This window comes from Serratia sp. TSO36 (assembly GCF_057808395.1).
The window spans coordinates 1-111,017 of record NZ_JBJZOU010000006.1; the positions used below are offsets into that span (position 1 = coordinate 1).

The 111,017-nt window shown below is 62.2% G+C and carries 109 protein-coding genes, 3 tRNA genes and 2 pseudogenes; 71 read left to right on the top strand and 43 right to left on the bottom strand.

The window, feature by feature from the left end:
• The 3 genes from ACK3CV_RS03020 to ACK3CV_RS03030 form a co-directional block, all read left to right on the top strand.
• Positions 1–90: hypothetical protein (locus tag ACK3CV_RS03020; RefSeq protein WP_489009804.1), on the top strand; the 90-nt coding region annotated here is incomplete at its 5' end.
• Between the two features lie 93 nt (positions 91–183).
• Positions 184–642, top strand: coding sequence for a type IV secretion protein Rhs (locus ACK3CV_RS03025; RefSeq protein ID WP_489009802.1), 459 nt, complete (start codon positions 184–186; stop codon positions 640–642).
• On the top strand, positions 639–1,019 hold the full coding sequence (locus ACK3CV_RS03030) for a putative T6SS immunity periplasmic lipoprotein (RefSeq protein WP_164038550.1): 381 nt from the start codon (positions 639–641) through the stop codon (positions 1,017–1,019). Before ACK3CV_RS03025 ends, ACK3CV_RS03030 begins: the two co-directional genes overlap by 4 nt.
• 273 nt (positions 1,020–1,292) lie before the next feature.
• Here ACK3CV_RS03030 and ACK3CV_RS03035 read toward each other — a convergent pair whose 3' ends face one another.
• Together ACK3CV_RS03035 and ACK3CV_RS03040 are read right to left on the bottom strand one after the other, a co-directional pair.
• Entirely contained in the window at positions 1,293–2,411 is a 1,119-nt protein-coding gene (locus ACK3CV_RS03035; RefSeq protein WP_164038547.1) for an HNH endonuclease, read from the bottom strand.
• A gap of 230 nt (positions 2,412–2,641) precedes the next feature.
• On the bottom strand, positions 2,642–2,950 hold the full coding sequence (locus tag ACK3CV_RS03040; RefSeq protein ID WP_164142068.1) for a hypothetical protein: 309 nt from the start codon (positions 2,948–2,950) through the stop codon (positions 2,642–2,644).
• A 514-nt stretch (positions 2,951–3,464) separates the two neighbouring features.
• Here ACK3CV_RS03040 and ACK3CV_RS03045 point away from each other — a divergent pair.
• The 3 genes from ACK3CV_RS03045 to ACK3CV_RS03055 are packed head-to-tail and all read left to right on the top strand — an operon-like array spanning position 3,465 to position 4,913.
• Complete coding sequence (locus tag ACK3CV_RS03045) at positions 3,465–4,292, top strand: RNase A-like domain-containing protein (RefSeq protein WP_060422639.1); 828 nt, start codon at positions 3,465–3,467, stop codon at positions 4,290–4,292.
• Between the two features lie 4 nt (positions 4,293–4,296).
• Positions 4,297–4,596 (top strand): contact-dependent growth inhibition system immunity protein, encoded by a 300-nt coding sequence (locus ACK3CV_RS03050; RefSeq protein ID WP_072265033.1) that lies wholly within the window; start codon positions 4,297–4,299, stop codon positions 4,594–4,596.
• Entirely contained in the window at positions 4,581–4,913 is a 333-nt protein-coding gene (locus ACK3CV_RS03055; protein ID WP_060422634.1) for a contact-dependent growth inhibition system immunity protein, read from the top strand. Before ACK3CV_RS03050 ends, ACK3CV_RS03055 begins: the two co-directional genes overlap by 16 nt.
• A gap of 24 nt (positions 4,914–4,937) precedes the next feature.
• On the opposite strand, the gene ACK3CV_RS03060 is transcribed toward ACK3CV_RS03055, so the two are convergent.
• Positions 4,938–6,368: a 6-phospho-beta-glucosidase gene (locus ACK3CV_RS03060; RefSeq protein ID WP_164099024.1), complete on the bottom strand. Its 1,431-nt coding sequence runs from the start codon at positions 6,366–6,368 to the stop codon at positions 4,938–4,940.
• 16 nt (positions 6,369–6,384) lie between these two features.
• A complete protein-coding gene (gene ascF / locus ACK3CV_RS03065; RefSeq protein WP_164038540.1) occupies positions 6,385–7,827 on the bottom strand; it encodes a PTS cellobiose/arbutin/salicin transporter subunit IIBC in 1,443 nt (480 codons plus the stop codon).
• 284 nt (positions 7,828–8,111) lie between these two features.
• On the opposite strand from ascF, the gene ACK3CV_RS03070 reads away from it, so the two are divergent.
• From ACK3CV_RS03070 to ACK3CV_RS03105, 8 genes are all read left to right on the top strand, one after another.
• Positions 8,112–9,134, top strand: coding sequence for a LacI family DNA-binding transcriptional regulator (locus ACK3CV_RS03070; protein ID WP_164038538.1), 1,023 nt, complete (start codon positions 8,112–8,114; stop codon positions 9,132–9,134).
• Between the two features lie 111 nt (positions 9,135–9,245).
• Complete coding sequence (locus tag ACK3CV_RS03075) at positions 9,246–10,124, top strand: helix-turn-helix transcriptional regulator (protein ID WP_033652802.1); 879 nt, start codon at positions 9,246–9,248, stop codon at positions 10,122–10,124.
• Between the two features lie 100 nt (positions 10,125–10,224).
• Positions 10,225–11,901 carry an ATP-binding cassette domain-containing protein gene (locus tag ACK3CV_RS03080; RefSeq protein ID WP_164038533.1) on the top strand — a complete coding sequence of 559 codons (1,677 nt, stop codon included), beginning with the start codon at positions 10,225–10,227 and terminating at the stop codon, positions 11,899–11,901.
• On the top strand, positions 11,891–13,528 hold the full coding sequence (locus ACK3CV_RS03085; RefSeq protein ID WP_164038531.1) for an ATP-binding cassette domain-containing protein: 1,638 nt from the start codon (positions 11,891–11,893) through the stop codon (positions 13,526–13,528). The genes ACK3CV_RS03080 and ACK3CV_RS03085 overlap by 11 nt, the downstream gene beginning before the upstream one ends.
• An 87-nt stretch (positions 13,529–13,615) precedes the next feature.
• Complete coding sequence (locus tag ACK3CV_RS03090) at positions 13,616–15,754, top strand: TonB-dependent siderophore receptor (protein ID WP_193553163.1); 2,139 nt, start codon at positions 13,616–13,618, stop codon at positions 15,752–15,754.
• A complete protein-coding gene (locus ACK3CV_RS03095; RefSeq protein WP_033652804.1) occupies positions 15,754–16,002 on the top strand; it encodes a hypothetical protein in 249 nt (82 codons plus the stop codon). Before ACK3CV_RS03090 ends, ACK3CV_RS03095 begins: the two co-directional genes overlap by 1 nt.
• Positions 15,999–17,420: a PepSY-associated TM helix domain-containing protein gene (locus tag ACK3CV_RS03100; RefSeq protein WP_051917588.1), complete on the top strand. Its 1,422-nt coding sequence runs from the start codon at positions 15,999–16,001 to the stop codon at positions 17,418–17,420. The genes ACK3CV_RS03095 and ACK3CV_RS03100 overlap by 4 nt, the downstream gene beginning before the upstream one ends.
• 3 nt (positions 17,421–17,423) lie before the next feature.
• Entirely contained in the window at positions 17,424–18,650 is a 1,227-nt protein-coding gene (locus ACK3CV_RS03105) for a RhtX/FptX family siderophore transporter (protein ID WP_164038528.1), read from the top strand.
• Between the two features lie 157 nt (positions 18,651–18,807).
• Here the strand turns inward: ACK3CV_RS03105 and ACK3CV_RS03110 are convergent, their stop codons facing one another.
• The 4 genes from ACK3CV_RS03110 to ACK3CV_RS03125 form a co-directional block, all read right to left on the bottom strand.
• Positions 18,808–19,230, bottom strand: a complete 423-nt coding sequence (locus ACK3CV_RS03110) for a hypothetical protein (RefSeq protein WP_164038525.1) — start codon at positions 19,228–19,230, stop codon at positions 18,808–18,810.
• A gap of 56 nt (positions 19,231–19,286) precedes the next feature.
• Entirely contained in the window at positions 19,287–20,249 is a 963-nt protein-coding gene (gene yjiA / locus ACK3CV_RS03115; RefSeq protein ID WP_164038522.1) for a GTPase, read from the bottom strand.
• 21 nt (positions 20,250–20,270) lie between these two features.
• Complete coding sequence (locus tag ACK3CV_RS03120) at positions 20,271–20,474, bottom strand: YbdD/YjiX family protein (protein ID WP_004953088.1); 204 nt, start codon at positions 20,472–20,474, stop codon at positions 20,271–20,273.
• A 217-nt stretch (positions 20,475–20,691) separates the two neighbouring features.
• Positions 20,692–22,872, bottom strand: a complete 2,181-nt coding sequence (locus tag ACK3CV_RS03125) for a carbon starvation CstA family protein (RefSeq protein ID WP_164038519.1) — start codon at positions 22,870–22,872, stop codon at positions 20,692–20,694.
• Between the two features lie 312 nt (positions 22,873–23,184).
• Between ACK3CV_RS03125 and ACK3CV_RS03130 the strand changes: the two genes are divergently transcribed.
• Positions 23,185–23,976, top strand: coding sequence for a nucleotidyltransferase domain-containing protein (locus ACK3CV_RS03130; RefSeq protein WP_164038516.1), 792 nt, complete (start codon positions 23,185–23,187; stop codon positions 23,974–23,976).
• Positions 23,977–24,161: 185 nt separating this feature from the next.
• On the opposite strand, the gene ACK3CV_RS03135 is transcribed toward ACK3CV_RS03130, so the two are convergent.
• The 9 genes from ACK3CV_RS03135 to ACK3CV_RS03175 form a co-directional block, all read right to left on the bottom strand.
• Positions 24,162–25,046, bottom strand: a complete 885-nt coding sequence (locus ACK3CV_RS03135) for a LysR family transcriptional regulator (protein WP_033648583.1) — start codon at positions 25,044–25,046, stop codon at positions 24,162–24,164.
• 27 nt (positions 25,047–25,073) lie between these two features.
• Positions 25,074–25,766, bottom strand: coding sequence for an MgtC/SapB family protein (locus ACK3CV_RS03140; RefSeq protein WP_019453282.1), 693 nt, complete (start codon positions 25,764–25,766; stop codon positions 25,074–25,076).
• A 112-nt stretch (positions 25,767–25,878) separates the two neighbouring features.
• Positions 25,879–26,658, bottom strand: a complete 780-nt coding sequence (locus ACK3CV_RS03145) for an ABC transporter ATP-binding protein (protein ID WP_041037732.1) — start codon at positions 26,656–26,658, stop codon at positions 25,879–25,881.
• Between the two features lie 585 nt (positions 26,659–27,243).
• Entirely contained in the window at positions 27,244–28,326 is a 1,083-nt protein-coding gene (locus tag ACK3CV_RS03150) for a porin (RefSeq protein ID WP_033652812.1), read from the bottom strand.
• Positions 28,327–28,358: 32 nt separating this feature from the next.
• The gene (locus ACK3CV_RS03155; RefSeq protein ID WP_164038512.1) at positions 28,359–29,150 is read right to left on the bottom strand and encodes an ABC transporter ATP-binding protein; all 792 of its coding nucleotides are present in this window, start codon (positions 29,148–29,150) and stop codon (positions 28,359–28,361) included.
• A gap of 15 nt (positions 29,151–29,165) precedes the next feature.
• Positions 29,166–30,692, bottom strand: coding sequence for an ABC transporter permease subunit (locus tag ACK3CV_RS03160; protein WP_164038509.1), 1,527 nt, complete (start codon positions 30,690–30,692; stop codon positions 29,166–29,168).
• Positions 30,693–31,371: 679 nt separating this feature from the next.
• Positions 31,372–32,061 (bottom strand): trehalose-6-phosphate synthase, encoded by a 690-nt coding sequence (locus ACK3CV_RS03165; RefSeq protein ID WP_033652815.1) that lies wholly within the window; start codon positions 32,059–32,061, stop codon positions 31,372–31,374.
• Between the two features lie 13 nt (positions 32,062–32,074).
• The gene (locus ACK3CV_RS03170) at positions 32,075–32,485 is read right to left on the bottom strand and encodes a GNAT family N-acetyltransferase (protein ID WP_060443701.1); all 411 of its coding nucleotides are present in this window, start codon (positions 32,483–32,485) and stop codon (positions 32,075–32,077) included.
• A 28-nt stretch (positions 32,486–32,513) separates the two neighbouring features.
• Positions 32,514–33,884 carry a glutamine synthetase family protein gene (locus tag ACK3CV_RS03175; RefSeq protein WP_039567579.1) on the bottom strand — a complete coding sequence of 457 codons (1,371 nt, stop codon included), beginning with the start codon at positions 33,882–33,884 and terminating at the stop codon, positions 32,514–32,516.
• Positions 33,885–34,129: 245 nt separating this feature from the next.
• Between ACK3CV_RS03175 and ACK3CV_RS03180 the strand changes: the two genes are divergently transcribed.
• Entirely contained in the window at positions 34,130–34,447 is a 318-nt protein-coding gene (locus ACK3CV_RS03180; RefSeq protein WP_060426418.1) for a hypothetical protein, read from the top strand.
• Here the strand turns inward: ACK3CV_RS03180 and ACK3CV_RS03185 are convergent.
• From ACK3CV_RS03185 to ACK3CV_RS03200, 4 genes and pseudogenes are all read right to left on the bottom strand, one after another.
• Positions 34,438–34,833 carry a hypothetical protein gene (locus tag ACK3CV_RS03185; protein ID WP_164038506.1) on the bottom strand — a complete coding sequence of 132 codons (396 nt, stop codon included), beginning with the start codon at positions 34,831–34,833 and terminating at the stop codon, positions 34,438–34,440. The genes ACK3CV_RS03180 and ACK3CV_RS03185 overlap by 10 nt on opposite strands.
• A gap of 13 nt (positions 34,834–34,846) precedes the next feature.
• Entirely contained in the window at positions 34,847–35,239 is a 393-nt protein-coding gene (locus ACK3CV_RS03190; protein ID WP_033652821.1) for a hypothetical protein, read from the bottom strand.
• Positions 35,240–35,266: 27 nt separating this feature from the next.
• The gene (locus tag ACK3CV_RS03195) at positions 35,267–35,656 is read right to left on the bottom strand and encodes a hypothetical protein (protein ID WP_039567571.1); all 390 of its coding nucleotides are present in this window, start codon (positions 35,654–35,656) and stop codon (positions 35,267–35,269) included.
• Positions 35,656–36,659, bottom strand: a pseudogene (locus tag ACK3CV_RS03200) (hypothetical protein). The gene ACK3CV_RS03195 and the pseudogene ACK3CV_RS03200 overlap by 1 nt, the downstream one beginning before the upstream one ends.
• Positions 36,660–36,930: 271 nt before the next feature.
• On the opposite strand from ACK3CV_RS03200, the gene ACK3CV_RS03205 reads away from it, so the two are divergent.
• Positions 36,931–37,281, top strand: a complete 351-nt coding sequence (locus ACK3CV_RS03205; protein WP_033645671.1) for a type II toxin-antitoxin system RelE/ParE family toxin — start codon at positions 36,931–36,933, stop codon at positions 37,279–37,281.
• A 3-nt stretch (positions 37,282–37,284) separates the two neighbouring features.
• Positions 37,285–37,584 (top strand): helix-turn-helix domain-containing protein, encoded by a 300-nt coding sequence (locus ACK3CV_RS03210; protein WP_019453270.1) that lies wholly within the window; start codon positions 37,285–37,287, stop codon positions 37,582–37,584.
• On the opposite strand, the gene ACK3CV_RS03215 is transcribed toward ACK3CV_RS03210, so the two are convergent.
• Positions 37,574–38,491, bottom strand: coding sequence for a LysR family transcriptional regulator (locus ACK3CV_RS03215; protein WP_164038504.1), 918 nt, complete (start codon positions 38,489–38,491; stop codon positions 37,574–37,576). The two genes, ACK3CV_RS03210 and ACK3CV_RS03215, sit on opposite strands and share 11 nt — an antisense overlap.
• Before the next feature lie 168 nt (positions 38,492–38,659).
• On the opposite strand from ACK3CV_RS03215, the gene ACK3CV_RS03220 reads away from it, so the two are divergent.
• From ACK3CV_RS03220 to ACK3CV_RS03250, 7 genes are all read left to right on the top strand, one after another.
• Positions 38,660–39,358, top strand: coding sequence for a CoA transferase subunit A (locus ACK3CV_RS03220; protein WP_004933280.1), 699 nt, complete (start codon positions 38,660–38,662; stop codon positions 39,356–39,358).
• An 11-nt stretch (positions 39,359–39,369) separates the two neighbouring features.
• On the top strand, positions 39,370–40,023 hold the full coding sequence (locus ACK3CV_RS03225) for a CoA transferase subunit B (protein WP_161725309.1): 654 nt from the start codon (positions 39,370–39,372) through the stop codon (positions 40,021–40,023).
• A gap of 13 nt (positions 40,024–40,036) precedes the next feature.
• Positions 40,037–41,221, top strand: a complete 1,185-nt coding sequence (locus tag ACK3CV_RS03230; protein WP_164038501.1) for an acetyl-CoA C-acetyltransferase — start codon at positions 40,037–40,039, stop codon at positions 41,219–41,221.
• 18 nt (positions 41,222–41,239) lie between these two features.
• Positions 41,240–42,163 carry a 3-hydroxyacyl-CoA dehydrogenase family protein gene (locus tag ACK3CV_RS03235; RefSeq protein WP_060388159.1) on the top strand — a complete coding sequence of 308 codons (924 nt, stop codon included), beginning with the start codon at positions 41,240–41,242 and terminating at the stop codon, positions 42,161–42,163.
• Between the two features lie 45 nt (positions 42,164–42,208).
• On the top strand, positions 42,209–43,600 hold the full coding sequence (locus tag ACK3CV_RS03240; protein ID WP_033636935.1) for a GntP family permease: 1,392 nt from the start codon (positions 42,209–42,211) through the stop codon (positions 43,598–43,600).
• A 12-nt stretch (positions 43,601–43,612) separates the two neighbouring features.
• Positions 43,613–44,383, top strand: coding sequence for a 3-hydroxybutyrate dehydrogenase (locus tag ACK3CV_RS03245; RefSeq protein ID WP_033648562.1), 771 nt, complete (start codon positions 43,613–43,615; stop codon positions 44,381–44,383).
• Positions 44,384–44,755: 372 nt separating this feature from the next.
• Complete coding sequence (locus ACK3CV_RS03250; protein WP_164038496.1) at positions 44,756–45,892, top strand: porin; 1,137 nt, start codon at positions 44,756–44,758, stop codon at positions 45,890–45,892.
• Positions 45,893–45,930: 38 nt separating this feature from the next.
• Here the strand turns inward: ACK3CV_RS03250 and ACK3CV_RS03255 are convergent, their stop codons facing one another.
• Positions 45,931–46,752, bottom strand: a complete 822-nt coding sequence (locus tag ACK3CV_RS03255) for an AraC family transcriptional regulator (protein ID WP_164038493.1) — start codon at positions 46,750–46,752, stop codon at positions 45,931–45,933.
• Between the two features lie 120 nt (positions 46,753–46,872).
• Here ACK3CV_RS03255 and ACK3CV_RS03260 point away from each other — a divergent pair, with 120 nt between their 5' ends.
• The 10 genes from ACK3CV_RS03260 (at position 46,873) to ACK3CV_RS03305 (ending at position 55,824) form a co-directional block, all read left to right on the top strand.
• Positions 46,873–47,250 (top strand): hypothetical protein, encoded by a 378-nt coding sequence (locus ACK3CV_RS03260; protein WP_060445901.1) that lies wholly within the window; start codon positions 46,873–46,875, stop codon positions 47,248–47,250.
• A gap of 10 nt (positions 47,251–47,260) precedes the next feature.
• Positions 47,261–48,136, top strand: a complete 876-nt coding sequence (locus ACK3CV_RS03265) for a helix-turn-helix domain-containing protein (RefSeq protein ID WP_041037762.1) — start codon at positions 47,261–47,263, stop codon at positions 48,134–48,136.
• A 231-nt stretch (positions 48,137–48,367) separates the two neighbouring features.
• Positions 48,368–49,288: a L,D-transpeptidase family protein gene (locus ACK3CV_RS03270; RefSeq protein WP_025305160.1), complete on the top strand. Its 921-nt coding sequence runs from the start codon at positions 48,368–48,370 to the stop codon at positions 49,286–49,288.
• 255 nt (positions 49,289–49,543) lie between these two features.
• Positions 49,544–49,924: a type II toxin-antitoxin system RelE/ParE family toxin gene (locus ACK3CV_RS03275; protein ID WP_164038490.1), complete on the top strand. Its 381-nt coding sequence runs from the start codon at positions 49,544–49,546 to the stop codon at positions 49,922–49,924.
• A complete protein-coding gene (locus ACK3CV_RS03280) occupies positions 49,887–50,210 on the top strand; it encodes a helix-turn-helix domain-containing protein (protein ID WP_033636944.1) in 324 nt (107 codons plus the stop codon). The genes ACK3CV_RS03275 and ACK3CV_RS03280 overlap by 38 nt, the downstream gene beginning before the upstream one ends.
• A 244-nt stretch (positions 50,211–50,454) precedes the next feature.
• A complete protein-coding gene (locus tag ACK3CV_RS03285) occupies positions 50,455–50,862 on the top strand; it encodes an ExbD/TolR family protein (RefSeq protein ID WP_033636945.1) in 408 nt (135 codons plus the stop codon).
• A 1-nt stretch (position 50,863) separates the two neighbouring features.
• Positions 50,864–51,601, top strand: coding sequence for an energy transducer TonB family protein (locus tag ACK3CV_RS03290; protein WP_164038488.1), 738 nt, complete (start codon positions 50,864–50,866; stop codon positions 51,599–51,601).
• A 39-nt stretch (positions 51,602–51,640) separates the two neighbouring features.
• Positions 51,641–53,884, top strand: a complete 2,244-nt coding sequence (locus ACK3CV_RS03295; protein ID WP_033636947.1) for a TonB-dependent receptor family protein — start codon at positions 51,641–51,643, stop codon at positions 53,882–53,884.
• A 46-nt stretch (positions 53,885–53,930) separates the two neighbouring features.
• Positions 53,931–54,581, top strand: a complete 651-nt coding sequence (locus ACK3CV_RS03300) for a MotA/TolQ/ExbB proton channel family protein (RefSeq protein ID WP_033636949.1) — start codon at positions 53,931–53,933, stop codon at positions 54,579–54,581.
• The gene (locus ACK3CV_RS03305) at positions 54,574–55,824 is read left to right on the top strand and encodes a phospholipase D-like domain-containing protein (RefSeq protein WP_164038480.1); all 1,251 of its coding nucleotides are present in this window, start codon (positions 54,574–54,576) and stop codon (positions 55,822–55,824) included. Before ACK3CV_RS03300 ends, ACK3CV_RS03305 begins: the two co-directional genes overlap by 8 nt.
• 38 nt (positions 55,825–55,862) lie before the next feature.
• Here the strand turns inward: ACK3CV_RS03305 and ACK3CV_RS03310 are convergent, their stop codons facing one another.
• From ACK3CV_RS03310 to aptA, 4 genes are all read right to left on the bottom strand, one after another.
• Positions 55,863–56,972 (bottom strand): DmpA family aminopeptidase, encoded by a 1,110-nt coding sequence (locus tag ACK3CV_RS03310; RefSeq protein WP_489009803.1) that lies wholly within the window; start codon positions 56,970–56,972, stop codon positions 55,863–55,865.
• 2 nt (positions 56,973–56,974) lie between these two features.
• The gene (locus tag ACK3CV_RS03315) at positions 56,975–58,351 is read right to left on the bottom strand and encodes an APC family permease (RefSeq protein ID WP_164141727.1); all 1,377 of its coding nucleotides are present in this window, start codon (positions 58,349–58,351) and stop codon (positions 56,975–56,977) included.
• A gap of 223 nt (positions 58,352–58,574) precedes the next feature.
• The gene (locus ACK3CV_RS03320; protein ID WP_164038474.1) at positions 58,575–60,077 is read right to left on the bottom strand and encodes a CoA-acylating methylmalonate-semialdehyde dehydrogenase; all 1,503 of its coding nucleotides are present in this window, start codon (positions 60,075–60,077) and stop codon (positions 58,575–58,577) included.
• A 10-nt stretch (positions 60,078–60,087) separates the two neighbouring features.
• A complete protein-coding gene (aptA, locus tag ACK3CV_RS03325) occupies positions 60,088–61,428 on the bottom strand; it encodes an omega-aminotransferase AptA (protein ID WP_033636955.1) in 1,341 nt (446 codons plus the stop codon).
• Positions 61,429–61,563: 135 nt separating this feature from the next.
• On the opposite strand from aptA, the gene ACK3CV_RS03330 reads away from it, so the two are divergent.
• Entirely contained in the window at positions 61,564–62,493 is a 930-nt protein-coding gene (locus ACK3CV_RS03330; protein ID WP_041037778.1) for a LysR family transcriptional regulator, read from the top strand.
• A 258-nt stretch (positions 62,494–62,751) separates the two neighbouring features.
• Here ACK3CV_RS03330 and ACK3CV_RS03335 read toward each other — a convergent pair whose 3' ends face one another.
• Positions 62,752–63,879 carry an iron-containing alcohol dehydrogenase gene (locus ACK3CV_RS03335; protein WP_060452799.1) on the bottom strand — a complete coding sequence of 376 codons (1,128 nt, stop codon included), beginning with the start codon at positions 63,877–63,879 and terminating at the stop codon, positions 62,752–62,754.
• Positions 63,880–64,108: 229 nt separating this feature from the next.
• Between ACK3CV_RS03335 and ACK3CV_RS03340 the strand changes: the two genes are divergently transcribed.
• From ACK3CV_RS03340 to ACK3CV_RS03350, 3 genes are all read left to right on the top strand, one after another.
• Positions 64,109–64,867 (top strand): helix-turn-helix transcriptional regulator, encoded by a 759-nt coding sequence (locus tag ACK3CV_RS03340; RefSeq protein ID WP_033636958.1) that lies wholly within the window; start codon positions 64,109–64,111, stop codon positions 64,865–64,867.
• Between the two features lie 220 nt (positions 64,868–65,087).
• Positions 65,088–66,389: an NAD(P)/FAD-dependent oxidoreductase gene (locus ACK3CV_RS03345; protein ID WP_033636959.1), complete on the top strand. Its 1,302-nt coding sequence runs from the start codon at positions 65,088–65,090 to the stop codon at positions 66,387–66,389.
• Between the two features lie 18 nt (positions 66,390–66,407).
• The gene (locus ACK3CV_RS03350) at positions 66,408–66,773 is read left to right on the top strand and encodes a cupin domain-containing protein (RefSeq protein WP_019454941.1); all 366 of its coding nucleotides are present in this window, start codon (positions 66,408–66,410) and stop codon (positions 66,771–66,773) included.
• A gap of 39 nt (positions 66,774–66,812) precedes the next feature.
• Here the strand turns inward: ACK3CV_RS03350 and ACK3CV_RS03355 are convergent, their stop codons facing one another.
• From ACK3CV_RS03355 to ACK3CV_RS03370, 4 genes are all read right to left on the bottom strand, one after another.
• Complete coding sequence (locus ACK3CV_RS03355; RefSeq protein WP_041037782.1) at positions 66,813–67,619, bottom strand: alpha/beta hydrolase; 807 nt, start codon at positions 67,617–67,619, stop codon at positions 66,813–66,815.
• Between the two features lie 94 nt (positions 67,620–67,713).
• Positions 67,714–68,826, bottom strand: coding sequence for a class II histone deacetylase (locus tag ACK3CV_RS03360; protein WP_164038472.1), 1,113 nt, complete (start codon positions 68,824–68,826; stop codon positions 67,714–67,716).
• Entirely contained in the window at positions 68,823–70,010 is a 1,188-nt protein-coding gene (locus ACK3CV_RS03365; protein ID WP_164038469.1) for an MFS transporter, read from the bottom strand. Before ACK3CV_RS03365 ends, ACK3CV_RS03360 begins: the two co-directional genes overlap by 4 nt.
• A 141-nt stretch (positions 70,011–70,151) precedes the next feature.
• Entirely contained in the window at positions 70,152–70,799 is a 648-nt protein-coding gene (locus ACK3CV_RS03370; RefSeq protein WP_033636963.1) for a helix-turn-helix transcriptional regulator, read from the bottom strand.
• A 482-nt stretch (positions 70,800–71,281) separates the two neighbouring features.
• Here ACK3CV_RS03370 and ACK3CV_RS03375 point away from each other — a divergent pair, with 482 nt between their 5' ends.
• The 7 genes from ACK3CV_RS03375 (at position 71,282) to ACK3CV_RS03405 (ending at position 78,743) form a co-directional block, all read left to right on the top strand.
• Positions 71,282–72,994 carry an arylsulfatase gene (locus ACK3CV_RS03375; protein WP_164038467.1) on the top strand — a complete coding sequence of 571 codons (1,713 nt, stop codon included), beginning with the start codon at positions 71,282–71,284 and terminating at the stop codon, positions 72,992–72,994.
• Entirely contained in the window at positions 72,991–74,175 is a 1,185-nt protein-coding gene (locus ACK3CV_RS03380) for an anaerobic sulfatase maturase (RefSeq protein WP_049194547.1), read from the top strand. Before ACK3CV_RS03375 ends, ACK3CV_RS03380 begins: the two co-directional genes overlap by 4 nt.
• Positions 74,176–74,304: 129 nt before the next feature.
• Positions 74,305–75,798, top strand: a complete 1,494-nt coding sequence (locus tag ACK3CV_RS03385; RefSeq protein ID WP_164038464.1) for an APC family permease — start codon at positions 74,305–74,307, stop codon at positions 75,796–75,798.
• Complete coding sequence (locus ACK3CV_RS03390; RefSeq protein ID WP_164038461.1) at positions 75,773–76,363, top strand: DUF3156 family protein; 591 nt, start codon at positions 75,773–75,775, stop codon at positions 76,361–76,363. The genes ACK3CV_RS03385 and ACK3CV_RS03390 overlap by 26 nt, the downstream gene beginning before the upstream one ends.
• Positions 76,356–77,138 (top strand): SDR family NAD(P)-dependent oxidoreductase, encoded by a 783-nt coding sequence (locus ACK3CV_RS03395; RefSeq protein WP_033648535.1) that lies wholly within the window; start codon positions 76,356–76,358, stop codon positions 77,136–77,138. Before ACK3CV_RS03390 ends, ACK3CV_RS03395 begins: the two co-directional genes overlap by 8 nt.
• Before the next feature lie 11 nt (positions 77,139–77,149).
• Positions 77,150–77,947, top strand: coding sequence for a molybdenum cofactor biosynthesis F family protein (locus tag ACK3CV_RS03400; protein ID WP_033636970.1), 798 nt, complete (start codon positions 77,150–77,152; stop codon positions 77,945–77,947).
• A 4-nt stretch (positions 77,948–77,951) separates the two neighbouring features.
• Entirely contained in the window at positions 77,952–78,743 is a 792-nt protein-coding gene (locus tag ACK3CV_RS03405) for an SDR family oxidoreductase (protein WP_060428695.1), read from the top strand.
• A gap of 122 nt (positions 78,744–78,865) precedes the next feature.
• On the opposite strand, the gene hpaR is transcribed toward ACK3CV_RS03405, so the two are convergent.
• Positions 78,866–79,318, bottom strand: coding sequence for a homoprotocatechuate degradation operon regulator HpaR (gene hpaR, locus ACK3CV_RS03410; RefSeq protein ID WP_047569450.1), 453 nt, complete (start codon positions 79,316–79,318; stop codon positions 78,866–78,868).
• 327 nt (positions 79,319–79,645) lie between these two features.
• Between hpaR and ACK3CV_RS03415 the strand changes: the two genes are divergently transcribed.
• The 11 genes from ACK3CV_RS03415 (at position 79,646) to hpaC (ending at position 90,306) form a co-directional block, all read left to right on the top strand.
• The gene (locus tag ACK3CV_RS03415) at positions 79,646–80,278 is read left to right on the top strand and encodes a fumarylacetoacetate hydrolase family protein (RefSeq protein ID WP_033636979.1); all 633 of its coding nucleotides are present in this window, start codon (positions 79,646–79,648) and stop codon (positions 80,276–80,278) included.
• Positions 80,275–81,039 carry a fumarylacetoacetate hydrolase family protein gene (locus tag ACK3CV_RS03420; protein WP_033648528.1) on the top strand — a complete coding sequence of 255 codons (765 nt, stop codon included), beginning with the start codon at positions 80,275–80,277 and terminating at the stop codon, positions 81,037–81,039. Before ACK3CV_RS03415 ends, ACK3CV_RS03420 begins: the two co-directional genes overlap by 4 nt.
• The gene (hpaE, locus tag ACK3CV_RS03425; RefSeq protein ID WP_164038459.1) at positions 81,036–82,490 is read left to right on the top strand and encodes a 5-carboxymethyl-2-hydroxymuconate semialdehyde dehydrogenase; all 1,455 of its coding nucleotides are present in this window, start codon (positions 81,036–81,038) and stop codon (positions 82,488–82,490) included. Before ACK3CV_RS03420 ends, hpaE begins: the two co-directional genes overlap by 4 nt.
• A 37-nt stretch (positions 82,491–82,527) precedes the next feature.
• Positions 82,528–83,601, top strand: a complete 1,074-nt coding sequence (gene hpaD / locus ACK3CV_RS03430) for a 3,4-dihydroxyphenylacetate 2,3-dioxygenase (protein WP_004933173.1) — start codon at positions 82,528–82,530, stop codon at positions 83,599–83,601.
• A gap of 50 nt (positions 83,602–83,651) precedes the next feature.
• Positions 83,652–84,038: a 5-carboxymethyl-2-hydroxymuconate Delta-isomerase gene (locus ACK3CV_RS03435; RefSeq protein ID WP_086580959.1), complete on the top strand. Its 387-nt coding sequence runs from the start codon at positions 83,652–83,654 to the stop codon at positions 84,036–84,038.
• Positions 84,039–84,052: 14 nt separating this feature from the next.
• The gene (hpaH, locus tag ACK3CV_RS03440; RefSeq protein ID WP_039567496.1) at positions 84,053–84,856 is read left to right on the top strand and encodes a 2-oxo-hept-4-ene-1,7-dioate hydratase; all 804 of its coding nucleotides are present in this window, start codon (positions 84,053–84,055) and stop codon (positions 84,854–84,856) included.
• A gap of 77 nt (positions 84,857–84,933) precedes the next feature.
• The gene (gene hpaI, locus ACK3CV_RS03445) at positions 84,934–85,728 is read left to right on the top strand and encodes a 4-hydroxy-2-oxoheptanedioate aldolase (RefSeq protein WP_033636985.1); all 795 of its coding nucleotides are present in this window, start codon (positions 84,934–84,936) and stop codon (positions 85,726–85,728) included.
• A 3-nt stretch (positions 85,729–85,731) separates the two neighbouring features.
• Entirely contained in the window at positions 85,732–87,102 is a 1,371-nt protein-coding gene (hpaX, locus tag ACK3CV_RS03450) for a 4-hydroxyphenylacetate permease (RefSeq protein WP_033636986.1), read from the top strand.
• Positions 87,103–87,136: 34 nt separating this feature from the next.
• Positions 87,137–88,033: a 4-hydroxyphenylacetate catabolism regulatory protein HpaA gene (gene hpaA, locus ACK3CV_RS03455; RefSeq protein WP_033636987.1), complete on the top strand. Its 897-nt coding sequence runs from the start codon at positions 87,137–87,139 to the stop codon at positions 88,031–88,033.
• A 178-nt stretch (positions 88,034–88,211) separates the two neighbouring features.
• Positions 88,212–89,774, top strand: coding sequence for a 4-hydroxyphenylacetate 3-monooxygenase, oxygenase component (gene hpaB / locus ACK3CV_RS03460; RefSeq protein WP_033636988.1), 1,563 nt, complete (start codon positions 88,212–88,214; stop codon positions 89,772–89,774).
• 16 nt (positions 89,775–89,790) lie between these two features.
• A complete protein-coding gene (gene hpaC / locus ACK3CV_RS03465; protein WP_033636989.1) occupies positions 89,791–90,306 on the top strand; it encodes a 4-hydroxyphenylacetate 3-monooxygenase, reductase component in 516 nt (171 codons plus the stop codon).
• Positions 90,307–90,339: 33 nt separating this feature from the next.
• Here hpaC and ampH read toward each other — a convergent pair whose 3' ends face one another.
• Positions 90,340–91,482 carry a D-alanyl-D-alanine-carboxypeptidase/endopeptidase AmpH gene (gene ampH / locus ACK3CV_RS03470; protein WP_060428689.1) on the bottom strand — a complete coding sequence of 381 codons (1,143 nt, stop codon included), beginning with the start codon at positions 91,480–91,482 and terminating at the stop codon, positions 90,340–90,342.
• Positions 91,483–91,607: 125 nt separating this feature from the next.
• A complete protein-coding gene (locus tag ACK3CV_RS03475) occupies positions 91,608–92,366 on the bottom strand; it encodes a FadR/GntR family transcriptional regulator (protein ID WP_033636991.1) in 759 nt (252 codons plus the stop codon).
• Positions 92,367–92,601: 235 nt separating this feature from the next.
• On the opposite strand from ACK3CV_RS03475, the gene ACK3CV_RS03480 reads away from it, so the two are divergent.
• The 7 genes from ACK3CV_RS03480 to fucP are packed head-to-tail and all read left to right on the top strand — an operon-like array spanning position 92,602 to position 98,763.
• A complete protein-coding gene (locus ACK3CV_RS03480; RefSeq protein WP_016929185.1) occupies positions 92,602–93,342 on the top strand; it encodes an SDR family oxidoreductase in 741 nt (246 codons plus the stop codon).
• Positions 93,343–93,367: 25 nt separating this feature from the next.
• Positions 93,368–94,213 (top strand): fumarylacetoacetate hydrolase family protein, encoded by an 846-nt coding sequence (locus ACK3CV_RS03485; RefSeq protein ID WP_033648523.1) that lies wholly within the window; start codon positions 93,368–93,370, stop codon positions 94,211–94,213.
• Between the two features lie 14 nt (positions 94,214–94,227).
• The gene (locus ACK3CV_RS03490) at positions 94,228–95,505 is read left to right on the top strand and encodes an L-fuconate dehydratase (RefSeq protein ID WP_162091289.1); all 1,278 of its coding nucleotides are present in this window, start codon (positions 94,228–94,230) and stop codon (positions 95,503–95,505) included.
• A 14-nt stretch (positions 95,506–95,519) separates the two neighbouring features.
• Positions 95,520–96,383 carry an amidohydrolase family protein gene (locus ACK3CV_RS03495; protein WP_164038451.1) on the top strand — a complete coding sequence of 288 codons (864 nt, stop codon included), beginning with the start codon at positions 95,520–95,522 and terminating at the stop codon, positions 96,381–96,383.
• Positions 96,361–97,137, top strand: coding sequence for an L-fucose dehydrogenase (locus tag ACK3CV_RS03500; protein ID WP_033636997.1), 777 nt, complete (start codon positions 96,361–96,363; stop codon positions 97,135–97,137). The genes ACK3CV_RS03495 and ACK3CV_RS03500 overlap by 23 nt, the downstream gene beginning before the upstream one ends.
• A complete protein-coding gene (locus tag ACK3CV_RS03505; protein WP_033652860.1) occupies positions 97,134–97,493 on the top strand; it encodes an L-rhamnose mutarotase in 360 nt (119 codons plus the stop codon). Before ACK3CV_RS03500 ends, ACK3CV_RS03505 begins: the two co-directional genes overlap by 4 nt.
• 40 nt (positions 97,494–97,533) lie before the next feature.
• Positions 97,534–98,763 (top strand): L-fucose:H+ symporter permease, encoded by a 1,230-nt coding sequence (fucP, locus tag ACK3CV_RS03510; RefSeq protein ID WP_033641777.1) that lies wholly within the window; start codon positions 97,534–97,536, stop codon positions 98,761–98,763.
• A 1-nt stretch (position 98,764) separates the two neighbouring features.
• Here the strand turns inward: fucP and ACK3CV_RS03515 are convergent, their stop codons facing one another.
• Entirely contained in the window at positions 98,765–99,967 is a 1,203-nt protein-coding gene (locus ACK3CV_RS03515; RefSeq protein WP_060443694.1) for an MFS transporter, read from the bottom strand.
• Positions 99,968–100,075: 108 nt separating this feature from the next.
• Here ACK3CV_RS03515 and ACK3CV_RS03520 point away from each other — a divergent pair, with 108 nt between their 5' ends.
• Positions 100,076–100,987 carry a LysR family transcriptional regulator gene (locus tag ACK3CV_RS03520; RefSeq protein WP_164141729.1) on the top strand — a complete coding sequence of 304 codons (912 nt, stop codon included), beginning with the start codon at positions 100,076–100,078 and terminating at the stop codon, positions 100,985–100,987.
• 10 nt (positions 100,988–100,997) lie between these two features.
• On the opposite strand, the gene ACK3CV_RS03525 is transcribed toward ACK3CV_RS03520, so the two are convergent.
• A complete protein-coding gene (locus tag ACK3CV_RS03525) occupies positions 100,998–102,194 on the bottom strand; it encodes an MFS transporter (protein WP_164038443.1) in 1,197 nt (398 codons plus the stop codon).
• Between the two features lie 137 nt (positions 102,195–102,331).
• Between ACK3CV_RS03525 and ACK3CV_RS03530 the strand changes: the two genes are divergently transcribed.
• Positions 102,332–102,928: a TetR/AcrR family transcriptional regulator gene (locus tag ACK3CV_RS03530; protein ID WP_164038441.1), complete on the top strand. Its 597-nt coding sequence runs from the start codon at positions 102,332–102,334 to the stop codon at positions 102,926–102,928.
• Positions 102,929–102,941: 13 nt separating this feature from the next.
• On the opposite strand, the gene ACK3CV_RS03535 is transcribed toward ACK3CV_RS03530, so the two are convergent.
• Entirely contained in the window at positions 102,942–103,844 is a 903-nt protein-coding gene (locus ACK3CV_RS03535; protein WP_370739131.1) for a GGDEF domain-containing protein, read from the bottom strand.
• A 442-nt stretch (positions 103,845–104,286) separates the two neighbouring features.
• Between ACK3CV_RS03535 and ACK3CV_RS03540 the strand changes: the two genes are divergently transcribed.
• Entirely contained in the window at positions 104,287–104,571 is a 285-nt protein-coding gene (locus ACK3CV_RS03540) for a DUF1435 domain-containing protein (RefSeq protein WP_033637006.1), read from the top strand.
• 89 nt (positions 104,572–104,660) lie between these two features.
• Here ACK3CV_RS03540 and ACK3CV_RS03545 read toward each other — a convergent pair.
• The 4 genes from ACK3CV_RS03545 to ACK3CV_RS03560 form a co-directional block, all read right to left on the bottom strand.
• Positions 104,661–104,747, bottom strand: a tRNA-Leu gene (locus ACK3CV_RS03545).
• Between the two features lie 42 nt (positions 104,748–104,789).
• A tRNA-Leu gene (locus ACK3CV_RS03550) sits at positions 104,790–104,876 on the bottom strand.
• Positions 104,877–104,912: 36 nt separating this feature from the next.
• Positions 104,913–104,999 (bottom strand) — tRNA-Leu (locus tag ACK3CV_RS03555).
• 72 nt (positions 105,000–105,071) lie between these two features.
• Positions 105,072–106,016, bottom strand: coding sequence for a LysR family transcriptional regulator (locus ACK3CV_RS03560; protein WP_164141282.1), 945 nt, complete (start codon positions 106,014–106,016; stop codon positions 105,072–105,074).
• A 118-nt stretch (positions 106,017–106,134) separates the two neighbouring features.
• Here ACK3CV_RS03560 and ACK3CV_RS03565 point away from each other — a divergent pair.
• A pseudogene (locus ACK3CV_RS03565) lies at positions 106,135–107,126 on the top strand (aldo/keto reductase).
• Positions 107,127–107,176: 50 nt separating this feature from the next.
• Here the strand turns inward: ACK3CV_RS03565 and rsmC are convergent.
• A complete protein-coding gene (gene rsmC / locus ACK3CV_RS03570) occupies positions 107,177–108,217 on the bottom strand; it encodes a 16S rRNA (guanine(1207)-N(2))-methyltransferase RsmC (protein WP_164141284.1) in 1,041 nt (346 codons plus the stop codon).
• 146 nt (positions 108,218–108,363) lie between these two features.
• Between rsmC and ACK3CV_RS03575 the strand changes: the two genes are divergently transcribed.
• The 3 genes from ACK3CV_RS03575 (at position 108,364) to prfC (ending at position 110,930) form a co-directional block, all read left to right on the top strand.
• Entirely contained in the window at positions 108,364–108,801 is a 438-nt protein-coding gene (locus tag ACK3CV_RS03575; protein WP_033637012.1) for a DNA polymerase III subunit psi, read from the top strand.
• Positions 108,746–109,189 (top strand): ribosomal protein S18-alanine N-acetyltransferase, encoded by a 444-nt coding sequence (rimI, locus tag ACK3CV_RS03580; RefSeq protein ID WP_033649119.1) that lies wholly within the window; start codon positions 108,746–108,748, stop codon positions 109,187–109,189. Before ACK3CV_RS03575 ends, rimI begins: the two co-directional genes overlap by 56 nt.
• Positions 109,190–109,340: 151 nt before the next feature.
• Positions 109,341–110,930, top strand: a complete 1,590-nt coding sequence (prfC, locus tag ACK3CV_RS03585; RefSeq protein WP_164039349.1) for a peptide chain release factor 3 — start codon at positions 109,341–109,343, stop codon at positions 110,928–110,930.
• Positions 110,931–111,017 lie beyond the last annotated feature (87 nt).

The window sequence follows — 111,017 nt, forward strand, 5'->3', positions numbered from 1 at the left end:
TTCCAGCATGTACTTGATGTCATCGCAGACTGGCCGGTCAACAGGGTCAGCGAACTACTACCATGGCGTGTCACCCTGTTGGCCGAATGACACGCATTCGTCAATACGGTTCCCGCTGTACGCTTACAACAGGAAGGGATCACGCGGGCGTTAACGCCGGGCGAAGTCAATCTGGCGCGTTCAGTGTTTGGCAGCACCATTTTCTATCAGACCGTCTTAGTCCACTGCGACAGCTACCTGCCGTTTGGGTTGCAGAATCAGTACACGGCGATGAGCCCGAATGGGGAGTTGTATTTTCGTAGGGCTTTATATAAAAAGGATTATGCGAGCCAGGATCCTGAAGCTCGGCATCTTTTTATTCATGAGATGGCACACGTTTGGCAGTACCAGAAGGGTATGTGGGTACGTACCCGTGGGCTTCTCAGCTGGGCAGTAAGCTATCAATATCGACTTGATAAACCCTCGCTGCACCGCTACAGCATGGAACAGCAAGCATCGATAATTGCGGACTATTTCATTCTCAAGAGATATGGGGTGAATGCCTTCTTCCGCTTGCCAAACAGGAAACTCATCGGGATAGTGGACAGAAGGACATTGTCACAATTTCACCCCATCATCAGAAGCGCAGGGCTGCCATTATGAGAAAATATGTATTCCTTCTTCTTCCCCTTTTTATCTCGGGTTGCCCAACGGGTGACAGGTTTAACCTCTATCAAGTACAAAGTAAGATCGTAGACGGTAAAGTCTGCGTCTTTTTTAATGAGTGGGATATCGTAAAAAAAGAATCCATACTGAATATTGCCATCTGGAAACAAGGAGGCGATGACTACGTATATGAAAAATCATATGCTTACAGCCCGATAACGTTGGAGGCCAACAAGTGTGTTCCAGGTATCGGTGAATTTAGTTTTATCGCTGGTGAAGGATACACCGTATTGGTAAGAACACCGCTGAACTCTTATCGGACCAGTTTTGTTGTGATGAAGAAAGGTGAAAGTATTATGTTGAAGCCCGATTAGAGCTTAATGAAATTTATTAACTAATTATTGCATGAGAGTAATTTATTAATTATATAGAAATTCAACCTGTAACTGGAAGCGCAGGGCTGACACTATGAAAAAATCCCACTTAATATTTATTTCTCTCTTATCTCTGGTTGCCCAATGCGTTATAGGTCTAGTCTTTATCAAGGGAAAATTAATATTTCAGAAGAGAAATGGGTTCTTTAATGAAAAATAACCCCCCTATATTCACATACGCGACATAGGAGAATTATTTTCTATAAAGTTAATCTATATGAAATCGGCCTCTTTCACCTCCAACTTCACCATCAGCTTCTTGTTCACCTCTTTCCCATCCACCCCGCTATGAATCCGCCGATGGCAAGTTGGGCAGATGGCGCCAACCCACTGCGGGTGATCGGGGCCTTCATCGGCGAGGCGTTTTGTGTGATGGGGTTCAAGGTAGGGATCGCCGTTCCTTTTCTTGAACGGTGCTGGCTGATCGCAGGCTTCGCAGATGCCATTGGCGCGCTTGAGCACGTATTTTTTTACGTCTTCGCTGCGTTTGAACCAGGATTTTTTGCTGTCGCTCTGTTGGCGCTGGCCTGATTGCTGTGAGGACTGCAGTGCCTTCTTGCGTAGCTGCTCGAGCGTCTCTGTCTGCGTATCGGCTTCATCGGTTTCTGCTTCTTCTTCGACCGCATGCAGTGACGAGACTTTGAACAGGTTAAAGGTAATGCCTTGGCGCATGTTATTTTCGAAGTCTAAGCACTGAATGTGATCCCAAGAATCGCACTCAAACATGCCAAGATAGCGAACGCCTTTTTCTTTCTTGTTGTCTTCGAACAGGAAGATGTCTTTGCCGTCTTTTTTATGGTCGCGGATGGATTTATTACCCCGAATAAATTCCATAGGGCCTTTTTGGCCTTCTCCCGTATAAGAGAAGCTGCCTTCAGCTGTCCATCCATCTTTGTAGCCGTAGGTTTCGCCACTTTCTCCGGTGAAGATAAAGATCACCGGGAATTCCCGTGGGGTCCAGATACCGCCTTGCAACTGCCCGCCGTAGAGCTCGATAAGCGCTTTGCGTGTGTATAGTTTGCCTTCGGTTAAATAATCAAAAGGATGCGGTGTTTCGACGGTCTCAAAACCGAGATCTTTGAGAAATTGGATGGCTTTTTCTGTTCCATTATCGGCGTTGATTCCCTTAAATGGATAGCCATGTTGCTCACTGTATGCTCTAGCGGCAATGCCTCGGATGTCGTACTTCTCGCCATTATAAATAAGGGTGAATTTTTTAAATCGCTTTATTTTATGTTGTTTTAAGAATTCATCTCGGCCAATTTTTTTATATTCTTCGATGGCTTTTAAAACGAATTCTTTTGAAGATAACGCCTCTATTGCAGTTGCCAAAACCACGTCCTCACATTACCGAGCAGACTCTGAGCAATGTGCTTGCTGACGAGAGCAGTATGCATCAATACCCAGCAGTTAACTCATCGATTTACCGAATGCGTTAACTATGCCAGGTAGGGGAGGAAATGCCTACCTTGATGAATGCTTTTGTTGTGATACGTCAGTCAGATCTATTGGAAAAACGTGGGTGGGAAGGGCGATGAGCATCGCCCTAATTGCCATTTACGTTAGCCGCAGGCTTCCATCTCCCGCAACGCCCGCCCATACAGGTTACACAACGCAGGAATCAGATGTGCCGTAGCGTTGAGGTAGTGATTCATTTGTTCCCAGCCTTCGGTATCCAACTGCGGGCGTTTTTGCAGTAAATGGCCGAACAGCATCAGGCCGTGGCACAGACCTTCCGCCTGTTCGGCAGAGAGTGCGGCCAGGTCTAAGAGCTCTGAGGGATTGAAAGTGCTGAGATCGAGGTGGTTAAACAGTTGGCGATAGAGGGTGAGGGTGCTTGCAACGGATTCTGTAGTGGGAACCTTTGTCATGGGTGCATCTCCGTATGTCATTAGCGAATGACTATCACCAGAGACGCTAAACTCGGGTGGTAGCTCAGACGGGGTTAGCGTCACCGGGACATACGAACCGGCGCTTCTTGCGAAGCCCCCGCCTGAGCCACCATTATTTGGAGTGAACTAAAGCTGCTGCATTATTACATAATACAGCGGTAGTATGTCAGATTCGGAACGCTAACTCCGGCTGCGGATTTTGCCGCAGCGGAAAAACTATAACGTTATCAGTAAAAGGAAAAAATAATCTGTATAGAATTACAGTTTATTTGCTTTCAGCATTGGAATGCAGCTCGCAGTTATTTATGGTGCTCTTTTATATTTGTAATGTCGCCTATATATGGCGAATATAATTCATATCATTCCATTCCCTAAATGAATGTTATGTTCGGTAATCCTCTATTCGCGCTACGAAGTGTTAACCGTTCCAGTATTTATCCTTTCTAGAGCTTATGTTAATCATACGGCTTTGCTCATTCACGGATGAACGAACATGGCGAATGAAGATGAGTTGCGTATTGCCCTGTCGCCGGTGCAGCTTGCGGCGGTACTGTCTGATGAAAGCGTCACTGAAGGTGAAACGTTCAGTAACCGTCTGCTTGGCGGTTTGGGGCTTGCCGGCGGTGTCGTTGAGCTGATGGGGGCGGCGGTGTTGTGCTATGCGCCGGATCCGACGTTTATCACCAAAGTTGGGTGTGTGGTGGTGGGAACGCATAGCCTGGACAGCATCAAGGCCGCTTCCAATCAGATGATTACCGGGCATCCAACAACTACCGATACTTATCAGTCTGCCGTTGTGTTGGCGCAAACACTGGGGGCCGATCGGGAAACGGCCTATAACGTCGGTTTAACGGTCGATATTGCCGTGCCTTTTGTCTTTGCCGGAGCGGTTGGTGCTGCCAGAGTCGCATCCGTGCGCATGGGCCGGGTTAAGCTGATTGAGCATGAGTCCGTTAGCGGTAAATATCCGGGCGGGCACACATTGGCTCGGCATATAAACATCGCTCCGGAAGCGCTTATTGCCAGGCTAGCCAGGCGCCCGAAACTGATCGCGGCAAGTACCTTCAGATCGGTAAAGGAGGCCGAAAAGTATGTATCTGTCACGGTAAAGGCGAACCGTGCAGATATTGTGAATTGGATGAAGTACGCGTCTCCCGGCAGCCGTTTGAGCGTGTATCACAATTTCACAGAATCAGTGGGTTATGGCGTGTTACGCGGCAGCACTGACGTCTATCAATGTCATCGGGTTGGCGTCGTGATTGAATTTACCCGCTATAATGGTAAACCTTACTTTATCCTTAGCGCCTTCCCTGCGAGATAAGCCGATGAAAACCAGCGAACTTGATGACCTGATAGTCATTTATTTTGGCCAAGATTATGACCTGATAAATGCAGAGGGCGATATTACTGCGCTGATCGCAGAGTACATTCGTCTGGCGACTCATCAGCAGCGCGAGGCTTTGGTCAATGAGATCGATGAGCTACTGGCGCAGGATAATGTGGAGTCATTATTCAACCAACGTTTCGGCTTTACCTTCAGCCCTGAGCTATGGGGAACCACGGTTCCCGCATTCCTGCAACAGGCCAGAAGCGCTGCAGTGAAAGCGCTTTGGGCACCATCGTGATTCGCAATCACTTTAGCGAGCTCAGTAGCTTATTCAGTATTTACTTCGGTCAGGATTATGATCTGTTTACTGATGCCGAAACGGCCGAGGGGGTGATTGACGGCTTCCTTGAGCAAAACGGTAGCCAGGTCATCCGCGATATCCTCGAGGAAGCCAAAAAATTTCAGGCCACCTATGCGGGGCGTATAAACGAGGGCATGGCGGAGCATTTTTCAGATGAATTTATGCCGGAGAGCTGGGGCACTACAGCGGTAGGGGTCTTTGCCATATTGCAACGAAAAGCAGAGCAAAAGCTGGAGCAGCTTAAACGAATTTAAGCCCCCCAACCCCTCCGCCCCAACCTACCCCAAATCCCCCCCATTGCTGGCGATCACTTTCTTATACCACCAGAACGATTTCTTGCGGGTGCGGGCGAGGGTGCCGTTGCCCTGGTCGTCGCGGTCGACGTAGACAAAGCCGTAGCGCTTGCTCATTTCGCCGGTTGAGGCGGCCACCAGGTCGATGCAGCCCCAGGTGGTGTAACCCAGCACCGGCACGCCGTCGGCGATGGCGTCGGCCATGGCGCGGATGTGTTCGCGCAGGTAGCTGATACGGTAGTCGTCCTCAATCTCGCCTGCGGCGTTGAACTCGTCGTGCGCGCCCAGGCCGTTTTCCACCAGGAACAGCGGCTTTTGGTAGCGGTCGTACATCATGTTCATGGTGATGCGCAGCCCCAGCGGATCGATGCCCCAGCCCCAGTCGCTGCGCGGCACGTGCGGGTTTGCCAGTGATTTCACCACGTTGGCGGCGCTGCTGTTGTTGTCGTTCATGTCGGCGGAGGCGCAGCGCGAGGCGTAGTAGCTGAAGGAGACGAAGTCGACGGTGTGCTTCAGGATGTCGGCGTCTTCCGGTTCCATAGTGATGCTGACGCCTTTCTCGCGGAAGACACGGGCGGCGTAGGAGGGATAAGCGCCGCGCGCCTGCACGTCGATAAAGAACAGGTTCTCGCGGTCTTTCTCCAGCGCGGCCCACACGTCTTCCGGCTTGCTGGACCACGGGTAGAAGTTGCCGCCGGCCAGCATGCAGCCCACCTGGTTGGCGGGGTTCACTTCGTGGGCGATGCGCGTCGCCAGCGCGCTGGCCACCAGTTCGTGGTGCGCGGCCTGGTATTTCACCTGTTCGGGGTTTTCGTCCGCTTCAAACACCAGCCCGGCGCCGGAGAATGGGCTGTGCAGCAGGATGTTGATCTCGTTGAAGGTCAGCCAGTATTTCACCAGCCCGTCGAAGGCTTCGAAGCAGGTGCGGGCGTAGCGGGTGAAGAACTCCACCATCTTGCGGTTGCGCCAGGAGCCGTATTCGGTCACCAGGTGCATCGGCACGTCGAAATGGCACAGTGTGACCAGCGGCTCGATGCCGTATTGGCGGCACTCTTCGAACAGGCTGCGGTAGAAGGCGATGCCTTCGGCGTTAGGCGTCAACTCGTCGCCGTTGGGGTAAATCCGGCTCCAGGCGATGGAGGTGCGGAACACGGTAAAGCCCATCTCCGCCATCAGCGCGATGTCGTCGCGGTAGCGGTGGTAGAAATCGATGGCGTCGTGGCTGGGGTAAAACTCATCGTCGCGCAAGCTAAAGCGCTTCTCCAGCCCGAGTTTGACCGCCATGCGGTGCGGGCCGTGCGGGATCATATCGACAGTGGTCAGCCCTTTGCCGCCCTCGCGATAGCCGCCTTCCGCCTGGTTGGCGGCTAAAGCGCCGCCCCATAAAAATCCTTTAGGGAATGTTGAATCGGACATGCAATCCTCTGGTGTCTCAATGCGTTGCGCTGGCGGCGTTCGCCGCCGGTGCGGTTTGGCCGGGCGCGGCGGCGTTTTCCGGCAGATCCTCGAAGCCCAGCATTAGCGTGAGCACGAACGACAGCACCACCGAGAGCGCCATCACCGCCACCACCCACACGATGCTCATCGGGTTGGCCGGATCGAAGAACTGCACGCTGGTGAACAGCCCGGGCGAGGCCATCGAATGGCTGGCCAGCCCGCCGATGCCGGCGACCGCGCCGCAGACGAAGCCGCTGATCAGGCTGGCGACCAGCGGCCGCTTCAGGCGCACCGCCACGCCGTACAGCGCCGGTTCGGAAATCCCCGCCACGATGGCGGAGGCGGCGGCGGCCAGCGCGGTCTGGCGCAGCTCGCGGTTCTTGGTTTTCAGCGCCACCGCCAGCGAAGCGCCGCCCAGCGACAGGTTGGCGCCGATCTCCGAAGGCATCACCATGCCTTCTTTGCCGGTCTCGGCGATGGTCTGGATGATGGTCGGGGTAAACACCCGGTGCATGCCGGTGATCACCAGCAGCGGCCAAATCGCCCCCATGATGGCCACGGAGAGCCAGCCCAAATAGCCGTGCACGGTGTAGACCAGCGCAGAGATGCCGCTGCCGATCCAGATGCCGAGCGGCCCGATAAGCAGAATGGCGATCGGCGCGGCGATCAGCACGATCAGCATCGGTTTGAGGAAGTTCTTGGTCACCGCCGGGGTGATGCGATCCACCCCGCGTTCGATGTGCGACAGGATCCAGGTCATCACCAGCGCCGGGATCACCGTGTAGGTGTATTTCACCGCCGTCACCGGGATGAAGGCGAATTCCACCGCCTGGCCCTGTGCCGCCTTGGCCATCAGATCGATAAAGTTGGGATGCACCAACACCCCGGCGATGGCGATCGCCAACGACATGTTGGTTTTGAACTTCAGCGCCGCCGAAGCGGCGACCATCACAGGCAGGAAGAAGAACGCGCCGTCGCCGATCACGTTGAGGATGACGAGGGTCGAGGAGCCTTTTTCGAATACCCCGGCCATGTCCAGGATCATCGCCAGCAGCTTCACCATCGAGCCGCCGATGATGGCGGGGATCAGGGGCGACATGGTGCCCACCAGCGCGTCGAGAATGCCGGCGCCGATGCCCTTCAGGGTGAGTTGGCGTTTCACCGGGGCGGCGGGGGCCGCCGCGCCCGGCATGCTGAGCGCCAGCACCGCCTGATAGGCCTTGGCCACCTCGTTGCCGATGATCACCTGGCACTGCTCGCTGCTGTGCACCACGCCCAGCACGCCGTCGATAGCCTTCAGCGCCGGGGTGTCGATCCGCGTTTTGTCTTTCACCACGAATCTCAGGCGGGTCATGCAGTGGGTCACGGCCTCGATATTGCCCGCGCCGCCCAGGGCGGCCACGATGGCGTGCGAGATCTCTGCGTAGTTCTTCGGCATGGCGTGTCGTCTCTCAGATAGCAATTCGGATAGCCCAAAGGCGCATGTTTACTGCCTGGGCGATCCGTCGTTCCATCCGTATGAAACGCCCATAAGAAACCGGTTTCACAAAATCATGTATTGGTGTTTTGTTGTTGGCAAGAACTATGATTTTTGGCGTTTCGTTTTCGTGATCTGGATCGTTAGGGGTAAGCGCATACCGATGTGCAGGGGCGTGAAAACGTTCCAAACGCCGGGCGTCTTGGGTAGACTGCGCTGAACCCATGGATTTTGGCGGCGCACAGATGGCAACGATACTCGAGGTGGCGAAAAAGGCCGGCGTTTCAAAGGCGACGGTGTCGCGCGTGTTGTCCGGCAGTGGCTATGTCAGCGAGGAGAAACGCGCGTTGGTGGATAAAGCCATCGCAGAAACCGGCTATCGGCCCAACCTGCTGGCGCGCAGCCTGGCGACCAACACCACCCAAACCCTCGGCCTGGTGGTCACCAACACCCTCTACAGCGGCAACTATTTCAGCGAACTGATGGCGCAGTCGGCGCGCATCATGGAGGCGAACGGCCGCCAACTGATCCTGGCGGACGGCAAGCACACCGCCGAAGAGGAGCGGGCCGCCATTCAGTTTTTGCTGGATCTGCGCTGCGACGGGGTGATCATCTATCCGCGTTTTCTGTCGATCGCGGAAATGGACGAGATCGTCTCCCAACACCGCCAGCCGATTCTGGTGATCAACCGGCGGCTGCGGCTGAACGACAGCTACTGCATCTTCAGCGATCAGCACGCCGCCAGCGCGGCGGCGGTGGCGCACCTGATCGCGCGCGGGCATCGCGACATCGCCTTTATCACCGGCTCGCTCGATTCTCCCACCGGGCTGGAGCGGCTTTCCGGCTACAAGTCCGCGCTGGCTCAGCAGGGCATCGCGGTTAACGAGGCGTTGATCGTCGAGGGGAAATGGCACGCGCAAAGCGGCGTGGCGGCGGTCGATGCGCTGCTGGCCGGCGGGCAGCCATTCAGCGCCATCGTCGCTGGCAACGACGAGATGGCCATCGGCGCGATGAAGCGGTTGGCGGAGCGCGGCGTGGCGGTACCGGAGGCGGTATCGGTCATCGGCTTCGACGACATCCCGCTGGCACCCTATACCGTGCCGTCGCTGTCGAGCATGAAGATGCCGGTCACCGAGATGATCCAGGAGACCATCAACCGCCTGCTGTCGATGCTGGACGGCGGCGAGCTGAGCAAGCGCCCCAGCTTCCCGGCCTGCCTGATCGAGCGCGAGTCGGTGGCGGCGGGGCCGTATTGGGTAGGTAACTGATCCATCCGCGCCTCAATAGACAAACCCGACGGCCGGCCTTATATTGCTAATGAGAATCACTATCAAAAACCTCGTCGACGGTCGGCGTCATCATTCACAGGCAGGGCGAACATGTCTACGTCCCCCCAGCGGTTACTGCAGGAATATCATCAGCAAGCGCAGGACTATGCGCTGTCGGACATGCTGCGTGCGCGGCGCGGCGTGTTGGCCGCCGATGTCGACATCGAGCTGGATGAACCCCACCGCGCGGGGCTGAAGATCGTGGTGATCCGCCGCGGGCGTCTGCGCTGTGAAAGCGGAACGGGGCCGCAGGTGGAGCTGAACGGCCCTTCGCTGTTGCTGGCCGCCGGGCGGGACGACTTCGTGTTGAACAACCTGTTCCAGGCCGGCGAACCGCTCGATTATACCCTGCTGCAGTTCTCCGCCGCCTGGCTGGAGCAGAACGATGTCCGCCTGCCGCCCGGCCTCGATGGGCGGCGGCATGCGCAGTTGGTGCCGCTGGCGGCGCCGACAGCGCTGATCGGCCAGGCCCGGCAACTGTTCGCCTGCCCGCTGCACGAGTCGCAGCGCGGGCTGTGGTTCAGCGCCAGGGCCAACGAGCTGGCGGCGCATTGCCTGCATCAATGCTGGAACCGCAGCGCTGCCGCGCCGTCTGTTGGCGTGCACCTGGCCGCGCGCGATGTGGCGCGCCTGCAGCTGGCGCGCGAAATCCTGTTGGCGGAGATGGAGCAGCCGCCGAGCCTGGATCAACTGGCTCAGCGCGCCGGGTTGAACACCCGCAAACTCACGCAAGGGTTCCGCCAGCTGTTTGGCGCCAGCGTATTCGGCCTGCTGCAGGAGCACCGGCTGCAAACCGCTTGGCGCTTGCTGAGCGAGCAGGATCTGCACGTTTCCACCGTCGCCTGGCAGGTGGGTTATACGCCGGCGCACTTCTCCGTCGCCTTCCGCAAGCGTTTCGGCGTCATGCCCTGCGACGTCAAAAAGCGTTAGCCACGCAATCGAAAGAAAAAGTCTCGTCGGCGAAAGCCTTTACGGATGAGGACGTCCGCCGCTTTTGGCTACAGTAAGCGCCTTTGCCGTGGAGGATCTCATGCTGAGTGACCTGCGGGCGCTGACGCGTCCTTTCCGCATCATGCTGTATTCCGCGCTGGCGCTGCAGGCGCTGGCCGGCGTCAGTTCGCTGTTTCCATGGCTGGCGATAGCCCGGCTGGTGGACGCCGATCCGGCGGCCTATCCCTTCTGGCTTGGCGTCGCCGCCGGTGGCCTGGCGCTGTGGCTGTTCGCCCAAACGCTGGCGCTGCACCTCACTCATCTGCTCGACGCGCGTTTGTGTCATCGGCTGCGCAGCCAATTGGCCGCCAAGCTGGTGCGTCTGCCGCTGAACTGGTTTGTGCGGCAGGGCGAGAGCGGCGCCGCCCGGGCGCTGTCGCAGGACATTCAGGCGCTGCATCAGCTGGTGGCCCATGCGCCGGCGGAGTTGGTGCAGCTGGCCGTGGTACCCGGCTGCGCGCTGGCGCTGCTGGCGGCGGTGCAGTGGCCGCTGCTGCTGTTCGCGCTGATACCTTTGCTGGCGGCCGCGCTGCTGTTTCGCGTCATCCGTTCGCCGCGCCTGCGGCCGGCGTTTGAACAACGCGATCGGGCGTTTCGGCAGTTGAACGACGATTATCGGCAGCTGGCGGCGCATCCGCTGTTGGCGCGCCAGTTTCCCGGTGCGGGCATCGAAGCGCGTGCGCGGCAGAGCCTGCGGGGCTTTCTCGCCGCCTTTCACCGTTGGCTGCGGCGTATCGGCGCGCTCGGCGCCGTGACCCAATTACTGCTCAGCGCCGCGCTGTCGGCCGGTTGGCTGTTGCTCGGCGCCCGCTGGCTGGTGCCCAATCTCACGCTGGCGGAGCTGGCGCTGTTCGTGTTGCTGTTGCGCAGCGTGGCGCAACCGGTGATGGCGATGGGGCACGGCGGCGATGCATTGCGTGCGGCGACGCTGGCCGCCGGCCGCATTCGGGCGCTGCTGGCGCATCCCGAAATACGCTGGGGAGGGCGCTCGACGATCGCTTCGGCGCCGCAGGGGGCGGCGCTGCAGCTGAGCGATCTCGGTTGCCGGCAGGACGAACGCTGGTTGCTGCAGGGCGTCAATCTGGCCGTCGAACCGGGGGAATGGCTGGCGATTGTCGGGGCGTCGGGCAGCGGTAAAAGCACGCTGCTGCGGTTGATCGCCCGTTATAGCGAGCCGGATAGCGGAACGGTATCGCTCGACGGCGTGCTCGCCGACGCGTTCTCGGCGCAGGCATTCAATCAGATGGTGGCCGTGGTGCCGCAGGAGAATACGCCGCCGGCGATGTCGCTGCGCGACAACCTGACGCTGTTCGTCGACGGGGCCGACGATGCGCAGCTGCGGCGCGTGCTGGCCGCGCTGGGGCTGGCGGCGCGTTTGCAGGATAGGTTGGACGATACGCCTTCGCTTTCCGGCGGGGAGGCGCAGTGTCTCGCCATCGCCCGGGCGTTGCTGGCGCGGCGGCCGCTGCTGTTGGCCGACGAACCGACTTCGGCGCAGGATCGGCAAAATCGCGAACGCATTCTGACGGCGCTGGCGCAGCTGCCCGCCACCCGGCTGGTGGCAACGCACGACGCGGAACTGTGCCGCCGCGCCGATCGGGTGGCGGTGCTGGCGGAGGGGCGGTTGCTGGCGGTCGGCACGCCCGCCGAGCTGGCGGATCATCCGGCATTGTTGGCGGCGTTGGCCGAGCGCCAGGAGGCGGACGATGAAGTTTGAGTTGGTGAAAGCGTTGGCCCCGGCGCTGTTGCTGATGGCGCTGGCCGCCGCGTTGGATGGCGTCTGCGCCTTGCTGCTGGCGGCAGCGGTGGCGAACTGGCAGCAAAATCCCGGCCATTGGCTAGGGCTGCTGGCGCTGGCTACGCCTCTCTTGCTGGCGGTGCAGTATGCGGCGGCCTCCCGCGGTTTCTTCGCCGGCGGCGCGGTGATGAGCGCGTTGCTGCGGGCGCTGTTCCGCCGTCTGCCGCGCGCGCTGTCGCCGCAGGAGCAGGCACCGGGTCTGTTGGCCGGGGCCATCGGTCAGACGATGTCGGCACCCGCGCACCTGCTGGCGCCGTTGGTTGGCGCGGTCGTCACGCCGCTGGCGCTGATCGCCGGGCTGGCCTGCCTGAGCCCGGGAGTGGCGCTGATGCTGCTGGCGGCCTGCGTGCTGTTGATGCTGGTGTTGCGCGGTTCGGCGGCCCGGCTGCACCGGCGAGAGCGAGAGCTTGGGGAGGCCAATCAGAGTATTGAAGGGGCGCTGATGCAGTTTGCCCGTCATCAGGCATTGCTGCGCTTCGGCTACGGGCAGGCGGCCGCCGTCGAGGCGTTGACGCAACGGTTGGATGACCATCATCGGGCGCACGCCGCGCTGCTGCGCCAAAGCTTGCCATATCACCTGTTGTTCAGCGCCGGGCTGCAGCTGACGCTGTTGGCGGCATTGTGGTTCGGTGCCCATGAGGTGCTGGCGCAGCGCCTGAACGTCGCCCAATGGCTGGCGCTGATGATTGTCCTGGCCCGCTTGTTGGAGCCGTTGCTTCAGCTTTCTCACCTCGATCAGGCGCTGCGTCAGTTGAAGAGCGCGTGGGCGCAACTGCGGCAGGCGCTGGCGTCGCCCGCGTTGCCGCTGCCGGAACGGGACGGCGCGGCGCCGCAGGACGACGGCATCGCGCTTGAGGCGCTGAGCCTGGCGGCGGCGCACGGCGGCTGGCGGCTGCGGGAAATAGGCGGAGCCTGTGCCGCCGGAGAGATGTTGGCGATCGTCGGCCCTTCGGGCGCCGGCAAAAGCAGCCTGCTGAGCCTGATGGCGCGCACGCAGGATCCGACGGCGGGGCGGGTGTTCTACGGCGGCCGTGACGTGCGCGCGCTGTCGGCGCGGCAATTGGCGGGCGGTCGCGGCGTGATGTGGCAAGACAATCGCCTGCTGCGCGGCAGCGTGCGCTGGAATCTGACCCAGGGGCGAACGGATATCGGCGATGAGCGTCTGCTGGCGCTGTTGGCGGCGCTGGATCTGCCGCCCGACGTGCTGGAAGAAGAGGTCGGCAGCGACGGCGATCGTTTCTCCGGCGGGCAGAAGCAACGGCTGTGCCTGGCGCGCACGCTGCTGCAGGGGGCGCCACGATTGTTGTTGGACGAACCGGGCGCCAGTCTGGATCTGCGCAACGCCGAGCGCGTGGCGGCCCTGCTGGCCGGCTGGCCCGGCACGCGGGTCGTCGTCACCCACGATCCCGCGTTGGCCTGTCGGGCGGATCGAGTGTGGGTGCTGGAAGGCGGGCGGCTGACGGCGGCGGGCAGCCCGGATGCGCTGCGCGAGGCGGGGGGCTGGTTCGCCCGTTTCTGCCAGGCGAAAATGACCGGCGATCGATAGAGAAACTCCGGCAATCGAAAAAGTCGCGGCGGCCGTTTTGTTAGATTGATAACGATTATCATTTAACAATAACAATCAGGGAAAAACATGCGACTCATTCACCTCTCACCAGTGGCGGCCGCGATGCGCCGCGGCGCGTTGCTGTGCGCGCTGTGCGGCACCGGGGCGCTGGCGCAGGATGCGCCGGCCAAAACGGACGTAAAAGAAGATACCCTCACCGTGACCGCCGGCGCGGCGGCGCGGGATGACTATGTGGCTCCCGGCGTCACCACGCTGGGGAAAATCCCGCTGAAACCGCGTGAAGTGGCCCAGTCGGTCAGCGTGATCGATCGCCAGCAGATGGAGCAGCAGAATCTCACATCGCTGGATGCGGTGATGACGCGCGCCACCGGCGTCACCAGCGCCCCCTTCGTGTTGCTGACCACCGCGTGGTATGCGCGCGGCTTCAAGATCGATTCGTTCGAACTGGACGGCGTGCCGACGCTGCTGGGCAATACCGCCAGCTCGCCGCAGGACATGGCGGTGTATGAGCGGGTGGAGATCCTGCGCGGCTCCAACGGCCTGCTGCACGGGCTCGGCAACCCGGCGGCCACGGTCAACATGGTGCGCAAGCACGGACTGGCGCAAAACCGCGCGCAGTTTACCGCCAGCGCCGGGAGCTGGAATCAGTATCGCGGCGAAGCGGACGTGGGCGGCCCGCTGAACGCGTCGGGCAGCGTGCGCGGCCGTGCGGTGATGGCATGGGAAGATCGCGATTATTTCTATCGCGTCTCGGATCAGAAAACCCGTTTGCTGTATGCCACCGTCGACGCCGATCTGACGCCGGATACCCTGCTGCGTGTCGGCGCGCAGTACCAAACCATCGATTCCGTCACCAATATGGCCGGGGTGCCGATGGGGAAAGACGGCAGCGATCTGCACCTGCCGCGCAGCACCTATCTGGACGTGGACTGGGATCGCTTCAAATGGGACACCACGCGGCTGTTCGCTGCGGTGGAGCATCGGCTGAACGACGACTGGCAGGCCAAGCTGAGCGGCGACTATCTGCACGCCAAGTCTCGCCTGCTGTATGCCGGCGCCTGGGGCAACGTCGATCCGGCCACCGGCGACGGCGCGGCGCTGATGGGCGGCGCCTATCGTTTTCGCAATCAGCAGCTGGGGCTGGACGCCAGCCTGAACGGCAAGATCGACGCCTGGGGGTTGCGGCACGAGCTGGTCGTCGGCGCCAGCTACACCCATGCCGAAGAAGAACAGTTCACCGCACGGTTTGATTCTGTGTTTCAGGTGCCGGTGAACGTCTACCGCTGGGATCCGCACGGCGTGCCGAAGCCAGCGATCGGCGCTTACAGCTCGCCGGGGTCGACCAAAACCGTTCAGCGCGGGGTGTACGGCATGGGCCGCATTAAACTGGCGGAGCCGCTGACGCTGGTGGCCGGCGCGCGCGAAAGCTGGTGGCAACTGCGTTCGCCCAGCGACACTCTGGAAGAGAACGCGCGTCTGACCCCCTACGGCGGCCTGATCTGGGATTTCGCCAAAGACTGGTCGTGGTATGCCAGCTACGCCACGGTGTTTCAGCCGCAGAGCGGCAAAACCTGGAGCGGGCAGATGCTTAAGCCGGTGGAGGGCCGCACGCTGGAAAGCGGGGTGAAGGCGTCGCTGATGAATGGCGCGCTCAACCTCTCGGCCGCGGCGTTCCGCATCGATCTGGAGAACAACCCGCAGGTGGATCCCGATCACCCGGGCGGCGGTTTCGATACCTGGTATATCAGCGGCGGCAAGGCTCGCAGTGAAGGCTTCGAGCTGGAAGGGCGCGGATACCTCACGCCATGGTGGGACGTCACGCTCGGCTACACCTATACCGACACGCGCTACACCCGCGACGCCGGCAACCAGGGGCGCGCCTACAACAGCCTGACGCCGCGTCATATGCTGCGGCTGTGGAGCGATTACGACCTGCCGTGGGATCAGCGCAAGTGGAGCATCGGCGGCGGCATCCAGGCGCAGAGCGCGTTCAGCAGCGCCAATGGCGCGACGACGCTGCGCCAGGGCGGCTATGCGCTGGTCAACGCACGGCTGGGGTATCGCATCGACGAGACCTGGTCGGCGGCGCTCAACGTCAACAATCTGTTCGATCGCCGCTACTACGCCGGGCTTTTCTCGCCGCAGTGGAACAACCGTTACGGTGAACCGCGCAACCTGATGTTCACCGTCAAGGCCGAGTTTTGATGAATATGCGCGTATGGGCGGCGTGCCTCGGCAGCGCCATGGGGGGCGTTACCCTGGCGCTGCTGTTGGCGCGCGGCTATCCCTCGGCCGACCCGCTCGATCGGCTTTACGGCGCGCTGTTTCTGGCGTTGTTCGGCGGCATCGCGTTGCTGACGTATAGCCTGCTGGCGCCGGACTGGCGTCGCACGCTGCTGCGCGCCTGGTTGTGGTGGCCGCTGCCGCTGGCGCTGCTGGAGGCGTGGCGATGAACGCCGTCGCGCGACGGGCTTTGGCGGCGCTGCATCGGGGCTGCGGCGCGTTGTTCGGCTGCGCGCTGTTCGTGGTCCTGTTCACCGGCTGCTGGAGCCTGGCCGGCGACAGCTTCACGCTGTGGTGGAACGGCGTGACGATGAGCGGCGAGCAACGGCCGTTGGCGCAGCTGCTGGACGACGCGAAAGCCTACGGTGAAGACGGCGCGGCGCCTTACGTCATGCTGCCGAGCGCGCGTTATCCGGTGATTCGCTTTTGCCGCGCCCCGGACGACTGCGCCCTCGCGTTGAGCGCCGTCAGCGGGCGGCTGGTCAGCCTGACGGCGCCGACCACGCTGTTGGTGACGCTGCACAAGAACCTGTTTCTCGGCTTTCCCGGTCGGGTGTTTCTCAGTTTGTTCGGCATCGCGTTCGCTTTGCTGCTGATCAGCGGGATTGCGCTGCATGGTCGACGGCTGCGCCAGCTGTTGCAGCTGCGGCGGCGTCAGGGGCTGCGGGTGCTGCTGTTCGATCTGCACAATCTGTTGGGGCTTTGGTGCTATCCGTGGCTGGTGATGTTCGCTTTGACCGGCGCGTTATCCGGCCTCGGCGCGCTCGGTACTGTGCTGCTGGCCGACCGCGTCAGCCCCGGTGCGCCGCAGCGGGTGATGGCGCAGCTGATGGGCGGTGCGCAACCTGCACCGCCCTTGCCTGACGCCGGGCGTACTCTTGCGCAGACGATGGCGGCGCTGCGGCGCCAGGCACCGGAATTTACGCCGCAAACCCTGCAGCGCGCGCCGGATGGTGCATTGCTGGCGGTGGGCGGCGTCACTCGCGGTATTCCCAGCAGCGCGCTGTTCGAGCAATTTCGTTTCGGCAGCGGCGAGCAGCCGGCGCTGATGCGGCGCAGCGCCGCTCATCAGGGGCCATGGACGCGCGCGTTCATCGCCGTTCAGCCGCTGCACTATGGCCAATACGCCTGGTTGCCGCGGGCGGCGGCGGCGGTGAGCGCGCTGCATTTTTTGGCCGGGTTCGGCGCGGCGACGCTGGCGCTGAGCGGGCTGGGATTGTGGTGCCTACGGCAGCCGCAGCGCCGTGCCGCGCGCTTTATCACCGGCGTCTGCTGTGGTCTGACGGTGGCGGGAAGTCTGCTGTTGGCCGCCCGGCCGCTGGCGGCGTTCCCTGCCGCCTGGCTGTTTTGGGGAATGTGGGGCGCGGTGGCGCTGTTGGCGTGGCGAGTTTGGCCGGGGTGGTTATTGTTCCTCAGCGGAATGGCCAGCGGTACGGCGCTGCTGGTGGCGGCGCTCGGCCATATACTCAGCGCCGGCCCCGGCCTGTACTGGCTGGACAGCGCTTTACTGTTAGTCAGCGCGGCTCTGTTCGCCGCCGGCTCCTTGTTATGGCAATCGCGCGGCGCCTGGCCGCGCCAATTGGAGTAAAACATGCGACAACTATTGCAACATCGGCATCTGGTGCTGACCCTGGGGCTGCTCTATTTTAGTCAGGGCATCCCGATCGGCATCGCCATGGATGCGTTGCCGACCCTGCTGCGTCATGACGGCGCCAGCCTGCAGGCGCTGGCGTTTTTGCCGCTGGTGGGGTTGCCCTGGGTGGTGAAGTTTCTTTGGGCGCCGCTGGTGGATAATCACTGGTCGCCACGCTTCGGACGCCGCCGCAGTTGGATTATTCCGCTGCAGTGCGTGGTGACGCTGTGCCTGATCCTGCTCAGCGCGGTCGGCATTTCCGCGGCGGCGGCAGGGCTGTGCGTCGCGCTGCTGGCCGTCGCGTCGCTGGCCAGCGCTACGCAGGATATCGCCACTGATGGCATGGCGGCGGAACACGTCAGCGGTGAGTTGCTGTCGCGCGTCAATGCCATTCAAATCGCCGGGGTGATGAGCGGCTTCTTCGTCGGCGGGGCGGGCATGATGATGCTGAGTGCCCGGGTAGGCGTGCAGGGTGCGCTGCTGGCGATGGCGATCTTCCCTGCCGTCAGCCTGCTGGCGATTGGCCGCTTCCGACAACACGCCGATCTGCCGCCCGAACGCGCCGATTCGCGTCCGGCCAGCCTGCTGCGCACGCTGCGCCGTCGCGGCGCGGCGCGGTTGCTGACGCTCACGCTGCTGTCGGCGGTGACCGCGGTATCCGGCTTCGGGTTGGCCAAGCTGTTTTTAACCGATCACGGTTGGACGCCGGCGCAGGTCGGCCAGATCGGCATGGCCGGCGGCATGGTGACGCTGGTGCTCGGGTGCGGTGGCGGCGCCTGGCTGGTGAGCCGGCTCGGGGTGTGGAAGGCGTTCGCGGTTGGCCTGGGTTGTGCGCTGTGCGCCTCGCTGTGCTGGCTGGCGATGGCCAACTGGGATCTGCAATCCGGCGGCGTGATCGCCGCGGTGATGGGAGGCGCGCTGGCTTCCGGAGTGACCTCGGTCGCTATCATGACTGCCGGCATGCAGTTCGCTGCGCAGGGCGATCAGGCGGGCACAGACATGACCATGGTGCAAAGCTCGCGCGATATCGGGGAAATGGTCAGCAATATGCTGATGGTGGGGATGACCGCCAGCCTGGGCTACCGTTTTTCCTTCGCGTTGGCGGCCGCGCTGGCCGTGCTGCTGCTGGGCATCAATCTGGCCAGCAACCGGCACCCTGCGGCGGTGCGGCGGCAAGAAGAGTAGAGGAGATAGTTGGGGCCGGTTAAACCAGCTATCGATGTTTAACCGCGGCGAGCTGAGCAAGCGCCCCAGCTTCCCGGCCAGCCTGATCGAGCGCGAGTCGGTGGCGGCGGGGCCGTATTGGGGAAAGACATAATCGCGTACCCGTCTTTTTCAGGCGCTACAACGCTTGAACCCGCCTCTTCGACAAAGCAAAAATCCCCAGCGCGCTGCCCAACGCCAGGGCGCTGGCAAGTGCCGTGGATAGCGCGAACTCGCGCGTGTAGGGCAACAGCAGGCCAGCCGCAGAGATGCTGCCCAGCAGCAGGCTAAAGAACAGCGCTTTTTTACGATAGGGCGCCTTTAGGTTGAGATAGGCAGCGACGGCGCAGACGATAAGTGTTCCGCCGACGACGACCAACAGCGGCAGGATGATGAACGCCCCGGCGAGGAGATTGGACAGCCCAACGTCCTCCACGCCGGCGTAAGAGACAATAAGAAACATGATGCCGATGGCTAACACCGTGCTCAGTTTGATGACGATATAAGTGCTCGCGCACAGGTTAAGCGCCTTTAATGCTACTAGCATCACGTTGTTTGCCATCGTTCATCCTTGAGTTTGCCGGATAGGGGCCATATTGGCCTGGGGAATGGTTTATCTTACCCCAGCCCCCCAATCCGCTCCCGAATCTCCTCCTCCGGCAGATCCACGCCGATAAACACCAGCGTGCTCTTGCGTTCTTCCTCCGGCAGCCACTCCCGATCCCAGTCGGCGTTATACAGGCGCTGTACGCCCTGGAACAGCAGGCGGCGCGGCTCGTCTTCGATAGACAGAATGCCTTTGTAGCGCAGCAGGTTGTCGGCGTATTCCAGCAGCAGGCCTTCCATCACGTCGGAGATTTGCATCAGCGGCAGCGGCCGTTCCAGCGTCACCACAATTGAGCGGATGTCGCTCTGCGGCTGCGGGATGCGGCGGAACAGCGGGGCGGGCGGCGTCAGGTTGAGCTTGTCGTTCAGCGTAAAGCCTTCGATGTCGAACAGCACGCTCAGATCGATATCGCCGTGCGTCACCTTGTAGACCGGCGCGCGGGCGTTCATCCGCTGCAGCCGCTGGATCAGCGCTTCGCAGTCCGGCGCCACGTCGGTTTTGGTCAGCAGGAGGCGGTCGGCGTAGCCCACCTGCGCCTGGGCGATGCTGAACTGGCTCAGCTGCTGCTCGGCGTGCGCCGCGTCCACCAGGGTGATGATGCCGTCCAGCAGGAAGCGCTCGCACAGGATCTCGTGCGAGAAAAAGGTCTGGGTAATCGGGCCGGGATCGGCCATGCCAGTGCATTCGATGATCAGCCGGTCGAACGCCAGCTGGCCGCTGTCGGCGCCGTCCAGCAGATCCAGCAGCGCGTCCGCCAGTTCGTTGGATTTGCTGCAGCAGATGCAGCCGTTGCTCAACGTGGTGATGCGGCTGGCGCGATCGCCGATCAGCGCGTCGTCGATCGGCACTTCGCCGAACTCGTTCTCGATGACCGCGATTTTATAGCCGTGTTCGGCGTTCAGGATGTGGCGCAGCAGGGTGGTTTTGCCGGCGCCCAAAAAGCCGGTCAGGATGGTGACTGCAATGGGTTTCATACGGGTCCTTGTGACTGCGGGTTAACAGCAGCGCATGCCGCCTTTGCCGTCGCCGCCGTAGCGCGCTTGCTGGCGCTCGCGGAAAAATTCTTTATAGGTCATCACCGGCTTGTCCGGGTGGTTGTCTTTCATGTGCTGGACGTAAGTATCGTAGTCAGGCACGCCCACCAACATGCGCGCCGCCTGCCCGAGGTACTTCCCCGCCTGGCCGAGATTTCCGAACATAAGCCTTCTCCAACTTTACCCTGCATCACTACAGCGCTTGCTTAAGCCTGATATTAGGGGAAGCCGGGGGATGGGGTTCCCGCAGGGATGCCCCACCTCCGGGTCGCCCCGGGTATCTTGATTGCATCGCGCCGCACGCCTGGCATCTTGCGATACGCAGGCCGTGCGGCTTTGGGTACTACTTAACGTTATTATGCAGGGTATCCGTTAAATCACATCAATGCTGGGTCGAAACTTTGACCTCCCCCTCAGTTACGCTGTCGGCGGGCGCGGCCTGCGGCACCGGCACGTAAGGCGTTTCCTGGTCGGTGCGTTTCGGGTTCTTGTGCGCCGCCATCGCGGTTTTCACCCCGAAGAAGATGATGCTGTACACCACCAGCAGGAACAGAATGCTCAGCCCGGCGTTGGTGTAGTTGTTCACCACGATGTGGTTCATGTTGGCGATCTGCTGGGCGCTCAGCTCGGCGCCGCCTTCGGCGATCTTGCGCTTGTACTCGCCGGCCAGGAAGAAGAAGCCTTCCAGCTGCGGGTTGTCGCTGAACAGCTTAAGCCCCAGCGCGTAGGTGGTGCAGATCAGCAGCCACACCGCCGGCAGCACGGTCACCCAGATGTATTGGGTGCGCTTCATCTTAATCAGCACCACGGTGCCCAGCACCAGCGCCACGGCGGCCAGCATCTGGTTAGAGATGCCGAACAGCGGCCACAGGCTCTTCACGCCGCCGAGCGGATCCACCACGCCCTGATACAGCAGGTAGCCCCACAGCCCGACGCAGCCGGCGGTGCCGACGATGCCGGCCACCAGCGAGTCGGTTTTCTTCAGGAACGGCACGAAGTTGCCCAGCAGATCCTGCAGCATAAAGCGGCCGGAGCGGGTGCCGGCGTCCAGCGCGGTCAGGATGAACAGCGCCTCGAACAGAATGCCGAAGTGGTACCAGAAGCCCATGTTGGCGCCCGGAATGATCTGGTGGAACACGTGGGCGATGCCCACCGCCAGCGTTGGCGCGCCGCCGGCGCGGTTCAGCACCGAAGGTTCGCCGATGTCGGTGGCGGTTTGCAGGATCTGTTCCGGGCTGATGACGAAGCCCCAGGAGCTGACCGCCGCCGCCGCATGCACGGTGACGTCCTTCAGCGAAGCCATGATCATCGGCGCGTCTTCGGTGCCCAGGCGGTGCAGATCCGGCATGGTGATGCCCAGCGCCGCTGGCGGGGTGTTCATGGCGAAGTACAGGCCCGGCTCGATGATGGAAGCCGCCACCAGCGCCATGATGGCGACGAAGGACTCCATCAGCATCGCGCCGTAGCCGATAAAGCGCGCGTCGGTCTCATTGGCCAGCAGCTTCGGCGTGGTGCCGGAGGCGATCAGCGCATGGAAGCCGGAGACCGCGCCGCAGGCGATGGTGATGAACAGGAACGGGAACAGGGTGCCTTTCCACACCGGGCCGGTGCCGTCGACGAACTGGGTGACCGCCGGCATTTTCAGCTCAGGGTTGAGGATCACGATGCCGATCGCCAGCCCGACGATCACGCCGATCTTCAGGAAGGTCGCCAGGTAGTCGCGCGGCGCCAGGATCAGCCACACCGGCAGCAGGGCAGAGATGAACGCGTAGCCGATCAGCGTGAAGGTGATGGTGGTGTCTTTAAAGGTCAGCGCCGGGCCCCAGTACGGGTCGTGCGCCACCACGCCGCCGAACCAGATGGCGGCCACCAGCAGCACGATGCCGATGACTGACACTTCACCCACGCGGCCGGGGCGCAGGTAGCGCATGTAGATGCCCATAAACAGCGCGATTGGCACGGTGGAGCAGACGGTGAACACCCCCCACGGGCTTTCCGCCAGCGCTTTCACCACGATCAGCGCCAGCACCGCCAGGATGATGATCATGATCAGGAAGCAGCCGAACAGCGCGATGGTGCCCGGTATCGGCCCCATCTCTTTTTTGATGATCTCACCGAGCGAGGCGCCGTTGCGGCGCGAGGAGATGAACAGCACCATAAAGTCCTGCACCGCCCCCGCCAGCACCACGCCGCCCAGCAGCCACAGCGTGCCGGGCAGATAGCCGACCTGCGCGGCCAGCACCGGCCCCACCAGCGGCCCGGCGCCGGCGATGGCGGCGAAGTGGTGGCCGAACAGCACGTTCTTGTTGGTCGGCACGTAGTTGAGGCCGTCGTTGTTGACCACCGCCGGGGTGGCGCGGCCGGCGTCCAGCTTCATCACCCTGGTGGCGATGTACAGGCTGTAGTAGCGGTAGGCCACCAGATACACCGCCACCGAAGCGACGACGATCCACAGCGCGCTGATGTGTTCGCCGCGGCGCAGCGCCACCACGCCGAGGCAGGCTGCGCCGAGTATCCCCAGCAGCATCCACGGAATGTGCTTTAAAATCCCCTCTCGTTTCATGAGGTATCCTTAATTCCAGTCTGCAAAATATGAATGAACTCATCCGCTTGTAAGAGATGTCAGAGTGGCGCGGTGAGCCGTAGCGTCTTTCCCGAGGTAAGGCGGGTTTAGGAACAGCTCATCATCGCCGGGGGTAAGGGGGGAAGACAGGCGTATTTCGGTCAGCGGTCAGATCCGCCGGGTGAACGGTTGGATTGACGGGGTAAGCGGTTGGCGGCTGGTTTCATCATGTTTTGAATATAGTGGCGCAGTTGTGTCGGGTGAGAATCGTATATACCCTGCGTTAGGCAACGTATGGAAAAGGATAGAGACATGGAAGAACAAACAGAAGGCGTCAGCAGTGAAATGCGCGTCAAAATAAAAAAGGTGTTGCGTGAAATAGAAGCGCGATATGACGTAAGAGTGTTATATGCCTGTGAGTCCGGCAGCCGTGGATGGGGATTCGCCTCGCCGGACAGTGATTACGACGTGCGTTTCTTGTATGTGCATCGGCCTGAATGGTATTTGCGCGTTGAGACGCAGCGTGATGTGATCGAACTGCCGATAGATGATGAGCTTGACGTCTGTGGGTGGGAATGGCGCAAGTCGCTCGGCCTGTTAAAGCGAGCTAACCCGACGTTGATCGAATGGCTGGATTCACCGGTGGTTTATCGGCAGGATGCTGAAAGTGTAGAGGCGCTGAAAGGCGTCGTACCTGAGTGGTTTTCCGCAACGCGAGCACGCTGGCATTATCTTTCCATGGCGCGTAAAAATTTCCGCGGCTACTTACAAGGCGAGGAAGTGCGCCTAAAAAAATATTTCTACGTTCTGCGGCCATTGCTGGCCGTCCTTTGGATAGAAGCGGGCAAAGGGGTGCCGCCAATGCGTTTCGATCACCTGCTGGCTGGAACGGTGAGCGATCCATTGTTGTTAGCGGAAATTCATGCCTTGTTGGCGGTCAAAAAAAGAGCCGGAGAAGCAGAATACGGTCCCCGTAGGGAGCTGATACACGCGTTTATTCTGCAAGCGCTTAAGGCTCATGAACAACCGGCTGAATTACCTGATAGCTGCGCGCGCAGTGATTTCTCGCTCGACGAATTGCTTTATAAAACCGTCATGGCGTAATAGTCGTGTGGGTTGCCGATGAGGGGGCACAGGGGGCGTAATAATACCTTTCTGTGCTGTTGCATTGGCAATCACCGCCAGGCTGCCGCTGTTGCGAATGCAGACCCCGGAATAACCGGCCGGCTTTAACCCCCTGTTTTTCAGTTCGCTTACCGGGTGCCGAACGTTTCCGGCAGCCTGTCTCCTCAGGCCGTCTGCATGGCCTGCAGCAGGTGGATAAACGCGGCGCTGAGCGGCGGCGTCGCCGGCTCATGGCGGGTAAAGACGTAAAAGCGCGCGCTGATGTCGATCGCCTGCGTCGGGATTTTCTGCAGGTGCAGCTGCGGGGCGTAGTGCGCGACCACCCGATCGCTCAGCAGCGCGATATAGCCCTGCTGCCTGACCAGGCACCAGGTCGCCAGAAAGGAGTCGGTCTCGACGATCTGGCCGTGTGGCGTGTAGCGTTCGGCGATCTCGCGGATGGCGGCATGCCCCACCGAGCAGGAGCGCGGCACCACCCATTTGGCCTCGGCCGGCGGCTGCCCGGCTGCGGTTAGATCGCCTCCCTGATAGAGCGAGAAGCGCTCGCTTTTCAGCGCCTGCATGGCCAGATCGGCGCCGCCCGCCGCGCCGTTCAGGCTGCTGACCGCCAAATCCAGCTCGCAGTTTCGCAGCCGGGCCAGCAGGCCTTCCGGGCCGTCCTCCACCACCGTCACCCGGGTATGCGGGTAGCGGCGGTTGAAGCCTTCGAGCACCTGAGGCAGGTAGCATAGCAGCGGATCGACGCTCATCCCCACCCGCAGGCGCTTCTCGCCGTCAGCACTCAGGCCGCGCAGCTCGTCAAACGCGTTGAGCAACTGATTGGTGGCGGCGTCTATTCGCCGGTAAAACAGCTCGCCGACCGCCGTCAGGCGCACGCCGCGGTTGCTGCGCTCCAGCAGCCGCGCACCGATGGTCATTTCCAGCTCTTTCAGCACCCGGCTGAGCGTCGGCTGCGAGATGGCCAGCTTTTTCGCGGCCTCGTGCAAGCTTCCACAGTGGACAATGTCTTTGAACATCGTCAGATGCGCCAGCTTTGGCATGGTTTTCATGGTTGATCTCCCTGGAAGTGAAAGGCATCAGCCGGAGCCGGCGATGCGGCTGTAATAGGCCTGCTTCATCATGCTGTCGTTCAGCAATTTATTGATGGTTTGGTCGAGCACCGGCGTGGTGACGGAGGCCGGCATCAAGGTGGCGGTGATCTCCACGTCGTCGTCGCCGAAGGGTTCGATATCCAGATGCGAGATAAAGCAGTTTTCCCCTTGCAGCACCTGTTTGAATTTGGCCAGCGCCTCACGCTGCTCATGCTCGAAGGCAATGACGCAAATCTGGTAGGTAGACTCGCCGTTAACGTCATTGAAGGGCTGTTTGTTGACCATATTGACCAGCGGGCGCAACAGGGTGTTGGCGGCGAGCACGAACAGCGTGGCGGCCAGCGCGTCACCGTACAGGCCGCAGCCGGCGCAGGCGCCGACCGCCGCGGAGCCCCAGAGCGTGGCGGCGGTGTTCAGGCCGCGAATGTTCATCCCTTCCTTCATGATGGCCCCGGCGCCGAGAAAGCCGACGCCGGAGACCACGTAGGAGATGACGCGCACCGCGCCGCCGCTGCCGTCGATGGTCATGGCCAGATGGACGAAGATCGCCGCGCTGGTGGCCACCAGCGTGTTGGTGCGCAGCCCGGCGGTGCGCTGGCGGAACTGTCTTTCGTAGCCGATGGCGGCGCCCAGGACGGATGCGGTCAGCAGCGTCAGCAGTGTATGAATGAAGTGCATGATAATAACTCGATGTATTATCCGCTTATCATGAGCCACCCGTGGCGGGGTAACTCTTGATAAACAGGTAGTTAAGTTGGCGGGATTCCGTCCCGCCAGGCCAGGGCGGCGCTCAGTGCGCGGCGGCGATCTGCCGGCTGAGCGTCTCGCTGATTTTGTCCGTCAGCGGCTGCATCCCCTCGCGGGTGCGCGCCTCGCGGCGCTGCGTGATGTGATAGCAGCCGTCGAGGGTGCCGGCGCCCAGCAGGAGGACGCGGTCAGACATCATCACCGCCTCCTCTACGCTGTGGGTAACCAGCACGATGGAGCGGGTTTTGATTTGGCGCGTGCTCCAGATACGCAGCAGATCGCTGCGCAGGTGTTCGCCGGTATAGACGTCCAGCGCGGAAAAGGGCTCGTCCAGCAACAGCAGCATCGGTTCTACCGCCAGTGCGCGCGCGAAGCCGACCCGCTGGCGCATGCCGCCGGAAAGCTCGCGCGGGTAGGCGTCGCGGTAGGGCGAGAGCCCGACCAGATCGAGCATTTTCAGCGTCTGGGCTTCGACCACCTGCGGCGGCAGATCCTGCGCCTGCAGCCCGAAGGCGATATTTTGGTAGACGTTCAGCCACGGGAAAATGGCGAAGGTCTGGAACACCATGTTGATCTGCGGATTCGGCCCCGAGACTTTTTTATCCCCCAGCATCACGGTGCCCAGATCCGGCGCGATCAGGCCGGAAAGAATGCGCAGCAGGGTGGATTTACCCGAGCCGGACTGCCCCAAAATGCTGACGACCTCGTTGTCGTAAAGGCGCAAATTGATTTCATTCAGCACCAGACGTTTTTCTTTACCGGTAGGCTGAACGCTTTTGCTGACGTTATTGACCGTCAGCAGCGTGGTTTTTTTTACCAACATGATCTGTCTCCACCCAATTAAAAATATGAGCATGGAAAAAGGGCCGATATTTATCGCCGGGCAGGCGTAAAATAAATGCGGGTGCAAATAAGCCTGACCGTTATCGGACTGTTAATACGCTTATGCTGGAGGGGTTAGCCCATCGGGCGTGCCGGTGCGGCATGCGCGGAGGCCAGAGGCTGAAGGGTAAAGCGAAGGGATGCTATAACTGACTCATATCCTGACACTTTCAGGATGCAATGGGATGACTATTGCTCCTGTGACCTCAGCGATTCCAACAATAAAATAAACAACCAACTGTCGCCGTCCATATCATTCTCCCGTTATTTTTCGTGTGGCCATAATACGCGTGCCATAGCCTGTTATTCAATGTGGTTACGCCGAATTATGGCGGCAAAATGTAATTTAATATGAATGCGGGAAAGATTTTCTTTGTTCATTAAACGGGGCGTAAACGGAAGGTGCGAGAATGAATATAGGCATCATTTTATGGAAATATAAACCTGAATTAAACGAGAGAATAAGAGGCCAGCGGAAAGTCACATAATAAACCGGCCGGAGAGCGCCCTCCGGCCGGGATGAGGATCAGAACTGATACATGATGCCGGTTTCGACGATGTCGTCGGCGCCGGCGCCGACGGCGTTCTGCCGTTGCAGCAGGTTGAGTTTGTACTCCACGTAGGTCGACATGTTGGCGTTGAAGCTGTAATTCAGCGCCAGATCCAGGTATTTGACCAGATCGGCGTCGCCAATGCCGGGCAGGTTGCGGCCGCGCGTTTGCAGGTAGGCCACCGAGGGCGTGACGCCGGAATCGAAGTGATACTGCGCGACCGCCTCAATAGCGTCCGCGCGGGGGGCGAAGCCGGCGTAGCGATCGCCGTCGACGTAGGTCATGTTCTCGGTGCGCGCGTAGCTTGCCGCCAGGTAGAGGTTGTCCTGGTCGTATTTCAGCCCCAGGGTCCAGGCCCGGGCGCGATCGCCGTCAGCCAGGCCGAAGCGCTGTTGCGCCACGGTGCGCGCAGAGTTGGCGTAAGCGGCGCCAACGTTGAGCCCCACGCCGGTGTCGTAGGTGGCGGAAAAGGCGTAGCCATCGCCGTTTTGCGTCTGGATATCCTTCGCCCGTTGAGCGTCGTCTCCCCGATTCTTCCCCTGATATTGCAGGCCGAGATCCAGGCCGTCGACCAGACCACCCAGGCTGCGGCTGTGGTAGGTCAGCAGGCCGTTGGCGCGGCCGGTCATAAAGTTGTCGGCCGCTTCGTAGCTGTCGTTGCCGAATTCAGGCAGCACGTCCGTCCAGCCGGCCACGTCATACAGCAGGCCGTAGTTGCGGCCGTAATCCAGGCTGCCCCAGTGGCCGAACGTCAATCCGGCAAAGCCCAGGCGGGTATAGCTGTCGCCCGGCCCGGCGCTCTCCGGCTGATCGAGCCCTGCCTGATATTCCCATTGGCCATACCCCGTCAGCCCGTCGCCGATCTGCGTCTCGCCTTTGAAGCCGAAGCGGGTATAGGAGCGGTCGCCGTTATTGTCGGCGTCGCTGCTGAAGTAATGCACGCCGTTCAGTTGGCCGTACAGATCCAGTTTATTGCCGTCTTTATTGACGATTTCCGCGCCGGTGGCGGCCGCCGGCAGCAGGATGACCAGCGTCATCAGCACGCTTTTATGGTTCATTTCAGTTCCCCAAGTGGATGAAAACAGGGCCGTTAACCGGCTGATTGCGCTTGCGCGATTTTTTTGTACAGGCAGCTGCGGATCCGATCGTTGAGGTGCCGCAGGCTGTCCCGGTTGCGCGCCGCACGCGGGATATTGACGCTGAACTCGTCGTCGATCCGTTTGCTGGTCGCGTCCAGGATCAGCACCCGATCGGACATCAGCACCGCTTCTTCGACGTCGTGTGTCACCATCACCATGGCGCGCGTGCGCAGCCGGTTGTCTCCCCACAGCGTCAGCAGGTCGCCCCGCAGTTTTTGCGCGGTAAAGATATCGAGGGCGGAGAAGGGTTCGTCCAGCAGCAAGAGGTCGGGCTCTACCGCCAACGCCCGGGCGAAGCCCACCCGTTGACGCATGCCGCCCGAGAGCTCGCGCGGCCAGGCGTGCTCATAGCCGGTCAGGCCCACCAGGCGCAGCAGCGCTCCCAGCCGCTCGGCGATCGTCTGCGGCGGCAGCCGTTGCGCCAGCAGGCCGAAGGCGATGTTGTCGTACACCGTTAGCCAGGGATAGAGCGCGTAGGACTGAAACACCATGCCGACGTTGGCGCTCGGGCCGTCGACCGGTTTGCCCGCCAGCGTGAGCGTGCCGCTGTCCGGTGGGATCAGCCCGGCCAGCATGCGCAGCAGCGTGGACTTGCCCGAGCCGGATTGCCCCAGAATGGTGACGAACTCGCCGGCGTGCACGGTCAGCGTCACGTCGCGCAGCACGGGTTTGGGGCGCTTTTTTTCGCCGATAAACGTCTTGTTCAGCCGGCTGGCGCTGATAATTACCTCTTGAGTCAGCATGTTGTTCCCCCTTGCTCAGTCATATTTGAATTTGGTTTCCGCGATGCGATACAGCGGTTGCCAGACGAAGATGATGCACAGCGCCACCAGCGCGCACATGGCGGCGCAGCCCAGCGCGGACTCCGGGTTCTTGCCGGCGTCGGTGACGACGGAAATAAACGCGCCCAGCCCGGTGGCGCTGAGGGTGGTGCTGCCCCACTGGATCACCTCGGCGGCGATGGCGCTGTTCCAGGCGCCGCCGGCGGCGGAGATGATGCCCGTCACGATGTAGGGGAAAATCGCCGGCAGCATGTAGTAGCGCCACCAGCGGCAGCGGCGCAGCCCGAAGGTTTCGCTGACTTCGGTGATCTGCGTCGGAATGGCGGATACGCCGGCGATCACGTTAAACAACACGTACCACTGGGTGCCCAGCATGATCATCGGGATGGCCCACCAGCCGAGATCCTGATGATAAATGGCGATGAAGGCGGCGATCAGCGGGTAGAAAATGTTGGGCGGAATGGCCGCCAGGATCTGGATGATCGGCTGGAAGATCTTCACCAGCCGCGGATTCATGCCGATCCACACCCCCAGCGGCGTGAAGATCGCCACGCTGAGCAGCATGGCCGCGGCCACGCGCGCGGTGGTGAGCAGCATCCATTCCGGCAGCATGGCGAAGTACTGTTTGGGGAAGTATTCCCACAGCCGGTAACCGAACCAGACGCAGGCCAGCACCACGCCGAGATACCACAGGCTGCGCCACAGCCAGTTTCCCTTGGCGGCGAGCCTGAACAGGCGGTGCAGGCCGAAGGCGTACCACAGCCGCGGCAGCTTGAACAGCCACAGGTCAGCCAGCGCGCGCAGCGTGTGGCCCAGTGCCGCACCGACGTGCGAAAAGGCCAGACTGTTGTAGAACCACGGATTGCCGAGCGGCCGGCTGGCGGTGACGTCTTCGTATTTGAAGCGCGCGGTGTAGCGCACCAGCGGGCGGAAAACCAGCTGATCGAGCAGCACGATGTTGGCGGCCAGCGCGACGATCGCATACAGGATCGCCGGCACGTTCTGCTGCGCCAGCGCTTCGGCGATATAGGAGCCGACGCCGGGCAGCTCGACCGAGCGATCGCCGACCGGAATGGCTTCGGAGGCCACCAGGGCGAACCAGGCGGCGGATTGCGACACCATGGCGTTCCACAGCAGGCCCGGCACCGAATAGATGAACTCCAGCCGCCAGAAGCGTTGCCACGGGTTGTAATTGAAGCTGCGGGCGGCTTCATCCAGCTCCTTGGGCACGATGCGCAGCGTCTGATACAGCGTCAGCATCATGTTCCAGGCCTGGCCGGTAAACACCGCGAAGATGGCGGTGCACTCCAGCCCCATCACGCTGTGCGGGTAGAGGTTGAGAAAATACACGGTCGTGAAGGTCAGGAACCCTACCAGCGGCACCGACTCCATAAAGTTGACGAAGGGCAGGATCACCCGGCGCAGTGGCGTATAGCGTGCGGCCAGCACGGCGAATACTACAGAAAACAGCAGCGACCAGGCCATGCCGAGGAGAAAGCGCATGCTGGTTCTGAGCGAATAATAAAGCAGGTTCCAGGCATCAAGACTAATGGCAGAGACGTTTTGTTCATTGAAGTCACCGTGCATGTCACCCCAGGCACGAATAAAAAAGGCAATGAAAAAAACACCGATGGCGATAACGATAAAGTCATTTAAATAAGACTTTCTGAAAACAGATGTACCCCGGTTATTTTGCATAACGCAATACCTTATTTTTCCCATAAGAAATCCGTCGGCGCTCGGGGAATATGCCCGGCGACACCAGATAAATACCGCCGTAGCGGTTGAGACAGACGTTGTTTTCGCAGCGGGGCGATGGGTGGGCCGGCAGAGTGGGAAAGGCCGTCAGAAGGGGAGCGGTTGCCGCATTCCGTGTCTTTCAGAATGCAACCTGGATGGCATTACTGAAAGACGCCCAATAGCATTAGCGTAAAACTAAAACTTTCATCGCCCATGGGGCCCTCCTCGGTTTAAATATGGCAGGGAAAGGGTAATGTTTTTCGCCAATAAAAAGCAATTGGCGCCGCGCGGTTTTTACGGTTGATGTGTAACAGGATAAATATTCATTTTTTAATCGCTATATCCGGAAAATAAAATAACGCATTGTGGTGGCGATAAAGACGGAAAAAATAAATCGCGGCGAAATAAAACGGCGCGCCTGAAGGGTGCGCGCCGCCGTAAATCAATAAACCTGCCTGCCGTTGATGCCGGCGGGGAAAATGCCGGTGGCGAAAATATGCCCGTTGGCCTGGATCTGGTCGTCGGGCAGCATCTCCAGCGGGAACTCGGCCGCCAGGCAGCTGAGAAAGGCGTTGCGATCGTCGGTGGTGGTAAAGCCAATCAGATCGTAGAACAGCAGCGACGCGATCAGCTGGCGATGTTCCGGGATGCGCCGCAGCAGCGCCGCCGACGGGAACGGCAGGTGGAAGAAAAACGCGCAGGCGTTAAGCAGCCCTTGCTCCTTCAGCGCCTGGGCGCAGGGCAGCAGTTGGTAGTCGTCGATGCAGACGGTATCGCCGGGGCACAGGTGCTCGCAGGCGATATCGGCAAACCGGCGGTTCAGCTGCCGATAGGCGCGGTAGTTTTCCGGCGTGAAGTGAGCCTTCTCCGGCTGGTTGTGGAACACCGGCCACAGGCCGTCGTGGTAATAGCCCTGATAGTGGCGGCGAAACTCCTCGATCGACAGCGGAAAGGTCACCTGATCGTAACCGGCGCGCTGCCGGCAGCTGATCGGGCGCTGCGCGAAATTCTGCACGTCGCCGTTCCAGCCGAGCCACAGCCCCGGTTCGGCATCGGTCGCCAGCGTCTGGCCGGCGCAGGCCAGATCCTTACCGTCGCACTGCTTGTTGGAAATCAGCACCAAACGAGACATGGGGGTCTCCTCATCAGTGAAGGGCGCGCAGGGCGTGTGCCGAACCATCGGCGCGCCAGGGTGCTTGCAGGGCGGGCAGCGTGACGCGCAGGCCGCGCAAGGCCGGATGCGCCAGGCAGCAGCGCGTCAGCCAGCTTCCCAACCCTACGCCGCGGTATTCGGCGCTGACGAACAGTTCGCTCACCGAGGCGAAGGTGGCGTAATCGGTCACCATGCGGGCGAAGCCGAGCAGATGGCGCTTGCGGTACAGGCCAAAGCACAGGCCGTGGTGCACCAGGCGCTCGGCCGCCGCCCGATCCGGCAAGCTGAGAAAACGTTGGATCGCATCGATATCCAACAACTGCCGATCGGTGCTGATATGAAAAACGCCTTTGCGCCAGCAGAGCAGCGGCTGCACGGGCGCCCGTTGCGGTTGCATATTCATGATTATCCTTAGGTTAATGAACCGGGGGTTACAGCATCCAGCCGAGTTCGGCGGCGGTGACCTGTTCCTCGAAGCGGCGCAGTTCGGCGCTTTTGCAGGTGTGCCATAGGGTGCAGAACGCCGGGCCAAGCAGCTCACGCAGCGGATCGCTGTGGCGGAACAGCGCCAGCGCCTCCTGCTGGCCGAGCGGCAAGGGCGCGGCGTTGTCGCTCTCGCAGCCGTTGGCGGCGGGCGGCAGCGGCAGCGGGTGTTCCAGCCCGTGCAGCAGGCCGCCGAGCATCACCGCCAGCGCCAGATAAGGGTTGGCGTCGGCGCCGGCCAGGCGGTATTCGATGCGCTGGTTGGCGCTGTCGGCGCAGGGCAGGCGCAGCGCCACCGTGCGGTTGTTGTGGCCCCAGGAGGCGCGCAGCGGCACGTGCATGCCGGGGCGGAAGCGGCGAAACGCGTTGATGTTGGGCGCCAGGATCGCCATCGACGCCGGCATCAGCGCCAGCATGCCCGCCATCGCCTGCTGCATGTTGTCGCTCAGTTCGCCCGGCGCGCCGGTCAGCAGGTTCTCGCCGTGCTCGTTCTGCAGGCTGATGTGGAAATGCAGCCCGCTGCCGGCGGCGTGGGCGCAGGGCTTGGCCATAAAGCAGGCGTGCTGGTGATGTTGCTCGGCAATCTGCCGCGTCAGGCGCTTTAGCGCCATGATCTGGTCGCAGGCTTCCAGCACCCGCCGGCTGTGATGCAGATTCAGCTCGTATTGGCCGGAGGCGGCTTCGGCCACCACGCCGGTCAACGGCAGGTTTTGCAGCCGCGCGTGCCGTTCGATGTCGCTCAGCAGCGCATGGTGGCGCTCCGGCGCATCCACCGCGAAGCTCTGCGTTGGGCAGGTTTCCGCCGCGGCGGGGTGCTGCGGATCCTGCAGGTAGAACTCCAGTTCGGCCGCTACCACCGGGAAGCAGTTGCGCTCGTGCAGGCGCTTCAGCACCCGTTGCAGCACCACGCGCGGCTCCAGCTCGCAGGCGCCACCGTCGGCATTTTGCATCGTCAGCAGCAGCTGGGCGTGGCGTTCGGGATCGCGCGCGCAGGGGCGCAGCGTGCCGGGCACCGGCAGGCACAGACGGTCCGGCTCGCCCGCCCGCTGCCCCAGCCCGCTTTCTTCAATCACCCGGCCGTGCAGATCCAGAGCGTAGATCGACAGCGGGAAGTAGCAGCCTTTCTCCAGCCCAAAGGCTTCGGCGATCGGCAGCCGCTTGCCGCGCAGCTGGCCGTTCAGATCGTGCAGATAAATATCCAGCTGCTCGGTCTGCGGATAGCGCTGCAGGTAGTGTTCCAGCTCTTTGTGGAAGGCGCGCGTTGGCGAAGCGGGCAGCTCCGCCAGCAGCGGATTGAAGCCGATGATATTAGAATGCATGGCGTGCTCCAGAACGACGACCGGTCACGGCCAGAGGCAGGGATAAACGCATGGGACAACTCTCTTGTGAGGCCATAGCGGCGATGTGAAAAGGGTATCTGCGGCGGCAAAAACTGTCTGTAAAAACGCCGTAACGTTAACGGGGCGCAGAATAAAAATGCCGTAAAGAGCGTGGCGGCGTTGGCGGGTTGGCCGCGCCGGCACGGTCTATACTGGCGAGACGGGCCGTTGAAGGAGAGATAACGATGAAGAGAATAGGGCTGCTTATCGTCGCGCTGGCCGCGTTCAACGCCACCGCGTCTTCCCCACAGGCGTGGGCCGAGAGCGAAAGGGCGATGCGCGCCGCCTGCCTGAAAGCCAGCGGGCTAAAAAACGCCAGGGTGGAAGGGGCGATCGTTCACTACGGCGACGACGTCGGCTATTCGGCGCTGTTTATCGGCGGGCGCTACCCGCAGCCGTTTATGAAAAATAAGCCGGGCAGGGAGCTGTGCTTATATCAGCGCGCCACGCAGAAGGCGGCGGTGCAGGCGGTGGAGGGGAGCAACGCGTCTGCTCAACCTTGATGCTTGATGAGGTAAATAAAAATACAGCCCACGGTGGTAATAATGGCCTCTACGAGTAAAAGTATAAAATCCATCGCCAGCCATTTCTGTAGCTCAGGAGAGGCGGTTTTTTGCACGAAATCATAGGTTTTCGCATCGAGCCAAACCTGACCCCTAATCTTGATTTTTTTCCTCTTCAGGATCCAAAGAAACCACTGTGCCTTCAATGAGGTACCTAGCATGCCGAGGCTATCGGCAAAGGCGAGGTAGGGCGGAATAAAATGTCCACTGCCGGCGTAATGTTGATAGAACGCGTCAAACTCTTTTTTATGGCGACGGTAGCCAATGAATTGGATGCAGGCGCTTAAAACCAGCAGCGTTAAGCATAATATGACAAGGGTTTTCATTGAGCAGCCTGAATCACGACATTCTCGCTATTATCATAAAGATCAATGCCATGATGAAGAGCACGCCTTCCAGCGCCAAAAGCGTGCCGTTATTTTTCATCCAGGTCTGCAAGCGTTCAGATGATGAAAGACGAACAAATTCATAGGTCTTGGCGGGAAGATATTGGTTTTTCTTTACCTTGATTTTCTTCCCGCAAAGGATCCATCTGAACCATTGGGCTTTGATGGAAGTACCTAAAGAGCCAAGGCCATCGGCAATTGCGACGTGAGCAGGGACAAAGTGGCCCTGTTGGGTATAGCGTTGATAAAAAACATCGAACTCGCGTTTATAGCGACGAGAGTAAATATATTGAACAAGCCAACAAAGTAAGAGCAGCACGGCTGCAATAAGTGATGCTGTTTTCATAAGCCACCGGCTAAGGTTCAAGGGGCGTTATGCCTTGCTCAAAAAAGCAAAGATACACATCAACGCCAAACCCCCCATTTTCAGCACGCTTAAGATGAAGTCTTTTCGAAGCCAGTTTTTGAGGCGTTGAGATGTGTTTTCATTCACGAATTCGTAGGTTTTTGGGCTCAGAAAAGCGTTTTTCCCTATCTTTATTTTTCTGCCATTCAATATCCAACGGAACCATTGCGCTTTGATAGACACACCGAGCAAACCAAGGTTATCCGCGAAGATGACAAATGGAGGCAAGGGATGGGCGCTTTGTACATAACGTTGATAGAATTCAGAAAATTCTTTTTTATAGCGCCGATAGTAAAGGTACTGAACCAGGGCGCTAATCAATGTCAGAGTGAAGAACAGGACGATAGCGATTTTCATTATTCACCAAAAATGAAACCAGTAATGCTGTCGGCGGCTACATCGCCACCCCAACTGCCAGCTGCGCCACCCAGAGCAGCGCCTGCTATACCGCAAGCTAAAATACCGGTACCAAACGTGGAGGCGCCTAAGACGATACTACAAGCTGTCATTGCTAACATCGCACCACCTTCACCCCCCAAAATCCCCGCCGCAGTACTTGCCGCAAAATGACTGTATCCCTTCACCGCGATCTTGGCGCACTCCTGTTCACGGCCGGTGGTGCAGGCGTTGTAGACGTCGTTGGTGGTGTTCAGCCCACTCAATCCGATGCCTATCCAGCCGCCGGCTTTCATAAACTTGGCCGCACGGCTGGCGCTGTCGACGTAGTTCGAATAGCCCTTGATGGCACCGACGCCGGCGGTGCTCCATTCATGCACCAGCGATTTACTGGAGAGCCCCAGCGCGTGTTTGATTTGCGCATATTCTTTCATATTGAGTTGAGCACGAGTAAGGCGATTCAGTAACGGTTTTAATGTACCGAACAGCCGCGCTCGTTCCACCTGAAACTGCGTGCCAATCAAAGCGCCACTCGTGCGGAACTGATTTTGGTAGGTTTTTTCAATCTCGACCAGGATATTTTTGATCTGGCTGAAGTAGCGTTCTCCGGCATCCGAAGCCAGCCCGACGACGTTTCCCCATAGCTGGTGAAGGCGGCGATAGCGGCGTAATTGCGGTGCAAGAAGGTGGAGAAATCGCTGTCACCGGCTTTCACCGCTTTGCTGGTGCGGCTCTTGGCCTGCATCAGGGCGGCGATCGGCGTAGATTGATTATGATTGCGCGGATCGGCGACGATCAGCATTTGCCCCGGTTGAACCAGCGGCGTATCGGCATTGAGCTGCATAAAAAAGCGTGCCGCTTCGGATGGCTTGCCACCGAACAGGTAGTTGGCGTGGAAGGCGAGCGGGCCGGTTTGTTGGGCGATGCAATAGCCCGGTGCGATGCTGCTGGACTTCTGTTCCATGTCGAAAAGCCTCCTTATTTTTAGGAAACTTAACATTTTCTACAGGGTGGTAACAGGTTCTGGCTCACGCTCTCGATCGGAGAATCATCTGAAAACAGCGGTATTTCGCTAAATCTGCCACTCCTTTCCTCTTTTCGATTGAATTGCTGAATGGTGTCTTATCGGTTTCTTTTGCGAGTTGCCAGGCAAAACGCCAACGGCGGTCTGGAGAAAATTATATATTCCGGTCTATCGTCTTGTCATAGATTGTACTCTATAATCAGGAGATGCCATGTGGACGGTAATGACAACGGAAGAGTTTGATCGGTGGCTCTGTGAGCAGGATGAATCGACGCAGGAAAAGGTGTTGGCCGCGCTGGTGATGCTCGAGCGTGCCGGGCCTTCTCTCCGGCGGCCTTTTGTCGACGTGCTGAAAGGTTCGTTGCATCCCAACATGAAAGAGCTGCGTATTCAGCACAAAGGGCGGCCGATTCGCGCCTTTTTCGCCTTCGATCCGGCGCGGCAGGCGATTGTGCTGTGTGCGGGCGACAAAACGGGTAATGAGAAGCGGTTTTATAAAGTGATGCTGCCCATTGCGGATGCGCAGTTCACCCAATATTTGATGTGTTATTTCAAGGAGTAACCCATGAGCACCTTAAAGCAACTGCTGGCCTCCCGCACCCCGGAGAGCCGCCGGCGCATCGAGGAAATGGCCGAAGAGATGCTGTTTGAAGCGCACCTGCACCAGCTGCGGGAAGCGCTGAATATTTCCCAACAGGAACTGGCGAAAACGCTGGGCATTTCCCAGCCTTCGGTCGCGGCCATCGAAGGGCGCGGCAACGAGCTGAAGATTTCGACCCTGAAACGCTACGTGGAAGCGATGGGCGGCACGCTGCGCCTGGACGTTGAGCTGCCGGGCGGCAAGCACGTCGGGTTTACGGTCTAAGGGCGGGCTGCGCGCCACTCTCCGCCATTTCCCGTTCGATCACGGTCGCCAGCGCCTGCGCGGCGGAAGAGAGTTGGTGCTGCGCCAGGCGGATCAGGCCCACGCGCCGTTCGATGATCGGGCCGATCAGCGGCACGCAGACCGCCCCCAGCTCATCCATCTGTTGCTCGCACAGCGCCGGCACCGCGCTGGCGCCGAGGCCGTTGGCCACCATGCGCCCGACCGTCACCAGCTGGTGGCTTTCAAACGCCACCTCCAGCGTTCGCCCGCTGCGGGCCAGTTCTTGTTCCAGCAGCAGCCGCACCGCCGATGGCCGCTGCAGGGTGATGAAATCCAGCGTCAGCAGCTCCTTCCAGCTTACCTGCGCCTTGCGCGCCAGCGCCGAATCCTTCGGCACCACCGCCAGAAAGCGATCGCGACACAGCGGGGTGAAGTGCAGGGTGTCGCTCGGCTCCGGCTCGAAGGCGATGCCCATCTCTACCCGCCCTTCGCGGATCATTTCAAACACCTGCTCGTTGATGACGTCGTGCACCGCCACGTTGATGCCGGCGTAACGATCGCGAAACGCCTTGAGGATCGGCGGCAGCGGGTTGCCGGCGAACGACGGCATGGCGGCGATCGCCACCTTGCCCATCTGCAGGGTGAAGCGCTGGCACATCGCCTCTTCCGCGTTGTCCCAGTCCGCCAGCAGCTGGCGCGCCATCGGGAAGAAGGTTTCCCCCTCCGGCGTCAGCGTCACCCGGCGGGTGGTGCGCAGCAGCAGCGGCCCGCCCAGCGCGTCTTCCAGCCCACGGATCGCCAGGCTGAGCGCCGGCTGAGAAATATTCAGCCGCTCGCTGGCCTGGGCGAAGTTCAGAGTGTGAGCTACCGCTAAAAACGCGCGTAACTGTTTGATGCTCATTTTCATTTTGGTTGGCGTTAACTCTTTGTTAATTGTCGGTTAACGTGTGATTAATAAAAATTCTAAATGAATGAGGCATAAAAACAAAATTAACAAATCATTTTTGTGACCTGAAGATGCCCTCACGCAAGCCAGGGCATTTCGCCCTGCGCCGCAACATGCAGGGGCAACGATATGGCAGGGCTCGACAAACGCGTCGGCAGCTACCAGGAAGCGCTGGCAGGCCTGACGGACAACATGACGGTGCTGGCGGGCGGCTTTGGCCTGTGCGGCATCCCGGAAAATCTGATCGAAGAGATCCGCCGGCGCGGCGTGCGCGGGTTGACGGTGGTCTCCAACAACTGCGGCGTCGACGGGTTCGGCCTCGGGCGGCTGTTGGAAACCCATCAGATCCGCAAGGTGGTGGGATCTTACGTCGGCGAAAACGCGCTGTTCGAGCAGCAGGCGCTCAGCGGCGAGCTGGAGGTCGATCTCACGCCGCAGGGCACGCTGGCGGAGAAGATCCGCGCCGGCGGCGCCGGTATCCCGGCGTTCTTCACCGCCACCGGTTACGGCACGCCGATCGCCGAAGGCAAAGAGGTGCGCGAGTTCAACGGCCGCCCTTACATCATGGAAACCGCCATCACCGGCGATTTCGCCATCGTTAAAGGCTGGAAGGCCGATCACTTCGGCAACGTCATCTACCGCCACACCGCACAGAACTTCAATCCGCTGATGGCGACCGCCGGGCGCATCACGGTGGTGGAAGTGGAAGAGATCGTCGCACCGGGCGAGCTGGATCCGGCGGCGATCCACACCCCCGGCATCTACGTCGATCGGCTGATTCAGGGCACCTTCGAAAAGCGTATCGAACAACGCACCCTGCGGGCATAAGGAGAATTCGCATGCTTACCCGTGAACAAATGGCGCAGCGCGTGGCGCAAGAGCTGAGGGATGGTTACTACGTTAACCTGGGCATCGGCATCCCGACGCTGGTGGCCAACTACGTGCCGGTGGGCATGGACGTGATGCTGCAGTCGGAAAACGGCCTGCTGGGGATGGGCGAGTTCCCGACCGAGCAGCAGCTGGACGCCGACATGATCAACGCCGGCAAGCAGACGGTCACCGCGCGCCTCGGCGCGTCGATCTTCGATTCGGCGCAGTCGTTCGCCATGATCCGCGGCGGCCACGTCGATCTGACCGTGCTGGGGGCGTTTGAAGTGGACGTCGAGGGCAACATCGCCTCGTGGATGATCCCCGGCAAGATGGTCAAGGGCATGGGCGGCGCGATGGATCTGGTGGCGGGGGCGGAGAACATCATCGTGGTGATGACCCACGCCTCGAAGGGCGGCGAGTCCAAGCTGCTGCCGCGCTGCACGCTGCCCCTGACCGGCGCCAACTGCATCCGCAAGGTATTGACCGATCTGGCCTATCTGGAAATAGAAGACGGCGCCTTCGTGCTGCGCGAACGCGCGCCGGGCGTCAGCGTGGCGGAGATTGTCGCCAAAACCGCCGGCCGGCTGATCGTGCCGGAGCAAGTGCCGGAAATGCGTTTCTGAGACGGAGGTGAATGTGCAACAACGTGAAGTGGTGATCGTGGCGGCGACGCGTACGCCGGTCGGCAGTTTTCACGGCGCGTTGGCGCCGTTGACGGCGGTGGAATTGGGCACGGCGGCGGTGCAAGGGCTGCTGGCGCAAAGCGGGGTGGCGCCGCAGCAAATTGATGAAGTGATCCTCGGCCAGGTGCTGACCGCCGGCTGCGGGCAGAATCCGGCGCGCCAGACCGCGCTGAATGCCGGGCTGCCCGTGACGACGCCGGCGCTGACCATCAACAAGGTGTGCGGCTCTGGTTTGAAGGCGGTGCATCTGGCGGTGCAGGCGATCCGCAGCGGCGACGCCGAGGCGGTGATCGCCGGCGGCCAGGAGAGCATGAGCCAGTCGCCTTACCTGATGGCCGGCGCGCGCGCCGGTCTGCGCCTCGGCCACGCGCAGATGGTGGACAGCGTGATCCACGATGGCCTGTGGGACGCGTTCAACGACTACCACATGGGCATCACCGCCGAGAACCTGGCGGAGAAATACGCCATCAGCCGCGCCGAGCAGGACAGCTTCGCGCTGCGCTCGCAGCAGAAGGCGCAGGCGGCGCAGCAGGCCGGGCGTTTCGCGCAGGAGATCACGCCGGTGACGGTGCCGAAGCCGAAGGGCGAGGCGCTGCTTGTTAAGCACGACGAGCAGCCGCGCGACACCAGCCTGGAGGCGCTGGCGCGGCTGCGCCCGGCGTTTCGCAAGGAGGGCACGGTGACCGCCGGCAACGCCTCTTCGCTCAACGACGGCGCCGCCGTGGTGTTGCTGATGAGCGCGGAAAAAGCCGCTGAATTGCGTTTGCCGGTGCTGGCGCGCATCGCCGGTTACGCCTCGTCGGGCGTCGATCCGGCGATCATGGGCATCGGCCCGGCGCCGGCCGCGCGCTGCTGCCTGGAGAAAGCCGGCTGGCGGCTGGAGGAGGTCGATCTGATCGAAGCCAACGAAGCCTTCGCCGCGCAGGCGCTGGCGGTGGGCAAAGAACTGGGCTGGGAGGCGGAGCGGGTCAACGTCAACGGCGGGGCGATCGCGCTGGGGCATCCGATCGGCGCGTCCGGCTGCCGCATTTTGGTGTCGCTGCTGTACGAAATGCAGCGCCGCGGGGTGAACAAGGGGCTGGCGATGCTGTGCATCGGCGGCGGGCAGGGCGTGGCGCTGGCGGTAGAGCGCCCGTAAACAACCGAGGAGGGCACGATGCAGTCATCTGACTATGCGGTACTGGGCGCCGGATTGATGGGGGTGGGCATCGCCACCCACTTTATTCGCCACGGCCATGAGGTGCTGCTGTATGACCCGGATCCGCAGCGCCTGGCGGAAGCGACGGCGGTGGCGAGCGGCATTCTGGCCGAGCTGAGCGACGTCGGGCAGTTTGATAACGATGAGCGCGACGCGGCGCTGGCGCGGCTGCGCGTGACCGGCGATCTGAACGACGTGGCGCGCGCCCGGCTGCTTATCGAGGCGATCCCGGAACGGCTCGAGCTGAAACACGCGCTGTATGAGCAGTTGGAAGGGCTGATCGCCGACGACGCGGTGATTGCCAGCAACACCAGCGGCCTGCCGCCGGACGAGCTGGCGGCGCGCATGACCCACCCGCAGCGCCTGCTGATCGCCCACTTCTGGCACCCGCCGCACCTGATCCCGCTGGTGGAGATCGTACCCGGCCGCGCCACCGATCCGCGCCATCTGGCGGCGGTGCAGGTGCTGCTCGTCGGGATGGCGCTGGAGGCGGTGCTGCTGGAGCGCGCCGCGCCGGGGTTTGTCGGCAACCGGCTGCAGTTTGCGGTGCTGCGCGAGGCGCTGCACATCGTCCACAGCGGCATCGCCAGCGCCGAGGTGGTGGATCAGGTGATGCGCGCCTCGCTGGGGCGGCGCTACGCCATGGTCGGCCCGCTGGAGGCCGCCGACATGACCGGGCTGCCGACGGTGGCGGACATCGCCCGCCACCTGTTCCCGGAGCTGGCGACCGGCGACGAGATGATGGCGCTGGTGGAACAGCGGCTGCAGCGCGGCGATACCGGCCAGCGCAGCGGTCGGGGATTTTATCTTTGGGATGACGCACGCAGGGAACGCATTCAACGGCGACGGGCGCATCAGCTGCGCTTTGCGCTGAAACCGTAATTTCGCACTCCGTACCTGACAATAACAACGATACTGAGGTGACCGATGAGCGTTTTGATTGCCCTGGCAGCACTGGGATTACTGATGCTGGCCGCCTACCGCGGCTACAGCGTGATTTTGTTCGCCCCGATCGCCGCGCTGGGCGCGGTGCTGTTGACCGATCCCGGCGCGGTGGCGCCGACCTTCACCGGGCTGTTTATGGAGAAGATGGTCGGCTTCGTGAAGCTCTACTTCCCGGTGTTCCTGCTGGGGGCGGTGTTCGGCAAGCTGATCGAGCTGTCCGGCTTCTCCCGTTCGATCGTCGCGGCGGCGATCCGCATTCTCGGCCGGCGTCACGCCATTCCGGTGATCGTGCTGGTGTGCGCGCTGCTGACCTACGGCGGGGTGTCGCTGTTCGTGGTGGCGTTCGCGGTCTATCCGTTCGCCGCCGAGCTGTTCCGCCAGAGCGGTATCCCCAAGCGGCTGATCCCGGCCACCGTGGCGCTCGGCGCTTTCTCCTTCACCATGGACGCCCTGCCGGGCACGCCGCAGATCCAAAACATCATCCCGACCAGCTTCTTCGGCACCAATGCCTGGGCCGCGCCCTGGCTGGGGCTGATCGGCTCGCTGTTCATCATCGCGGTCGGTCTGCTGTATCTTGAACGCCAGCGGCGCAAGGCGCAGCTGAAGGGAGAAGGGTACGGCACCGATCTGCTGAACGAGCCGGAAACCCCGGACGACATCAACCTGCCGAACCCGCTGATCGCCATCCTGCCGCTGATTTTGGTCGGGGTATTCAACCTTGGCTTCACCCATTGGATCCCGCAGTGGTACGGCGCCAGCCACGAGCTGACGCTGCCGGGGCTGGCCAAGCCGATCGCCACCGACGTGGCGAAGATCACCGCCATCTGGGCGGTGGAAGCGGCGCTGGTGTCGGGTATTCTGCTGGTGGTGGTGTTCGGTTTTCGCAATATTCGTGGCCGGCTGGCGGAAGGCAGCAAGACGGCGGTCGGCGGGGCGATTCTGGCGGCGATGAACACCGCCTCCGAATACGGCTTCGGCGCGGTGATCGCCGCGCTGCCGGGCTTTTTGGTGCTGTCGCAGGCGCTGTCGGCGATCCCCAATCCGCTGCTGAACGAAGCGATCAGCGTCACCCTGCTGGCCGGCATCACCGGATCGGCCTCCGGCGGCATGAGCATCGCGCTGGCGGCGATGGCCGATAATTTCGTGGCCGCCGCCCACGCCGCGCATATCCCGCTGGAAGTGCTGCACCGCGTGGCCTCGATGGCCAGCGGCGGCATGGACACCTTGCCGCACAACGGCGCGGTGATCACCCTACTGGCGATCACCGGCCTCAGCCACCGGCAGGCCTATGGCGGCATCTTCGCCATCACCCTGATCAAGAGCGCCGCGGTGCTGTTCGTGATCGGCGTGTTCTACCTGACCGGCATTGTTTAAAGGAGCGATACCATGAGTGTACAAGGCAAAACCGCGCTGGTGACCGGCTCGACCAGCGGCATCGGCCTCGGGATAGCGTCCGTGTTGGCCGCCGCCGGCGCGCGCGTGATCCTCAACGGCTTCGGCGACGTGGCGCAGGCGCAAGCGCAGGTCGCGCAGCTGGGCGCCGCGCCGGGCTATCACGGCGCCGATCTCGGCGATGCGGCCCAGATAGCGGACATGATGCAGTATGCCGAAAGCGAGTTCGGCGGCGTGGACATTCTGGTGAACAACGCCGGCATTCAGCACGTGGCGCCGCTGGATCAGTTCCCGGTGGAGAAATGGAACGCCATCCTCGCCATCAACCTGTCGGCGGTGTTCCACACCTGCCGATTGGCGCTGCCGGGGATGCGCGAGCGCAACTGGGGGCGCATCATCAACGTGGCGTCGGTGCACGGGCTGGTGGCGTCGAAAGACAAGTCGGCCTATGTGGCGGCCAAGCACGGCGTGGTGGGGCTGACCAAGACGCTGGCGCTGGAGACCGCGCGCACGCCCGTCACCTGCAACGCCATTTGCCCCGGCTGGGTGCTGACGCCGCTGGTGCAACAGCAGATCGACAAGCGCATTGCCGCCGGCACCGATCCACAGCGGGCGCGCGATGAGCTGTTGGCGGAGAAGCAGCCGTCGCAAGAGTTCGTCACGCCAGAGCAGCTCGGCGAGCTGGCGCTGTTCCTGTGCAGCGATGCGGCGGCGCAGGTGCGCGGCGCCGCCTGGAACATGGACGGCGGCTGGCTGGCGCAGTAGTGAATTCTCTTTCCCGGAGCGCGCAACGCGCTCCGTCGTTATTTCCCACCTTCAGTTAATTCCCCTGCGTGATGGTTTACCTGCGGCAATAATATTTATTTGTTATTTGCTATCTTTATTCCCAGATAATCACGCAGGTTTATTTTGGGTGAAACGTGCGGATTGGTTTATTTCGTGCTGCAGTTATTACATTATTTTTCTCTGCGTTACAGATGAACACGTTTTTGCTGAAATTAAATCCAACCTGAAATAATGGCAGGTTATGGCGTGAATTTTTATATCTTGCGTGCGCTGTTCACATCGGGTAATTATTTCCGCGTGGCTTAAGACCACCGTGTTTATAACAATAATTTTTTTCGGGCAGGGGTAATAATGAGAAAAAATACAACGCCAATATTCATTGGCGGCGTCTTGCTGTCGGCGTTATCCGCCGGCGCACAGGCCGAGATCACCATTCTGGATAAAAACCCGCAGAGCAATGTGTTGCTGGCACCGCTCAGTTTAAAGGTGGGCGGCAGCATTCGCCCCGAGTGGATCTTCAATAACGGCCCGGAGCCGGGCTATGACAAAAACGGCCACGACGGCGGCACGCGTTTTCGCTTCAGCGGCGACTATGCGCTGACGCAGAACACCTCGATCATCGGCTATTACGAGTGGGGCGTCGATCTGGCGCACGCGCTCAGCTGGGACGGGCACTATAACGAAGACGGCAAGCGCGACTATCAGCGCCAGCTGTACGCCGGTTTCAAAGACGATCGTTATGGCACCCTGACCTACGGCCATCAATACGGCATCTATTATTCGGTGGTCGGCATCAAAAGCGACGTCTGGGATAACGATGGCCACGCGGGCGGCACCGGCATCGGTATTTCCGGCGACTACGACGGCGGCAATAAACCGAAAAACAGCATCAAGTACACCAATGATTTCGGGCCGGTAACGCTGTACGCCAACTATTTATTGCCGGAAGACGATCTGCACACCGCGGATAACCTGATTTATCGCCGCAAGGGCGGGGGCGGGCTAGGCTTCGATTACAAGGTGACGAAAGACTTGACCTTCAGCGCGGCCTACAGTTATACCGACGCGAAGATCAAAGACAATCTGTACAGCGAAAAGGATTATCACCAGCAGCTGTCCGGCACCGCGTTAACCTGGCAGCCGAACAACTGGTACATCGTCGGCACCGCCAGCTACTACAAAGACTATGTGCCGAGCACCCGCCAGCGCACGCTGTCGCACTTCTTCGCCGGTGACGGCTACGGGCTGGAAGGCTTTGTCGGTTACACCTTCAATATCGACAAGCCGTTCCTCAAATCCGTCCAGCCTTACGTGGCGGCGGACTCGCTGCGGCTGAAGGGTGACGAGGCGTATCACGCCAACCACGTTTACCTCGGCGCGGGCACCACCATCGGTTACGGACTGTCGGTGTACGTGGAGCGCACGCTGGCCAACAGCAGCGACAACGAGCCGGACTCCACCTGGATTACGGTGTTCTACGACTTCTGATTCTCACCTGCTCCAAGCCGGCGCCTGCGCCGGCTTTTTCACATGGTAATTGCGCCGCCCAGGGTTTCTCCAGAGGCGTTGCGCTCCGCCAGGTAGCGCGCCGGCGGTTTGCCCACCGCCTTTCTGAACATGGTGACGAAGCCGCTGGCGCTCTCGTAGCCCAGATCCAGCGCCACCGTCTGTACGCTCTCGCCCTGCGTCAGGCGCTGCAGCGCCAGCATCACGTGCAGTTGGCGCCGCCAGTGGCCGAAGCTCATGCCCATCTGCTGTTGCAAGGTGCGGCTGAGGGAACGCTCGCTCATGCCGATGCGCTGCGCCCACTGCCCGAGGGTGGATTTGTCCGCCGGGCAGCTCAGCATGCCTTCGGTCAACTGCCGGATGCGCGCGTCGTCGGATACCGGCAGGTGCAGATTTTCGATCGGCGCGGCTACCAGCTGATCCAGCAACACTGCCGTCAGGCGCCCTTCGGCGCCCTGTTCGTCGTAGAGCGGTTCGAAGGTGGTGGCCTGCAGCAGCAGCTCGCGCAGCAGCGGCGAGACCGACAGCGTGCAGCAGTTTTGCGGCAGACCGGCGGCGGCATGTTGATCGACGAACAGGCAGTAGGCTTCGGTGGAGCCGGCGCCCTGGGCGTTGTGCAACACGTTGCCCGGCATCCACAGCGCGCACTGCGGCGGCACCAGCCACAGCCCGTTTTCCACTTCGCAGCGGATCATGCCGCGTACCGTATAGATCAGCTGCGCCTTCTGGTGGCGGTGTGGCTCGACTTCCCAATCCTGCTCAAGGGTCGAACCTTGCAGGGCAAACAGCGGACGCGGCACCTGATCGATATCCAGACAGTGACGGGGGATCTGTACTTTCATGAGAACAATTCTCAATTTGGCGGAATTGAAAAGTATTATGTCCTGATTGCGCAATGTGGTCTAGCGCCGGTGCCGATAAAGTAAGCGCCAGTCCTAAACCATTTCCTGAGGAAACTGATTATGTCATTGGATACCGCCGATTTTCCGCTGGTATGGATGCGCCAAAGCGGGCGCGATACCCAGGCCGAGCTGGCCGAATTCAGCGCGCTGCTGGCGCGCGCCGAGCCTTTTGTCCTGATGACCGACCGCAGCGTCGGCGATGAAGAAGAAGAGCACGATCGCGATGCCCGCACCCAGGTCGCGCTGTGGAAACGCGATAACCGCGAGGCGCTGAAGCTGTGGGTGAAAGGCATGATCATGCTGGAGCCGGACGACGCCAAACGCGCGGCGGCGGAAGAGTTCGCCGAATACGGCGCTAAGTTCTGGGGCTATCCGGTGCTGGTGGCCGCCGATGAAGCTGCAGGCCGGGTATTGGCGCAGACGTTATTGTTAAAATAAGGGGAATACCATGCACCAGCAACAGGTGATTGAACAGCTGCTGGCCTGGATCGAGCAGAGCCTGGATCAGCCGCTGACGCTGGACGACATTGCCGCCAAGTCCGGCTACTCCAAGTGGCATTTGCAGCGGATGTTCAAGCAGCATACCGGCCATATTCTCGGCACGTACGCGCGCCGCAGAAGGCTGACCGCCGCCGCGCGCGAACTGCGCCTGACCGGCACCAGCGTGGCCTGCATCGCCGACACTTACCAGTTCGATTCGCAGCAGACCTTCACCCGTTGCTTCCGCAAGCAGTTCGGTTTGCCGCCGGCCAGCTATCGCCGCAGCCAGGATTGGTCGAGCTATGGCCTGCAGCCGCCGCTGCGGCTGACCGAAACGCCGTTGCCGCAGGCCGATATCGTGACGCTGCCCGCCATGCAGCTGGTGGGCCATACCCAGCGCCGCAGCTTTACGCTGGGGCAGCTGGCGGCCTCCAAGTGCGAGCTGCGCCGCCACGCCTGGCGGCAGCTGCTGCCGCCGCAGGCGCTGCCGGAGGTGGTATACGGCCTCACCAGCCTGGAGGTCGATCGGCAACGCCGGGGTAACCCGCGCATGGCCTACACCGCCGCTCTGCCGGACGAAGGGGCGATGGGGGAGCGGGTGACTATCGAACAGGGCGAGTATGCCCGCTTCACCTACCAAGGGCAGGAGGAAGGGTTACAAAACTTTATCGTCCGATTGTATGACACCGCGATGCCGCAGATGAACGCCATCCGTCGGCCGGGGCAGGATATCGAGCTTTTCTACCCGGCGCAGGAGGGCCGCTGCCCGCTCGGCGGCGCGGCGATCCGCTGCGAATATCTGATCCCGATCCGGCGGGTAGAAGCGTTGGCCGCCGCCAGTTAGGCGGCGGTTCTCGCAAAAAATCGCCTTCGTGGCGCTTCAGGTTACAAAAAATTGCGATATTACATCGGTAATGGTTCACACTTTGATTGATGTGCACATATAATGCGCATCCGGTCAAATCCCCCCTGTATTTCAGGCCGCAGCGCTTGGCTGCCGGCTGAAACCCATCGGGGTAAAAGTGGCCGTAGAAACCGATCCCCCTAATCGCCAGTGGCCTTGACCAACACGAAGATGAAAATGAGCATTCGCGCGTTATTAACCCTGTTTACGGCACTGGTTGCATTCAGCCAGGCTGCCTTCGCCGTCGTTTACCCGCTGCCGCCAAAAGACAGCCGTTTGGTGGGCGAAAATATCCAAATCACCGTACCGGAAGACAGCAAACTGCCGCTGGAAAGCTTTGCCGCCCAGTATCAGATGGGGCTGAGCAACATGCTGGAGGCCAACCCGGGCGTGGATCCGTTCCTGCCGAAGGCCGGCAGCACCCTGACCATCCCGCAGCAGCTGATCCTGCCGGACGCGCCGCGTGAAGGCATCATCATTAACAGCGCCGAGATGCGTCTGTACTACTACCCGAAAGGGTCCAACACCGTGGTGGTGCTGCCGATCGGCATCGGCCAGCTGGGTAAAGACACCCCGCTGAACTGGACCACCACCGTGCAGCGCAAGAAAGACGGCCCGACCTGGACGCCGACCGCCAAGATGCGCGCCGAATACGCGGCCGACGGCGAGATCCTGCCTGCGGTGTTCCCGGCCGGCCCGGACAACCCGATGGGGCTGTATGCGCTGTATGTCGGCCGCCTGTACGCCATCCACGGCACCAACGCCAACTTCGGCATCGGCCTGCGCGTGAGCCACGGCTGCGTGCGTCTGCGCGCCGACGACATCAAGTACCTGTTCGAGAACGTGCCGGTCGGCACCCGCGTGCAGTTCATCAACGAACCGATGAAAGCCACCGTCGAACCGGACGGCTCGCGCTACGTGGAAGTGCACAACCCGCTGTCGGCTAACGAAGAGCAGCTGCAATCGAAAGATCCGGTGCCGCTGACCATCTCCGCGCCGGTCGGCAAAGTGCTGATGGACGCCGGCGTCAACCAGAGCGAAGTGGACGCGGCGATCAAGGCCCGTTCCGGTATGCCGGTGAAAGTGAACTGATTGCCTTCCGGCCTCAGTGAAAATGCCAAGAAGACGCCTGCGGGCGTCTTTTTTTATGCCCGTAAAACATGCTGTTGCGTGTGCGTGCGCAATGATGCCCTCAACGTTGCACTGAAAGAAGTCATTATGCGCGTCATCATGCAAATCGGGTTTCTCATGGTGGTCGTCATCAATGTTTAAAGCGATGCTGGCGGGGAGGAATGCACTGGAAAAGTGTCTCACTAAGTGCTACGTTTTTACGGGAAGCCCATCGCAATGCGTACATTTAAAACTTGTTGGTTTAGCAGGAAAGCTCGGGCTCACGGCATCACCGATAAGGCGTTGTGTCGGGCAGTAAAAGATGTGCAACGGGGTTTGGCTGCAGATTTAGGCAGTGGCGTATTTAAAAAACGTCTTAATCATAATCGCGACCGCGCGTTGGTATTAGCGAAAAATGGTCGGCACTGGGTGTTTGTTTTTTTGTTTGCCAAGCAGGCCCAGACCAATATTACAGGGGCAGAATTACACGCTTTTCGCAAGTTAGCGATGCAGTTTGGCGCGTTGAGCGACGACCAGGTCGAGTCCCTGGTTGTGAAAAAAGAATGGGTGGAGATTTGCCATGAAGCAGGAAAAAACGTTTCGGAGCCCGGCCTTTGAGGCGATTCACAGCGCCGCTGAAGGATTGCATCGTGCTGGCGCCATTTCTCTGGAAACCCTACGCAGTTTTGATGAGTCTTGCCTTGCTCCGGTCGAGATGTTGCAGCCCCAGGAGATCAAAGCGTTGCGCGAGCAGTTACGTTTAAGCCAACCGGTTTTTGCCCGTTATCTGAATACCAGCGTGTCGACCATACAGAAATGGGAGACGGGGGTGAAACGGCCGGGCGGCGTGTCGCTTAAGCTGCTTTCGATCGTACGCAAGCACGGGCTTGAGGTCTTGTTGTAGTGACCGTTTGGGCTGTCACTATTATCACATTATCCCCTCTGGCTTTGGTGCTCTGAAATGCCCGTATCGCAATTATTCCAATAAAAACTATCGCTAATTAATAAGTTATATCTTCTCCGTTATCGCCTGCCATTGAAAAAATTCTCGCAAAAAATCCACGCTGTGAAAATAAGATCACACAAGCGTAACAAAAGGTAAACAAACCCCTCCTATATTGACTGCTTCGCTTTTGGGAGGGAGTGTCATGCGTAACTGGAACGAACCGAAAAAGAACAAAGCTCACATCGAACTGATCCCGATGATCGACGTGATGATGTTTTTATTGGTGTTTTTCGTCTTGATTAGCCTGAACGTCATTCCGGCGCTCGGGCTGAAAACGCAGTTGCCGTCCGCCGGCAGCGCGCAACAGCTGAAACCGCAGAAGAAAGCGATCATCACGCTGGGGGCCGACGAACAGCTGCAGCTGGATGGCCAGCCGATCGCGCTCGGCGCGTTGGTCAACACGCTGAAGCAACAGCAGCAGGCCAACCAGACCACCACCATCATCGTCAACAGCGACAAGGGCGTGGCGGTCGAGCGGCTGGTGGCGGTCATGGACAACCTGCGCCAGGGCGGTTTCTTCTCCGTCTCCATCGCGACACGGAAGCTGTGACATGTATCTGCTCTATCGCTCACGTCATCTTTTCAGCTGGCTGCCGGCGCTGATTGTCGCCGGTTGCCTGCTGTTCGCCAGCCAGCAGGCGGCGCTGAAGATCCAGCCGCGCTACGACGAAACCGCCATCGAACTGGCGCTGGTGGAGCCTGAACCGGCGCCTGAACCTCAACCGGAAACGCCGCCGGAGCCCCAGCCAGAACCGCCGCCGCCCGAGCCGGAGCCGATCCCCGAACCGGTAGTGCCGCCGCCGGAACCGATCGTGGAAGCCAAGCCGGTGCCAAAACCGCAGCCGAAGCCCAAACCCAAACCGGTGAAAGAGAAAGCCAAACCGGTAGAGAAGCCTAAACCGACGCCGGCGCCCGCCGCCCCGCGCGCGCTGGTCAGCAAACCGGCGGCGCAGCCCGCACCGGCGGCGCCGAAGGTGAATGCGCAGGCGATCGAAAACGGCTATCTGCTGGCCTTGCGCCGCGAGCTGGAACAGCGCAAGCGCTACCCCAGTGGGCGCCAGGCTTCGCTCGAGCGCCCGCAGGGCAACGTCGAAGTGTGGCTGGAGGTCGATCGCAGCGGGCGGGTGCTCTCTTCCGGCATCGCCAACAAAGCCGCCAGCATGCTGCTGAACCGCGCGGCGATGAGCAGCCTGCAAAGCATCAGTTCAGTAAAGCCGTTCCCGAGCGAGGCGTTCGCCGGGCAAACAACCAAAAGATTTACCGCGACGTTCAATTATCAGGCGCCTTAGCGCAAGGGTTAATCGTTTGATTTTTATGGGATGCACACAATGAAATCGTTTAATCGTTCTGGGATCTATCTGGCGGTGATGTCGGCGATGCTGCCGGGCGCCGCGCTGGCGGCCGACGCCACCGATGTCGGCACCATCAGCGTCAAGGGGCAGTCGCTCGGCGGCGGCATGATGGTGCAGGATGACAGCGCCAAGGCGCGCTCCACCGTCACCAAAGAAGCGATGGATAAAATGCCGTCGGCGGCCAACGCCATCGATAAGCTGAAATACACGCCGGGCCTGAACGTCAACAGCAACGACGCCAGCGGCCTGAGCGGCGTGGACTACACCATGCGCGGCATGAACTCGGATCAGATCGGCCTGTCGATGGACGGCATCCCGATCAACGACTCCGGTAACTACGCGGTATACCCGAACCTGCTGGGCGATGCGGAGAACCTGGAAGAGGTGTTTGTCACCCAGGGCTCCTCCGAAGCGGACGGCCCGCACATCGGCTCCAGCGGCGGCAACATTGGCCTGGTGACGCGCCGCCCGGCGAAAGACTTCGGCGGTTTCCTCAAGCAGACGCTGGGCAGCAATAACCTGAGCAAAACCTTTGCCCGCCTGGAGACCGGCGAATACAACGGTTTCAGCAACTGGATATCTTATTCGCACACCGAGGCGAAGAAGTGGCGCGGCGAAGGGCGCCTGTACTCCGACAAGTTCGAGATGAACTCGCTGTATGAAGACGGCAACGGCAACAGCAGTAATCTGGTGATGAAGTACAACCGCCAGAACAACACCAACTACAACACCCTGAGCAAGGCGCAGTTCCAAAACGATGGGCGTGGTACCGATTACGCCACCACGCCGGAGTACAACAGCAAAGGGCAGTTGAACAAGTATTACAAGATCGAACGCAACCCGTTCGAGAACTTCACGCTATCGTTCACCCAGAAACTGCAGCTGCGCGACGACCTGTCGCTGACCCTGCAGCCGTATTACTACTGGGGCAACGGCGGCAGTTTCAACGGCCAGACGGCCTCGGTATTGTCCAGCACGTCGGACAGAGCCGGGCAGTATGACCTCAGCAACCTGCAGTCCAACACCTATTACCGCCCGTCGTGGACCCAAACCTGGCGGCCGGGCATCACCACCAAGCTGAAGTGGGACATCAACGAGCAGCACAGCCTGGATATCGGCTACTGGTATGAGCGTGCGCGCCAGCTGCAAACCCAGCCGTTCATCAGCATCAAGGACGACGGCAACCCGGCGCAGATTTGGGGAAAACCTGGCGGCTCCGATCAGGTGAAGGACGCCAACGGCAATACGGTGCAGGGGCGCAACCAGTACACCATCACCCCGGCGCAGAAGGTGTGGTTGCAGGATACCTGGTTCGCCACGCCGGACTGGACCTTCGTCGGCGGCCTGGCCTATCAGTATGTGGAGCGCAAAGGGGACAACCGCGGCAGCCTGTACAATGTGCCGGAGAAGCGCAAAGCCACCTATCATGAATTCCTGCCGAACTTCAGCGCCAGCTATAAGGTGAACCAGGAAAACCAGGTGTTCTACAACCTGACGCGCAACATGCGCACGCCGCCCAACTACGTGCTGTACAACGTCGGCGACTCGCTCAGCACCAAGCCTGAGCTAAGCTGGAACCACGAACTGGGCTGGCGTTTCCAGCAAGAGGACATGCTGCTGAGCGCCACGCTGTTCTACATGCGTTACAGCGATCGCCAGATCTCCACCACCAACGCGGCCGGCGACTACGAGATGATGAACATCGGCAACGTGGAGAACAAAGGGCTGGAGCTGGAGTGGAGCGGCCAGTTGCCGCATAACTTCAACTACTACACCTCGTATACCTACACCGAATCGAAGCAGAAGAACGACATCGTCAGCAACGGCGGGCTGCCGCTGCCGACCTCCGGCAAAGAGGTGCCGAACGTGCCGAAAAACCTGCTGAACATGACGCTGGGTTATGACGACGGGCTGTATTACGGCAGCGTCAGCGGCAAGTACGTCAGTGCGTTCTACGGCGATCTGACCAACGACGAGAAGATCGGCGGCCGCACGGTGTTCGATCTGGCGGCGGGGGTGCATCTGCCGGTGGACAAGAAAATCGTCAAAAGCGCCGCGCTGCGCTTTGGCATCAGCAACCTGTTTGACAAGGAATACCTGACCTCGGTGCGCACCACCACCTTCAACGCGGCGCCTTACGGCGGCGTGAGGGCCAGCACGCCGTATTACAACGTCGGCGAAGAACGCACCTTCAGCGTCTCGCTGGAAGCCACCTTTTAACTGAATGCCCCGCCGCCTGCCGGGCGGCGGGGAAGAGGACCCCTGTATGGACGCCAATCTGTTGCACGACATTATTTTCTACGTGATGTACGCCGCGCTGGCGATTGCGCTGGTGATCATCATCGAACGCACGCTGTACTTCGCCTACACCCAGCGCCAGGCGCGCCGGCTGGAGCAGGCGCTGACGCCGGACGTGCGCCGCGCCGCCGATCTGCCGGACGAGCTGACCCAGCGCAACAGCCTGCCGATGACGGTGATCGCGCCGGTATTGGCGCAGAAGCACCGCGCCGGCGACCGCGAGGCGATCGGCGATCTGATCGACGCCCAGTACCTGCTGAGCAAGCCGCCGATGGCGCGTGGCCTGTGGCTGCTGGAAACCGTGGTCACCGCCGCGCCGTTGCTGGGGTTGCTGGGCACGGTGATGGGGATCATCGAAACTTTCAAGGCGCTGGCCGCCTCGGGGGTGTCCGAGCCGAGCCTGGTGTCGGCCGGGATGGGCACCGCGCTGTACGCCACTGGCCTCGGCATCGCCATCGCGCTGCTGTGCCTGGTGGCCAACAACTTCCTGCAGAGCCGCATGGAGCGCATCAACGAACTGCTGAAGGTGCTGCTGATCCGTGCCGGCCAACCGGCCAGCCGCCCGGAGAGCGGCAGCGGCGAACAATGGGTTGACAGCGGAGCGCCGCGCTATGCCTAATGGCCATCCAGTACGGCGGCCGCTCGGCCGCCTTTATACGGCATTGTGGGGCGGTTGTTTGTTGATGTTGAGTCAGAGCGCTGCGGCGCGTTTTGCTATTCCCGGCTACGAGCTGGTGTACACCGCGCCGGTGGAAACCGCGCTGCAGGCCGACGACCTGCGCAACACCGCCGAGGTGTGGCGCGAGATGTTCGACGCGGCGAAAACCCGCATCGATCTGGGGCAGTTCTACGTGGCGAATCAGGACGGTTCGCTGCTGGACGGCGTGCTGCAGCACCTGAAGGCGGCCGGCGAACGCGGGGTGAAAATTCGCTTTTTGCTGGAAGAGAAGGGCCTTCGCATGTCTACCGCCGAGACGCTGGAACAGCTGAAGGCGATCCCCAATCTGGAGCTGCGCATCATTCCTTACCAGAAGCTGAGCGGCGGCATTCTGCACGCCAAATATCTGCTGGTGGACGGCGAGCAGGCGTTCGTCGGCAGCCAGAATTTCGACTGGCGCGCGCTGGAGCATATTCACGAAACCGGGCTGCGCATCAGCGACGCCAAGGTGGTGGGGCAGATCCAGGCGATCTTCGAGCAGGATTGGCAGGCGCAGGCGCTGCTGGCGCAGGATAAGCCGGTGCCGCCGCTGCCTGATTCGCCGCCGACGGCGCCGACGCAGGGCAACTATCTGGTGGCCAGCCCGCGCGCCTACAACCCGGCGGGGGTGATTGACTCGCAGGCCGAGCTGCCGCGCTTGCTTGCCGGCGCCAAGCGGCGGGTGCGGGTGCAGGTGATGGACTACGCGCCGCTGTCGTTCGGCCCGGAACGCAGCCGCCCCTTCTATGCGGTGATCGACAACGCGCTGCGCAGCGCGGCGGCGCGCGGGGTGCAGATTGAGCTGATGGTGGCCAACTGGAACACCAAAAAGCCGGATATCGCCTGGCTGAAGAGCCTGGCGCTGGTGCCGAATGTGCAGATCAAGGTGGTGACCATTCCGCCGGCCAGCAGCGGCTTCATTCCGTTCGCCCGCGTCATCCACAGCAAGCTGATGACCATCGACGATGAGATTGCCTGGGTGGGCACCAGCAACTGGACCGGCGGCTATCTGGACAACTCGCGCAATCTGGAGCTGGTGATGCACAGCGCGGCGATGAGCGGGCGGTTGGACAAGCTGTACCAACAGCTGTGGAACAGCGTCTACGCCGAACCGTTGCGGCTGGATTACGACTACCCGCCGCCCAAGCCGGGCGGAGAATCCTGATAAGCAGGGGGCGCGGCTAATCCCCGCGCCCTGTGTTTTTACCGTCGCCAGCCGGCCTTCTCCAGCGCCGTCACCAGCTGCTCGGCGCTCAACCCTTCCGCCCGGTGGCCGTTGCCGCTGACGGTATTGGCCGCCAGCAACGCATTGACGATCGCTTCTTCCACCGCTTCCGCCGCCGCGGCGAACAGCGCCGAAATGTAGTCGTTGTTCACCATGCGCAGCGGCGTGGTGAAGGCGCCTTTGTTGGCGTAGTCGGCGGGCGGCAGGCCGTCGTTGCCGGTGGCGAAGGCGATGAAAATGTCGCCGCTCGAATCCTCGGTGCCGCCGCCGGTGCGGGCGATGCCGATGCTGGCGCGCTGCGCCAGCCGCGCACACTGGTGCGGCAGCAGCGGCGCGTCGGTCGCCAGCGCCACCACGATGGAGCCCATGCCGGGATGCGGCAACTGCGGCGTGAACGGCGAGGGCAGATGGCCCAGATGCCGGCCTACCGGGTAACCGCCGACCAGCAGCGACTCGCGCTTGCCGTGGTTGGCCTGCACGATGGCGCCCACCGTCCAGCCGCCCTGATCGGCGGGCAAGCGGCGCGACGCGGTGCCGCTGCCGCCTTTGAATTCATGGCAGATCATGCCGCCGCCGCCGCCGACCGCGCCCTCCTGCGGCAAGCCGCCCCGGGCCGCCTGCTGCGCCTGGCGCACGTGCTCGGCCTTGACGTGAAAGCCGTTGATGTCGTTGAGCAGGCCGTCGAAGGTTTCCATCACCACCGGCATATTCCAATATACCGCGTTATCGCCCGCAGGCAGCGCTTCACGCTCCAGCGCGATCAGCGCATCGCGCACCACGCCCACGCTGTGGGTGTTGGTGAAGGCGATCGGGCTGGTCAGCAGGCCCGCTTCGCGCACCCATTCCAGGCCGGTGGCGTCGCCGTTGCCGTTCAGCACGTGCACCCCGGCGAAGCAGGGCGCGTGGCGGGCGGAGCCGGGGCGCGGTTCGATCACCGTCACGCCGGTGCGCACGCTGCGCCCGTCCGCCAAATCGGCATGGATGCTGGCATGGCCGACGCGCACGCCGGGCACGTCGGTGATGGCGTTCAGCGGGCCGGGCGTGCCCTGTCCGATGATAATGCCCAGATCCTGAGCGCGCTGCGTCATGGTTATTCTCCTTCTATTGAGGGGGCGGCGAGGGGCGTCGGTTGGCGGCCGCGCAGATGGTTCAGCGCCAGCCCGAAGCCGATGATACCGGCAATGATAATAAAGTCTTTCAGGCTGCTGGCGATCAAAATCGTCCACAGCACATACAGGCAGCACAGCAGCGCCACCACCACCGGCAGCGGCCACAGCGGCATCAGGTACGGGTGGTGGAAGTGGCGGCGACGGCGGCTGATCAGCGCCGCCACCGCCATGATGATGTACACCAGCAGCAGCAGGATCACGGTGAACGAGGTCAGCGATTCGAGATCGGAGCAAAACGCCAGCAGCGCCGACGGCACGCCGAACAGCAGGGTGGCGATCCAGGGAGTGCCGAAGCGCGGGTGGATGATTTTCAGCGCCCGGTTAAACGCCGGTAGCCAGAAACCGTCGCGCCCGCTGGCAAACATCATGCGGCTGAACTGCGCCACGATGGCGATGATGGCGTTGAACACCGACAGATAAATCGCGCCGCTTACCACCCGCGCCAGCGTCGGGCCGCCGAGCTCGGTGACCACATAGCCGACCGGATCGGCCTGTTTGGCCATCTCCGTCAGCGACGGCGAGCCGATCAGCAGGGCGGTGAACGGCACCAGTTCCACCAGCACCACGATGGCCAGCGTCAGCATGATCGCGATCGCCATCGGTCTGCCCTGTTCGCGCATGTCTTCCGCCATGTACACCGCCGCGCCGTAGCCGTTGTAGGAGAACAGAGCGACCCCGACCATGGCGACGATCAGCGGCAGCGACACCGGCGCCAAGCTACCTTGCGCGTCCAGCATCACCGGCGCGGTGAGGATCTCCGTGCTCTGATGCGGGTGGCTGAAGCCGAGCCAGGCGATCAGCGCCAGCACCGCCACTTCCACCACCAGAAAGGCGCCGGTCAGCAGGGCGTTGGCCTTGATGTTGAAAATGGCGCAGATGCCGCCGACCAGCACGGTGAACATGCCGGCGGTCGAGGCGTCGAACTGGGTGCCCAGCGCGGTGTTCAGGTAGGGCACCGCGCCGGTGGCCAGCACCGCCGGCACGAACAGCGAGGCGCTGAGGATAAACAGATAGGTCTGCAACCCGCACAGGGTGCCGAACAGGCGCTTGATGATGCTGTATTCGCCGCCTGCGCTGGGGTGTGCGGCGCCGAGTTCGGCATAGCACAGCGCGATGGCGGCGGCGACGCAGGCGGCGATCAGAAACGACAGAAAGGCGCCGCTGCCGGCGTTGGCGATCGCCAGCGGGGCGATGACGAAGATCGAACTGGCCGGCGTCACGCCGGACGCAGTGATCATCACCACGTCGAGGACGCTGAGATTGCCTTTGAAGGTGTGTTCAGGGGCGGACTCTTTCATGGGATAACGACTCCATTAACGTGTGAGTGAATTATTGTTTTGCTGCACAGGCTGTACGCAGGAATCAAATGGAGCGCGCGGAAAATCCCCTGCGCCTTTCAAGCCGCAGCGTTGTTGGCCGCAGATCATTCGCACCAGTCACTTACTTAAGTAAGCTCCTGGAGACGAATGACTTTGCCGCCTAGCTGCAACTTGAAATTCGTTGGGGATAAGTTTGTTATTTTTATCCCGACGGGAAGCTGAAGCTGGCGCGCCGGGCATCGCCGGAGGCCGGCCAGCGCTGGGTCACGGTCTTGCGTTTGGTGTAGAACCTGACGGCGTCCGGGCCGTAGGCGTGCAGATCGCCGAACAGCGAGCGCTTCCAGCCGCCGAACGAGTGGTAGGCCACCGGCACCGGCAGCGCCACGTTGATCCCCACCATGCCGACCTGAATGCGGCTGGAGAAGTAGCGCGCCGCTTCGCCGTCGCGGGTGAACAGACAGGTGCCGTTGCCGTATTCGTGGGCGTCGATCAAGGCCATCGCCTCCGGCAGCGACGCCGCGCGTACCACGCCGAGCACCGGGCCGAAGATCTCCTCCTGATAGATGCGCATGCCGGGCGTCACGCGATCGAACAGCGTCGGGCCGAGGAAATAGCCCTGGCTGGGGCGGCCGTCCGCGCCGGTCACGCTCAGTTCGCGCCCGTCCACCAGCAGCTCGGCGCCTTCGGCCACGCCCTGATCGATATAGCCTTTCACCTTCTGATAATGCTGTTGGGTCACCAGCGGCCCCATGTCGTTGCGGTTGTCGCTGCCGGGGCCGACGCGCATGGCGGCCATCTGTTGCCGCAGCCCGGCGATCAGCGCTTCGGCGGTGCCGTCGCCCACCGCCACCACCAGCGGGATGGCCATGCAGCGCTGGCCGCAGGAGCCGAAGGCCGCGCCCATCAGCGCGCCGACCGCACCAGGGATATCGGCGTCCGGCAGCACCACCGCGTGGTTCTTGGCGCCGCCCAACGCCTGCACCCGTTTGTTTTGCGCGCAGCCGGTGTGATAGATGTGCTCCGCCACCGGCGTCGAACCGACGAAACTGATCGCCTTCACGCGCCCGTCATGCAGCAGCGTCTCCACCGCTTCGCGATCGCCGTTGACCACGTTGAGCACCCCCGGCGGCAGCCCGGCCTCCGTCGCCAGCCTCGCGATATACAGCGCGGCAGAAGGCACGCGCTCGGAAGGCTTCAGCACGAAAGTGTTACCGCACGCCACCGCCATCGGCCACATCCACAGCGGCACCATCGCCGGGAAGTTGAACGGCGTGATGCCCGCCACCACCCCCAGCGGCTGAAACTCGCTCCAGCTGTCGATGCCCGGGCCGGCCTCTTTGCTGTGTTCGCCCTTCAGCAGTTCCGGCACATAGCCGGCATATTCGATATTCTCGATGCCGCGCTGCAGTTCGCCCAGGGCGTCGCTGAGCACCTTGCCGTGCTCGGCGGTGATCAGTTGGCAGATGGTATCGGCGTGCTGCTCCAGCAGATCCTTGAGCTTCATCATGATGCGCGCGCGCTTCAGCGGCGGGGTGTCGCGCCAGGCGGGATAGGCCTGTTCGGCGGCGGCGATGGCGCGCTCCACCGTGGCGCGGTCGGCCAGCTGCACCTCCTGCGCCGATTGGCCGGTGGCCGGGTCGTAAACCGGCTGGCTGCGTTCGCCGCCGGCGGCGGGCTCGCCGTTGATCCAATGGGTAATGGTCATGGTTCTCTCCTTATTCGGTGGCGTTGAGGGCGTCGCCGACGGCGTTGATCAGCGCATCGATCTGCGCTTCGCTGCTGATGAACGGCGGCGCCAGCTGTAGGGTGTCGCCGCCGTAGCGCACGTAAAATCCGCTTTCCCAGCAGCGCATCGCCGCCTCGAAGGGGCGCCGCGCCGGTTCGCCCGGCCGCGCCGCCAGCGTAATGCCGGCCGCCAGGCCGATGTTGCGAATGTCGGCGACGTGTTTGGCTCCCTGCAGGCTATGCACCGCGCGCTCGAAGTAGGGCGCCAGCGCCTGTACGCGCTCCACCATCTGTTCGCGCTGCAGGATGTCCAGCGTCGCCAGCGCGACCGCGCAGCTGACCGGGTGGGCGGAGTAGGTGTAGCCGTGCGGGAATTCGAGCTGGTAGTCCGGCTCGCCGCCGTTCATGAAGGTTTGGTAAATCTCCGGCCGCACCACCACTGCGCCCATCGGCTGCGCGCCGTTGGTCACCTGTTTGGCGATGTTCATGATGTCCGGCGTGACGCCGAACGCCTCGGCGCCGGTCATCGCGCCGCAGCGGCCGAAGGCGGTGATCACTTCGTCGAAGATCAGCAGGATGTCATGCTGGGTGCAGATTTCGCGCAGGCGCTGCAGGTAGCCGACCGGCGGCACGATCACCCCGGCGGAGCCGGAGAAGGGTTCGACGATCACCGCGGCGATCGTTGAGGCGTCGCGCAGCGCGATGATGCGGTTGAGCTCTTCCGCCAGCTCCGCTCCCTGTTGCGGCATGCCGCGTGAAAAGGCGTTGCCGGCCAGCAGGGTGTGCGGCAGGTGGTCCGCCTCGGCGCCGGGGCCGAACGTCTTGCGGTTGCCGGCGATGCCGCCGACCGAGATACCGCCGAAGTTAACGCCGTGATAGCCCTTTTCCCGGCCGATAAAGCAGGTTTTGCCCGCCTGGCCTTTGGCGCGCCAGTACGCGCGCGCCATTTTCAGCGAGGTGTCCGCCGCTTCCGAGCCGGAGCCGGTGAAGAACACGTAATCCAGCCCTGCCGGCGTCAGTGCCTTGATCTTGTTGGCCAGTTCGAACGACAGCGGGTGGCCGAACTGAAACGCCGGCGAGTAATCCAGCGTCGCCAGCTGGCGCTGGGCGGCGTCGGTGATTTCCTGCCGGCCGTGCCCCAATCCGCAACACCATAATCCGGACAGGCCGTCGAAAATCTTTCTGCCGTCATGGCTGGTGTAATACGCCCCCGCGGCCTGAGTAATGATGCGCGGCTGCGCTTTAAAATTACGGTTACCGGTAAAAGGCATCCAATGGGCCTCTAACCCTTCGGCATCGAGACTATTTAGCGGGTGATTTTCAGCGGCCATGTTTTCCTCCGAACAGGAAAATAAGAGCGATTAATGAAATAAATCGAGTTGTTAACGAATTGTTGTGCGAAATTGACTATGTACCGCTTGTTCTCTACTGTGAATAATCATATGTCGAAACTTACTTAAGGTTTTATGCAAGTAAAAAAGCGCGCGCTGTTAGGGCAATTGTCGGATATGGATCTGCGGTTGCTGCGGGTATTCAAGGCCGTGGTCGACTGCGGCGGGATGAGCGCCGCCGAGCTGGAGTTGAATATCAGCCTGTCGACCATCAGCAAGCACATCAAGGATCTGGAGCAGCGGCTGGGCCTGACGCTGTGCCAGCGTGGGCGCGAGGGCTTTGCGGTCACCGACGAGGGGCTGATTATCTACCAGGAAACGGTCAACCTGCTGGCGGCCACCGAGGCGTTCCGGCGCGGGGTGGACGAGGTGCACCAGCGCCTGGGCGGGCAGCTGCACGTGGCGATATTCGATCATACGGTCAGCAATCCGCAGGCGCAGATCGGCCGGGCCATCGCGTTATTCAGCGAGCGCGCGCCGGAGGTTTCTTTGCAAATGTACGTGGAGCCGATTAATACCATTGAACGCGGCGTCATTGACGGGCAATTTCAGGTCGGCGTTATTCCGATGCACCGCAGCGCGGAAAGTTTATCTTATCATTCGTTATTCAGTGAGAGGATGTTCTTATATTGCGGCGCGCAGCATGAATTATTTTCCGCCCCCCATGAAACATTAAATTGGGATCTGCTGCACAATTATGCCTTCGCGGGATTAGGCTACCATTCGCCGAATATGGAACTGAGCCTGCAGCAACATTTGCATCGCAAGGCGACGGGGTTCGCGCAGGAGTCGATCGCCACGCTGATCCTCTCCGGCAAATACGTCGGCTTTTTGCCGGATCACTACGCGGCGTTTTTCGTGGCGCAGAACCTGATGCGGGCGATCAAACCGGCGCTGTTCCGCTATCACTGCGAATACTCCAGCGTGCTGCGCCGCTCGCCGGTGCCGCAGCGGGTGGTGAAGCTGTTCCATGAGTGCCTGCTGGCGGCCCACGGAACAGCGTGACGCTTACTGCTCTTTCTTCTTGCCGAAGATTTTGATCAGCGCGCCGACCAGGATGCCGACCGCGATGCCGGCGAAGATCCAGCCGATGATGCCCATTTCCTTACTCCTGCTAGTGCGTTGATCTGATTATACCCGTCATACTTGAAACTGCATCTGTGTTGGCTGCGAGTGCGTATGCCAGTCACTGACTTGAGTAAGCTCCTGGCGAGCCGCCTCTTGCCGCCGGGATGCGGCTCCAACTATTTAGGGTAGAAATAATCATTCGACGCGAAACGCCTCTTCGATCATCCGTTGCCGCTGTGCCGGCGCATAGTCGATCCAGGAATTCTTGCTGTTGGATTTCTCCAGCGCCACCGCCAGTTCCTGGCCGGAAATCGGCAAATCGTCCTGCCAGAACGGCGCGATGGCGTGGCGGGTGATGAAATCGGTCAGGTAGCTCTCCGGGCTGCCCTGCCAGTGCGGATACAGGCGCGCGGCCAGCTCGGCCATTAGCGCGCGTTGCTGCGGCTGTTCGCTGCTTTCCAGCAGGGCAAGGAACGGCAGCAGCAGGCGGCCGCAGACCTGGCCGTGGTGGTAGTCGCGCAGCGCGCCGATCTCGCCGGCGATGCCGTGGATCACCCCCAGCCCGGCGGCGCTCAGCGTCAGCCCCCCGAGGTAGGAAGCCTGCATAATCGCTTCGCGCGCCGCATCGCTGCGGTTGAGCGCCGGCCAGGCCGCAAGGAAGTGGCGGATGCCGCTCAGCGACATGTCGCGCGTCATGGCGCCGGCGGTTTTCGACAGATAGGCCTCGAACAGGTGGGTGAAGGCGTCGATGGCGCAGTAGGCCAGCACCTTGTCCGGCGCGCCCGCCAGCAGCTGCGGATCGAGAATGGCGGTGTGCGGCACGAAGTTATTGTGGCGCAGCGAGGCCTTCACTTTGCTGACCTGAGTGTCGGTGATCACCGCGTTCTGCGTCACCTCGCTGCCGGTGCCGGCGGTGGTGGGAATGGCGATCAGCGGTAGGGTGGCGCCGCTGATTTTGCTGTCGCCCACCTTTTCCATATAGCGCAGCGTCGGCAGCGGATGCTCCACCAGCGCGGAGAACGCCTTGGCGGCGTCCAGCACGCTGCCGCCGCCGATGGCCACCACGCGCCGTGCCTGGCCACGCCAGCGCGCCACCCAGGCGTCAATTTCCTGCGGTGACGCCTCGTGGCTGACGATCTCGGTGCCGATGAACAGTGGCGCCAGCGATTCGCGCAGGCCGGCGTACACCGGGCCGTTGAGAAAAGATCGGCAGCTGAACAGCAGCGTCGGCTGCGGATCGGCAAGCAGCAGCGGCGGCAGTTGCCGGATGCTGCCGTGGCCGAACCAGGTCTGGCGGTTGGCGATGATGTGGCTGACGGACATGAGGTCTCCTTGACGGCGTTGCAGGGCGCGATGCCACAGCATAAGCCAGCGGGCGCGGAGCGGCCACCGCTTTCCCCGCTGCGTCAACTTGTGAGTTGTTTAACATGTAAACGATCGCGTTCTTGCATTTCGGCGCGCCTGATGCTTTTTTTAACAGTACTGGTCGCCATGCGGCTAACCCCATCCGAAATCGGTAGATTGTTAATGTATTAATAATGGCGAGGCGGGTATGGATATTCAGGTTGAACGCTTGTCTGCGGTGATCGATGCGGTGGCCAGCCCGCGCTTTTATCCCAGCCTGTTGAACTGGCTGGAAGGGTTTTTCGCCTTCGACAACGCCATCGTTTATGCCTTCGAACGCGGCCGGCCGCCGCGCTGCCTAATCAAAACCGAGCGGGAAAACAGCGATGCGGTCAACCAGATCTACCAACAGGGCGCCTATCTGCAGGATCCGTTTTACCGTGCGCTGAACGACGGCGGCGCAGGCGAGGTGCTCACGCTGCGCCAGCTGGCGCCCTGCGGGTTTTATCACAGCGACTATTACCGCAATTTTTATCGCAAGACCGGCTGGCACGACGAGGCCGGCGTGCTGCTGCAGCTGACGCCGGAGCGCGGGCTGGGGGTGTTCTTCGGCTCGGCGCGCCGCACGGTGGCGGTGCGCTACCCGCAGCGGGCGGATCTGCGCAGCGCGCTGACGCTGGTGAAAAGCGTGGCGCGGCTGCACGGCGAAGTGGTGGCGGCGCCGGCCGAGGCCGACACGGGGAACGACGATGGCGCTCAGGCGCGCTATCTGCTGACGCCGCGCGAGCGCGAGATTGTCGATCTGATCCTCGCCGGCTGCGGTTCGCAGCAGATTGCCGACCGGCTGTTCATCAGCCTCGGCACGGTAAAAAATCACCGCAAGAACATCTACGGCAAGCTGAACATCGGCTCGCAGGCCGAACTGTTCAGCCTGCTGCTGGCCGCCCCGCAGCGGCGCAGCGCGTGAATGTATCGATCTATCCCCTATAGCTTTCAAGCTACAGCTAGGCGGCCAGGACGAGAATCCCCAGGAGCTTACTTAGGTAAGTGACTGGGGTGAACGTCAGCAGCCAACAACGCTGTAGTTTGAAAGATGAAGGGGACGAATGTCCCTAAGGGGACATAGCGGACGATCCCACGGCTCCCGATAATCCGATGTCATGGCATAGGCAATCGGGAGTGCGACAGTGAACAACGAAATCGAGTCCTTAACCTACTACGCGGCGACCAAAAAATACGATCTGCGCTTCCCGACGCTGGAAGAGGATCTGGACGTCGACGTGGTGATCATCGGCGGCGGCTTCTCCGGCATCAACACCGCGCTGGAGCTGGCGGAGAAGGGCATCACCAACATCGCCATTCTCGAAGGCCGCTATCTGGGCTACGGCGGCACCGGGCGCAACGGTGGCCAGGTGATGGCCGGCATCGGCCACGATCTGGAGAAGATCAAGCGCCACGTTGGCCCGGCCGGGCTGGAAACCATCTTCAAAATCAGCAACCTCGGCGCCGGCATTATCCGCGAGCGCATCAAGAAATATGATATCGACGCCGACTTCTGCTTCGGCTACGGCTATCTCGGCAGCAACGCGCGCCAGGAGAAGACCCTGCGGGGCTGGCTGAAGGAGTTCAAGGCGGTAGCGCCGCAGGAGGAGATTGAGCTCTACACCGGGGCGGAGGTGAAGCAGGTGGTGGGCTCCGACGCCTACACCTGCGCGCTGAAACACATGGGCGGCGGCCACGTGCATTCGCTCAACCTGCTGCTGGGCGAGGCCAAGGCGCTGAGCGGCTACGGGGTGAAAATCTTCGAGAACAGCAGCGTGCTCAACGTGGAGTACGGGCCGCGCATCACGGTGCGCACCGCCATGGGCTCGGTGCGCGCCAACAAGATGCTGTGGGCCTGCAACGGCTTCCTCAACGGCATGGAGCCGCAGATTTATCGCAAGACCATCAATACCTACGCCTTCCAGCTGGCCACCGAGCCGCTGTCTGACGATCTGATCCGCCAGATCAGCCCGATCCGCGGCGCCTACAGCGATATCCGCCCGGTGATCGACTATTACCGGGTGACCAACGAAAACCGGCTGCTGTTCGGCAGCGCCACCCGCCTGATCGAATACTTCCCGTCGGATCTCAAGGCCTGGAACCGCAACCTGATGCTGAAAGTGTTCCCGTACCTGAAAGACGTGAAGATCGATCTGGCCTGGGGCGGCCCGCTGTGCTGCAGCGCCAACCTGTTCCCGCAGATCGGCACGCTGCCGGATCGCGACAACGTGTTTTACGTGCAGGGCTACTCCGGCTTTGGCGTGACGCCGAGCCACATCGTGTGCAAGGTGCTGGCGGAGGGCATGAGCGAAGGATCCGATCGCTACGATCTGATGAGCTCGATCCCGCACGTCAACATCTTCGGCAAGGACAAGCTGCGGCGGGTGATGACCACCGCCGGTAAGGTTTGGCACCAGACATCCGGCTACTGGAAAGGCCGCCGTTAACCCTCAGAGGAGAATGACATGAAACCGTTACTGCTTAAACAACCGCTGCCGGAACTGCTGGAGATCGGCAGCGTCAGCAACCTGGGCGCCACGGTGATCGCCGGCACGCCGACCGTCGGCGTGGCCAGCATCTTCGGCGAGCCGACCGACAACCTGAACTGCGGCGTGTTCAGCTGCACCCGCGGCAGCTTCGTGATGGAGTATCCGTTCGCCGAGCACGCCACGGTGTGGGAAGGCAGCGCGACCCTGACCAACGAACGCACCGGCGAATCGGTGCAGTATCAGGCCGGCGATTCCTGGTTCGTCGAGAAAGGCACCCCGGTGCGCTGGGACATCACCTCGGATCGTTTCGTCAAACACTACCTCGCCATCGTCGAAGGCTGACGCCGTCATGCCCCCCTCGGCTCGCTGAGGGGGAACGCCTTAGCCTAACGCCCGCGCAATAAAATCGGTCACCCGCTTGAGGATCCGATCCTTATTGGTTTCGTTAAAGCTCTCGTGCCGCCCGCCCGCATTGATCATCCGTTCGAAATCGTCGCCGCGCAGACGATCGAGCGCGGTTTGCGTTTCGCTCATCAGCACCAGCCGATCGTCGTCGCCGTGGATCCACAGCGTGGGCAGCGCGCCGAAGCCCGGCCCGGCGTTGATGGCGGCGAGGATCCGCTGCATGGCGCGCAGGGTGGGGCGCTTGAACGGCCCGTGCCACACCAGCGGATCTTCCTGATACGCCGCGCCAACCGCCGGATCGCGCGCCAGGGTAGCGGTATCCAGCGGCGCGTCGGGGATCGTCGGCAGTTCGGCCAGATCGGAGATCGCCGTTCTGTCGCCAAGCAGCGGGCCGGACAGCACCAGCGCGCGCACCTCCTCGCCATAGCGCTGCACGTAGCGAGTGGCGATCATGCCGCCCATCGAGTGGCCGATCACCACCAGCGGCAAGGTGGGGTATTGCTGCCGGAAATGGCTGACTACGCGCTGCACGTCGTCGACCACGGCGTCATAATCCTCGATCAGCACGCGCTCGCCCTGCGACAGGCCGTGGCCGAGATGGTCGGGGCCAAACACCCGCGCGCCCTGCGCCTGCAGCGTGCGCGCCACGTATTGGTAACGGCCGAGATGCTCGCCGTAGCCGTGTATCAGCAGCGCCAGATAGCGCGGCTGGTCATTTCCCCAATCATGCACGGCGATGTCGCCGTGACGGCCTTTGATAAAGCTGACGGTTTGTTCGGGCATCTTATTGTTCTCATGGTGGTAGGGTTGCCCTTCAGCGTAGCGGCTGGCGACGAAGTTGTCAGGGGCGCCGGGTGCGGCGCCCGCAGAGAGGGGATTACAGGCCGAACTGGCGCGCCAGTTCGTCGAGCGCTTCGCGCTGGAAGCGGTTGAAGGCGTCGCGCGGCTGCTGTTGCTGGATGAACGCCAGCAGCGGATCCTGCACTTCAGTGCGCACGCCGCTCAGCTGTTCCATCACCGCCAGCCCGCAGAACGGCACGTAGGATTCGGCGTAGCCGCCTTCGTGCACCATCACCAGCTTGCCGCCGCACAGCCGGTCGGCGGCGTCCTGCACCAGCGCGGTCATGGCGCGGAAGCTGTCGCTGTGCAGCTGCATGCGTGCCAGCGGATCGAGGGCGTTGGCGTCGTAACCGCAGGCGACGATGATCAGCTCCGGCTCGAATTTTTCCAGCGCCGGGATGATGATGCGCCGCATGGCGTGCAGGTAGCCGTCGTCGCCGGCGCCGGCCAGCATCGGCACGTTAACGTTGCAGCCCGTCCCGGCGCCTTCGCCGCGATCCTGCTCGCCGGAATAGCCCGCCGGGAAGCAGCCGTCCTGATGCAGCGACAGCGTCAGCACGTCGCCGCGCTGCCAATAGATGTGCTGGGTGCCGTTGCCGTGGTGCACGTCCCAGTCGAGTACCGCCACCTTGCCGAGGCCGTAGCGGGCCTTGGCGCGCTCGATGGCGATGGGAATATTGGCCAGGAAGCAGAAGCCCATCGATTGATCCGGCAGGCAGTGGTGGCCCGGCGGGCGCGACAGCGCATAGGCGTTATCCAGCTCGCCCTGCAGCACCGCCTCCACCGCCGCGCAGGCCAGCCCGGCGGAGAGTTTGGCGATCTCATAGCTGCCCGGCCCCAGCGGCGCTTCCTCCCCCAGCAGGCCGCCGCCGCTGTCGCTCACCTGTTTGAAACGCTGCAGGTAGTGGGCGGGGTGAATGCGCAGCAGGTCTTCTTCCGTCGCCGGTTCGGCGCTCAGCAGGGTGAGCTGGCGCGACAGACCGGACACGTCCATCAGGTTCTTCATGCGCCGTTTGGTTTCCGGCGACTCGGCGTGGCCGGCGCCCGAGGGCGGTTGTACCCAGCCGCCGACCGGCAGGGTGGTGGCGTGCAGGCCGGTGCTGTGCCAGAAACAGCGTTCATCAAACAAGAAACCGGTTGTTCTTTTCACCTTTCTCCTCCTGTTATACGGCGCGGTGCGCGCGGTGAAGCCAGCGAAATCAATAGCAGCGACAGCAGCGCGCAGCCCAGCGCGCCGAACAGCAAGGCGTTGAAACCGCCGGAAGATTCGATCAGAGAGCCGGCCAGCGTCGGGCCGATGGCCATGCCGCCGCCGATCACCAGGTTGATGCCGTTCATCAGCTTGCCGTCGTTATCCAACCCGGCGACCCGCGCCAGAATGAACGGCAGCACGAAGGTCCAGGTGAATTTGAACAGCAGGGCCGCCAGGGCGAAGCGCAGCAGCAGGGGCTGGCCCGTCAGCAGCGCCACGCTGGCCAGCAGCAGGGTGTACCCCAGCACGATCGGGCGTCCGCCGCCGAAGCGCGCGCCGATCAGCGCCGCGGCCCCCGCGCCGACGATGCCGAGCAAGGTGGCGACGGCCAGCACCTGGCCGCTGTGGGCCGGCGACAGCCCGGCGCCGGCGGCGATGCCGCCGATAAAGGTCCAGACCGCGCTCAGGCTGATGTAAAAGGTCAGCACCGCCAGCACGGCGCACAGCTTGCGCGCTAGCGAGGCGGCGGGGGCGCTGCGGGCGGCGCGGGCAGCGGTGAAACCGTTGGGGAACGCCGGGATGAGCGGCAGGCAGCACAGCATGATGGCCGCCAGAATCAGGTAGACCGCCATCAGGCCGAAGTGCGCGAACAGCGGCGGCAGCACCAGCAGCCCGACCGCGCCCAGCACCAGCTGGCCGAGCACCCAGAAGGCATAGACCCGGCTGGGATTGGCGGTGCCGGCAGCGCAGGTGATGCACAGGATCATCAGGGTGCCGCCCGCCAGTGAGGCGATAAAGCGCAGCGGCAGCAGCAGGGTAAAATCCTGTGCCAGCGCCGAAGCCAGGTTGCCGGCGATAAACACCAGCGCCGACAGCGTAGCGACCCGCCGCCAGTTGATGCGCCCGATCCACCACCACGCCGGCAGCGTGGCCAGGCTCATGGCGCCGAGTTCGGTGGAGAACAGGTGGCCGATCTGCGCCGGGCCGAGCTGCCACTGCGCGGCGAGCTGGGCGGCCACGGCGGGGGCGGTCATCAGAATGCCCGGCGCGATGGCGGCGAAGACGATAATGGCGGTCAACAGCCGCGGCGGGCAGGGGAGCGCCGTGCCGACGGCGGGCGCGGAAACCGAATCACTGGACATAAACCTTATTCCCCCAAGCGTTAAGTGACGATGAAATATCCCGCCCGGCCCGATTGCGGGCAGGGGGAAGCCGCGCCATAAATGGCGAATACTTTCTGGCGTTATTTCCCGGCCGCCGGCAGCGGCGGCCATTATCGGGCGTTAACCGTGGGCGAGAAAGCCGCCGGCGACCAGTTCGGTGCGGTTCACCACGTCGGTTTTGGCGAAAATATTGCGCATATGGGTTTTCACCGTCGACAGCGAAATGCCCAGCTTCAGGGCGATGCGCTTATTGCTGGCGCCTTCGCGCACCAGGTTGACGATCTCTTGCTCTTTGGCGGTCAGCATCTGCGCCTCGCCGTCGGGCAGCAGATCGCGCGTCGCCAGCTCGATCAGCGGCAGCACCGCGCGCAGGCGGCCGCGCTCCACTTCGGTAAACGGCGTATCGCGGATCAGCGATACCCCGGCGACGATGCGCTTGCGCTGGCGGATGAAGATCTCCGTCATGTCGCGCATGTCGTTCGGCAGCATAAAGTCGTGGTAATAGCGGCGGTTGCCGGCGATCGCCGCCGGGCTCATGCCGACCATGGTGATGTCCTGGCGATGGAAATTGGCCGGCTGCAGCGGGTCTATCTGTTGGAAGTGGTTCAGATACTGCTGATGCGTTTTATCGGGCATGCCATACAGGATGTAATGATCCGGCCGCAGGTCGCGATCGACCAGATAAAACACCCCGGCGGACACCGGGATCAGGTGCGTAATGGTCGCCAAACAACTGTTGATAAAGGCATCGGATGCTGTGCTGTGCATGATTCGTGTTCCTCCCTTTATCGTTCAATCTGGAGAAGGTTGGCGGTCAATATATGAACGATACAAGCATAGTTGTAGCAATTTGGCAACACAATAAAAACATATTAACAACGTGAGGCCGATTGCAATAAAACACATAAATAACAAGATGACACTGCGTTAATCAGGGCTTTTCAGTTCGGATTTATAGCGGTTTTCATTAATAGGTTAATGAAATAATTCATCGCTTTTCCCGCTGAATTTACAGCGCTTTTCAATGTTTGCCTGGACGAAACCCTCGCCGCCCTGCGCGTGCTACAGCCGATGCCGTCGCCGTCGTCCCTCGTTCTTAAGAACGATAGCCAGGCTTTTCCGCCGCTTTCTACACTGCGAATTGAAGATAGCGCCAGGCGGCGCCAAACGTATAAGACGAAAAAATGATGACCTTTCTCGGGCTGAGACGTCGGGTTGTTCAGTCCGCATGACCATACGGGGAACGAACGATGCAGAAAAAAACGTTGGCGGTGGCGTTGAGCGGCGCCTTATCTGGCCTGGCGCAGGGGGCGGACGCCGATCGCCCCAATGTGCTGATCATTCTGGTGGACGACATGGGCTACTCCGACATCAGCCCGTTCGGCGGCGAGATACCGACGCCCAACCTGCAGGCGTTGGCCGAACGGGGCGTGCGCATGAGCCAGTACTACACCTCGCCGATGTCGGCGCCGGCGCGGTCGATGCTGATGACCGGCAACACCAATCAGCAGGCCGGCATGGGCGGCATGTGGTGGTATGAGAGCACCGCCGCGCAGCCGGGCTATGAAATGCGCCTGACCGACCGCGTGACCACGCTGCCGGAGCGTTTTCGCGACGCGGGTTACGCCACCATGATGGCGGGCAAATGGCACCTGGGCTATGTCGACGGCGCCAAACCGACCGATCGCGGCTTCGAGCGCGCCTTCGCCTTTATGGGCGGCGGCACCAGCCATTTTGACGATGCGAAACCGCTGGGCACCGTGGAGGCGTTCCACACCTTCTACACCCTGAACGGCAAACGCGTGTCGTTGCCCAAAGATTTCTATTCCAGCAAGGCCTATGCCGATCAGCTGGAACAGTGGATCCGTGATACGCCGCAAAATAAGCCCGTCTTCGCCTATCTGGCCTTCACCGCGCCGCACGATCCATTGCAGGCGCCGGATGACTGGATCGCCAAATTCGACGGCAAATACGACGCCGGTTACCAGCAGGCCTATCAGCAGCGCATTCAGCGCCTGAAAGCGCTGGGGCTGATTTCCGAGCGTACGCCGATGCCGACGCTGGCGCTGGATAAGGCCTGGAACGCGCTGACGCCCGAGCAGCAAAAATATGAAGCCAAGACCATGCAGGTGTACGCGGCGATGATCGCTTACATGGACGATCAGGTCGGCGCGGTGCTGAACACCCTGAAGCAAACCGGCCGCGACCAAAATACGGTGATCGTGTTCGCCACCGACAACGGCGCCAACCCGGCCAGCGGCTTCCACTATGGCTCGAAGCCGGAGTATTGGCGGCAGTTCGACAACAGCTACGCCAACCTCGGCCGCAAGGGCTCGTTCATTTCCTACGGGCCGCACTGGGCCAACGTCAGCAACGCGCCGTACGCCAACTACCATAAAACCACCAGCGCGCAGGGCGGCATCAATACCGATTTCATCATCTCCGCGCCGCGGCTGAAGGGGCGCGGCGGCATCGACCGCACGCCGATGGCGGTGTATGACATCGCCCCGACGCTGTATGACTATGCCGGCATCGATGCCAATAAACCGCTGAAGGCCAAACCGACGCTGCCGATGGTCGGCGTCAGCTTCAAGCGCTATTTCAGCGGCGAGGCCGACGGCGTGCCGCGCGCGACCTACGGCGTGGAGCTGCATAACCAGGCCGCCTATGTGGACGGCGTCTGGAAGCTGCGGCGGTTGGTGAAGGCCGGGCCGACGGCGCAGATGGCGCCGTGGGGGCTGTTCAACCTGCATGACGATCCGCTGGAAACGCGCGATCTGGCCGCCACCAACCCGGAGCGAGTCAAACGGCTGAGCGAGGCGTATCGCCGCTTTGCGCAGCAGGGCATGGTCATTGAAGCCAAAGGCGCAGCGATCGACTACCTCGGCGTCGACGCCGGCACCGGCGACTACATCGGCCTGGATCCGTTGACCCACAAACCGTTGCCGCAGGCGGCGCCATGAACCTGGCCCAGCTGCGCGCGCAGCAGATCCCGGTAGAGAGCGAACCGCGCGCGGCGGCGCCTTTTCATCTGTTGGTGAAGCCGATCGGCGCCGGCTGCAACCTGGGCTGCCGCTACTGCTACTATCCGCAGCGCCAGCAGGAGCGGACGCGCAAGATGGACGACGACCTGCTGGCGGAATTTATCCGCGGCTACATCGCCGCCCAGCCGCGTTACAGCCGCGAGATCAACTTCGTCTGGCAGGGTGGTGAGCCGCTGCTGGCGGGGATCGGTTTTTACAAGCGGGCGCTGGCGTTGCAACGCCGCTACGCGCCGCCGGGCGTGCGGATCAGCAACAGCCTGCAGACCAACGGCACCCTGCTGAACGACGCCTGGTGCCGGCTGTTCCGGCAGCATCACTTTATCCTCGGCGTCAGCCTGGACGGCGATCGCGAGGTGCAGGACGCCCACCGGCCGGACAAGCGCGGCGGTGCCAGCTATGACGCCGCGCTGCGCGGCATTGCGCTGTTGCAGCGCCATCAGATCGATTTCAACCTGCTGATGGTGGTGCACGACGGCGTCGCGGATCGCGCCGAGGCGATCTACGATCATGCGGTGGCGATCGGGGCGCGCTATCTGCAGTTCCAGCCGCTGATGCTGGAAGGGGATGCGCCCACCGCCGGCTATGGGCTGAGCGCCGCCAACTGGGGGCGTTTCATGCTGGCGGTATACCGCCGCTGGCGCAGCCGCGGGCACGTCGGCCAGGTCTTCGTGATGAACATCGAACAGGTCTACGCGCAGTATTTCACCCACGTCAGCCCCAGCTGCGTACACGCCGAACGCTGCGGCGGCAATCTGGTGATGGAGCCGGACGGGCGGCTTTACGCCTGCGATCATCTGATCAACGCGCAGCACCTGCTCGGCCATGCCGATCGCCACACGCCGCTCGCCACCTTGGCGGCAAGGGCGGCGGAGATGCCGTTCGGTAAAAACAAGAGCCTGCGCCGCGAGTGCCAACGCTGCAGCGTGAAAAGCGTCTGCCAGGGCGGCTGCCCGGCGCATGTGGGCGAAGATCGCTACAACCGGCTGTGCGCCGGCTATTACGCCTTCTTTTCCGCGCTGCTGGCGCCGCTGCGCGCCTACCCACGCAGCCCGCAGGGGGCGATGCAGTGGCGCGCCGCCGTGAGCGCGGCCGCAGGTTGAAACCGTCTCGTCCTTAAGGACGATAGTCAGCATTTTCCTTTCCTCTCTATAGTGAGATTACCGCCGCTGGCGGTGAAAAACCTGCAAGCACCTGCATGCATCAGGCCAAAACTATAAGAGGAAATAACCATGAACCTGTCGTCGCGGTTGCACGCCCACCTGGCTCGAGGCAAGGTCGGCTTTCCCACCACCCTGGCCAGTTCGGTCGGGGTGATCATGGCCAGCCCGGTGATCCTGACGGTCACCAGCGGCTTCGGCATCGGCGGCGACACCTTCGCGCTGGCGATGCTGATCGCCTTCATCATGATGCAGGCGCAGCTCACCACCTTCTCCGAAGCGGCGGCGCTGCTGCCGACCTCCGGTTCGGTTTACGACTACATCTCCTGCGGCATGGGGCGCTTTTTCGCCATCACCGGCGCGCTGTCGGCCTACCTGATCGTGCACATCTTCGCCGGCACCGCCGAGACCATTCTCTCCGGCATCATGGCACTGGTGAACTTCGAGCACCTCAACACCCTGATGGAAAGCAACAACGCCTCCTGGATGGTCGGCGTCGGGCTGGTCATCGTGTTCGGCCTGCTCAACGCGTTCGGCATCGAGGCCTTCGGCAAGGCGGAGATCGTGCTGACCTTCGCCATGTGGAGCACGCTGGTGATTTTCGGCATCGTCGGGCTGCTGTCGCCGCATGCGGTGCCGCTCGAGGGCTGGTTCGGCAGCACGCTGAGCCTGAACGATCCCTTCGCGGTATTCAGCCTGATCGGCATGGCGATGTTCATGTTCGTCGGCTGTGAGCTGGTGACGCCGATGGCGCCGGAGATCAAACGCTGCGATCGGGTGATCCCGCGCGCGATGGCGCTGGGGCTGTGCGGCGTGGCGGTGTGCATGGCGTTGTATGGCGCGGCACTCAGCCACCAGGTGGAAAACGTGGTGATCGACGCCGCCAGCGGCGCGCGCCTGCTGGAAACGCCGATGGCCATCCCGGCGTTCGCCGGCCAGGTAATGGGCCAGTTCGGCAAATACTGGCTCGGCGTCGGCCTGCTGCTGGCGGGCGCCGCGACCATCAACACGCTGATGGCGGCGGTGCCGCGCATTCTGTACGGCATGGCGCTGGACGGCGCGCTGCCGCGCATGTTCGCCTATCTGCACCCGCGCTTTAAAACGCCGGTGGTCGGCATTCTGGTGGCGGTATTGATCCCCTGCGTACATGCCTTCGCCATTCAGGGCAATCTCGACAGGATCATTCCGCTGGTGCTGGCGGCGGTGTGCGCCTGGGGCGTGGCCTACCTGCTGGTGACTTGCTCGGTGGTGATCCTGCGCGTACGCCGCCCCGATCTGCCGCGCGCCTATAAATCGCCGTGGTTCCCGCTGCCGCAGATCGTTTCCAGCGTCGGCATCGTGTTGGCCATCGTTTACATCACGCCGCCGGGAATGAACCCGAGCGACATCTACATTCCCTTCGGTTGGATGATCGGCCTGACCGCCGCCTATGCACTGTTCTGGACGCTGTGCGTGCAGAAAGTGAACCCGTTCAAGCCGGTGCCGGTCGAGCAGGTGCTGGAGAACGCATTTGCCAAGGGTGAAAACGAGGAGGCGCAGTTTGATCGGCTTACTTCCCTCACTTAATCGCGCCTGGCGGCGAGCGCCGTCGGGCTATCGGCCGGGCGCCGCGCTGGATCGTCTGGCGCGCAACCTGGAGCCCTACGCGTGCGAACGCCTGGCGCCGGGCCTGCTGCGGCTGACGCTGCCGCAGGGGCCGCAGATCGAGATCGGCGAACAGGTGCAGGGGCTGTTTATGGCGCATATCGTCAGCCACCGCTTTCGGTTGCAGGGCGCGTGCGCAGCGCAGCCCCCGCTGACGCTGGACGTGGTGACCGGCGGCTGGCTGCGGCGGCGCGGGGTGCGTTATCTGCTGCGCCAGCGCCACGCGGCCGCGCAGCGGGTGCTGGACGGCCTGCAGCGCTACCCGCAGATCGGCGAGACGCTGGCGCAGCTGGATTTTCGCCGCGTGCGGCTGACGGTGAAAGACGGGCGCTGGCAGGTGGATATCGAGCATTTCGCCGCATCGGAGGTGGTCAGCCATTTACCGGCCGGCCGCCGCTATTTGCGGCTGGATGCCGAACAGCGGCGGCTGCTGTTGAGCAGCCTGCTGATGATCGGCCAACTGATGGAGAAGCTGAATCATGAATAGAGTGGTTGTGATTACCGGTGGCGGCACCGGCGTGGGTGCCGCCTGCGCCCGTCTGCTGGCGGCGCAGGGCGATCGGGTGTTCATCATCGGCCGCCGCCCGGAACCGCTGGCGGCGCTGGCGCAAGAGATCGGCGCGCAGGCGCTGGTGGGCGATGCGGCCAGCGGCGAGAGCTGGAACCACGCGCTGCTGCCGGCCATTCTGCGCGAAGCCGGGCGCATCGACTGCCTGATCGGCAGCGCCGGCGGCATGGGCTTCAAGCGTATCACCGAGATGACCGACGCGCAGTGGCAAGGGGCGATGGACAGCAACCTCAACAGCGCTTTCGCCAGCGCGCGCGCCTGTCTGCCTGAGCTGATTAAAAGCGGCGGCAACCTGCTGTTTGTCGCGTCGATCGCCTCGCTGGCCGCCGGGCCGGAGGTCTGCGGCTACGTCACCGCCAAGCACGCGCTGATCGGGCTGATGCGCTCCATCGCCCGCGACTATGGCCCGCTGGGCGTGCGCGCCAACGCGGTGTGCCCGGGCTGGGTGACCACGCCGATGGCGGACGAAGAGATGCAACTGCTGATGGACGCCCATCAGATATCGCTGGAGCAGGCTTACCAGATGGTCTGCCGCGACGTGCCGCTGCGCCGCCCGGCCAGCGCCGAGGAGATCGCCCGCGTCTGCCGTTTCCTGTGTTCCAGCGAAGCTTCAATCATTACCGGCGCGGCGCTGGTGGCCGACGGCGGCTCCACCATCGTTGACGTGCCGACCCTGGCTTTCACTTCCCTGTAAGGAGCATTTCCATGAGTTCAGAAGCGGTATTCATTCAGGTTGGCGCGTTGGCGGAAGGCTTTGCGCCGCACAGCAATACGCTGGAACGGCAGCACGGGCTGGCGGGCAGCACGCTGACGCTGCGCTTTAGCGACGGCGCGACGCAGCGCTGCCGGTTTACCGACGAGCAGACGCTGGAGTGGGGCGAACGGCGCGGCGTCGCCTATCGCGCCACCAGCATTCGCCCCGGCGTGCTGTTCATCGATTTTCTCGATCCCGCCCGCGCCAACGCCAGCATTACGCTGGTATGCGACCGCAATCAGGGCAACTTCACTGCGGTATACGGCCAGCTGCCGGACGAAGCGCAGGCGCGGCTCGATGCTTTCAGCCGGGTGGAGCAGGGGCTGCCGCTGACCGCGGTCGAGGCCGAATTCCGCTTCGGCACGCTGGATGACGCCGACGTGGCGCCGCCGGGCTTTACCGATGAGCTGATCGGCATGCGCAATATGTACACCTACAGCCCGACCGAGCGGTACGAGCACATCTACCTGAACGACAACTTCTACGCCTGGCAGTGTCTGGACGGGGTGGAGAAAGGGCTGGCGGACGTCGATCGCTGCCACTACGTGAAGGTGGCAGAGCAGCTTTATCTGTTCGTCTGGCGCGAGAAGATCATCCCGACGCTGGGCGTGGTGATGATCGATCTGCAGGGCATGCGCACCGACGGCAAGATCCTCGGTTATCAGGGCAGCGATTTCAGCGCGCTGAGCAACTTTGCGGTCGGTGCCCATGCGCAGGTGCTGAACACCACGCGCCACCCGCGAGGATAGGGCGATGAGCGCAACCTATGCGGCCGACGCCTTCGCGGGGCAGGCGGTGCTGGTGACCGGCGGCGCGCAGGGCATTGGGCTGGCGATCGTCAGCGCCTTTGCCCGCCTGGGCGCCGAGGTGACGATCGCGGACGTGCAGCTGCCGCAGGCGCAGGCGGCGGCGCAGGTGCTGCGGGATGAAGGGCTGAGCGTGCAGGCGCTGGCCTGCGATCTGGCCGAACCGGGGCAGATCGCCGAGCTGGTGGCGGCGGTGGGCGAGCGGCATCAACGGCTGGACGTGGTGATCCACAACGCCGCTTACTTTCCGCTGACGCCGTTCGCCGCCATCGACGCGGCCCTGCTGCAACGCACGCTGAGCGTCAATCTGATGGCGCCGTTCTTTCTGGCGCAGGCGGCGCTGCCGTGGATGCGCCGCCGGGGCAGCGGCTGCCTTCTGGTGACTTCGTCGGTGACCGGCCCGCGGGTGGCCTACCCGGGGCTGGCGCACTACGCTGCCTCCAAGGCCGGGGTGAACGGGTTTATTCGCGCGGCGGCGCTGGAGCTGGCGGCGGAGAAAATTCGCGTCAACGGCGTGGAGCCGGGGATGATCCGCACGCCGGCGATGGCCAACCTGGGTGACGCGCAGGTGAATCAGGCGATCGCCGCCTCGGTGCCGCTCGGGCGGCTGGGGGAACCGGAAGACATCGCCGCGGCGATGGTGTTTCTCGCTTCGCCGGCGGCGGCCTACATCACCGGGCAGACGCTGGTGGTGGACGGCGGCGCGCTGTTGCCGGAAACGAATTCTCTGCTTACTTGACGCTGCAGCGTTGTTGGCTGCAGGCGCGCACCCCAGTCACTGACTTGAGTAAGCTCCTGGGGACTTACGCCTTGGCCGCCTGGCTGCAACGCCAATTAATTTGAGAATTCCGGTTGGTTAAATCACTTCTTAGTGGGATGCGCGGTAACGTTGGCGGGCAGGCTGTCGCCCAGGGTGATCAGCTCGTCCAGCAGCGCCATCAGCTGGTCCATTTTCTGCCGCGAAAAGGCGGCTTCAATCTCGGCGTACCCCTGTTCCACCTGGTGGCGCGCCACTTCATACAGATCCTGGCCCTGCTGGGTCAGCGACACGTACAGCTTGCGCTGATCGTTGACCGGCTTGAGGCGGAAGATCAGCTTGTCACGCTCCATGCGCGACAGAATGCCGGTCAGGCTGGGGCGCAGGATACAGGTTTCCGCCGCCAGCTCGTGGAATTCGATCGAGCGGCTGTTGGCCAGCACGCGGATGATGCGCCACTGCTGTTCGGTCAAATTGTGGCTTTTCAGGATCGGGCGGAAGAACCCCATGGCGGTTTCACGCGCCTGCAGCAGGGCGATGGTTAACGATTCATGCATAAGTTTGGCCTTAGCTATCAAGGTGTTCGTTGTTACGGCGCTCGTTATGGGGGCGCCCGCCCCGCAAAGCCCGATTTTGTTAATAACTTAATAGTAGCCAAAGTTACCCGTAGGGATAAAGCAAAAATGCGTGCCGCAGCGAAAAATGGCGAGAAAAATGATTAATACGTTGAATAATCACGCTAATGTTCGTTATTTGTGAATATTTTGTTATCACGATCACAAATCACTCCAAGCGCGTTGCGTAAAAGCTGCACAGCGTATAAAAGTAATCATTAATATATTAATGAATGCCGGTTGTCATGTTTTGCCATTGGAGGAGTTCGCATGAAAGGCACCGTATTTTCCGTTGCGCTGAACCACCGCAGCCAACTGGACGCCTGGGATCAGGCGTTTCACCAGCCGCCGTATCAGACCCCGCCCAAAACCCCGGTGTGGTTTATCAAACCGCGCAACACCCACCTCGCCAACGGCGGGGCGATCCCGTTTCCGGCCGGTGAAACCGTGCAGAGCGGCGGCACGCTGGCGGTGATCATCGGCGATACCGCGCGCAAGGTGCCGGTTGAGCAGGTGAGCCGTTATCTGGCCGGCTACGCGTTGGCCAACGACGTCAGCCTGCCGGAAAGCAGCTTCTATCGCCCGGCGATCAAGGCCAAATGCCGCGACGGGTTCTGCCCGCTGGGGGAGATCGGCCAGCTGGAGGCCGCCGATCGGCTGGAGATCGTCACCGAGATCAACGGCGTGGAGCAGGATCGCTGGTCCACCGCCGATCTGGTGCGCTCGGTGCCGGAGCTGATCGCCGCCATCAGCGATTTCATCACCCTGCAGCCGGGCGATGCGGTGCTGATCGGCACCCCGCACCAGCGGGTGGAGATCAAACCGGGGGATGAGGTGACGGTGCGCGCCGCCGGCCTGCCCACGCTGACCAACCGCGTCACCCAAGCAGGAGCCGCATCATGAAACATGCCCGTATTCGCCATCATGGCCAGGCCGTCAACGTCCAGGTGGACGACCAGCTGCGCGTCACGCTGCCGAACGGCGAGGTGCTGCAGGAGCGCGAAGTGGAATGGCTGCCGCCGGCGCAGGGCACGGTGTTCGCCCTCGGGCTGAACTATGCCGACCACGCCAGCGAGCTGGAATTCAAGGCGCCGGAAGAGCCGCTGGTGTTCCTCAAGGCGCCGAACACACTGACCGGGCACCGCCAGGTGTCGGTGCGCCCGGCCGGCGTGGAGTACATGCATTACGAAGCCGAGCTGGTGGCGGTGATCGGCAAGACCGCGCGCAACGTCAGCCGCGAGCACGCCATGGAGTATGTGGCGGGTTACACCCTGTGCAACGACTACGCCATCCGCGATTACCTGGAAAACTACTACCGGCCGAATCTGCGGGTGAAGAGCCGCGATACCCTGACGCCGATCGGGCCGTACATCGTCGATCGCGACGACGTCGCCGATCCGCACCGGCTGGCGCTCAGCACTTACGTCAACGGCGAGCTGCGCCAGCGCGGCAGCACCGCCGACATGATTTTCGACATTCCGTTCCTGGTCGCCTACCTGAGTGAATTCATGACGCTGCAGCCGGGCGACATGATTGCCACCGGCACGCCGAAAGGGCTGGCCGACGTGCAGCCGGGCGACGAAGTGGTGGTGGAGATCGAGGGCATCGGCCGTCTGGTTAACCACATTATCAGTGAAAAAGATTACGAGGAGAGCCTGCGATGAAAACCATCAACCATTGGATCAACGGCAAGAACGTCGCCAGCAAAGAGTATTTCACCACCACCAACCCGGCGAACGGCGAGGTGCTGGCGGAAGTGGCCTCCGGCGGCCAACTGGAGATAGATCAGGCGGTGGCGGCGGCGAAAGAGGCGTTCCCCAAGTGGGCCAACACGCCGATGAAAGAGCGCGCGCGCCTGATGCGCCGCCTGGGCGAGCTGATCGACCAGAACGTGCCGCAGATCGCCGAACTGGAAACCGCCGACACCGGCCTGCCGATCCACCAGACCAAAAACGTGCTGATCCCGCGCGCCTCGCACAACTTCGAGTTCTTCGCCGAGGTGTGCCAGCAGATGAACGGCAAGACCTACCCGGTGGACGACAAGATGCTCAACTACACGCTGGTGCAGCCGGTGGGGGTATGCGCGCTGGTGTCGCCGTGGAACGTGCCGTTCATGACCGCCACCTGGAAGACCGCGCCTTGCCTGGCGCTGGGCAACACCGCGGTGCTGAAGATGTCCGAACTGTCGCCGTTGACCGCCGATCGCCTGGGCGAGCTGGCGCTGGAAGCCGGCATTCCGGCCGGGGTGCTGAACGTGGTGCAGGGCTATGGCGCCACCGCCGGCGACGCATTGGTGCGCCATAAAGACGTGCGCGCGGTCTCCTTCACCGGCGGCACCGCCACCGGCCGCCGCATCATCGAAAGCGCCGGGCTGAAGAAGTTTTCCATGGAACTGGGCGGCAAGTCGCCGGTGCTGATCTTTGAAGACGCCGACATCGAGCGGGCGCTCGACGCCGCGCTGTTCACCATCTTCTCGATCAACGGCGAACGCTGCACCGCCGGTTCGCGCATCTTCATTCAGGAGAGCATCTACTCGGAATTCGTCAAACGCTTCGCCGAGCGCGCCAACCGTCTGCGCGTGGGCGATCCGCAAGATCCCAACACCCAGGTGGGGGCGCTGATCAGCCCGCAGCACTGGGAAAAAGTCTCCGGCTATATCCGCCTCGGGGTGGAAGAAGGGGCGACCCTGTTGGCCGGCGGCCCGGACAAACCGGCCGGTTTGAGCCACGGCAACTTCCTGCGCCCGACGGTGCTGGCGGATGTCGACAACCGGATGCGCGTGGCGCAGGAAGAGATCTTCGGGCCGGTGGCCTGCCTGCTGCCGTTCAAGTCGGAAGAAGACGGCCTGCGCATGGCCAACGACGTGGAATACGGCCTGGCGTCATACATCTGGACGCAAGATGTGAGCAAGGTTCTGCGCCTGGCCCGCGGCATCGAAGCGGGCATGGTTTTCGTCAACACCCAAAACGTACGCGATCTGCGCCAACCGTTCGGCGGCGTGAAAGCCTCCGGCACCGGCCGCGAAGGCGGCGAATACAGCTTCGAAGTGTTCGCCGAAATGAAGAACGTGTGCATTTCCATGGGCGACCACCCGATCCCGAAATGGGGCGTCTAAGCCTCGGGCCACAATAATAACGAAAGAGATGAGAACAATGACGACAAAACTTACCACTAATGCTGTCCCTGCTCCCGACGTCGTGCGCTGTGCCTACATGGAAATTCAGGTCACGAACCTTAAAGCCGCACGCGAATTTTACGTCGATATCCTCGGCCTGGTCGTGACCGCCGAGGATGACAAAACCCTCTACCTGCGTTCGATGGAGGAGTTCATTCACCATAACCTGGTGCTGCGCGAAGGCCCGGTCGCCGCCGTTGCGGCGTTTGCTTTTCGCGTGCGCACGCCGGAAGACGTCGATCGCGCCGAAGCGTATTTCAAGGCGCTTGGCTGCCGCACCGAGCGGCGGGTGAACGGGTTCGCCAAAGGCATCGGCGATGCGGTGCGGGTCGAGGATCCGCTCGGCTTCCCGTATGAGTTTTTCTACGACGTGCAGCACGTCGAGCGTCTGGCCTGGCGCTACGATCTGTATACGCCGGGCGCGCTGGTGCGCCTCGATCACTTTAACCAAATCACCCCTGACGTGCCGCGCGCCGTGGAATACATCCAGGGGCTGGGCTTCCGCGTAACGGAAGACATCCGCGATGAAGACGGCGTGGTTTACGCCGCCTGGATGCGCCGCAAGGCGACGGTGCACGATACCGCGATGACCGGCGGCGCCGGGCCGCGCATGCACCACATCGCCTTCGCCACCCATGAAAAGCACAATATTTTGGCCATCTGCGACAAGCTCGGCGCGCTGCGCAAATCCGATTTGATCGAACGCGGCCCCGGCCGTCACGGCGTTTCCAACGCGTTCTACCTCTATCTGCGCGATCCCGATGGCCACCGCGTGGAGATCTACACGCAGGATTACTACACCGGCGATCCGGACAACCCGACCGTGACCTGGGACGTGCATGACAACCAGCGCCGCGACTGGTGGGGTAATCCGGTGGTGCCGAGCTGGTATACCGAAGGATCGCTGGTGCTGGATCTCGATGGGCAGCCGCAGCCGGTCATCGAACGCAGCGCGCCCAGCGAAATGGCCGTCACCATCGGCGCAGACGGTTTTTCCTACACCCGTGAGGGCGATACGGAAAAAGGTTTCAAACTTGGCAATACGCTGTAAATGCCGCTGCGCGGGCCGCGCCCGCGCCTATGCGCCGTCTGGAGAACGCTATGCCCCATTTTTACGCTGAATGTACCGACAACATCCGCCGCGAGGCGGATTTGCCCACCCTGTTCGCCAAGGTCAACGAGGCGCTGGCGGCGACCGGCATCTTTCCGCTGGCCGGCGTACGCAGCCGCGCCCTCTGGCTCGACACCTGGCAGATGGCCGACGGCAAGCAGGACTACGCCTTCGTGCACATGACGCTGAAGATCGGCCACGGCCGCAGCCTGGAAAGCCGGCAGCAGGTGGGCGAGATGCTGTTTGCGCTGATCAAGGAACACTTCGCCGCGCTGATGGCGCAGCGTTACCTGGCGCTCTCTTTCACTATGGAAGAGCTGGATCCGGTGCTGAATTACAAACAGAACAATGTCCACGCGCTGTTCAACAAGGCGTGAATAAGGGGTCGTAAATGCTGGATAAAGAGCAGGTTAACCGCGCCGTACAGCGCCTGCATCAGGCGGAAAAGAGTCGTGAACAGATCCGCGCGCTGTCGCTCGATCATCCCGAGATCACCATCGAGGACGCCTACGCCATTCAGCGGCAGTGGGTGGAGCTGAAGATCGCCGAGGGGCGCAAGCTCAAGGGCCACAAGATCGGCCTGACCTCGCGCGCCATGCAGGTGAGCTCGCAGATCACCGAGCCGGACTACGGCGCGCTGCTGGACGACATGTTCTTCAACGACGGCAGCGACATTCCGATCGATCGCTTTATCGTGCCGCGGGTGGAGGTGGAGCTGGCGTTCGTGCTGGCCAAGCCGCTGCGCGGGCCGAACTGCACGCTGTTCGACGTCTACAACGCCACCGACTACGTCATTCCGGCGCTGGAGATCATCGACGCGCGCAGCCACAACGTCGATCCCGAGACTCAGCGGCCGCGCAAGGTATTCGACACCATCTCCGACAACGCCGCCAACGCCGGGGTGGTAATGGGCGGGCGGCCGATCAAGCCGGATGCGCTGGATCTGCGCTGGATAGCCGCGCTGCTGTACCGCAACGGCGTGATTGAAGAATCCGGCGTGGCGGCGGCGGTGCTCAACCACCCGGCCAACGGCGTGGCCTGGCTGGCCAACAAGCTGGCGCCGTATGAGGTGGAGCTGGAAGCGGGGCAGGTGATCCTCGGCGGCTCCTTCACCCGGCCGGTGCCGGCGCGGCGCGGCGACACCTTCCACGTCGACTACGGCCCGATGGGCTGCATCAGCTGCCGCTTTGTCTAATAAGCAGGCTCGGCGAACCGGGCCGCAATAAACCGGGCGGGGGCCACGCGCTACGCCCGCTTGTCAGGGAGAATGCGATGTTAACCAACCACTTCAAGCGTGCGCTGCAGGAAAAACGCCCGCAGATCGGGCTGTGGCTCGGGCTGTGCAGCAGCTACAGCGCCGAGCTGCTGGCCGGCGCCGGTTTCGACTGGCTGCTGATCGACGGCGAACATGCGCCCAACAACGTGCAGACGGTGCTGGGGCAGCTGCAGGCGGTCGCGCCTTACCCGAGCCGGCCGGTGGTGCGGCCGCCGTGGAACGACGCGGTGATCATCAAGCAACTGCTGGACGTCGGCGCGCAAACCTTGCTTATCCCGATGATTCAAAACGCCGAACAGGCGCGCGATGCGGTGCGCGCCACGCGCTATCCGCCGCACGGCGTACGCGGCGTCGGCAGCGCCCTGGCGCGCGCTTCGCGCTGGAACCGGGTGCCCGATTACCTGCAGCAGGCCGACGAGCAGATGTGCGTGCTGGTGCAGATTGAAACCCGCGAAGCGGTAAAAAACCTCGACGCCATTTTGCAGGTGGAAGGGGTGGACGGCGTGTTTATCGGCCCGGCGGATCTCAGCGCCGATATGGGCTTCGCCGGCAATCCGCAGCACCCGGAGGTGCAGCGCACCATCGACGACGCGATTGCCCGCATCCGCGCCGCCGGTAAGGCGCCCGGCATTTTGATGGCCAACAAGGCACTGGCGCAGCGCTATCTGGAAGCCGGCGCGCTGTTCGTCGCGGTGGGGGTGGACACCACCCTGCTGGCGCGGGCGGCGGAAGCCCTGGCTGACGAGTTCAAACAGGGCGGGGTGCAAGCGCCTTCATCGGGAGTTTACTGAACCATGAACCACGTCGATTCGCTGCCGCCGGCCAACCCGGCGCAGCAACATAAAGCGTTAACCGCCGCCGAGCAATCGGTGATTAAAAAGTTGTTTCGGCGCCTGATCATTTTCCTGTTCGTGTTGTTTGTTTTCTCTTTCCTCGACCGTATCAACATCGGCTTCGCCGGGCTGACGATGGGCAAAGATCTCGGCCTCAGCTCGACCATGTTCGGGCTGGCGGCGACGTTGTTCTATGTCACCTACGTGATCTTCGGCATTCCGAGCAACATGATGCTGAGCCGGGTCGGCGCGCGGCGCTGGATCGCCACCATCATGGTGCTGTGGGGCATCGCCTCCACCTGCACCATGTTCGCCACCGGGCCAACCAGCCTTTACGTGCTGCGCATGATCGTCGGCATCACCGAGGCCGGTTTCCTGCCGGGCATTCTGGTGTACCTCACCTACTGGTTCCCGGCGTTCTACCGCGCTCGCGCCAACGCTTTGTTCATGATCGCCATGCCGGTGACCATGGCGATCGGTTCGCTGGTCTCCGGCTATATCCTGGCGCTGGACGGGGTGATGAACCTGAAGGGCTGGCAGTGGCTGTTCCTGCTGGAAGGCATTCCGTCGGTGCTGCTGGGCGTGGTGGTGTGGTTTTACCTCGACGATACGCCGGCCAAGGCCAAGTGGCTGACCGACGAGGAAAAATCCAGCCTGCAGGCGATGATGGAGGCCGACAAGCTGCAGCTGGTGCAGCCCAACGGGCCGAGCAGCCACCGCGCGCTGCAGCAACGCAGCCTGTGGCGCGAGATTTTCACGCCGATCGTGCTGATGTACACTCTGGCCTATTTCTGCCTGACCAACACCCTGAGCGCGATCAACATCTGGACGCCGCAGATCCTGCAAAGCTTCAACCAGGGCAGCAGCAACGTGACGATCGGCATTCTGGCGGCGATCCCGCAGATCTGTACCATCGCCGGCATGGTGTGGTGGAGCAAACGATCCGACAGGCTGCAGGAGCGGAAGCATCACACCGCGCTGCCATACCTGTTCGCCGCCGCCGGCTGGCTGCTGGCGTCCGCCACCGATCACAGCCTGATCCAGCTGCTGGGGATCGTGATGGCCTCGGTCGGCTCCTTCACCGCCATGGCGATCTTCTGGACCACGCCGGATCAGTCGATCAGCCTGGAAGCGCGCGCGGTGGGGATCGCGGTGATCAACGCCACCGGCAATATCGGATCGGCGCTCAGCCCGCTGTTGATCGGCTGGTTCAAGGATCTGACCGGCAGCTTCAACTCCGGGCTGTATTTCGTCTCGGCGCTGCTGATCGTCGGCGCCGTGCTGGTGTGGCGCATCCCGATGAAGGATTCGCGCCCGAGGGCGACGCCTTGATGCGCAAGTGGGCATGATTGCAGGAGGACATGAGGTGCGGAAAAGTACCGGCTTTATCGCCAACATCGATATTTGCAAAGAGTATGACGCGCGCTACGCCGCCGACGAGGTGCACTACGAAACTTTCGCCGGGCTGGCGGCATTCTTCGGCCGCGACATGCAGGTGCACTGGCACGACTGCTTCTTCCAGGTGCATTTCCTGGAAACCGGCAAGATAGAGCTGCAGCTCGACGATCAGCACTATTCGGTGCAGGCGCCGCTGTTCATCCTCACGCCGCCGTCGGTGCCGCATGCGTTCTTTACCGAACCGGACAGCGACGGCCACGTGCTGACGGTGCGCCAGGAGCTGATTTGGCCGCTGCTGGAGCGCCTGTATCCCGGCAGCAACCTGGCGCTGGACATGCCGGGCATCTGCCTGTCGCTGGCCGACGCGCCGCAGGAGCTGACGGCGCTCAGCCACTACTGGGCGCTGATCCGCCGCGAGTTCGGCCAGAACCTGGCCGGGCGCGAACAGACGCTGGCGCTGCTGGCGCAGGCGGTGTTCACGCTGCTGCTGCGCAATACCGCGCTGGAAGACAACGCCAACAGCGGCGTGCGCGGCGAACTGCAGCTGTTTCAGCGGTTCAACAAGATGGTGGACGAGCGTTTTCGCGAGCACCTGCCGGTGCCGGAGTATGCGCAGGCGCTGGGGGTGACCGAATCGCGGCTCAACGACCTGTGTCGGCGCTTCGCCAACCGGCCGCCCAAGCGGCTGATCTTCGATCGGCTGCTGCGCGAGGCCAAACGCATGCTGCTGTTCAGTGCCTGCACGGTGCATGAAACCGCCTACAGCCTCGGCTTCAAGGATCCGGCCTATTTCGCCCGTTTTTTCAATCGGCTGGAAGGCTGTTCCCCCTCGACCTACCGCGCGGCGCAACACGCCCTTTCGTAACCGCGATCACAGTTTGCCGCGAAAGCGGCAAACTGACCTGAAAAGTACCGGCGATTGCCGCAAAAGTCTCTTCTCGAAACCGGCTTTGGCAGCTTCAATTAAGCAACCAAAAGAAAACATTATTTTAACAAATGGCCGGATCCACGGCCTGAAAAATGCCGATGACGAGGAAGACCCGATGAAACCAGAAGACTTTCGTGCCGACAGCAAACGCCCGTTCACCGGCGCCGAATACCTGAAAAGTTTGCAGGACAGCCGCGAAATCTACATTTACGGCGAGCGCGTGAAAGACGTCACCACCCACCCGGCGTTCCGCAACGCGGCGGCGTCTGTCGGCCAGCTGTATGACGCGCTGCACGATCCGGCCAGCCAGGATCGCCTGTGCTGGAATACCGACACCGGCAACGGCGGCTACACCCACAAGTTCTTCCGCTATGCCCGCAGCCCGGAAGAGATGCGCCAGCAGCGCGACGCCATCGCCGATTGGTCGCGCCAAAGTTACGGCTGGATGGGGCGCACGCCGGACTACAAGGCGGCCTTCGGCTGCGCGCTGGGCGCTTATCCGGAGTTCTACGGCCAGTTCGCCGACAACGCGCGCCACTGGTACAAACGCATTCAGGAAACCGGGCTCTATTTCAACCACGCCATCGTCAACCCGCCGATCGACCGCCACAAGCCGGTTAACGAGGTGAAGGACGTTTACATTCAGGTGGAGAAAGAGACCGACGCCGGCATCGTGGTCAGCGGCGCCAAAGTGGTGGCCACCAACTCGGCGTTGACCCACTACAACTTCATCGGCTTCGGTTCGGCGCAGGTGATGGGCGATAACCCGGACTTCGCGCTGATGTTCGTGGCGCCGATGGACGCCGAAGGGGTGAAGCTGATTTCGCGCGCCTCCTACGAGCTGGTGGCCGGCGCCACCGGATCGCCGTTCGACTATCCGCTTTCCAGCCGCTTCGACGAGAACGACGCGATCCTGATCATGGATCATGTGCTGATCCCCTGGGAAAACGTGCTGATCTACCGCGATTTCGACCGCTGCCGCCGCTGGAGCACCCAGGGCGGTTTCGCCCGGCTGTTCCCGCTGCAGGCCTGCGTGCGCCTGGCGGTGAAGATGGACTTTATCACCGCGCTGCTGCAAAAGAGCCTATCGTGCACCGGCGTGCTGGAGTTCCGCGGCGTGCAGGCCGATCTGGGCGAAGTGGTGGCCTGGCGCAACCTGTTCTGGTCGCTGAGCGATGCAATGTGCGCCGAAGCCACAAAATGGGAAAACGGCGCCTACCTGCCGGATTCCGCCGCGCTGCAGACCTACCGCGTGATGGCACCGATGGCCTACACCAAGGTGAAACACATCATCGAGAAGAACGTCACCAGCGGCCTGATCTACCTGCCGTCCAGCGTGCGCGACATGAACAACCCGGAGATCGACAAGTACCTGGCGCGCTACGTGCGCGGATCGGACGGTATGGATCACGTCGAACGCATCAAGATCCTCAAGCTGATGTGGGACGCGATCGGCAGCGAATTCGGCGGCCGCCACGAGCTGTATGAGATCAACTACGCCGGCAGCCAGGATGAGATCCGCCTGCAGTGCCTGCGCCACGCGCAGGGATCCGGCAACATGGATCGCATGATGCAGATGGTCGACAAGTGCCTGGCCGATTACGATCAGCACGGCTGGAAGGTGCCGCACCTGCGGAACAATGACGATATTAATCAGTTGGATAATCTGCTGAAGTAATTCAGGAGGAGGTTGTATGTCTCAGGAAAATGAACAGCGCCTGCGCTTTCGCGACGCCATGGCCAGCCTGTCGGCGGCGGTGAATATCGTCACCACCGACGGCCCGGCGGGGCGCTGCGGCATCACCGCCACGGCGGTGTGCTCGGTAACCGATACGCCGCCGACGCTGCTGGTGTGCATCAACCGCAACAGCGCGATGAACCCGGTGTTTCAGGAAAACCGCAGGCTGTGCGTCAACGTGCTCAACCACGAGCAGGAGCTGATGGCGCGCCACTTCGCCGGCATGACCGGCGTCAGCATGGAAGATCGTTTCCGGCTGGAAGAGTGGCAGCTCGGTGCGCTGGGGCAGCCGGTGCTGCGCAATACCCTGGCCAGCCTGGAAGGGGAGATCGAGCAGATCCAGAGCATCGGCACCCACCAGATGTACCTGGTGCAGATCAAGCAGATCGCGCTGAGCGAAGCCGGCAACGGGCTGATCTACTTCAAGCGCAATTTCCATTCGGTGATCCACCCGATGGCGGTGCCGGCCTGAGGCGTTGGGGCGCAGCCTGCTGCGCCCCGCGTTTCAACTCTTGTTAGCCGCCAGATCGCTCACCAGGCGGTTGACCGGATCGCTCATGTTGGTGAACTTGCTCAGCTCAGAGCGGGTCACCACCACGAACACCCCGACGTTTTTCGCCGGGATCATCGCCATGTAGGTAATGAATCCGCCGCCGCCGCCGGTCTTCTGAATGATGCCCGGCAGCCCGTCCTTCGGCGCCATATACACCCAACCCAACCCCAGCGCATCCGCTTGCCCCGGCACGTCCATGCCCTTCAGCGACACCAGATCGTGGCGCTGGAAGTACATGGTTTGCTCGCTGGCGGCGGTGGCTTTGCGCGGACCGCTGGCGCTGGAGGAGAGGAATTGTTGCATCCAGCGCTGCATGTCGCGCGGGGTGGAGTAGACGCCGCCGCTGCCGGCCGCGGCGGTGGTGTCGCGGCAGGCGCTCGGGCCGGCCGCCGCCACCATCAGGCGCGAGCACTGCTCGGGGCTCGGCGTCAGCGTGGTGTCGACCATGCCGAGCGGCGCGGTGATTTTCTCTTTCAGCAGCGCGTTGTAAGGCTTGCCCGCGGCGCGCGACAGCGCATCGGCCAGCAGGTCATACGCCAGGTTGGAGTAGGCGGCGCGTACGCCCGGCGGTACCGTGACGTTGGCATGGGCCAGCCACTGCCAGCGCTGAGCCTTGGTCGGCCAGGTGAACACCGGCGTTTTCGGCGGCTTCTTGCCCGGCTGCTCGCGCGGCAGCGAGCTGGTGTGCGTCGCCAGGTTCAGCAGGGTGATCGGCTGCCCGGCGTTGTAAGCCGGCACATAGGCGCCTTTGGGGGCGTACTTGCGCAACGGGTCGGTCAGTTTGACCTGGCCTGCCGCCGCCATTTTCACCATCACTTCGCTGGTCATCAGCTTGGTGATCGAAGCGATGCGGATCAGCGAATCCGGGCGCGGGCGCAGGTTGTTGCCGGGTTTGGTATCGCCAAAGCTGCGGTTAACCACCTGATTGCCGTCGATCACCACCAGCGCCATGCCGGTGGCGCCGCTGTTGTAGAAAATATGTTCGGCATACTGGTCGACGATTTGCGAAGCCAGCTGCGGGGGGGCGGCCAGCGCGGCCAGCGGCGCGGCGCACAGGCCCAGCGCCAGCAATAAAGCGGAGACAGAGTTCTTCAACGGTCGTTATCCATTTAACAATGCAGCGGGAAAGGGCGTTATTCGTCGCCCAGTGTAATGCGCTCAGGCCCCGGCTGCATGTAGAAAAAAGAGCGGTGACGATAAATTTTTTAACCGCCGGCGGCCTACTGCGCGCGGGCGAAAATGGCGATCACTTCATCGAGGTGCGCCTTCATCGCCTTGCGGGCGCCGCGCACGTCGCGCGCTTCGATCGCCGCCAGGATCGCCCGGTGTTCCAGCTCGGAACGGTGCGGCATGTCGTCTGGCGTATAGTGGCGCTGCAGCACGCGAAACATGCTGCCGTAACGGTGGCCGAGCAGGTGGCCGATAATGAACGCATAGGCCGGGTTGCCGCTGGCCTGGGCGATGCGGATGTGGAACAGCCGATCGCCGGGGTGAGTGGCGGAGCCGGCGCGGTTATCGCGGCAGTTCTGCTCGTAGGCGGCGCGGATGCCCGCCAGCTCTTCGTCGGTGGCGTGGCGCGCGGCCAGTGCGGCGGTCTCCGGTTCGATCAACAGGCGGGTTTGCAGCAGTGAAAATGGCGGCAGCTCGGCGTTGAAATCCAGTTCAATATTCAGTTCGTCGTCGATCTCCGCCCATTGGTTGCGGCCGGCCTGAGCCATCACCGGCTCCTGCGACGGCGCCAGTGGCGTTTGCGAGCGTACGATCACCCCGTTGCCGACCTTGACGTCCACCAGGCCGATCACTTCCAGCGCGATCAGCGCTTCGCGCACCGACGCGCGGCTGACCTGCAACTGCTGGGCGAGATCGCGCTCCGAGGGCAGGCGGCTGCCCGGCGGAAATTCGTTATTTTCGATCAGACGTTTGAGCTGGTCTGCTATCTGTCTGTAAATTCTTGGGTTTTCCAGTCGGGTAATCGGCATTTTTGACCTTTGACGATTCGGCGTTCAGTGATTTGGCGCACAATTATGCGACAAGGCGCTTGAGTAATCGTTATTCAAGTGTAAAAAAATGGTTAATTGAAATGCGGTTTCAAGGCTGTTTTATTAACTTCTTCCCCCAACGATAACGCGTAAAGCGTCTTTTGTCATGTTAGAGGCCTGACCTTTAACCGCCCTTAGTGGCCTGACCATTAGACCTTTAGGCCGAGGAGTCAAGATGGATTTAACCGGGAAACGCGTACTGATCACCGCCGCCGGGCAAGGGATCGGTTTTACCACCGCCAGGCTGTTCGCCGCCGCCGGTGCCGAGGTGATCGCCAGCGACATCAACCTCGAGCGCCTGCAGGGCTGCGCCGGGATCCGCGCGCTGACGCTGAACGTCACCGATCCGGCCGCCATCGCGGCGGCGGCGGAAGCGATCGGCCCGATCGACGTGCTGTTCAACTGCGCCGGCGTGGTGCACAGCGGATCGATCCTCGATTGCAGCGAAGATCAGTGGGCGTTCGCGCTCGATCTCAACGTTACCGCGATGTTCCGCATGATCCGCGCCTTCCTGCCGGGCATGTTGGCGCGCGGCAAAGGCTCGATCATCAACATGTCCTCGGTGGCCTCGAGCGTGAAAGGGGTGCCGAACCGCTTCGCTTACAGCGCCAGCAAGGCGGCGGTGATCGGCCTGACGCGCTCGGTGGCGGCGGACTACGTCACGCAGGGCATCCGCTGCAACGCCATCTGCCCCGGCACGGTGGAGTCGCCGTCGCTGCGCCAGCGCATTGCCGAGCAGGCGCGCGAGCAGGGGCGCAGCGAGCAAGAGGTGTATCAGGCGTTCGTCGCCCGTCAGCCGATCGGGCGCATCGGCACCACCGAGGAAATCGCCCAACTGGCGCTGTATCTGGCCTCCGACGCCAGTTCGTACACCACCGGCACGGTGCAGATCATCGACGGCGGCTGGAGCAACTGAGCCGCCATTTTTGAGAGAGGAACGCATGAAACTTTTACGTTACGGGCAACCCGGGCAAGAGCGCCCCGGCATGTTGGATGCGCAGGGCCGCCTGCGCGATCTGTCGCAGCATATCGCCGACGTGGGGGGCGCCGCGTTATTGCCGGCGTCGCTCGCCAAACTGCGCGCGCTGGACAGCGCCGCGCTGCCGCTGGTCGAAGGGCAGCCGCGCCTCGGCGCCTGCGTCGGCGGCATCGGCAAGTTTATCTGCATCGGCCTGAACTACGCCGATCACGCGGCGGAAACCGGCGCGGCCATTCCTGAAGAACCGGTGGTGTTCAACAAATGGACCAGCGCGGTGGTCGGCCCCTATGACCAGGTGGAGATCCCGCGCGGCTCGCAGAAAACCGACTGGGAAGTGGAGCTGGGCGTGGTGATCGGCCAGGGCGGGCGCTACATCAGCGAAGCAGACGCGATGCGCCACGTCGCCGGCTACTGCGTGATCAACGACGTTTCAGAACGCGAATATCAAATTGAACGCGGCGGCACCTGGGACAAGGGCAAAGGCTGCGACACCTTCGGGCCGATCGGCCCCTGGCTGGTGACTGCCGACGAGATCGCCGATCCGCACAGCCTGAACCTGTGGCTGGAGGTGGACGGCAAGCGCTATCAGGACGGCAACACCAGCACCATGATCTTCCGCATTCCGCAGATCGTCAGCTACCTCAGCCGCTTTATGAGCCTGCAGCCGGGCGATGTGATCTCCACCGGCACGCCGCCGGGCGTCGGCATGGGGCAGAAACCGCAGCCCATCTATCTGCGGGCGGGCCAGACGATGCGTCTGGGCATCGAAGGGCTGGGCGAACAGCGCCAGCAAACCGTACAGGCCTAACCGGGAGCGCCGCCATGACCACCATTACCGCACTGCGGGTTGAAGACATTCGTTTCCCCACGTCGCTGGGGCTGGACGGATCCGACGCCATGAATCCGGATCCCGACTATTCCGCCGCCTACGTGATCCTGGAGACCGATCGCGCGGATCTCAGCGGCCACGGGCTGACGTTCACCATCGGCCGCGGCAACGAGATCTGCTGCGCGGCGATCCGCGCGCTGGAGCATCAGATCGTCGGCGAGCGGCTGGAGGATATCGCCGCCGACATGGGCGCCTTCTGGCGGCGCTTCACCAGCGACAGCCAGCTGCGCTGGATCGGGCCGGACAAGGGGGCCATTCACCTGGCGACCGGTGCGGTGGTCAACGCGGTGTGGGATCTGTGGGCCAAATCGGTCGGCAAGCCGGTGTGGCGGCTGGTGGCGGAGATGACGCCGGAGGAGCTGGTGCGCTGCATCGACTTCCGTTACATCACCGACTGCATCACGCCGCAGGAAGCGCTGGCGCTGCTGAAACAGCGTGCCGAGGGCAAAGAAGAGCGCCTGGCGCGGCTGCTGCAGGAGGGGTATCCCTGCTACACCACCTCCGCCGGCTGGCTGGGTTATCCGGACGACAAGCTGCGTCGCCTGTGCCAGGAAGCGGTCGACGCCGGTTTCTCCTACCTGAAGCTGAAGGTCGGGCGCGATCTGGAAGATGACATCCGCCGGGTGCGCATCGCCCGCGAGGTGATCGGCCCGGATCGCCGGCTAATGATCGACGCCAACCAGGTGTGGGAGGTGGACGAAGCCATTCCGTGGGTGAAGCATCTGGCGTTCGCCAAACCCTGGTTTATCGAAGAGCCGACCAGCCCGGACGACGTGGAAGGGCACCGCCGCATCCGCGAAGGGGTGGCGCCGGTCAAGGTGGCCACCGGCGAGATGTGCCAGAACCGCATCATGTTCAAGCAGTTCATCATGCGCGGCGCGGTAGACGTGGTGCAGATCGACGCCTGCCGCCTCGGCGGCGTCAACGAAGTGCTGGCGGTGATGCTGATGGCGGCCAAATACCAGCTGCCGGTCTGCCCGCACGCCGGCGGCGTCGGGCTGTGCGAGTACGTGCAGCACCTGTCGATGATCGACTACCTGTGCATTGCCGGCACCCACGAAGGCCGGGTGATCGAGTACGTCGATCATCTGCATGAACACTTTGTCGATCCCTGCGTGATCAACGGCGCGGCCTACATGCCGCCGAGCCGCCCCGGCTATTCGATCGAGATGCATCCGTCGTCGATCGAGCAGTATCGGTTCCGCGGGTGAGGCGGGAGGATCGCATGCCGCGCATCGACGCTCATCAGCACTTCTGGCGCTATCAGCCACGGCACTACCCGTGGATCGACGAGCGGATGCGCGTGCTGCGGCAGGATTTCGATCCGCCCCGGCTGCAGCCGCTGCTGCAGGAACAGGGGTTCGACGGCGCGCTGGCGGTGCAGGCTCGCCCCAGCGAGGAAGAGACGCTGGCCCTGCTGGCGCTGGCGGAGCAGGGCGAGGGCGTATGCGGCGTAGTGGGCTGGCTGGATATCGCCGCGCCGCAGCTGGCGCAGCGTCTGGAGGCCTTACGGCCTTATAGCGCGTTGCGCGGGGTGCGCCATCAGGTGCAGGACGAAGCGGATCCGGCGGCCTGGCTGGCGCGGCCGGAAGTGAAGCGCGGCATGCAAACGCTGCAGCGCGCCGGGTATGTGTACGAGATCCTGGTGACGCACCGGCATCTGGCGGCCGCGGCGGCGTTCGCCGCCCGCCACGATGAGCACTGGTTGGTGTTGGATCATCTCGGCAAGCCGGATATCGCGCGCGGCGCGCGGCACTGGGCGCAGCAAATCCGGCCGCTGGCGGCGCTGCCGCACGTGGCCTGCAAGCTGTCGGGGCTGATCACCGAAGCGCCGAGTGGCCGGTGGCGGGCGGAAGAACTGCTGCCGTTCTTCGACGCCGCGCTGGAGGCGTTCGGCCCGCAGCGGCTGATGTTCGGCTCCGACTGGCCGGTGTGCCTGCTGGCCGGCGATTACCGCCAGGTGGTGCAACTGTGCGAACGGGCGCTGTCGACGCTGGGGGCCGCCGAGCAGGCGGCGATTTGGGGCGACACCGCCTGGCGAATTTACGGTTTAACGGAGTCTGGTTATGGATCTGTATCTGCAAGATAAGGTGGTGCTGGTCACCGGCGGCGGTGCCGGCATCGGCGCGGCGATTGCACATGTGCTGGCCGAAGAAGGGGCGATCCCGGTGTTGGTCACCAACGCCGCGCCGGAGGCGGCGCTGCTGGCCGATTTGCAGCGGCTGCAGCCGCGCACCGAGGTGATCCTCACCGAACTGTGCGACGAGGCGGCCTGCCGCCGCGCGGTCAGCCAGACGCTGGCGGCCTTCGGCCGCATCGACGGGCTGGTGAATAACGCCGGAGTCAACGACGGCGTCGGGCTGGAGGCGGGGCGCGAAGCCTTCGTCGGCTCGCTGGAAAAGAACCTGGTGCACTACTACCTGATGGCGCACCTGTGCCAGGCGGCGCTGCAGGAAAGCCGGGGCGCTATCGTCAACATCGCCTCCAAGACCGCGCTCAGCGGCCAGGGCGGCACCAGCGGTTACACCGCCGCCAAGGGCGCGGTGCTGGCGCTGACGCGCGAATGGGCGGTGTCGCTGCGCCATGACGGCGTGCGGGTGAACGCGGTGGTGCCGGCGGAGGTGATCACCCCGCAGTACCAGCGCTGGCTCAACACCTTCGCCGAGCCGCAGCGGCAGATGGCGAAAATCACCGCGCGCATTCCGCTCGGGCAGCGCATGACCACGCCGCAGGAGATCGCCGATACCGTGGCGTTTCTGCTGTCGTCGCGGTCATCGCACACCACCGGGCAGTGGCTGTCGGTGGACGGCGGCTACCTGCATCTCGATCGGGCGCTGACGTGAGCGGCGCGGCGGCAGGGCGGCGCCGTTTCTGCCAGGCGCTCGATCTGATTGACTCACCGGCGCTGATTGCGGAGTACCTGCAGCATCATCAGCGCATCTGGCCGGGCATCGCCGCGCATTTGCGCGAGCACGGCATTCTGGACATGGAGATTTACCGGTTGGGCACCCGGCTGTTCATGATCGTGGAGGTCAGCGCCGATTTCGACGCTGCGCGCTTTGACGCCGCCAGCCTGAACAACCCCGAAGTACAGCGATGGGAAGCGCTGATGTGGCACTACCAGGCCGCCACCCCCTGGACGCCGCAGGGCGAAAAATGGGTGGAAATGGCGCGGATATTTTCGCTGCAACAGCAATAACGCCAACATCATCATCGCCAGACGATACGAGGGTATCACCATGCTTGCTGAAAAAAGTGCGGCCTCCGCGCAGCCGGGCGTCGCCGTGACCGCCAATCTGCGCTGGGCCTTTATCCTGGTCACCAGCCTGTTCTTCATGTGGGGGCTGTCCTATGGCCTGCTGGACGTATTAAACAAACATTTTCAGGAGACGTTGCACGTCACCAAGGCGCAATCAGGGCTGCTGCAGGCGGCCTATTTCGGCGCCTATTTCCTGGTGGCGCTGCCTGCCGGGTACTTTATGGACCGCAAGGGCTATAAGGCGGGCATTCTAGTCGGGCTGTGCCTGTATGCGCTGGGAGCGCTGCTGTTCGTGCCGGCGGCGTCGGCCAACAGCTTCGGCGTGTTCCTGTTTGCGCTGTTCGTTATCGCCAGCGGTTTGGGCTGCCTGGAAACGGCCGCCAACCCGTACGCCACGGTGCTGGGCGACGCGCAGGGCGCCGAACGGCGGCTCAACCTGGCCCAGTCGTTCAACGGCCTCGGGCAGTTTATCGGCCCGCTGATCGGCGGCACGCTATTCTTCTCCGCCAGCCAGTCCGCCGGCGGCGGCGATCAGAGCGCGGTGAAGATGACCTATGTGGCGATCGCCGTGCTGGTGCTGCTGATCGCGCTGTTGTTCAGCCGCACCCGGCTGCCGGCGATCCGCGAAGAGGAAAAACCGGTGCACGGCGTGATAGCGCAGGGATTATGGCAGCATCCGCATTTCGTCGGCGGGGTGATCACGCAGTTCTTCTACGTGGCGGCGCAGGTGGGCGTGGGGGCGTTCTTCATCAACTACGCCACCGAACACTGGCGCGAGGTGTCTAACCAAAGCGCCTCTTACCTGCTGTCGATCGCCATGATCTGCTTTATGGTCGGGCGCTTCTTCAGCACCTGGCTGATGGGGCGAGTCAAACCGGCGACGCTGCTGGCGGCCTATGCGCTGATCAACATCGCGCTGTGCGGCGTGGTGATGCTGAGCGTCGACGGGGTGTCGGTGGTGGCGCTGATCGCGGTATTCTTCTTTATGTCGATCATGTTCCCGACCATTTTCGCCCTGGGGGTGAAAAATCTGGGTAAACACACCAAGCGCGCCAGCTCCTTTATGATCATGGCGATCGTCGGCGGCGCCATCATGCCGTACTTTATGGGGGCGCTGGCCGACCGTTACAGCACCGCGCTCTCTTATCTGCTGCCGCTGCTGTGCTTCGCGGTGGTGCTGGTTTACGGCCTGCGGCAGCGCCGCGCCTGATTCACCCCGGCGGCGAATCGGCCTTCGCCGCCGTTGTCAGCGCCTGTGGGCGCGTTCGCATCAGGATCGCCAGCGCCAGCAGCAGCACGATGCCGGACAGCACGCCGTTTATCGTCAATCCCCCTGCATCCACCACCAGCCCGCCCGCCAGCGAGCCGCAGGAAATCGCCAGATTAAACAGCGCGATATACAGCGAAGAGGCGACCTCGACCGCGTCGGGGGCCGCCTTGAGCATCCACGCCATCAGCGACACGGAAACGCCGCCGTAGGCGATGCCCCACAGCAGGAGGAAGGCGCCGCCGCTCAGCGGCGCGCGGCCCAGCAGCGGCAGCAGCAGGACGGCGAGCGCCAGCCCGAAGGCGATCAGCGCCAGGGTGCGGCGCAGCCGTTTGGCGGCGGCCTGGCCGGCGATGAAATTCCCGACGATACCGGCGACGCCGTAGGCGAACAGCAGCGGCCCCACCCAGCGGCTCTCGATGCCGGCGACCGTCTGCAGCAGCGGGCGGACAAAGGTGTAGGCCATAAAGTGGCCGGCAACCAGCAGAAACGTCAGCAGCAGCCCGAGGAGCAACCGGCGATTCGCGCGCTGCGCGGTGAACGACCGCCAGCTCACCGCCTGCGTGACCGGCAGCGGCGGCAGCACGCACAGCAGCAGGAGCAGGGTCAGCGCCGCCAGGACGGCGACGGCCAGAAACGCCATGCGCCAGCCCAGCGCTTCGCCGAGGAACACCCCGAGCGGCACGCCGAGCACCGAGGCCGCCGCTACGCCGCCGAAGATGACGGACAGCGCCAATCCGACGGAGGCCGGCGGCACCAGACGTTCCGCCAATCCGCCGGCGATGGCCCAGATACCGCCGATGCAAAAGCCCAGCAGGATGCGCGCAGCGAACAGCAGCGCCATGGAGGTAGCGGCGGCGGCCAGCAGGTTGGCGGCGATCAGCAGTAGCAGAAAGACGATCAGCAGGCTGCGGCGATCCGTGCGCCGGGCGCCCAGCACCACCAGCGGGGCGAACAGCGCGGCGAACAGGGCAGGCAGGGAAATCAGCAGCCCGGCGCGGCCTATCGATGCGTTCAAGGTGCTGACTATCGGGGTCAGCAGCCCGACGGGCAGCATTTCTGCCGTGACGACGGTAAAGGTGGATAGGCCGATGGCGAAGGTCGCCAGCCAGGGTTTTGCGCCGCCGCCGGCGTGTAAGGCACTCATAATGACTCTCCCAACAGATGAAGAGCCTCAGTGTATCCGCGCCAAAATGACTGATAAACTGGCCTGAATGCGCAACATTGGGGACAAATCGTGGCTAATTTACCGTCTATGCCGTTGGATAACCTGACCGACCTGCTGGTGTTCATTCGCGTTGCCGACGCCTGCAGCTTCACGCTGGCGGCCGAGAGGCTGGGCATCTCCCGCTCGGCGGCGGGCAAATGCGTGATCCGATTGGAGGAGCGATTGGCCACCCGGTTGCTGCAGCGCACCACGCGCAGCGTCAGCCTGACCGAAGACGGCGCGGTGTTTTACGAGTATGCGCAGCGTATCCTGTCGCAGGCCGAAGAGGCGGAAACGGCGCTCAATACGCGGCGGCAAACCCCACGCGGGCGGCTGCGGCTGGATCTGCCGGTTTCGTTGGGGCGGTTGCATATCCTGCCGATTCTGCAGGAGTTTTTGGCGCAGTGGCCGGAGGTGGACGCCGATGTCAGCTTCTCCGACGATTACAGCGATCTGGTGCGCGACGGCATCGACGTGGCTGTCCGCGTCGGCGGCAACGACGACAGCCGGCTGGTGCGGCGGGTGCTCGCGCCACATCGCCTGATCACCTGCGCGGCGCCGGATTACCTGGCGCGGCACGGCACGCCTGCAAAACCGGAGGCGCTGGGCGATCACGAGACGCTGGTCTTCAGCCATCAGGGGCTGCCGGCGCCCTGGCGCTATTTGGTCAACGGGCAACTGCACGAACAGCCGGTGCGCGGCCGGATGCGTTTCAACAACGTCGAGGCCTTGAGGGATGCGGCCGTCGCCGGAGCCGGCCTGTGCCAGGTGGGGGCGTTTCTGGTCGGCGAGCAGATTGCGGCCGGCACGCTGGTGCCGGTGCTGGAGCGCTATTGCCGCCCGGGGCCGCCGATCTGCGCCGTCTATCCCAGCCGGCGCCATCTCTCCCCCAAGGTGAAACTGTTCCTGGCGGCGATCGAACGGCGCTGGCAGGGCAAGGCGATTTGGGAAACCGCTTAGCGCGAGCGATTCACGCCGCTTTCAAGGCCAGCGTTCGCCGCATTAAGCGGTAGCCGCCGGCCGCCACCAGCAGCACGATCAGCCCGGCGGTGAGCGTGACGCCGAAGCCGACCGCTATCCCGGCGGCATCGATCGCCAGGCCCGCCAATGCGGCGCCGAGCGCCACGCCTATCCCCAGACCGGTGACCATCCAGGTCAACCCCTCCGTCAGCCGGGAGGGCGGCACGATGTTTTCAACCAGCCCCATGGCAATGATCATGGTCGGCGCAAAAAACAGTCCGGCGACAAACATCGCCGCCGCCAGCGTCAAGACATCGTGCACCCACAGCAGCGGCAGGGTGGTGAAGGCGGTGGCGAACGCCGCGTATAAGAACAGGCGAGGCAAGGGGACGGGGATCTTCATTGCGCCGAAAATCAGCCCGGCCAGGCAGGAGCCGAACGCATAAACCGACAGCACGATGCTGGCGGCGGCCGGCTGTCCTTGCTGCTCGGCGAAGGCCACGCTGATGACGTCCACGGTGCCGACGATGGTGCCCAGGGCGATCAGCGCCAGCAGCAGGATCTGCATTGACGGCATGGCCAGGATGGCGCGCTGCCGCTGGTTATTGCGGGTGTAGACCGGGGGCTGAGTGCTTTTTTGGGAGGCGAATGCCGCAACGCCCGCCACCAGCAGCAGCGCGGCCACCAGAGGGCCGGCTTCTGGGAAGAGTGAAACGCTAAGCCCCACGGCGATCGGTGGGCCGACGATAAAAGCCACTTCATCTAACACGGACTCGAATGAAAATGCCGTGTGCAGCTGTGGCGTGCCGCGATAAATTTCGCTCCAGCGGGCTCTGACCATCGCGGAGATGCTGGGCATGCCGCCCGCGAGCGCGGCGAAGACGAACAGCGTCCAGTCCGGCGCCCGATAGTGGGTGCAGAGCAACAGCAGTAGCAGGGCGAGCGTGCTGATCCCGGTGGCATACGGCAGCACGCGGCTTTGGCCGTGACGATCCGCCGCGCGCGCGATTTGCGGCGCAAGCAGCGCCATGGAAAAGGCGAACGTCGCCGCTACCGCGCCCGCCAACCAATAAGAGCCGCGTACCTGTGAGAGCATGGTGATGATGCCGATACCGGTCATCGAGACCGGCAGGCGCGCGATCAGCCCGGCAGAGGAAAACGCCTTGCTGCCCGGGGCGTTGAACAGGTTGAAATAAGGATTTGCCATGGAAAGGGCTCCAGAAGTTGGCGGCTCAGTATTCGCTCAATGGCCATCATTGACATACGCCACGTATGTTACGTTAATTGACATACATGGCGTATGTCAATTATAACGTTCATCAATAATGAGGCGGGAGTGGACCCATGGCACGTAAAGCGCGCGCAGAAATGATTGAAGAAACCCGACAAAAACTGGTGGCGGCCGCCCGTCAGCAGTTCGGCAGCGTGGGGTATGCCGAGACGGTGATGGATGAACTCACCGCGCAAGCCGGCATGACGCGCGGTGCGCTCTATCACCATTTTGGCGATAAAAAGGGGTTGTTCCTGGCGGTTGTGAAGGCGATTGATGCTGAAATGGATGCGCGTCTTGCCGACATTACCGCGCGTACGGCGGATGACTGGGAGGCGTTTGCGGCGCGTTGTCGCGGTTATTTGATCATGATGACGGAGCCGCAAGCGCAACGCATTTTGTTGCGCGATTCACCTTCGGTGCTGGGGGCTGAATATTTGCAGGCCAGTAAGCTGCAATGCATTGTCTGGATGACGGGCGCATTGCAGGCGTTGATGGCGCAGGGGCGCATCGCCGTCGCCGAGCCGGAATCGCTGGCGCATTTGATCAACGGCGGCCTGATGGATGCCGCGCTTTGGATCGCGCACCAGCCGGATGAGAAAACCGCTTTGGAGCAGGCGTTGGCCAGTTTGTCGCTGTTGCTGAACGGCTTGCGGCCAACGGCCGCTTAACCGGGCAGGGTATTTACTCCTGCGGCAGCAGCAGGGCGGGCTGGACGTTTTGCGCCAGCTGAATATTGTTGCGGCCGCTGTGCTTCGCCAGATAGAGCGCGGCGTCGGCCGCGCCGATCGCCGATTCGACGTCCAGTTTTTCCAATGCCGAGATGCCGGCGCTGAGCGTCAGCGTACCGCTGTGCTGCGAGCTGGCGCCGTGCGGGATATTCAGTTCCGCCACCCGTTGGCGCACCCGTTCGGCCAGCTGCGCCGCGTAGCCTTCATGCACGTTGGTCAGCAGCACCAAAAACTCTTCCCCGCCGTAGCGCACCACGATGTCGCGCGAACGCACCGCATCGCGGATGGCGATCGCCACCTGCACCAGCGCCCGGTCGCCCATGGCGTGGCCGTAGCTGTCGTTGTAGACCTTGAAGTGGTCGATATCCAGCAGCAGCACGTAGTGGCGGCCGGTTTGCGGTTCCAGCAGCATGTTGATCTTATTCTCCAGCCCGCGACGGTTATAAAGGCCGGTCAGGGGATCGAGCATGCTCAAATTATTGAATTTGTCCCGCTCGTTATACAGGTTGGCCACCAGCGCGTGGGTAAAGATTTCACTGCGTTTCAACATCAGGTGATGAATGGAGAAAGCGATAATAGGTAATAGCGTGGTGAATAATATCCGCAGAGTATTATGCATACCGTCTAAAGCCAGGATCATCATTGCGGAAGGCACAGCGTGTAAACAAAAGGCGGTAAAGTTATCCGTCAGAGAAATAGCGCTGATAAAAAAGATGCTGAACAAACTAATTAATAAAAAATCTTGGTTATTCGGCAGGCAATATTGACTTTTAACGTAGATATGTGCAGCCCACAGCAGGCCGAGCACGCTGGCGAACAGGTTGAGTTTGTACAGGTATTGCCGCGGCGTATGCAGAGAAAATAGCGCCGCCGCCAGACAAAATAACGGGATGCATAATAAAGGCAGAGTAAAAGAAGGGACATCCCTAAAAGGGAACAATAACGTAAATATGGAAGAGGCGGCATTCATCATTAGAAAAAGAAATAATGCCAGGCGCTGCTTGCTGTTCAGTAATTCCTGATAAGAACGGGCGTTCATACGGAGGTCACTCTTTGCAAAGTCGTACTGTCGAATAATTAAGGTTGAGAAGCATTCCCTTGGCGCGAAATATCCACTTGAATTGCATGGTTGACCGTTGTGATTATTATCATGCAAACAGGACTAGGAATTTTCTTATGTCAAATTATCATTTTTTCCTGCTGGTGTCATCTGGGTTTGGTCATCGCAGCGAAAATGATGCGGCGGCCAAAAAAGTGTTATATGATATTGGTTATCATTATCACTTGAGGGGGTTGTCATGCTCACTGCCATGATTGCCGCATGCGGGCTGTGGGGCGTCAGCTGGTGCCTCGGCGATCGCTTGGCCAGCGCCTGGGGCGTTTTGCTGCCGTGCGCGCTGATGCCGCTGCTGGCCTTGATCGATCTGGATATGATGCAGCTGCGCAGCCTGATCGTGATAGCGATGTTGGCGACGCTTGTGATGCTGTTCAACAGCCGGCTGCGTCATTATCTGCTGCTGCCTTCCTGCATGGCGCTGGCGGGCGGCCTGGCGGCGGTCAGCCTCAACTTCAGCTTCGGGTAAAACGCCGGAAACGGCAAAACCACGCTTAGGCGTGTTTTTCATCAATGCGTTGGGATTTTTTCGAAGGAACTACCGGAGAGATCATCAATTGGTGCGAAGAGAGGGACTTGAACCCTCACGTCCGTAAGGACACTAACACCTGAAGCTAGCGCGTCTACCAATTCCGCCACCTTCGCACAGTCGATGTTGTTGCTTTGATTTATATTACGTCGCCAGCGTGGTGCGAAGAGAGGGACTTGAACCCTCACGTCCGTAAGAACACTAACACCTGAAGCTAGCGCGTCTACCAATTCCGCCACCTTCGCATCGATGCTGAGTGCAATATAAATCATGTGGTTATTTGGTGCGAAGAGAGGGACTTGAACCCTCACGTCCGTAAGGACACTAACACCTGAAGCTAGCGCGTCTACCAATTCCGCCACCTTCGCGTACCAGAAACATTACCGGAGTAACGTTACCACGGAGGCGAATTCTAGAGATTTTGGCGGGCACGTCAACAGTTATTTCCCCGCATTGCGGGCGTTTGCTGGAAAAACAGCCATATCGCCGCTTTTCCGCTGGTCAAACAGCCAAATCAGCCAATCAATCAACACCCTGACCCGTGGCGCCAGGAAACGGCCGGGCGGATACATGATGTAAATCGGCATCGGCGGCGGCGGCGTGTCCGCCAGCACTTCCACCAGTTCGCCCCGTTCCAGCCAGGGGGCAAGCGAATAGCGCGCCGCCTGAATCAACCCCATGCCGGCCCGCGCGCCGGCGATGTAGGCGTCGGCGCCGCTGACGCTCAGCCGGGCGGGGAGTTCGCGCAGTTCCACTTTGCCGCCGCGGCAGAATTCCAGCGGGTAATCGCGGTTGCTGGCCAGGGAAAAATACCCTACCGCGCGGTGCGGCTCCAGGCTATCAATGTCGAGCGGCGTGCCGCAGGCCTGCAGGTAAGCGGGGGAAGCGCAGGTGACCTGCGGCAACTGGGCGATGCGCCGCGCCGCCAGGCTGTCGTCTTCGGTTTCCCAGGCGCGCAGCACGCAGTCCACGCCTTCACGCAACAGATCGACGTGGGTGTCGTTGGCGCCCAGCGCCAGCGTGATGTCGGGATAGCGGCGGTAAAAGTCGTCCAGCGCCGGAATGACGATCTGGCGCGCCAGCGAATGGGGCATATCGATGCGCACTTTGCCGGACGGTTGCAGCTTATGGTGGCTGAACAGCGTGTCCGCCTCCTCAAGCGCCCCCAGCAACTGTACGCAGCGTTGATAGTAGAGGCTGCCTTCGCTGGTCACCTGCACCTGGCGGGTGGTGCGGATCAGCAGGCGCACGCCCAGCCGCTGCTCCAGCCGTTTCAACGCGTTGCTGACCGTGGCGCGCGGCAGCTGCAGGCGCTCGGCCGCCCGGCTGAAGCTGCCCAGTTCGACGATGCGGATAAAAATGCGCATGGCTTGAACCTGATCCATGTCCACTCCGGATTGTTGGTGATTTTTGAACAGTTATGTGCAATCTGCATTATTTATCTTTGTAGCGTAAACAACCAGACTTTGCTGCGTTATCCGTTCATCGCATGAGGGCAGCACAATGCAACAACGTAAACTGGGTTCTCACGGCCCCCTCGTCTCCGCCTTGGGGCTGGGATGCATGGGCATGAGCGACTTCTACTCCACCGGCGCCGATCGGCAGGAAGCCATCGCCACGCTGCACCGGGCGCTGGAGCTGGGCGTCACGCTGCTCGACACCGCCGACATGTATGGCCCGCACACCAACGAGGAATTGGTGGGGGAAGCGATCAAGGGCAAACGGCAACAGGTGTTCCTGGCCACCAAGTTCGGCATCCTGCGCGATCCGGCGGATCCTTCGGCGCGCGGCGTCAGCAGCCGGCCCGAATATATCCGGCGCTCGGTGGAAGGCAGCCTGCGGCGCTTGGGCGTAGAAGAGATCGATCTTTATTATCAGCATCGGGTCGATCCGCAGGTGCCGATCGAAGACGTCGTGGGCACGATGGCGGATCTGATCCGCGAAGGCAAGATCCGCCATATCGGCCTGAGCGAGGCGTCGGTCGCCACGCTGGAGCGGGCGCACAAGGTGCATCCGATCACCGCACTGCAGACCGAGTATTCGCTGTGGACGCGCGATGCCGAACAGGGCGTGCTGGCGGCCTGTGAGCGCCTCGGCATCGGCTTTGTGCCTTACAGCCCGTTAGGGCGCGGTTTCCTCACCGGCGCTATCCGGCGGCCGGAGGATCTGGCCGAGGACGATTTCCGCCGCGGCAACCCGCGCTTCCAGGGGGAAAACTTCGCCCGCAACCTGGCGTGGTGGAGAAGGTGGGTGAGCTGGCGGCACAGAAGGGCGTCAAGCCTTCACAGCTGGCGCTGGCCTGGGTGTTGGCGCAGGGCGAGCACATCGTGCCGATCCCCGGCACCAAACGCCGTCGCTACCTCGAAGAGAACGTCGCGGCGGCGGAGATAACGCTGAGCGCGGCCGAGCTGGCGGTGATAGACGCGGTGTTTCCGCTGAGTGCGGCGGCCGGCGATCGCTACGGCGCGGAGTCGATGGCCTATATCAACGGCTAAAAAAAAGCGCGGCCTCAGGCCGCGCTCTGTCGTTTTCCGCCAACGGCGAATTATTTCTTCTTCGGCGCGCGCGGCGGGCGGCCGACGGTGGCCTGATACACCTTGAAGCGGCCGTTCTGCGCCAGCACTTCGTGGCTGCCAAAGGTGGCGTCCAGAATGTCCGGGTACGGCAGGAAGGCGTTGGCGACGATGCGCAGCAGGCCGCCGATCGGCAGGTGTTTCACCGCGCCGCGGATCAGGGTTTCGGCGGCGGTCAGGCTGGTCTGCAGCCCGTCGTGGAACGGCGGGTTGGAGATGATCATGTCGAAACGGCCGGTGATGTCGGAGTAAACGTTGCTGACGATCACTTCGCCTTCGATGCCGTTGGCGGCCAGCGTCGCGCGGCTGGATTCCACCGCGGCGGCGTTGACGTCGCTGAGGGTAAGTTTCACCTTCGGCGACAGCTTGGCCATCACCGAGGCCATCACGCCGGCGCCGCAGCCGATGTCCAGCACCTTGCCTTTCATGTGTTTTTCCAGCGTCGACAGCAGCAGCGAGCTGCCGACGTCCAGGCCGTCGCGGCTGAACACGCCCGGCAGCGTTTTCACTTCCAGATCGTGCAGCTGATAGCTGTCCCACCAGTCGTCCAGGCTGAACTCGGTCTGTGCGTCCAGGCGGCCGTGATACAGGCCGCAGCGGCGCGCGCTGTCGATTTTCACCAGCGCAACGTGGCCTTCCAGCGTTGGCTCGGCGCTGCGCACGCCGCTGCGGTTTTCACCGACCACGAACACGTCTACGCCCACCGGCAGCAGCGCCAGGATGTTGCACAGCTGGAATTGCGCTTCCTGCTTACTCTTCGGCCAGTAGTAAACCAGCGTGTCGCAGTCGGCGACGAAAGCGGGATCGACGGTCAAACCGAACTGCACGTTATCGCCCATCGTCCGGTTCAGTAACTGCCAGTGATGGTATTGCTGAGTGTGGACGCGCACGTCCGCGGCCTCGAATTGGGCCGGCAGGCTGTCCTGCAGGTCGCCGGCAAACAGCACGCGGCGTTCGATAAATTCATCACTGTGGCGCAGCATGACTTCACTGGCGGGGGTTAATGCAGACATCAGATATTGGCTCCTGGAAATGAGACCGGGGATTATAGAGCTTTGTGGCGATATGTTCGACGGGTTTGTTGGCGCGGGCTGCGCGGGTTTGTTAGCATAGCGCGGCGCATGGCAGGCATGGCGCACCACAACGGGTAGGAATCGGCATGGCATCAAAACGCGACTGGCTGTTACAACAACTGGGTATTACGCAGTGGACATTGCGCCGCCCGGGCGTGTTGCAGGGCGAAGTGGCGGTCAGTCTGCCGCCCGAGGCGCGCCTGCTGGTGGTGGCGCAGACGCTGCCCGCACCGGACGATCCGCTGTTTTGCGACGTGCTGCGCAGCCTGGGGCTGACGCCGGCGCAAACCTACAGCCTGACGCCGGAACAGGCGGCAATGCTGCCTGAAGAGACCGCATGCAACAGTTGGCGGCTGGGCGTGGCGGAACCGCTTGCGGTCGCCGGCGCGCAGCTACACAGCCCGGCGCTGGCCGAGCTTTCCCAAGACGCGGGGGCCAAACGCGCCCTCTGGCAGCAGATTTGTCATCATGAACACGATTTCTACCCTGACGGCGGCCGACCTGGCCACGGCCTTCACCATTGAGCAAGCCAGCCACGCTTTTCCCTGGACGGAAACCACCTTCGCCAGCAATCAGGGCGATCGCTACCTTAACCTGAAGCTGAGCGCCGACGGGGAGATGGCGGGGTTCGCCATCACGCAGATCGTGCTGGACGAAGCCACGCTGTTCAACATCGCCATTCATCCGCAGTACCAGCGCCGTGGCTTTGGCCGCCTGCTGCTCAACGCGTTGATTGAACGGCTGGAGAGCCGCGGCGTGGTCACGCTGTGGCTGGAAGTGCGCGCCTCCAACCAGGCGGCGATCGCGCTGTATGAAGATCTCGGTTTCAACGAAGTTACCGTGCGCCGCAATTATTACCCGAGCGCCCACGGCCGCGAAGACGCGATCGTGATGGCGCTGCCGCTGGCGTAATCCGCCCGGCCGGTAAAAGCATTGATTGTCACCGGTTGGCAAATCGGCGAAAATGCCCGGCTGTTATCTTTTATTCACCGCTTTGCCCGGCGCCGCGATCGGCGCGTTCTGATGATGTCGCAGGGCGGACTAACCGTAGAACCTGAAAACCATGTCTCCTAGTGAATTTGCCCGCGAAGTCTCCAAAAGAAGAACTTTCGCCATCATCTCGCACCCCGATGCCGGTAAAACCACCATTACCGAAAAAGTGCTGCTGTTCGGACAGGCGATCCAGACCGCCGGTACGGTAAAAGGCCGTGGCTCCAGCCAGCACGCCAAATCCGACTGGATGGAAATGGAAAAGCAGCGTGGGATCTCGATCACCACCTCGGTGATGCAGTTCCCGTACCGCGACAGCCTGGTCAACCTGCTGGATACCCCGGGGCACGAAGACTTCTCTGAAGATACTTACCGTACTCTGACGGCCGTCGACTGCTGTCTGATGGTGATCGACGCCGCCAAGGGCGTTGAGGATCGCACCCGCAAGCTGATGGAAGTGACCCGTCTGCGCGACACGCCGATCCTGACCTTCATGAACAAACTGGACCGCGATATCCGCGATCCGATGGAAGTGATGGATGAAGTCGAGCGCGAACTGAAGATCGCCTGCTCACCCATCACCTGGCCGATCGGCTGCGGCAAGCTGTTCAAGGGCGTTTACCACCTGTACAAGGATGAAACCTACCTGTACCAGACCGGTAAAGGCCACACCATTCAGGAAGTGCGCATCGTCAAGGGCCTGAACAACCCGGAGCTGGATGCGGCGGTGGGTGAAGATCTGGCGGCGCAGCTGCGCGATGAGCTGGAGCTGGTGCAGGGCGCTTCCCACAAGTTCGATCAGGAGGCTTTCCTGAGCGGCGAGCTGACCCCGGTGTTCTTCGGTACCGCATTGGGCAACTTCGGCGTGGATCACATGCTGGACGGCCTGGTGGCCTGGGCGCCGGCGCCGATGCCGCGCAAAACCGACACCCGCGAAGTGACGGCGGCGGAAGAGAAATTCACCGGCTTCGTGTTCAAGATCCAGGCCAATATGGATCCGAAACACCGCGACCGCGTGGCCTTTATGCGCGTGGTTTCCGGCCGCTACGAGAAGGGCATGAAGCTGCGCCAGGTGCGCACCGGCAAAGACGTGGTGATCTCCGACGCGCTGACCTTTATGGCCGGCGACCGTTCGCACGTGGAAGAAGCCTATCCGGGCGACATCATCGGCCTGCACAACCACGGCACCATTCAGATCGGCGATACCTTCACCCAGGGTGAAGACATGAAGTTCACCGGCATCCCGAACTTCGCGCCGGAACTGTTCCGCCGCATTCGCCTGCGCGATCCGCTGAAGCAGAAACAGCTGCTGAAGGGGCTGGTGCAGCTGTCCGAAGAGGGCGCGGTGCAGGTGTTCCGTCCGATCGCCAACAACGATCTGATCGTCGGTGCGGTCGGTGTGCTGCAGTTCGACGTGGTGGTAGCGCGCTTGAAGAGCGAGTACAACGTGGAAGCGCTGTACGAGTCGGTCAACGTGTCGACCGCGCGCTGGGTCGAGTGCGACGACGTGAAGAAGTTCGAAGAGTTCAAGCGCAAGAACGAGATCAACCTGGCGCTGGACGGCGGGGACAACCTGTCCTATATCGCGCCGACCATGGTGAACCTCAACCTGACGCAGGAACGTTATCCTGATGTGACCTTCCGCAAGACGCGCGAACACTGATCAATCGGCAGGGCGCCCAGTGCGCCCTGCACGCCTCTCCTATTCCCACTGCGCTAATTAATAAACCTCCCTCATATTTTTCCTGCG

Coding starts and splice junctions, on each gene's coding strand:
- ACK3CV_RS03030 (WP_164038550.1), top strand. CDS start 639: ATGAGAAAATATGTATTCCTTCTTCTTCCCCTTTTTATCTCGGGTTGC.
- ACK3CV_RS03040 (WP_164142068.1), bottom strand. CDS start 2,950: ATGACAAAGGTTCCCACTACAGAATCCGTTGCAAGCACCCTCACCCTC.
- ACK3CV_RS03045 (WP_060422639.1), top strand. CDS start 3,465: ATGGCGAATGAAGATGAGTTGCGTATTGCCCTGTCGCCGGTGCAGCTT.
- ACK3CV_RS03050 (WP_072265033.1), top strand. CDS start 4,297: ATGAAAACCAGCGAACTTGATGACCTGATAGTCATTTATTTTGGCCAA.
- ACK3CV_RS03060 (WP_164099024.1), bottom strand. CDS start 6,368: ATGTCCGATTCAACATTCCCTAAAGGATTTTTATGGGGCGGCGCTTTA.
- ascF (WP_164038540.1), bottom strand. CDS start 7,827: ATGCCGAAGAACTACGCAGAGATCTCGCACGCCATCGTGGCCGCCCTG.
- ACK3CV_RS03070 (WP_164038538.1), top strand. CDS start 8,112: ATGGCAACGATACTCGAGGTGGCGAAAAAGGCCGGCGTTTCAAAGGCG.
- ACK3CV_RS03075 (WP_033652802.1), top strand. CDS start 9,246: ATGTCTACGTCCCCCCAGCGGTTACTGCAGGAATATCATCAGCAAGCG.
- ACK3CV_RS03080 (WP_164038533.1), top strand. CDS start 10,225: ATGCTGAGTGACCTGCGGGCGCTGACGCGTCCTTTCCGCATCATGCTG.
- ACK3CV_RS03085 (WP_164038531.1), top strand. CDS start 11,891: ATGAAGTTTGAGTTGGTGAAAGCGTTGGCCCCGGCGCTGTTGCTGATG.
- ACK3CV_RS03090 (WP_193553163.1), top strand. CDS start 13,616: ATGCGACTCATTCACCTCTCACCAGTGGCGGCCGCGATGCGCCGCGGC.
- ACK3CV_RS03095 (WP_033652804.1), top strand. CDS start 15,754: ATGAATATGCGCGTATGGGCGGCGTGCCTCGGCAGCGCCATGGGGGGC.
- ACK3CV_RS03100 (WP_051917588.1), top strand. CDS start 15,999: ATGAACGCCGTCGCGCGACGGGCTTTGGCGGCGCTGCATCGGGGCTGC.
- ACK3CV_RS03105 (WP_164038528.1), top strand. CDS start 17,424: ATGCGACAACTATTGCAACATCGGCATCTGGTGCTGACCCTGGGGCTG.
- ACK3CV_RS03110 (WP_164038525.1), bottom strand. CDS start 19,230: ATGGCAAACAACGTGATGCTAGTAGCATTAAAGGCGCTTAACCTGTGC.
- yjiA (WP_164038522.1), bottom strand. CDS start 20,249: ATGAAACCCATTGCAGTCACCATCCTGACCGGCTTTTTGGGCGCCGGC.
- ACK3CV_RS03120 (WP_004953088.1), bottom strand. CDS start 20,474: ATGTTCGGAAATCTCGGCCAGGCGGGGAAGTACCTCGGGCAGGCGGCG.
- ACK3CV_RS03125 (WP_164038519.1), bottom strand. CDS start 22,872: ATGAAACGAGAGGGGATTTTAAAGCACATTCCGTGGATGCTGCTGGGG.
- ACK3CV_RS03130 (WP_164038516.1), top strand. CDS start 23,185: ATGGAAGAACAAACAGAAGGCGTCAGCAGTGAAATGCGCGTCAAAATA.
- ACK3CV_RS03135 (WP_033648583.1), bottom strand. CDS start 25,046: ATGAAAACCATGCCAAAGCTGGCGCATCTGACGATGTTCAAAGACATT.
- ACK3CV_RS03140 (WP_019453282.1), bottom strand. CDS start 25,766: ATGCACTTCATTCATACACTGCTGACGCTGCTGACCGCATCCGTCCTG.
- ACK3CV_RS03145 (WP_041037732.1), bottom strand. CDS start 26,658: ATGTTGGTAAAAAAAACCACGCTGCTGACGGTCAATAACGTCAGCAAA.
- ACK3CV_RS03150 (WP_033652812.1), bottom strand. CDS start 28,326: ATGAACCATAAAAGCGTGCTGATGACGCTGGTCATCCTGCTGCCGGCG.
- ACK3CV_RS03155 (WP_164038512.1), bottom strand. CDS start 29,150: ATGCTGACTCAAGAGGTAATTATCAGCGCCAGCCGGCTGAACAAGACG.
- ACK3CV_RS03160 (WP_164038509.1), bottom strand. CDS start 30,692: ATGCGCTTTCTCCTCGGCATGGCCTGGTCGCTGCTGTTTTCTGTAGTA.
- ACK3CV_RS03165 (WP_033652815.1), bottom strand. CDS start 32,061: ATGTCTCGTTTGGTGCTGATTTCCAACAAGCAGTGCGACGGTAAGGAT.
- ACK3CV_RS03170 (WP_060443701.1), bottom strand. CDS start 32,485: ATGAATATGCAACCGCAACGGGCGCCCGTGCAGCCGCTGCTCTGCTGG.
- ACK3CV_RS03175 (WP_039567579.1), bottom strand. CDS start 33,884: ATGCATTCTAATATCATCGGCTTCAATCCGCTGCTGGCGGAGCTGCCC.
- ACK3CV_RS03180 (WP_060426418.1), top strand. CDS start 34,130: ATGAAGAGAATAGGGCTGCTTATCGTCGCGCTGGCCGCGTTCAACGCC.
- ACK3CV_RS03185 (WP_164038506.1), bottom strand. CDS start 34,833: ATGAAAACCCTTGTCATATTATGCTTAACGCTGCTGGTTTTAAGCGCC.
- ACK3CV_RS03190 (WP_033652821.1), bottom strand. CDS start 35,239: ATGAAAACAGCATCACTTATTGCAGCCGTGCTGCTCTTACTTTGTTGG.
- ACK3CV_RS03195 (WP_039567571.1), bottom strand. CDS start 35,656: ATGAAAATCGCTATCGTCCTGTTCTTCACTCTGACATTGATTAGCGCC.
- ACK3CV_RS03205 (WP_033645671.1), top strand. CDS start 36,931: ATGTGGACGGTAATGACAACGGAAGAGTTTGATCGGTGGCTCTGTGAG.
- ACK3CV_RS03210 (WP_019453270.1), top strand. CDS start 37,285: ATGAGCACCTTAAAGCAACTGCTGGCCTCCCGCACCCCGGAGAGCCGC.
- ACK3CV_RS03215 (WP_164038504.1), bottom strand. CDS start 38,491: ATGAAAATGAGCATCAAACAGTTACGCGCGTTTTTAGCGGTAGCTCAC.
- ACK3CV_RS03220 (WP_004933280.1), top strand. CDS start 38,660: ATGGCAGGGCTCGACAAACGCGTCGGCAGCTACCAGGAAGCGCTGGCA.
- ACK3CV_RS03225 (WP_161725309.1), top strand. CDS start 39,370: ATGCTTACCCGTGAACAAATGGCGCAGCGCGTGGCGCAAGAGCTGAGG.
- ACK3CV_RS03235 (WP_060388159.1), top strand. CDS start 41,240: ATGCAGTCATCTGACTATGCGGTACTGGGCGCCGGATTGATGGGGGTG.
- ACK3CV_RS03240 (WP_033636935.1), top strand. CDS start 42,209: ATGAGCGTTTTGATTGCCCTGGCAGCACTGGGATTACTGATGCTGGCC.
- ACK3CV_RS03245 (WP_033648562.1), top strand. CDS start 43,613: ATGAGTGTACAAGGCAAAACCGCGCTGGTGACCGGCTCGACCAGCGGC.
- ACK3CV_RS03250 (WP_164038496.1), top strand. CDS start 44,756: ATGAGAAAAAATACAACGCCAATATTCATTGGCGGCGTCTTGCTGTCG.
- ACK3CV_RS03255 (WP_164038493.1), bottom strand. CDS start 46,752: ATGAAAGTACAGATCCCCCGTCACTGTCTGGATATCGATCAGGTGCCG.
- ACK3CV_RS03260 (WP_060445901.1), top strand. CDS start 46,873: ATGTCATTGGATACCGCCGATTTTCCGCTGGTATGGATGCGCCAAAGC.
- ACK3CV_RS03265 (WP_041037762.1), top strand. CDS start 47,261: ATGCACCAGCAACAGGTGATTGAACAGCTGCTGGCCTGGATCGAGCAG.
- ACK3CV_RS03270 (WP_025305160.1), top strand. CDS start 48,368: ATGAAAATGAGCATTCGCGCGTTATTAACCCTGTTTACGGCACTGGTT.
- ACK3CV_RS03275 (WP_164038490.1), top strand. CDS start 49,544: ATGCGTACATTTAAAACTTGTTGGTTTAGCAGGAAAGCTCGGGCTCAC.
- ACK3CV_RS03280 (WP_033636944.1), top strand. CDS start 49,887: ATGAAGCAGGAAAAAACGTTTCGGAGCCCGGCCTTTGAGGCGATTCAC.
- ACK3CV_RS03285 (WP_033636945.1), top strand. CDS start 50,455: ATGCGTAACTGGAACGAACCGAAAAAGAACAAAGCTCACATCGAACTG.
- ACK3CV_RS03290 (WP_164038488.1), top strand. CDS start 50,864: ATGTATCTGCTCTATCGCTCACGTCATCTTTTCAGCTGGCTGCCGGCG.
- ACK3CV_RS03295 (WP_033636947.1), top strand. CDS start 51,641: ATGAAATCGTTTAATCGTTCTGGGATCTATCTGGCGGTGATGTCGGCG.
- ACK3CV_RS03300 (WP_033636949.1), top strand. CDS start 53,931: ATGGACGCCAATCTGTTGCACGACATTATTTTCTACGTGATGTACGCC.
- ACK3CV_RS03305 (WP_164038480.1), top strand. CDS start 54,574: ATGCCTAATGGCCATCCAGTACGGCGGCCGCTCGGCCGCCTTTATACG.
- ACK3CV_RS03310 (WP_489009803.1), bottom strand. CDS start 56,972: ATGACGCAGCGCGCTCAGGATCTGGGCATTATCATCGGACAGGGCACG.
- ACK3CV_RS03315 (WP_164141727.1), bottom strand. CDS start 58,351: ATGAAAGAGTCCGCCCCTGAACACACCTTCAAAGGCAATCTCAGCGTC.
- ACK3CV_RS03320 (WP_164038474.1), bottom strand. CDS start 60,077: ATGACCATTACCCATTGGATCAACGGCGAGCCCGCCGCCGGCGGCGAA.
- aptA (WP_033636955.1), bottom strand. CDS start 61,428: ATGGCCGCTGAAAATCACCCGCTAAATAGTCTCGATGCCGAAGGGTTA.
- ACK3CV_RS03330 (WP_041037778.1), top strand. CDS start 61,564: ATGCAAGTAAAAAAGCGCGCGCTGTTAGGGCAATTGTCGGATATGGAT.
- ACK3CV_RS03335 (WP_060452799.1), bottom strand. CDS start 63,879: ATGTCCGTCAGCCACATCATCGCCAACCGCCAGACCTGGTTCGGCCAC.
- ACK3CV_RS03340 (WP_033636958.1), top strand. CDS start 64,109: ATGGATATTCAGGTTGAACGCTTGTCTGCGGTGATCGATGCGGTGGCC.
- ACK3CV_RS03350 (WP_019454941.1), top strand. CDS start 66,408: ATGAAACCGTTACTGCTTAAACAACCGCTGCCGGAACTGCTGGAGATC.
- ACK3CV_RS03355 (WP_041037782.1), bottom strand. CDS start 67,619: ATGCCCGAACAAACCGTCAGCTTTATCAAAGGCCGTCACGGCGACATC.
- ACK3CV_RS03365 (WP_164038469.1), bottom strand. CDS start 70,010: ATGTCCAGTGATTCGGTTTCCGCGCCCGCCGTCGGCACGGCGCTCCCC.
- ACK3CV_RS03370 (WP_033636963.1), bottom strand. CDS start 70,799: ATGCACAGCACAGCATCCGATGCCTTTATCAACAGTTGTTTGGCGACC.
- ACK3CV_RS03375 (WP_164038467.1), top strand. CDS start 71,282: ATGCAGAAAAAAACGTTGGCGGTGGCGTTGAGCGGCGCCTTATCTGGC.
- ACK3CV_RS03380 (WP_049194547.1), top strand. CDS start 72,991: ATGAACCTGGCCCAGCTGCGCGCGCAGCAGATCCCGGTAGAGAGCGAA.
- ACK3CV_RS03385 (WP_164038464.1), top strand. CDS start 74,305: ATGAACCTGTCGTCGCGGTTGCACGCCCACCTGGCTCGAGGCAAGGTC.
- ACK3CV_RS03395 (WP_033648535.1), top strand. CDS start 76,356: ATGAATAGAGTGGTTGTGATTACCGGTGGCGGCACCGGCGTGGGTGCC.
- ACK3CV_RS03400 (WP_033636970.1), top strand. CDS start 77,150: ATGAGTTCAGAAGCGGTATTCATTCAGGTTGGCGCGTTGGCGGAAGGC.
- ACK3CV_RS03405 (WP_060428695.1), top strand. CDS start 77,952: ATGAGCGCAACCTATGCGGCCGACGCCTTCGCGGGGCAGGCGGTGCTG.
- hpaR (WP_047569450.1), bottom strand. CDS start 79,318: ATGCATGAATCGTTAACCATCGCCCTGCTGCAGGCGCGTGAAACCGCC.
- ACK3CV_RS03415 (WP_033636979.1), top strand. CDS start 79,646: ATGAAAGGCACCGTATTTTCCGTTGCGCTGAACCACCGCAGCCAACTG.
- ACK3CV_RS03420 (WP_033648528.1), top strand. CDS start 80,275: ATGAAACATGCCCGTATTCGCCATCATGGCCAGGCCGTCAACGTCCAG.
- hpaE (WP_164038459.1), top strand. CDS start 81,036: ATGAAAACCATCAACCATTGGATCAACGGCAAGAACGTCGCCAGCAAA.
- hpaD (WP_004933173.1), top strand. CDS start 82,528: ATGACGACAAAACTTACCACTAATGCTGTCCCTGCTCCCGACGTCGTG.
- ACK3CV_RS03435 (WP_086580959.1), top strand. CDS start 83,652: ATGCCCCATTTTTACGCTGAATGTACCGACAACATCCGCCGCGAGGCG.
- hpaH (WP_039567496.1), top strand. CDS start 84,053: ATGCTGGATAAAGAGCAGGTTAACCGCGCCGTACAGCGCCTGCATCAG.
- hpaI (WP_033636985.1), top strand. CDS start 84,934: ATGTTAACCAACCACTTCAAGCGTGCGCTGCAGGAAAAACGCCCGCAG.
- hpaX (WP_033636986.1), top strand. CDS start 85,732: ATGAACCACGTCGATTCGCTGCCGCCGGCCAACCCGGCGCAGCAACAT.
- hpaB (WP_033636988.1), top strand. CDS start 88,212: ATGAAACCAGAAGACTTTCGTGCCGACAGCAAACGCCCGTTCACCGGC.
- hpaC (WP_033636989.1), top strand. CDS start 89,791: ATGTCTCAGGAAAATGAACAGCGCCTGCGCTTTCGCGACGCCATGGCC.
- ACK3CV_RS03475 (WP_033636991.1), bottom strand. CDS start 92,366: ATGCCGATTACCCGACTGGAAAACCCAAGAATTTACAGACAGATAGCA.
- ACK3CV_RS03480 (WP_016929185.1), top strand. CDS start 92,602: ATGGATTTAACCGGGAAACGCGTACTGATCACCGCCGCCGGGCAAGGG.
- ACK3CV_RS03485 (WP_033648523.1), top strand. CDS start 93,368: ATGAAACTTTTACGTTACGGGCAACCCGGGCAAGAGCGCCCCGGCATG.
- ACK3CV_RS03490 (WP_162091289.1), top strand. CDS start 94,228: ATGACCACCATTACCGCACTGCGGGTTGAAGACATTCGTTTCCCCACG.
- ACK3CV_RS03495 (WP_164038451.1), top strand. CDS start 95,520: ATGCCGCGCATCGACGCTCATCAGCACTTCTGGCGCTATCAGCCACGG.
- ACK3CV_RS03500 (WP_033636997.1), top strand. CDS start 96,361: ATGGATCTGTATCTGCAAGATAAGGTGGTGCTGGTCACCGGCGGCGGT.
- fucP (WP_033641777.1), top strand. CDS start 97,534: ATGCTTGCTGAAAAAAGTGCGGCCTCCGCGCAGCCGGGCGTCGCCGTG.
- ACK3CV_RS03515 (WP_060443694.1), bottom strand. CDS start 99,967: ATGAGTGCCTTACACGCCGGCGGCGGCGCAAAACCCTGGCTGGCGACC.
- ACK3CV_RS03520 (WP_164141729.1), top strand. CDS start 100,076: ATGCCGTTGGATAACCTGACCGACCTGCTGGTGTTCATTCGCGTTGCC.
- ACK3CV_RS03525 (WP_164038443.1), bottom strand. CDS start 102,194: ATGGCAAATCCTTATTTCAACCTGTTCAACGCCCCGGGCAGCAAGGCG.
- ACK3CV_RS03530 (WP_164038441.1), top strand. CDS start 102,332: ATGGCACGTAAAGCGCGCGCAGAAATGATTGAAGAAACCCGACAAAAA.
- ACK3CV_RS03540 (WP_033637006.1), top strand. CDS start 104,287: ATGCTCACTGCCATGATTGCCGCATGCGGGCTGTGGGGCGTCAGCTGG.
- ACK3CV_RS03560 (WP_164141282.1), bottom strand. CDS start 106,016: ATGGATCAGGTTCAAGCCATGCGCATTTTTATCCGCATCGTCGAACTG.
- rsmC (WP_164141284.1), bottom strand. CDS start 108,217: ATGTCTGCATTAACCCCCGCCAGTGAAGTCATGCTGCGCCACAGTGAT.
- ACK3CV_RS03575 (WP_033637012.1), top strand. CDS start 108,364: ATGGCATCAAAACGCGACTGGCTGTTACAACAACTGGGTATTACGCAG.
- rimI (WP_033649119.1), top strand. CDS start 108,746: ATGAACACGATTTCTACCCTGACGGCGGCCGACCTGGCCACGGCCTTC.
- prfC (WP_164039349.1), top strand. CDS start 109,341: ATGTCTCCTAGTGAATTTGCCCGCGAAGTCTCCAAAAGAAGAACTTTC.